Below are 115,343 nucleotides of genomic sequence, written 5' to 3' on the forward strand. Positions count from 1 at the left end.
TTTTATCAACCCGGTTGTGTGTTCACATCGCCGTGTTGATGGAGGCGCATTATAGGGAGCCGATTCAGAAGCGCAAGCAAATCTAGTAAACTTTTTTCCGTTTGCGCATCTTTCATTCGTTCCGCTTGTTAACTGTGCATTTTTATCCATTTTGGCAGCTCTGCGAGGCTTTCCAGCACATCATCAGCCAATGCTTCGCCCTGCTCGGTCACGGGTTTACCAGTGCGAACCAGTAATTTATTTCCCACACCAGCGCCAATTGCAGCCTGCATATCCTCTAGCTTATCTCCCACCATATAAGAAGCCGCCATATCAATGTGCAACTCGCTCTGTGCGGAAAGCAGCATACCAGGCTCAGGCTTACGACAATCACAAGTCTGGCGGTATTCATCTTCACCAGCTTCAGGATGATGTGGACAAAAGTAGATGCCATCCAGATCAACACCGCGATCTGCCAGCGACCAGTCCATCCATTCCGTCAGTTGCATAAACTGATCTTCTGTAAATTTACCGCGGGCGATGCCGGACTGATTAGTCACAACAACCAGCGCGAACCCCATGCCCTTCAACTCTCGCATAGCGTCGATGACACCATCAATAAATTGAAAGTTGTCAATCTCATGAACATAACCGTGATCAACATTAATCGTGCCGTCACGATCAAGAAAAATTGCTGGAATGCTTTGTGCCACTGACTTTGCTCCTGAATGGCGTAAATTACGCGGCAGTATCGCATGTTTTCGCCCACGGAGAGAATGCAGGACAGTGACAATCCCGATTGACTTAGACGTCTAGACGCCCTAACATCCATTTCATCTTCTGTTAATACAGAAACTGATTTATCCAGCCATAGGCACTTACGATAAAAACATATGATTGAACTTTCTAATATTACTAAGGTTTTCCAGCAGAACGGGCGGAGCATTACCGCACTTGCTGATGTCAGCCTTCATGTTCCTGCCGGGCAAATCTATGGCGTTATCGGTGCATCGGGCGCTGGTAAAAGTACATTGATTCGCTGCGTCAATTTATTGGAGCGCCCAACAGAAGGGAAAGTGCTGGTTGATGGACAAGAGCTGACTCAACTGTCAGATAGCCAGTTGACGCGCGCACGCCGGCAAATCGGCATGATTTTCCAACATTTCAACCTGCTCTCTTCGCGCACCGTTTTTGGCAACATTTCGCTTCCGCTGGAATTGGATAACACACCAAAAGCTGACATTACCAAGCGCGTAAACGAATTATTGGAGCTGGTTGGGCTGGCAGATAAGCACGATGTCTACCCAGCCAATTTGTCCGGCGGACAAAAACAGCGTGTCGCCATTGCGCGTGCGTTGGCAAGCAATCCTAAAGTGCTGCTGTGTGATGAGGCAACCAGTGCATTGGATCCTGCAACAACTCGCTCGATTCTTGAATTACTGAAAGACATTAATCGTCGTCTGGGCCTAACCATTCTCCTTATTACACATGAAATGGATGTGGTGAAACGCATTTGCGATCAGGTTGCGGTTATCAGCGACGGACGACTCATCGAGAAAGACACAGTAAGCGAAGTCTTCTCGCATCCTAAAACACCGCTGGCGCAGAAATTCATTCAGTCAACGTTACACCTAGACATTCCTGACGATTACCTAACTCGTCTGTCCCCTGACCATGGCCCAGACACCACACCTTTATTACGCATGGAGTTTACGGGTAAATCGGTGGATGCCCCACTGCTGTCAGAGGTTGCTCGGCGCTTTAACGTCAACAACAACATTATTAGCGCCCAGATGGATTATGCCGGTGGCGTCAAATTCGGCATCATGCTGGCAGAAATGCATGGCAACGATGCGGATATCAAATCCGCAATCCAATTCCTGCAGGAAAGTCACGTTACTATTGAGGTTCTGGGTTATGTCTGAAGCAATGATGTGGTTAATGGCTAAGGGAGTATGGGAAACCGTCGCGATGACGTTTGTTTCTGGCTTCTTTGGCTTTGTGCTTGGCTTACCCGTGGGCGTTTTATTGTATACCACGCGTCCGGGGCAAATTATCGCCAATCCGAAGATCTACAGGACCGTTTCTGCACTGGTAAACATTTTCCGCTCGATTCCGTTCATTATTTTACTGGTATGGATGATTCCTTTTACCCGCATCATTGTCGGAACCTCTATTGGCCTGCAAGCGGCCATCGTTCCTCTCACCGTCGGTGCGGCACCGTTTATTGCCCGTATGGTGGAAAACGCGCTGCTTGAAATTCCGACTGGCCTGATCGAAGCCGCCCGCGCGATGGGTGCGACGCCGATGCAGATCGTCAAAAAGATATTACTGCCAGAAGCGTTACCGGGGCTAATTAATGCCGCAACCATCACGTTAATCACGCTCGTAGGCTATTCTGCTATGGGTGGAGCCGTGGGCGCAGGCGGCTTAGGTCAAATTGGTTATCAGTATGGTTATATTGGTTATAACGCGACGGTCATGAATACGGTATTAATATTACTCGTTGTTTTGGTTTACCTGATTCAATTCTGCGGCGACAGGGCAGTAAAAGCTGTCACACACAAGTAGTCATCACAATACGCATTTGCCTAAAGGCATCTGCCAAGAAAATAGATAATTAGGGGTAAGGATATGGCGATTAAACTGAAATCTATTGCGACCATTGGCGCACTCATTGGTGCTCTGGCACTAGCGGGATGTGGTCAGGAAGAGAAGAATCCTAATCATATTAAAGTCGGCGTTATTGTTGGCGCAGAACAACAGGTTGCAGAAATTGCACAGAAAGTGGCAAAAGACAAATACGGTCTGGACGTTGAGTTAGTCACATTTAACGACTACGTGTTGCCAAATGAAGCCCTGAGCAAAGGTGACATCGATCTGAACGCCTTCCAGCACAAACCTTATCTGGATCAGCAGATCAAGGATCGTGGTTATAAACTGGTTTCTGTCGGCAACAGTTTTGTTTACCCGATTGCGGGTTACTCCAAAAAAATCAAATCGCTGAATGAACTGCAAGATGGCGCTCAAGTTGCGCTGCCAAACGACCCAACCAATCTGGGTCGTTCTCTGCTGCTGCTGCAGAAAGTCGGTTTGATTAAACTGAAAGACAACGTTGGCCTGCTGCCAACCGTACTGGATGTGACCGAAAACCCGAAAAATATCAAACTGGTTGAACTGGAAGCGCCACAACTGCCACGTTCTTTAGATGATGCGCAAATTGCTCTGGCCGTCATCAACACCACTTACGCTAGCCAGATTAACCTGACGCCAACGAAAGATGGCCTGTTTGTTGAAGAAAAAGACTCTCCGTATGTAAACCTGCTGGTTTCACGCGAAGACAACAAAGACGCTGAAAACGTGAAAAAATTCGTTCAGGCTTACCAGTCTGATGAAGTGAACGATGCAGCAAATAAAATCTTTAATGGCGGCGCGGTGAAAGGCTGGTAATCCTGCCCTAACACGTTTAATTAAAAGATATCTGCAAGACGGGCTACGGCCCGTCTTGTTATTTGTGCAATTGCTTGCTTCAATACTCGCTCTTTGAGAAAAAGCAGAGGAATCCTTAATGCGTGCTGTTCCCTTTATATTGTTGGCAATGTCGCTGACAGGCTGTTCTTTATTTCAGAAGCCACCGGCACCGGCTCCTCAACCCGTTATTGAAACCAAACCCGCAGAGCCTGCGCCGAAACCGAAGCCTGCGGCTCGCCCAACGCCAGCGGTGTTGTATAAAAGTGCAGAAGAATTAGTCGGTAAACCTTTCCGTGATATGGGCGAAGTTTCCGGTTCTTCATGTCAGGTTAGCGCTCAGGATTCTCCCCCAAACGCGGCAAATGCGCGAAAAAGAATGCAGAACCGCGCAACGGCAATGAAAGCGAATGCGGTTTTACTGCATGAATGCCAAACCGTCAGCGGTGTCGCGGGTTGCTACAGCCAGGTTGTTTGTCAGGGCACAGCGCTGAAAGTCTCTGCACAATGAGTCAATTTGTTTTCAATCAGATCGGGGTTATCCGCTCACCGTATAAAGAAAAATTTGCCATTCCGCGGCAGCCGGGTCTGATTGAAGATGGAGGTGGAGAGCTTCAGCTATTACCGCCGTATAATCAGGCGGAGTGTGTCCGCGGGCTGGAGGATTTCAGCCATATTTGGATATTGTTCATTTTTCATCAAACGATGGAAGGCGGCTGGCGTCCGACTGTGCGGCCACCGCGCCTGGGAGGAAACACACGCACGGGCGTTTTCGCGACGCGTTCTACCTTCCGTCCCAACCCTATTGGCATGTCATTGGTTGAATTAAAAGGGATCCGAGCAAAAGGCGATGCGATTACACTTGAATTAGGCAGCCTTGATCTGGTCGACGGCACACCGATAGTCGATATAAAACCCTATCTACCCTTTGCAGAAAGTCATCCTCAGGCGCGAGCGGGTTTTGCCCAAATGGCACCCGATGCCGCGATGCCAGTACTTTTTTCTCCGCTTGCGGAAAACCAGATCGCAGAACATCAAAAGAAATATCCTCAGCTAAAACGCTTTATCTCACAGGTATTGGCACAGGATCCGCGCCCTGCCTACCGCAAAGGAGAAAGTACCACGCGGGAATACGCCGTTTTGCTACTGGAATTCAATGTGCGCTGGCGCGTATGCGGGGAACAAACTGAAGTGTTAAGCCTCGACCCGTCTCACACGAGTTAATACGCGAACCACAGCAATATATTCTAAAATTGTCCCTGCTCTCTTTTGACACGCCGCCCACGCTGGTAAACTAAGCCACTTTTTATGTGCCTTCGGCTGCGCGGCAGCCCTATGCTATTTCTCGTTCTAACGGAACTAAAACCCCATGCGTACTAGCCAATACATGCTCTCCACTCTCAAGGAGACGCCAGCCGATGCCGAAGTCATCAGCCATCAGTTGATGCTCCGAGCAGGAATGATTCGTAAACTGGCCTCCGGCCTTTACACCTGGTTGCCGACCGGTTTACGTGTTTTGAGAAAAGTTGAAAATATCGTGCGCGAAGAGATGAACAACGCGGGCGCTATTGAAGTATCCATGCCGGTTGTTCAGCCTGCCGATTTATGGGTGGAAAGTGGCCGTTGGGATCAGTATGGCCCTGAACTACTGCGCTTTGTCGATCGTGGTGAACGCCCATTCGTACTCGGCCCAACACACGAAGAAGTCATTACTGACCTGATTCGTAATGAAGTCAGCTCTTATAAGCAGCTGCCGCTGAATTTCTTCCAGATTCAAACCAAATTCCGCGATGAAGTTCGCCCACGTTTTGGCGTAATGCGCTCACGTGAATTCCTGATGAAAGACGCCTATTCTTTCCACACCTCACAGGAATCGCTGCAGGTTACCTACGACGCCATGTACGCTGCTTACAGCAAGATTTTCAGCCGCATGGATCTGGATTTCAGAGCCGTTCAAGCAGATACCGGTTCTATCGGTGGCAATGCATCCCACGAATTCCAGGTACTGGCGAGCAGCGGTGAAGACGATATCGTTTTCTCAACGGAATCCGACTACGCAGCAAATATTGAACTGGCAGAAGCTGTCGCGCCGAAGTTAGGCCGTGCGGAAGCAAAGGAAGAGATGCGTTTGATTGATACGCCAAACGCCAAGACCATCGCCGAGCTGGTTGAGCAGTTTACGCTGCCAGTAGAAAAAACGGTGAAAACGCTGCTGGTTAAAGCAACGGAAGAAAGCGGCCATAAACTGGTTGCGTTGCTGGTTCGAGGCGATCACGAACTGAACGAAATCAAAGCAGAGAAAATTGCTCAGGTAGCCAGTCCACTGACTTTCGCAACGGAAGACGAGATCCGCGCAATCATCGGCGCAGGCCCAGGTTCACTCGGCCCAGTCAAGTTGTCGATTCCCGTCGTTGTTGACCGCACCGTTGCGGCCATGAGCGACTTCAGCGCTGGCGCGAACATTGATGGTAAACACTATTTTGGCATCAACTGGGTGCGTGACGTTGCGCTGCCGCAGGTAGCAGATATCCGTAATGTAATTGAAGGCGACATCAGTCCAGACGGTAAAGGCACACTGCAAATTAAACGCGGTATCGAAGTGGGCCATATTTTCCAACTGGGCAGCAAGTATTCTGAAGCACTGAAAGCGACCGTTCAAGGTGAAGACGGACGCAACCAGACGCTAACGATGGGCTGTTACGGTATTGGTGTAACTCGTGTTGTCGCGGCAGCGATTGAGCAAAACCATGACGAACGCGGCATCATCTGGCCAGACGCGATTGCGCCTTTCCACGTTGCCATTCTGCCAATGAATATGCACAAATCTTTCCGCGTGAAAGAAGTGGCCGAGGATATCTACCAGCAACTTCGCGCTAAAGGCATTGAAGTGCTGCTCGATGATCGTAAAGAGCGCCCGGGCGTGATGTTCGCCGATATGGAATTGATTGGCGTACCGCACACCATCGTTATTGGCGATCGCAATCTGGATAGCGAAGAGATTGAATACAAAAATCGCCGCGTCGGTGAAAAGCAGATGATTAAAACCAGCGAAATCATCGATTTCCTGCTGGCAAATATCGTACGCTAATCGCCGTCAGACTGCCCTTTCACACGAAAGGGCAAACACAGACATAAAAAAATGGTGGGTTTCCCCACCATTTTTTATTTCAAGATATCAGTAACCCGTCACGAATTATTCACGAAACAGTTCTTCAATGCTTAAACCCTGAACCTGCAAAATTTCACGCAGGCGGCGTAAGCCTTCAACCTGAATCTGACGAACACGTTCACGCGTTAAGCCGATTTCACGACCCACATCTTCCAGCGTAGCCGCTTCATACCCTAACAGCCCGAAACGACGCGCCAACACCTCACGCTGTTTGGCATTAAGCTCAAACAGCCATTTAACGATATTCTGTTTCATATCGTTATCCTGCGTGGTGTCTTCAGGTCCGTTGTCTTTTTCGTCTGCCAGAATATCCAGCAACGCTTTTTCCGAATCACCACCCAGCGGGGTATCGACGGAAGTAATACGCTCATTCAGGCGCAGCATGCGGTTGACGTCATCAACTGGCTTATCAAGCTGTTCGGCAATTTCTTCCGCACTCGGCTCGTGGTCCAGTTTATGAGACAACTCGCGCGCGGTGCGCAAGTAAACGTTGAGTTCTTTGACAATGTGAATAGGCAAACGGATGGTGCGGGTTTGATTCATGATCGCCCGCTCTATCGTCTGTCGAATCCACCAGGTAGCGTAGGTTGAAAAACGAAATCCTCTTTCTGGATCGAATTTTTCAACCGCACGGATCAGGCCGAGGTTCCCCTCTTCAATCAGGTCTAGCAGCGCCAGACCTCGATTGTTGTAACGGCGGGCAATTTTCACCACCAGCCGCAGGTTACTCTCGATCATCCGGCGGCGCGATGGGATATCGCCACGCAACGCGCGTCGGGCAAAATAGACTTCTTCTTCTGCGGTTAAAAGCGGCGAATAGCCGATCTCTCCCAAATAGAGCTGTGTTGCGTCTAGGACACGCTGTGGGACCCCTTGTGATAATAGCTCGTCTTCCGCCGAGTCATTATCATTGGTATCTTCCTCTGCCAGCGCTTTATCGTCAAAAACGTCAAGTCCATTTTCTTCGAAATCGGTATCTTCATGTAACTCGTTAACTTTCAGCGTACTTTGGCTCATAAGTGGCTCCTACCCGTGATCCCTTGGCAGAATACCGAAATACTCTGCCCGATTTATCGCTGCGGCAGAAAACGCAGCGGGTTTACGGATTTCCCCTTGTAACGAATTTCAAAGTGCAAGCGAACTGAGCTTGTGCCCGTACTGCCCATCGTAGCGATTTTTTGTCCTGCCGTGACGTCTTGCTGCTCACGGACTAGCATCGTATCGTTATGGGCATAAGCACTGAGGTAGTCATCATTATGTTTGATGATTATCAGATTTCCGTAACCACGTAGCGCATTACCCGCATACACCACGCGCCCACTGGCGGTTGCGGTGATCGGTTGCCCACGTGAGCCGGCGATATCAATCCCTTTATTTCCCCCCTCAGAAGCGGAGAAACTATCTATGACTTTCCCATCGGTAGGCCAACGCCAACTGCCGACAGCAGCAGTATTGCTGCTGGCAACAGCCGCTGGAGCGGAAACAGGAGCGGTTGTTGTTGCCCCTGCCGTAGGTAACATCTTACCTACATTCTGTTTACCCTGATTACCAGAATACGCATTAGTTGACTGAGAATCAACCGATGTAGATTGTATTTGAGCACTTGATGGCGGCGTCGGGACTCCACCTCGGGTGGCATCCGTTGTTGCCAACATTCCACCACCGCTCATCATGCCGCCGCCAGAAGCGTTGTTGCCAGAGCCACTACCTAAGCTCAGTGATTGCCCGACATTCAGGCTATACGGCTCAGGGATATTATTGCGCTGCGCCAGATCCCGGTAATCATTGCCAGTAATCCAGGCGATATAAAACAGGGTATCTCCCCGTTTAACGGTATAGTCATTGCCGCCGCTGTAGCTGCCTTTCGGAATATTACCGTAGCTGCGATTGTAAACAATTCGGCCTTCGGACGTTGCTGCCACACTTTCACCCGCCGTTGAAATGCGTGATGGTGGCGCAGATAACATTCCCCCTCGGCTGCCCGTATTTCCGTCAACGCTGCTGATCGGTGCGGATTTTGAATTATTATTGGTGCATCCAGCCAACCCTAAGACAATCACCGTACACGCAGCAATGTGACGCAAATTCATCATTCGGCTTCCCATGCGCCTTACTCCCCTATACCTATAGCGTTCAAAAAAATAACTATACCCATCATACTTCAAGCCGCATGTACGTTGGCTTTCCTTAGTCACCCCAATCACATACTCATGTAAGCTCCTGGGGAATCCTGCGGTTGCCACCTGCCTGCAACTCGAATTATTTAGGGTATATAACATTCAAAAAACAGTCGTACCCAGAACTCAATTCGGACATGTGTGCCTCGCATCCGCTGCCGCTTCACTAATCGTAGCCTAACTGACCGTAGCGTAAATGATTGTAGCGTAAACGATATCCGGCGTTTTATTCGTTAGTTGGAACGAGAAAGATCGCTACTTCACCATCGCTGGCGCATAAGCAAAACGGGAGAGGCACCACGATGGTTAGATGCTAACAATATCAACAAGTTCGCACCATAAAACAGTTGTATTGAAATTTTAAAGACTTAACAACACATGCATATCGTCGCCAACGGTATCAGGCTAATTCCCCTTTGACCAGCGGAACAAACCGAACTGCTTCAACCGTTTTAATAATAAATTCACCAGCATGGCGTTGAACAACCTGCAATATTTGCGACTGTTCCCCGACGGGCAACACCATCACACCACCTTCATCAAGCTGTTCCAGCAGCGCTCGAGGAATTTCCGGCGGTGCAGCGGTAACGATAATGGCATCAAACGGTCCGCGTGACGCCCAGCCCTGCCACCCATCGCCATGGCGAGTAGATACATTGTGTAAATCAAGCTGCTTTAAGCGACGTTTAGCCTGCCATTGTAGCCCTTTGATGCGCTCAACCGAGCAAACATGCTGAACCAAATGCGCTAAAATCGCCGTTTGATAACCTGAACCGGTGCCAATCTCCAGCACACGGGATACGGGCGTCAGGTTAAGCAGCTCCGTCATCTTCGCGACCATATAAGGCTGCGAAATAGTCTGGCCGGAACCGATAGGCAGAGCGGTATTTTCATACGCTTTATGTTCGAAAGCTTCGTCAACAAAACGTTCTCTGGGTACGGCTTCTATCGCCGTCAGCAGACGTTCGTCCTCTATGCCCTGTTGGCGCAACTGCGCCAACAACGTTTCTATACGTTTGTTTACCATTCCCCGCCGACCTCAGCTCTGGTTAACCTCATCGCCAATACAGCAATATTCCCGCACAGGGGTAAGCCAGCCGCCGCAATTGCACGGTTACCGACCTTGATTCTCTTCAACTATTTTCGGCAAAAAAGCGTTGCCGCACATCAGGCACCGATATCGGTATCCTGTTGAGAATGCAACACTTCACGCACCACGCTGGTCGCAAAACTGCCAGCAGGTAGCCAGAATTTCACGGCTACGGTCACGTCATCTTGCCATTCCCATTGCATCTGCTGCGGATACAACAGCACAGCACGCCGGGCAGATTCGACCCGCTCACGCTTGACCAAAGACCATAGCGTTTCTTGCCCGGTCAATGCCTGTTCTTCAAATGCCAGTGCATCATCCTGCGTGCCCAGTTCACCGTCTCCAGGCAGCGGCGCAGTAATCTGAAGTTCACCAGCATCAAGGCGCACCTGCAAGGTTTCCAGTTCATCCGCTTTAGCCACAAACCAACTGCCGCGCCCCGTTAGCTGCAATGCATCACCACACAAAACGGTTTTCGCTTGCGGTCCCGCCAGTCGTGCGCTGGCCACCTGATTAAACATCGCACTACGGCTAGCAGAAAGATAAAAGCTACGCTTACTGCGTTCTTTTACCCGAATATCGTTATTGGCCCAAAGACGCGCCTGCTCAAGATTATTTCCGTTTCGTCCGAAACGCTGGCTACCAAAATAATTAGGAACGCCGCTCGCAGCGATCTGCGCTAAACGGGCGTCAACCTCGTTCCGATCACTCACCTGACGCAGTACCAGAGCAAAATGGTTACCCCGCAGTGTACCGATCCGCAGTTTGCGACGGTGGCGGATAACCTCAAGCACGTCACAGCCTTCCAGTTCCAGCAAAGAAAAATCTGGCGTCTCTTTTCCCGGCATATGCAGGCAAAACCACTGTTCGGTGACAGCATGGCGATCTTTCAGACCCGCATAGCTGACGGCACGTAGCGGTAGACGAGCAAATTTCGCCAGCATCTCGGCCACAAATTGCGTATTGCAGCCGCGTTTACGTACGCGAACCAAGACCTGTTCACCATCACCATCTGGTTGAAACCCCAGATCTTCCACCACCAGAAAGTCTTCCGCAGTGGATTTCAATGAGCCGGTAGCCTGTGGTTCACCGTGCAGCCAGACGAGTTGTTCGCTATTTTCCATCGTTATCCTACAAGGTACATGACCCGATGACACACGGTCATGACATTGTTTCTTATACTGTTAATTTCTATTATTGATAAGGTATTGTTGATAAGACATTACTTATAAAAAGCGGCTTACCACGCGACAATTTCGCCCGTTTCTTTTTTTACAAGCAGGGCAACCGCTTCGCAGGCAATGCCTTCGCCACGACCGGTAAAGCCCAACTGTTCTGTCGTGGTCGCTTTCACATTGACGTCGTCCATATGGCACTGCAAATCCTCCGCAAGATTCACACGCATTTGCGGGATATGCGGTGCCATTTTCGGCGCCTGAGCAATAATCGTGACGTCCAGATTACCTAGCTGATAGCCTTTGTCATTGATACGACGCCAGGCTTCACGCAACAGGCCACGGCTGTCCGCACCTTTAAAGGCCGGATCGGTATCAGGGAACAGCTTGCCAATATCGCCCAACGCGGCGGCACCCAACAGAGCATCGGTCACCGCATGCAGCACCACATCCCCATCGGAATGAGCCAGCAGACCTTGAGTATAAGGAATTCGCACGCCACCAATCACCAGTGGACCTTCTCCACCGAACTTATGGACATCAAAACCGTGACCGATACGCATCGCGCGTTCTCCTTATGTATTTAGCAAATAAATTTAGCGAATAAAATGAGGTTACTGCAAACTGGTTAAATAGAATTCAGCTAATGCCAAATCCTCTGGACGCGTGACTTTTATATTATCCGAACGTCCGCTGATAATTTGCGGACGATAGCCACAATATTCCAGTGCGGAGGCTTCATCTGTGACGGCAACGCCATCCTGAAGCGCACGTTGCAGACACTGTTTCAGCAGTGCCGCAGGAAAAAGCTGCGGCGTCAGCGCATGCCACAAATCGTTACGTTCTACTGTGCAATCGATAACCCCGTCCGTGCTGCGCTTCATGGTATCACGAACTGGCGCGGCCAAAATTCCACCGACATCACTCTGCTCGACAATCGCCAGCAAGCGCGTCAGATCGTCCTGATGCAGGCACGGACGCGCTGCATCATGCACCAACGCCCACGCGTTATCATCAACGGCAGCCAGACCAGCCAGCACGGAATCCGCACGCTGTAGCCCACCCGTTACAGCACAAATACGGGGGTCGTTGGCAATCGCCAGAGTATGAAAGAATGCGTCATCTGGGCTGATAACGACGACGACACGCTGTATTTGTGAATGGCGTAACAACGCATCGAGGGTATGTTCAAGAATGGTTTTATGGCCGGTAGCATCATTGCCGATCATCAGATACTGCTTAGGACGATCGTTTTGCATCCGGCTGCCGTTACCCGCGGCGGGTAAAACGGCAACAATTTCAGGCGGGGAAAGGCTCGATATCTGCATGCGTCAACGTTGTGTATTGTTGGATGAAGTATTAGTAGATGAAGGCGTATTCGCGTTGCGATGGTTAGATTCTGGCACCAAACGATAGAAACTTTCACCGGGTTTAATCATGCCCAGTTCATTGCGTGCGCGCTCTTCAATCGCTTCCTGTCCGCCATTGAGGTCGTCAATTTCGGCAAACAGTTGTTCATTACGGTCTTTTAATTTGGCATTGTTTCCCTGCTGGACAACAACATCATCCTTCACCCGAACATAATCATGAATGCCATTCTTGCCCAGCCACAGTGAGTACTGAAGCCAGCCAAGCAATATCAATAATAACAGCGTAAGCTTTCCCATCCCGCCCCCTGAAAAACCGCCTAATCATCCCATAACTTTTGTTTCGACTCCACTGTGTCCGGCAGTGGGAGGCAATATTCACCCTAACGCGTGCCCAAATGAGGATATTTCGGGCAGAAAATCACGCCAAACGCCCCCCCCCGAGCAGCACTCGTGTCATCTATTCATCCCTTTTGCTTTCTACAACTTCCGCCGTTCCAAGAGGACGTAAGCGTGCTAGAGCCCGCCGGGTAAAACCGCCATAGGAAAAACGTCAGTTGAACCATTAATGCTATCTGTGTATTTTTATGCATACAAAGTGCATAAAAAAAGAAAATTTTACATTTAAACCAGGAGAAAACCATGTTCAAAAAACTGTTATTCGTAGGTGCGATCTTCGCAACCGCGCTATCCACTAGCGCTTTCGCCGCTGAACCCACTTACGTTGTCGGCTCTGGCGGAACCTATCGTCCGTTTGAGTTTGAAAATGCACAGAAACAGTTGGAAGGCTTTGATATTGATATTATTAAAGCGATCGCCAAGGCGGAGAATTTTAATATCAAGCTGATCAATACACCGTGGGAAGGCATCTTCGCGACCCTGAACTCCGGTGACCGCGACATTATTATCTCTGGTATCACGATTACCGACAAACGTAAGCAAATGGTTGATTTCTCCACGCCTTATTTCCCTGCCGAACAGTCCATCGTTGTTCCTAAAGGGTCGACGATCGACTCAATCGCTGCGCTGAAAGATCACAAAGTGGGTGTTGTGAACTCCAGTACCGCCGATATCGTGGTTTCCGACGTATTAGGCAAAAACAGTACATCGATTAAGCGCTTTGATAACACCCCGTTAATGTTACAAGAGCTGTATGAAGATGGTGTGGGTGCCGCGGTTGGCGATGTGGGCGTGGTGAAGTTTTACATTAAGACGCACCCTGAAAAACAGTTCAACCTGGTTTCTGATGCCAAATTCGAACGCCAGTATTTCGGGATCGCCGTGGCGAAAGGCAACGATAAACTGCGCGAGAAGATTAACGCCGGACTGAAAAAAATCGTTGCTGACGGCACCTATGCCAAGATTTATCAAACCTGGTTTGATAACAACGTGCCGACCTTACCCGCAGAGTAATGCCAGCACGTCTTCTGGCCTCAATCGCCTAATGTAAGACATCGCACCAACCGGACAGCTAGCCTGTCCGGTTTATTTTAGAATAATCATTACGTTAGCCTATTCAAAAAAGGAAACGATCTTGACGGGATTTCGTTGGGAGATCATTCAGGAGTATGCCCCGCTATTTATGGAAGGCACCTGGATGACCATCAAATGCACCATTATTTGTGTCATTCTTGGCACCTGCTGGGGATTAACGCTCGGATTAGGCCGCTTAGCACAGGCGCCGCACGGGCCGTGGAAATATATATTGCACTACGGCGTTCAATGGCCAGTGCGGATCTATATCAGCGCCTTTCGGGGTACACCGCTGTTTGTGCAAATCATGGTGGTGCACTTCGCTCTGGTGCCGCTGTTCATCAACCCGCGCGACGGGCTGCTGGTGACCAGCAATATTATGTCGGTCGATTTTGCCCGTACCTTACGCTCAGATTATGGCGCATTCCTCTCTTGCGTCGTGGCGATTACGCTGAATGCGGGAGCCTATGTCTCCGAGATATTCCGCGCTGGTATTCAATCTATCGATCGCGGTCAGATGGAGGCTTCACGCTCTCTCGGCATGAGCTATGGCCGTACCATGCGGAAAGTGATCCTGCCGCAGGCTTTTCGCCGTATGCTGCCGCCGCTGGGCAACAACGCCATCGCCATTGTGAAAGATTCCTCGCTGGCTTCGGCAATCGGTTTGGCGGATCTCGCCTATGCCGCGCGCACGGTATCAGGGGCTTACGCCACCTACTGGGAACCCTACCTGGCGATCTCTATCGTCTATTGGGTTATTACTTTCCTGCTCTCGCTGCTGGTGCGGCACATGGAAATGAGGTTTGGCAAAAGTGATTCACGTTAATAACCTGCAAAAACAGTTTGGCGATACCCATGTTCTGCGTGGTATTTCCTGTGATATCGCACCTCAGGAAGTACTCTGTCTGATTGGCCCATCTGGCTCAGGAAAAAGTACCTTTCTGCGCTGTATCAATGCACTGGAGACGCTGTCTGCGGGCGAGATTACGGTCAACGGTTTTGCCATTCACGATCAGAAAACCGATATCAATCGTATGCGTGAAAGCGTCGGTATGGTATTTCAGCGCTTTAATCTGTTCCCACACATGACGGTGTTGGAAAATGTGATTATGGCACCGATGGGGGTAAAGAAATTACCCCGCGCACAGGCCGTTGAACGCGCGAAAGCGTTGCTCAGTAAGGTCGGGTTGCTGGATAAAATCGATGCCTGGCCGAACAGCCTGTCCGGTGGTCAGCAACAGCGTGTTGCCATTGCCCGCGCGTTAGCGATGGAACCGGCGATCATGCTGTTTGATGAACCCACATCTGCGCTAGATCCAGAACTGGTTGGCGAAGTACTGGCCGTCATGAAAACGCTGGCGAACGAAGGCATGACGATGGTCATCGTGACCCATGAAATGGCATTTGCCAGAGAAGTGGCTGATAGAGTGATCTTTATCGATCAGGGTATTATTCAGGAACAGGGAACGCCAGAGGCGATCTTCTCTCATCCGAGTAACCCGCGCACGCAGGCTTTCTTGAGCAAGATCTTGTAAATATGTTGAATGCTGTAAAATAACAGGCTGTCAGCGTCCACGCTGGCAGCCTTCTCCCTTACCACCTTTCTTTTACCACCCGGTCAGAAAAGAAAAGACCAGCCAGAACAGACAGACCACCGTCAGTCCCGTCGCAAAAAGCGTATAAAAAAGATAGCCTCTCAGCAGAAAGCTAAACCCGACACCAACCAGCACCGAAAACGGCATCAGCGCCAGAAAGAACGGCCAGGTGTAAAGCATGAAGAAAAACGTGGTATTAGAGCCGTATACCAGAAAGGGGATGCTAAAGGCCAACCAATAGAAGGAGAACCCCGTTACCGCGCCCATAAACAGGTAGGAAACGCCGTCATCCTCTTCTTGCGCTGGCCGAGTCTTGCTAATCGTTAACTGCGTGGCATTTTGCATAATCTTTCCCATTCTTCCCCTGCATCACCCAACAGCGCGGTGAAAAAAGCGGGGACATCAGAGCTTGATAATAGCTCGCTTGCCAAGCAGATCTAACAATTGGTCGGTCAAATTTGTTACGAATTGTTCGCCATCCAGATGACTATCCGGTGCTTCCGGCGCTTCATACACCGAGTCGATTCCCGTGAAATTACGCAGTTCCCCCGCACGGGCTTTTTTGTACAACCCTTTAGGGTCGCGCGCTTCACAGGTGGCTAACGGTGTATCCACGAAGACCTCGATGAACTGCCCTTCGCCCAGTAAATCCTGCACCATTTTACGCTCGGCGCGATGCGGCGAGATAAACGCCGTCAGAACCACCAGACCAGCATCGACCATCAGTTTGGCGACTTCACCCACGCGGCGGATGTTCTCGCGCCGATCGTCGTCGGTGAAGCCAAGGTCACGGCACAGTCCGTGCCGGACGTTGTCGCCATCCAGCAGGTAGGTACTAACGCCACGCTGGTGCAGCGCTTGCTCCAGCGCTCCCGCCAGCGTGGATTTACCGGAGCCAGACAGCCCGGTAAACCAGATAACGACGCCCTGATGACCATGCAGTTTCTCGCGAGACTCACGGGTAACATTGTGCGCATGCCAGACGACGTTATCGTCAGTTGGCGAGTGGCGTAAAGACACGTTATTTGCCTCCCAGCAGATCGCGCGCACCCCAATGCGGGAAGTGCCGACGCACCAGTGCATTCAGTTCTAGCTCAAACGCGCCATATGCGCCGGGCTCTTGATACACCTGTTCGATAGGTTCCCGCACCAGACCCGCACCGACCGTGACGTTGCTCAGACGATCGATAAAGATCATCCCGCCCGTCACCGAATTATGCTGGTAATTGTCCAGCACCAGCGGCTCATCAAAAATCAGCTCAACCGAACCGATACCATTCAGCGGCAGGTTCTCCGCGACGCGCTGCGTCAGCGTATTGATCTCAACCTGATACTGAATATTCTCGACCCGAGCGCGCGTTTTCTTACCGCCAATCTTGATGTCATAACTCTGTCCCGGCACCAGCGGCTGCTCCGCCATCCAGACGACATCCACCAGCGCATGTTGCACCGCTTTCAGCGATTCGCTGCTGTCGATCAGCAGGTCACCACGGCTGATATCTACCTCATCCGCCAGCACCAGCGTAATCGCTTCACCCGCCTGCGCCTGCGGTAAATCCCCGTCAAAGGTCACAATACGGCTGACGGTGGATTCTACACCGGATGGCAACACTTTAACCCGTTGCCCAACGCGGATGATGCCGGAGGCGAGCGTTCCCGCGTAGCCGCGGAAATCCAGATTCGGGCGATTCACATACTGCACCGGGAAGCGCATCGGCTGCTCCAGCGTACGCTGTGCCACATTGACGGTTTCCAGCACGTCCAGCAGCGTCGGTCCGGTATACCAGCCCATCGTCGTACTCGGCGTTGCGACATTGTCGCCATCCAGCGCGGAAATCGGCACAAAGGTGATATTCAGGTCGGCGGGCAGTTGCTGAGCAAAATCCAGATAATCCTGCTTAAACTGCTCAAACACCGTTTGCTGATAATCCACTAAGTCCATTTTGTTCACCGCCACCACCAGATCGCGAATCCCCAGCAGGGTCGCAATAAAGCTGTGACGACGGGTTTGATCCAATACGCCTTTGCGAGCGTCAATCAGCAGGATCGCCAGTTCGCAGGTTGATGCGCCGGTCGCCATGTTGCGGGTGTACTGCTCGTGTCCCGGCGTATCGGCGATGATGAATTTGCGTTTTTCCGTCGAGAAGTAGCGGTAGGCCACGTCAATCGTGATGCCCTGCTCACGTTCAGCCTGAAGCCCATCAACCAGCAGCGCCAGATCCAGTTTTTCGCCCTGCGTGCCCAGGCGCTTGCTGTCATTGTGCAGCGTACTGAGCTGATCTTCATAAATTTGGCGCGTATCGTGCAGCAAACGACCAATCAGCGTACTTTTTCCATCGTCGACGCTACCGCAGGTCAGGAAACGCAACAGCGTTTTATCCTGCTGCGCGTGTAAATACGCTTCCACACCGCCCTGCTCAGCGATCTGCTGTGCAATCGCATTGTTGATGATGACGGCATCTTTCTCAGCCGCATTGTCTGCCGCTGTGTCTTTTAACGAAGTTTGGCTCATTCGACGATTCCTCAGAAATACCCTTGACGCTTTTTCAGCTCCATTGAACCGGCCTGATCGCGGTCAATTACCCTTCCCTGACGCTCACTGGTGGTGGAAACCAGCATCTCTTCGATGATTTCCGGCAGCGTTTGCGCCTCTGATGCCACCGCGCCGGTCAGCGGCCAGCAGCCCAGCGTGCGGAAGCGCACCATACGCTGTTCGATCACTTCACCGGGTTGCAGATCGATGCGATCGTCATCCACCATCATCAGCATGCCATCGCGTTCCACTACCGGACGCGGTGCGGCCAGATACAGTGGAACAATATCGATGTTTTCCAGATAGATGTATTGCCAGATATCCAGCTCGGTCCAGTTGGAGAGCGGGAAAACGCGGATGCTCTCGCCTTTGTTAATCTGGCCGTTATAGTTATGCCACAGCTCCGGGCGCTGATTCTTCGGATCCCAACGGTGGAAACGATCGCGGAAGGAGTAAATACGCTCTTTGGCACGCGATTTCTCTTCATCGCGGCGCGCCCCGCCAAACGCGGCATCAAAACCGTATTTATCCAGTGCCTGCTTCAGCCCTTCGGTTTTCATGATGTCGGTGTGCTTGGCGCTGCCGTGCACAAAGGGGTTAATTCCCAGCGCTTCACCCTGCGGGTTGCGGTGCACCAGCAGTTCACAGCCATAGGCCTTCGCCGTCCGGTCACGAAATTCGTACATTTCACGAAATTTCCAACCGGTATCAACGTGCAGCAGCGGGAAAGGCAGCGATCCCGGATAGAACGCCTTGCGCGCCAGATGCAGCATCACCGAAGAGTCTTTGCCGATGGAGTACATCATCACCGGATTACTGAACTCGGCCGCTACTTCGCGGATGATGTGAATGCTTTCGGCTTCAAGCTGCCGTAAATGCGTGAGTCGTTTCTCGTCCATACCCTTTCCTTAAGCCAAGTTTACTACCGCTGGGCGGCTGTCTTGCGGCACCGTCGGCGTTGTCTGACCAAACCAGGCAATCTGATGGTGCAAATCCACCACCTCGCCAATCACCAGCAGCGCCGGTGTCGGCGCTTGCCGTGCCAAATGTTCTAACTGTTGCAGCGTGCCAATTTGCACTTGCTGATCGTGTCGGGTGCCGCGACTGATCACGGCAACGGGTGTCTGCGATGAACGGCCATGCGCGATCAGCTGCTGCGAAATCTCGGCGGCCTTCATCGTACCCATGTAAATCGCCAGCGTCTGACGGCCACGCGCCAGCGTCGACCAGTCCAGCGAATCGCCATCTGGGCGACAGTGTCCGGTAATAAAAAGCACGCTCTGTGCGTAATCACGATGCGTTAACGGGATCCCCGCATACGCGGTGACGCCAGCTGCCGCCGTCACACCGGGCACCACCTGAAACGTGATGCCAGCCTGCGCCACCGCCTGCAATTCTTCTCCACCGCGGCCAAAAACGAAGGGATCGCCGCCTTTCAGGCGTACTACCCGTTTGCCTTCCTGCGCCAACGTCACCAATAGCTGATTAATCTCATCCTGTGGCAGCGAATGCGCACTGGCACGCTTTCCGACGCAGATGCGTTCAGCATCGCGGCGCACCAGATCCAACACGTCGGGGCTGACCAGATGGTCATACAGCACCACGTCCGCCTGCTGCATCACCTGTAATCCACGCAGCGTCAGCAGTCCGGCATCGCCGGGGCCTGCGCCAACCAGTGCGACTTCACCACGTGCCGCCGCTGGCTGCTGCTGTTCTGCTTGCTGATGTACCAGTTGCTGTTGCAATTCGTCTTCGGCCTGCGCCAGTTGCCCCGCGGACACCAGCGACGCAAAGCGTCCGACAAACAGCCGCTCCCAAAAGCGACGGCGTGCCGGCATCGAATGCAGTCGGGTTTTAATTCTGTCACGCCAGCTTCCGGCGATATCTGCCATCGTGCCCAAACTGGCGGGCAGTAATGATTCCAGCTTTTCACGCAGCAACCGCGCCAGTACCGGTGCCTGTCCACCCGAGGAAATGGCCACCACCAGCGGAGAGCGATCGACAATCGAGGGGAAAATAAACGAGCACTTCGGCTGATCGTCCACCACGTTCACCAGCAAATGCCGCTGATTCGCCGCCTCAAATACCGCGGCATTCAGCTCAGCATCATCCGTGGCGGCAATCACCAGAAATACGCCGGATAGCAAATCAGGCGTAAAAACCTGCGCCAGCCATTCAATCTTTCCGTCCTGATGCTGTGCCGCCAACGGTTCGGCCAGCGCCTGCGCGACAATTTTTACCTCCGCACCCGCGCGTTGCAGTAGATCGATTTTGCGCGTAGCAACCTCGCCGCCGCCGACAACCAGTACCGGACGCTGACGAAGATCGGCAAATATAGGGAGATAGTTCACAGTCGCCTTAACTAAGCAAAAAAAGAGATAACGCGACTATACGGTGAGGACAGAACACTTATGAAATGCCGAATTGGAATGACAAGTTCCGTAATGGAATAACAACACGTTTACAAATGCGATTGGGGCGATGACTGCGGTAAAAATGACGGTGATAAAAGGCAAGACAACTCCCTAATTCAGAGTGATGGCAAGCCTATTTACGGGACGAGAACGGTGATAATGGGATAGAAGAGTAAAGCGTCCGCGCCAAGGACAAAAGCGTCAGGAACGCTTTTGAACGTCGCTTGCGACGGCCCTGAAAGGGCGAATCTCATGGATGAGATTCATATCCGCGCGGCTCGAGCTTACAGGGAGGTACTTGCAGCGTCTTTACGATCTACCCATTATCATCGCTCAACACACTTTGTGTATTATGGTTTTCTCTTTTACCCTTCGTGCAACCCGCACTCGCGCTTTAAGCCGAAGAAGCGGGTTTCTTCTTCGCTCATGCCCGGTTCCCATTTGCGGGTGGTATGCGTATCGCCGACGGACAAATAGCCCTGATCCCACAGCGGATGGTAGCTCAGGCCGTTTTCTTTTAGATATTGATACACCGTCCGGTTATCCCAATCGATAATCGGCAGGAATTTAAAGACGCCGCGCTGAATCGCCAACACGGGCAATTCGCCCCGACTGCCGGACTGCTCACGGCGCAGGCCAGCAAACCAGGTTCCCGCACTTAGCTCGCTCAACGCCCGGTTCATCGGTTCGACTTTATTCAGCAGGTTGTAGCGCTCAATGCCTTCCACACCCTGCTCCCACAGCTTGCCGTAGCGCGCTTCTTGCCAAGCTGGAGACTCTGCGGCGCGATACACGTGCAGATTCAGCTTCAGTTGTTCCGTCAGTGCATCAATAAACTGATAGGTTTCAGGAAACAGATAGCCGGTATCCGTAAGGATGACCGGAATATCTGGCCGCTGTTGCGTCACCAGATGCAGCGATATCGCAGCCTGAATGCCGAAACTGGACGACAAAACAAAGTCGCCCGGCAGATTCTCCAGCGCCCAGCTCACTCTTTCCTGCGCAGACAGCTGTTCAAGCTGACCATTCACCGCAGCCAGCGCAGCCACCTGTTCCTCTTTCGGTAACGCGTTGAGCGCCTCGAGGTTAAATTCGGCCATCAGGATCTCCTGTCAGTCATAAAAATCGCGAGCGGGATCCAGCACCGGTTTAATGATGTTGGTACGAATAACGAAATCGCCGAAGCCTTCATTCTGCTGACGATCTTGCGCCCACAGCCCGACAAGCCTGTCGATTTCGGCAAGGATCTCGGTTTCATTAATGTTTTCGCGATACATACGAGGAATACGTGTTCCCTCGCGATTCCCGCCAAGGTGCACGTTATAGCGTCCCATCGCTTTGCCCACCAGACCGATTTCCGCCAGCATCGCACGGCCACAGCCATTCGGGCAGCCCGTAACGCGTAGAACGATGTGCTCATCGCCCACGCCGTGCTGCTGCATAATGCCTTCCACTTTCGTGACAAATTCCGGCAGGAAACGCTCGGCTTCTGCCATCGCCAGCGGACAGGTCGGGAACGATACGCAGGCCATCGAGTTTTTGCGCTGCTCGCTAACGCTGTCATCAATCAGACCATGTTCACGCGCCAGCGCATCGATCTTCGCTTTGCTACGTGCAGGAACACCCGCCACGATCAAATTCTGATTCGCCGTTAAGCGGAAATCCCCTTTATGGATCTTGGCGATTTCCGCCAGACCGGTTTTCAGCGGACGACCCGGATAATCCAGAATACGGCCGTTTTCGATAAACAGCGTCAGGTGCCATTTATTGTCGATGCCTTTTACCCAGCCGATGCGATCGCCACGTTCGGTGAATTCATACGGACGCACCGCTTCAAATTTCACACCGGAACGCGCTTCCACTTCCTGCTTGAAGTTGTCTACACCCACACGCTCTAGCGTGTATTTGGTTTTGGCATTTTTACGGTTGGTACGGTTGCCCCAATCGCGCTGCGTGGTCACTACCGCTTCGGCAATGGCCAGCGTATGCTCAATGGAAATATAGCCCAGCTCACTGGCAGTACGTGGGTAGGTTTCTTTGTCACCGTGCGCAATAGAAAGCCCACCGCCCACCAGCACGTTAAAGCCGACCAGACGGCCATTATCGGCGATCGCAATAAAATTGAGATCGTTCGCATGCAGATCTACATCATTCTGCGGCGGAACCACAACGGTGGTTTTGAACTTACGTGGCAGATACGTTGAACCCAGAATCGGCTCTTCATCCGTCGTCGCCACTTTTTCCTGATCCATCCAGATCTCGGCATAAGCACGCGTGCGCGGCAGCAGATGCTCAGAGATCGTCTTCGCCCACTCATACGCCTGCTGATGCAGTTCGGACTCTATTGGGTTAGACGTACACAGCACGTTACGGTTCATGTCGTTCGCCGTCGCCAGCGCATCCAAACCAATGCTATTCAGCATCTGGTGTACCGGTTTCACGTTCGATTTGAGAATACCGTGATACTGGAATGTCTGACGGTTGGTGATGCGAATACTGCCATAAATCGTGTTTTCGCCCGCAAACTTGTCGATCCGTAACCACTGCTCCGGCGTCATCACGCCACCGGGCAAACGGCAGCGCAGCAACATCGCATGGCGCGGTTCCAGCTTCTGCTCAGCACGCTCGGCGCGAATATCGCGGTCATCCTGCTGATACATGCCGTGGAAACGGATCAGCAAAAAGTTATCGCCCTTAAAGCCGCCAGTCAGACCATCGTTCAGGTCTTCAGCAATTGTGCCGCGCAGAAAGTTACTTTCTGTTTTCATGCGCTCTGCATCAGTGAGTTTCCCTTCTACCACCAAGGGGCCAGGGTGTTTTTCACTGAAAACGTATTTTTCGCTCATTAGTACACATCTCGCTGATAACGGCGCTCAAGGCGCAGATCGCTTAAAAACTCATCGGCTTGTTCACTGTCCATGCCACCATGCTCAACTATCACATCCAGCAGTGCCTTTTCGACGTCTTTCGCCATACGGTTAGCATCGCCACACACGTACAAGTGCGCACCGTCCTGGATCCAGCGCCAAACTTCCGCACCTTTCTCCCGCAGTTTGTCCTGTACATAGATTTTGTGTGCTTGATCGCGCGACCACGCGAGATCGATGTGCGTCAACAGCCCTTCTTTCACATAGCGCTGCCATTCAACCTGATACAGAAAGTCTTCCGTAAAGTGTGGGTTACCAAAGAATAGCCAGTTTTTCCCTTCTGCCCCATCGGCATCGCGCTGTTGCATAAAGGCGCGGAATGGCGCAATCCCGGTTCCGGGCCCAATCATAATGACCGGAGTTTCCGAATTAGCAGGTAGGCGGAAGTTATCGTTATGCTCGATAAAGACGCGGATTTCATCGTCTTCACTCAGCCTGTCAGCCAGATAGCTGGAAGCACCGCCTGCACGCTCGCGGCCTTCACATTCGTAGCGCACCACGCCAACGGTGATATGCACTTCGCTTTCGGCTTCCGCCTGCGAGGAAGCGATAGAATAAAGACGCGGCGTCAGCGGACGCAGCAGGCCAAGCAGCTGTTCCGCCGTCAGTTCTGCTGGCGCTTGTCGCACCATATCAACCAGCGGTGTCCGCTGCGCAAACTGCTGAAGCGCAGGCTTATCGGCCAGCAGCGACAATAGAGTCTCATTGCGCGACAGCGCCGCATATTTCTCGACGATCGGCGCGGTATTTTGCGTCAGCTCAAAGTGGCTTTTCAGCGCCTGCGACAGTGGCAGCGTATTGCCGTCAACGCTGACGGATTCATCGCCTTTCAGCCACAGCAGTTCCAGCAACTCCTGCACCAGAGCAGGATCGTTATCAAACCAGACACCCAGCGCATCACCCGGCTGATAACGTAAGCCGGAATCCCCCAGATCGATCTCGATATGGCGCACGTCTTTTTCTGAACCACGTCCGGTTACTTTCTGATTCACCGCAAACGTGGCCTGCAGCGGCGAGGATTTGCCGTACGGGCTGCTGGTAATTTCATCCAGTGCGCCCTGAGCAGCAAGCTGAGCCACCGCATTGCCCTGAACCGGCACTCGCGCTAGCAAAATATCAACCAACTGACGCCGCCATTGTTCGGCAAGCGCCTTATAATCCACATCAGCATCGACACGATCCAACAAGCGTTCCGCGCCTAACTCCGCCAGACGGCCATCGAAATCCTTACCCGCCTTGCTGAAGAATTCATAAGAAGTATCACCCAAACCAAACACGGCAAACGCAGTGTCTTTCAGTTCCGGCGCTTTTTTGGAAAGCAGGAACTTATGCAGCGCGACCGCCTCTTCCGGCGGCTCCCCTTCACCCTGTGTGGACGCCACGATCAGCAGCAGCTTTTCCTGCCCGATTTGCTTGAACTTATAATCACCCGCATTGACCAAATTCACGGACAGCTTGGCCGCCAGCAGGTCGTCACGTAATTGTTCCGCGACCCGACGCGCGTTGCCAGTCTGCGAGGCAGAGATCAGCGTGATGGTTTGTACTGGCACCGTTACTGCAGAAGCAGTGGCCGCGGCGATCGTTGCACCAGGCTGCACGTTTCCAGGCTGTTGTACCAGCCCCCAGAAATAGCCGGATAGCCAGGCCAGCTGCGTCGATGAAAAATCACCGGTTGCCGCCTGTAAACGCGTTAATTGCTCCGCGCTCAGCGGAAGCAACGAAGTGGGGGAAACCGGAGTAGTCATTGTGATTTCTGTTTCCTTGTGCCTGTGCAGTTAGCCAACGGCGCTAATACAAAAACATGCAATAAAAAGATGGATGGAGGATAAGGGTAACGATCTGCATCTTAACAATTAAAGAAATGATGGAAATATTAAATAACCAAAATGACTAAATGGTTTTTCTGATAGTCCTTACTGCTTAAAGTGTTATAGCTGATGGGGTGCGCGTTTCATGGCGATATGGGCAGGAAATCATGAGGAAAGAGGGGCTGCCGCGCAGCCCCATACAAACAGGATGTGGGCTAAATTTTTAGGACTTTCATGCCGAAATCGTCAGGATGAACGATATTTTCGAGCTTCCCGACCTGCAATAAGTCGCCATTAGAAACGACACTGCTGATATTGGTATCAGGAAAGCGGAGGTTCTTGATGAGATGCACTACGATAGGCTTACCCTTTTTATCAATATCCATCACCCACCCAAGAAAGCCTCCCGAGTATTTCGCCAGACTCCCTATTGGGTAAAGGCCGTAAATTTGCACGTACCTGACCAGAATAGCCTTATCATAGGCACCGTTCGCCTCATAGATTTTACGGTAAGCAGCCAATGGCGTACGGGGAGAAATGCCATTGCGCGTATGCCTTAGCTTATTAATCGCCTTAATCACAGAGACTAATCGGACTAACTCCGATAGTTGATCCACCTGTTTGCCGTGCGGATAGCCGCTGCCGTCCAAACGCTCGTTAGCATTCTCAATCACATCGCGACACGTGGGAGTTATTACCCAGCCTAGCTCACGTAATTTCGCGCATAGCACGCCGACATGGCCGCTAAGGATCGCTTTCTGCGCCGGGTTCATATTCACTTTCAGCGACGGAAGACGGGCGTTTACCAGTAGCGGCTTGCCCATCGTATGGAGTAATGCGCCTAACACCGCCTCACGCACCTGAGGATTATGCGGATCGGAAATTAACAGCATGTCGGCCAGCTTCCCCGCGACCTGAACAGCATGCCTGACCCAATCTGCTTCATCGCGCAGGAAAGACAGCGCATACAGAAAGGCTTTTCTCTCTTTTTTGACCATATAGAGCAGGGTGTCGACGCAGTCGTAAAAGATATCAATAGGCAATTGATTGCGAGTTTTCATGTACATCAGCCCAATCTGAAGCCGGTGAGCAACCTCCATCACTCCTCGTTCCATCGGCGTCTGGCGAGTACGCTTCTCTCGCTCCTGACTTTCTCGCAGCAATAGACTTTTCTCCTTGGTGCCCGGAATGAATAGCGGGGACGAATACACCATGCTGCCAGTAACGCCAGTTCGATATGCCGCTTCTCTTTCCGACTCATTCGTGTAATGAAGCAAGGCTTCCGACTGGGATGAAGACAAATTGATAAATTGAATACCAACGGCGGCATAGCCATTATTCCCAAATGGCCGTATATGGCGAATTTTCCCCTCGGCATAAAAACTTTCTCCGTTAGGGAATTCAAGCGTGATTCCGGGAATATCTTGACCGACTTCAATCGCAATACTCTCAACCAGATCGATTTCGACCAGACATCCACCGGTTGATAAATTACGCAGCGTTCCGGGTACGTTAAGTGTATGCATATACACTTCAATACGAGCACGGGCCTGCATGCCAAGAATAAAAGGAATACGAATCGCACCTCTGTTTTCCATGACGAAAACAGACTCAGGCAAACGGCACTCCAGCCGATAAAACATACTGTCCATCTTGAATAATTGTGTGGGAATATTACAAAGACTGTAGGTTTCGCGTTCGATGCTCTCCGTACCTTTGAGTGCTTCCAGATCAAAATTCAAACCACCATCTGCAAGATATCTGTCGATATCCGAGCCAGAATATTCCACATCCAACACGATTCGGCTTTTATCCAGATTCAGTTCCGCAACGTCTGCCTTCAATGCATATAGCATATCTTTAGCATAGATAGACATAACATAGGTATGTTGCAGCAATGTGCTAATCACTTTAGCGGGAGGGGGAGAAAATTTTTCCACTATAAGATCCACCTATTAATGCGATGGTGATATATCAAAAATCCCAAAAAGGACTTCTCTCTTTTTAATAAAAACAAATTCTTTCGTGGGATTTAATGATTTAGAAAAATGCCGACCTTTACTGGGTAAACGTCAAGCAGGCTCAATTTCTTATTTTTTCTCATCCCAATATCATTACGAAACGACGATCTCATCGTTGTTTATCATCCTAACAAGGATGCCTAGAAGGCACAACGACCACACACCCTCACAAAATAGACTTAAATTTAAACAAAAAGAAGATTAAATCTAAAAAAACAAAAATAACAAACATTAAAAACCACAAAAATATCAATTTAAGATACAAAAAACCAATACATACATAGATTTAAACGATCGTTATTTTTTAATCAATAGCCAATGACTATCAAATGAGAATTATTGATCATTTAAAACAATTTCCAAACATTCCAAATTACTGTGTAGAATCCAGACGAGCAATGTTATGGAATTGCTATTTCTATGGAGAGGGTGAGTAATCAGTAAAATGAATACAACAACATTGAATATCGATGGGAAAATTTTTAGGCTGACAGCAGAGTTTCAGCCTATTATCCATCTCCCTCAAAATAAAATATTTCGCTATGAAGCCCTTGCCAGGTTTTATAACTCAGAAGGCGTGTTGGCATCGACCCAGCAGACAATAGATCAAATTGAGAAATGTCGAGCCATCGATGAAGTGACAGATTTTATGTTTGATGTTGTCTGTCAGGTAATAAAAAATAAAAGTAGCATGACAATATCATTCAATTTGTCACACTTACTTTTTAATAATATGCCCTATTTGGAAAGATTGTATCAAAAATGCGTAATACATAAGGTCAGTCCACAAAATATAGAAATAGAGATCAGTGAAAAAACGACCCGACAACAGTTAATTGATGGAATTCCGTTTTTAAACCAAGCAAAGAAATATGGTTTTATGATTTCATTAGATGATTTTGGTGCAGGAAACCTACAGATAGACAGCTTAAGTTTGTTTAACTTTGATACAATAAAAATCGATCGTTCCATTATAGATGGTATAGGTAAAGAAGAGACAAAATCACAAAAACTAAAAGTCTTATTGAATAAACTTATCCCTCTTGGCGTAAATATTATCTGTGAAGGCGTTGAAAAAGCCACCGATTTGAATCGGTTAAATAAATACCATCCGATTGGTATTCAAGGATACATTTTCTATCGCCCATTAACGTTCAGCCAATTAAGGCTGCTGGAAGGTTTTTAGCTGGCATCGCAACGTCTACCGCCCCGTTCTCCACAGGTTAGCGCGTCATAAGCAGTCAGCAAAAGTCATTCCCACGGTAAATTCCCCACCAACAGTGCCTTAGACGATCGACATTAGCGAACAGGCTCACATTTCTGGCGTTCACCCCAGGAATTTATCCTTTGCGATAGCACATCAATGCGATACTCACGCCAGTAGCAACGGGAGAAGAATGATGTGGCAACGACGCGCACTGGAACTCAATACGCAGGATATTTGGCACTGGCAACAGGTCATTTCGGTCGTCGATTACGCCCGTGAACACGGCTTCAATACGCTGGTTCTGGGTGCGGCAGATTTACTGGATAAACTGGTAACTCCAGAAGCCTACAACAACGCGCGCTTTGACGATCGCATCAGCAGCCAGCAGCGTTCCCGCTGCGTTTATCTGAATCAGGTTGCAGCGCACTGCCGTGAACAGGGTCTGACGCTGTATCTGCAATGTAAAGAGCTGTCGTTTCCCACGGATCTACTGCTTCATCACCCAGAATTACTCGACGACAAACAGAGTCTCCGCATGGATACCGATTTTTGGTGCGACTATCTTGCCGCCAAAGTCGAGCTACTGATGCAGCAAATCCCACGGCTGAGTGGCCTGCTGCTGGCGATATCCAACAGCGACAGTCTGCTGCGCTTTTCTGCCCCTTCCGGCGATGAGATCAACGGCGTCGTTCCCGTTACCACGCACTGGCCGACCAACGCCGCCAGCGAGCAGATCTATCACCGGTTATTCTCCGCCGTCGCCCGCGTGATGCATTATCACCAGCGCCATCTGGTGTTGCGCGCGTTTCCCGCCAGCCACCAGGATATCGGTAATGTTCTGAACGCTATTCGCACGCTACCGGAATCCGTCTCCGTCGCCATCAAAGTCACGCCCGAACGCTTCTGGCCTGAATTTCCCAATAATCCGGCACTGCTGGATATTAACGGGCGTGAAGTCTGGGTCGAGCTGGATCTGGCTGGCGAAGAGGTCGGCTGGGGCAATCTGCCCTTCCTGCGCTACACCGAGGTACAAGGGCGGTTGCTGTGGTGTCGAGAGAAAAACCCCGCGATTGTCAGCGCGCTGTGCCGTATCAGCTGGGAAGGCGTAGATAACCACAGCGTGATCGGCACGCTAAGCGAATTCACACTGTTCGCCTGTTCCCGGTTACTCACGAACCAGACTGCATCGACAAACGAAAGTACGCTGTTTGCACAGTGGTTAATGGCACGCTATCAGTGGCAGCCGGACGATAGCGTATTGCACACGATGCAGGCCTTGCTTGATCAGGCGCATCAGGCCATTTCTCTGTCGCTCTATACGCGTCACCACGTTTTTCATCGACACAGCCTGCTGCCAACCAGCTTTGGTCAGGCAATCTGGAGTCTGTACGGTCAGCTCAACCGTAACCACTGGTTACCGGGTTCCGGTCAGGATATTACCTTCGACCCGCAGCATGCAGAGCTGGCATCACAGAACCTCTATCACATCGCTAAAGAGAAAGATGCCGCATGGCAGTTGGCGGAACAGTGCCAACAGGCCGCACTGCAATTCTCCCGTGAACACACAATGCCGGAAGCGCTCAGGCAGCGCTGGCAACAGGAATGGCGTGGTCTAACCCTGTATTGCCGCGCGTTTGTTCATGCGCAGAAAGCCTTCTTTACGTTGCACTACTGCAAACAGGTGGAGAACAACTGGACGCTGCGTGAAATCGCCAAAACCAATATTCAGGCGTTATACGGCATTGGGCATGAGATGGAGGATTTCTGTTTGCAACACCGGGATTACCCGGTGAGCCTGCATGTGATGTTTGATGCCGGGCGTCCACGCGCGTTAGCCGATAGCCTGCAACAGCAGTTGGCTGAACTCGCGTAACGCACCGGCAGTCCCTACCCATCAATAACTATCTTAATAACTAACAGCCCTAGCGAATCACCCGTTTCAGAATGCGCTCCCCAGAATTGCTGAAGTTTTTCGCCGACTCTTCGACGCTCTTTTTACTATAATCGAGCTGCTCGATGGTTTGCAGGATCAGGCTGGCAAGCTGGGGATCTTCAAGATAAGAGGAAACGGGCGTTTGCATCGGTTTTTGCAGCGCCAGCGATAATCCGGCAACCGACAGATCGTTAGTGTCCAGCTTCTGCTTTTCTTCCAGCGTATGTCTGGCAATGCGGCTGAGCGGAATACCGCGCTCGGTCCCCATCAGCAGCGCCCCTTCAGGATCGTTCATCAGGAAATTCAACAATAGCGCCGCTTCTTTCGGGTGTTTGGTGTTTTTGCTGATGGCAAACAGCATCGACGGCTTGAAGAACTGCCCTGAATTCTCCGAACCTGGCGTCATGATATACGGTCCTAATTCAAGCTTACCGGGTGCTGCCAACGGATCGGCGTATTTCTTCACAACCGAAATCCACAGATGCGCCCCACCGTATTCGCCGTTAATCCAGGGGCGCGTTTCATACATGCCCACTTTGCCAAACGCGTTGTAATACTTTGAAGACGGCATTACATGTTCGTCGATCAAACGCTTGTAGAAGCGGAATGCCTCGATCCATTGCGCCTCACTGTAGTTAAAGCGTTTGTTCTTCTCATCGATCATGCCGATCTGATATTTCTGCGTCATGTAATAGTTGATCAATTCCAACACGCCTTCACCACTGTCCTGCGCAGGCGAAGCAATTGGGAAATAGTTATCACCCAGTTTTTCTTTAAATACCTTGCCCGCGTGGAACAGCTCATCCCAACTGGTGGGATACGGCAGCCCGGCTTTCTTCCAGGTTTCCGTGTTGTAGTACATCACCAACGCATTCAGCGAGGTGGAAATCGCGTTCACCTTACCGTCGATGGTTGCTGGCTTCAGCGCATCTTCGGGGAAATCCTGCAATTTCAGTGTATCGGTCAGCTTATTCAGGTCATAAAACCCAGTGCCAGTCTTGGAAAAAATCGGCAGCCAATTCCAGTTCACCTGGAGTACATCCGGCTCCTCACCGCTGGCAATTTGCGTCGTCAGACGAGATAAGTGCCCGTCCCAACCGGTATATTCAGGTTTTACACTGATATGCGGATAGTGTTTCTGAAAAGCTTCCAGCGCGCTCAACGTCGCCTGATGACGGCTGTTTCCTCCCCACCAGGAGAGGCGTAATTCCACTGGTTCAGCAGCCTGCGCGAGCGAACAGAGCGCAGAGAAGGCGATGACAATCAGTCCAAGTAATCTCATTTTTCCCCCAACGACATTATTATTGTGGTGTGTCTGGTGTGGCGTATAGATGAGAACAGGTAGGGTACATGGCTACATTTCTCGACCCTGACAAGATAGGCAGAACCTTTTTTATCGCGCCAGTCACCGCGGCGGGAAAACGCGTGATTTGCGGGACGGATGGAAGAAATGTTGATGACAGCGTCGCGTTGGCAGGCATTTCAACCACGCAGCATGAGTCCTATCTGACGCGGTAGGGAGGCGCCTCACATCATTAACCGACGCACCACACCAAAAAGAGATTTAATTCACAAATAAGAAACACAAAAACAACAAAATCACTCCACGTACCCGGCAAAAGAGAGAAAGCAGCCTAAAAGCGTGATGAAACACACACTGCATGAAGCACCGTGTCGCCCTCTTCGTTATGCCTTTCACATTCTCTTAAGCGGTATGCCCTGCGCTGTGAAGCCAGTTCCAAGCTCCGCAGATTTCATCGTGGCAGACCTGCCGAACACCCCAAAACATGCTGCAATGCGATCATGAAGGACAAAATTGGATCTCATCATGAAACACTCTATTCAGTCATACTCCCCCGCCGCTGATGGCGTCACACCGGATACCGCCATTTTTCAGCAAGCTATCGATCAGATTGCGGCGCAAGGCGGCGGCACGCTGACGGTGGAACCGGGACGTTATCTGTTAGGGGGATTACTGCTGCCTTCCAATTTTTGTCTGCAACTGGAGGCCGGAGCTGAACTCATCGTCAGCGGTGATTATGAACAGTTTGCGCAGGCTGCGACAATCAGCATGGCCGAACTGTCGCACCGTGCGTTTCTTTATGCCTATCAACAGCGCAATATCACGATCTGCGGTCAAGGTAAGATCATGGGGAATGCCGATGCGTATTTTTCTGCGGAGCCTGACGATCAAGGCTACCGTCTGCCAGCACAACATCGCCCACGTATTGTAGTCTTCGAGGATTGCGAACACGTTCGTTTGTGTGATTTTACGATTGAACACGCCCCAATGTGGACCGTGCATCTGGTCAGCTGTCGCCAGATCATCGTCGAACGTTTGACGATTGATAACGATCTGAGCATGGCGAATACCGATGCGTTGGATCTCGACAGCTGTCAGCAGGTGCAAATCAGTAACTGTTCATTGAGCGCTGCCGACGATGCGCTGTGCATCAAAACCACCCATAAGCCTCCCCATCTGCAACGTAAGGTGCAGCAGGTTGTCATCAGCAACTGTCTGCTGCGTTCCAAGAGCTGCGCGCTAAAAATCGGCACCGAAACCTTTGCCGATATCGAAGATATCTCCGTCAGCAACTGCGCTATTTACGATACCAACCGCGCAATCGGCCTGATCTCTCGTGATGGTGGCGCATTCCGACGCCTGCAATTCAGCAACATCACGTTCCAGTGCGTTGCCGCACATCCGTGCCACTGGGGCAAAGCCGATCCGATCTTTATCTCCGTGCGCTATCGCGATCCCGCCATCGAGCCGGGTCGGATCGAAGCGGTACAATTTTCTCAGATCGCTGGGATCAGCGAGGGGGCAATTAACCTGCACAGCACACCCGCAGGCTACATTCGCGATATCCACTTCCACGCGGTGCATCTCGAACAGCGGCAGAGCGATTCACCGGAACAGGGCATGTACGATGTGCGCCCACCCTGCAACCCAGAACGCCCAACAGGAATGGGGCTGGACAATGCATATCGGGTCGATCCGGTAACGGGCCGCGCCTTCGGCGTCGAGCATTATCCAGACGGCATGCCTGCACTCTTTGCCCGTGGCGTCCTGAACCTGACCACCAGCCACATGACGATCCACCGCCCCGATCCGCTGCCATCCGGCTGGCATCACGCCGCGATCGTGCAGTTGGAAGAATAAGCACTTTCGGGTAGTATGCGACGGCTTTTTGCATACTATGTTCTGGAAGCCCCTTTTTCAGAACGGAACCGGGAACATCGCTATGGTCACTACACTATTTAAAGATTTTCAGTTTGAAGCCGCACATCATTTGCCTCACGTGCCAGAAGGCCACAAATGCGGGAGACTGCATGGGCACTCTTTCATGGTGAGACTGGAAATTACCGGTGAAGTAGATCCGTATACCGGCTGGGTGATGGATTTCTCTGAACTGAAAGCCGCGTTCAAGGCGACATGGGAACGGTTGGATCATCACTATCTGAATGAGATCCCCGGTCTGGAAAACCCAACCAGCGAAGTGCTGGCACACTGGATCTGGCAACAGCTGAAGCCGACACTACCGCTGCTCAGCGCCGTGATGGTGAAAGAAACCTGCACCGCAGGCTGCGTCTATAAAGGCGAGTAACGAGGAAGTAGCGTGTAGTCTGGCGTGAGGATCCTTTTCTCACGCCTCCTGATATCAGGCGATATTCAGGTACTTATGCGTCTGCATGGAAAGCCGCCAATTGCGGGCAATACAGGTCGCGATGCACAGTTTGGTCGCGTCGTCTTTCTGACTGATCGGCTGTAACGCTACGATGCGCGGCTTATCATCATCAAGCCGCGCCAACAGTGCATCCAACGCTTCGATATCACGTTCACGCGCCACCGGGTGTTTGATTTCATCTGCCCGTTGCAGCGCCTGATCGAGCACCTTCATGCCACCACGCATGTTCACCTTTGGCGATACCGTCACCCAGGTTTTGGGCGAACAGCGCACGTCGTGCGTGCCGCTGGTTTCGATCTGGCAGCTGAAGCCCTGCTTTTCCAGCTGTAGCGTCAGCGGTGCCAAATCATGAATGCAGGGCTCGCCACCGGTGATCACAATGTGGCGTGCGGTGTAACCTTGCTGCGCCATCAGTGCCAGAATATCGTCCGCACTCGCCGCGCCCCAGGCGTCGCTTTCTTCTGTTTTTACCAGCACCTGATCCAATGAGGTTTCCCGCTCTGCCAGTTTGTCCCAGGTATGTTTGGTATCACACCAGCTACAGCCTACCGGGCACCCTTGCAGGCGCACAAACACCGCCGGAACACCGGTAAAATAGCCTTCACCCTGTAACGTCTGGAACATTTCATTAATCGGGTACTGCATGTTTTCACTGTCTCACTGACTTAAAAAACACATTATACCCTAAATCATTCGCGTTGCAGGGCAGCAGCCGCTCAGCAACCCATTTGTCGGCAGCACGCCAAGCCAAGGGACAGTTGAGTAATTCGACGAGTGCGTCAATAATCAATCTGTTGTTACGATTTCACCTGCTTTCATGTTTCATTATTAACAAGGACAAAAATAAATGAAGTTATTGAAACCATTAGCCTTATTACTCGCCTCTTGTGCATTTGTGCCTGCGTTTACGCAGGCACAGGATATCGCCCAGGTTAAAACGCAGCCAGGTTATTACCGCATGATGCTCGGACAGTTTGAAATCACCGCCCTGTCTGACGGCACCAACACCATGTCCATGGATAAACTGTTGCAGCGCACCCCGCCAGAAAAAATCACCGAACTGTTGGCAGAAAAATCGCTAACACCACAGGTGGAAACATCGATCAACGCCTATTTGGTCAATACCGGGAAACACCTGATTTTGATCGATACCGGCAACGGTAAACAAAGTAATCCTACGGTAGGGAAGGTGCTGCCAAATCTGATTGCGGCGGGTTACAAACCTGAACAGGTCGATACCGTATTGATGACCCACCTACACGGTGACCACTTTGGCGGTTTGGTGCAGGACAATAAGCTGAACTACCCGAATGCCACCGTGTATGTCAGTCAACCAGAAACCGACTTCTGGCTCAGCCCAGAAAATCTGAAGAATGCGCCAGAAGGTAGAAAGGCGGCGTTCCAACGCGTGCAGAACATCTTTGATGCCATTAAGAAAGATAACAAGCTGAAAACCTTCCCAGCCCCGCAGACGGTACTTCTGCCCGGAATCACCGCGATTCCAAGCCCAGGGCATACGCCGGGACACACCTCGTTTATGGTTGAAAGCGAGGGGAAAAAGTTGCTGGTATGGGGAGATATCGTTCATGCAGAAGCGGTGCAGATGAGCTTACCAGCCACCACCATCAGCTTTGACTCAAATATGGATCAAGCGACGGAGTCTCGTAATAAAGCACTGGCCGACGCCGCCAGTCAGGGTTATTGGGTCGCGGGTGCTCACCTGCCCTTCCCCGGTATCGGCCACGTAGGTACACGTCTGGAACGCAACGGCACCACCAACGGTTACCGCTGGCTTCCGGCGAATTACAGCATAGCTGGGCTGTCACAGTAATCCCCTCGCCGTCACTCAAGCAGGGGGCGAATCCGCCTCCTGCTCCACCACCACCTCCGCAATTTGCTCATACAACCACTTGATCGCCGGATTACTGTCCTGCCTTGCATGCCAGAGCGCCGAGAGCGTATACCTCGGTAAATCAAGCGGAACCGGGCTGTCGATCAGGCCGTAATGCTGACACCACAGCGTCGCCAGTTTTTCCGGTACGGTAGCGACTGACGGCGTTTGCTGCAATATTCCCGGCAGAGCGGAGAAATGCGGCGTGGTGTAATGAATCGTCCGCGTCATTCCCTGTTTTTCCAGCATGTCGTCCACGACACCACGTGCACGTTCACGGTAAGTCACCAGTAAATGGCGCTGCTGGCTGTATAGAGCCAAAGGAAGAGGACACAGCAACGTGAGCTGCTGCGGATGCCAAAGCGCTCGGAACCCTGACGATAGCAGCGCGCGCTGCTTCAACCAATTGGCCTGCGAGCTGGCGACGGAGATCACCAGATCGACGCTGTCATTTTCCAACCGATCCACATCCAAAAATGGATCGGTGGCAACAAGGTTGATGCGCAAATTAGGCGCCGTCGCGTTGAGCCGTTTCAGCAACAACGGCATCAGCCATATTTCTACCCAATCGGTCATTCCCAGCGTGATCACTCGTGAATCTGTCCGCGGATCAAATCTCTCGGGATCGCCCAAAACCGACTGCAACTGTTCAAAAGTAGGTGACAGTTGGGTCGCCAGATAATCCGCGCGCGCCGTTGGGCGCATCACCTGCCCCGTGCGGATAAACAGAGGATCGTCAAACAGTGTACGCAAACGCGCCAGCGCACCACTTACGGCGGGCTGCCCCAAATGCAGCTTATCCGCCGCAGCGGAGACGCTTTTTTCGCGATACAACACCAGAAATGTCACCAGCAGATTTAAATCCACGCCTCGAAAATCATTTTCCATGATAGTCAGTATCAAGTTAATCAATTTGAACAATAGTACCGTCAGCAGAATAATCATTCCAGTCCCTGACGAGCAGGGTCACCTTCCAGGAATGCATAATGAAAATGAATCTTCTGAAACAGACGTTATTACCCGTGGTTTTGCTGACGGGAACGCCCCTTATCGCCGAGGCAGAATCGGTGCCTCAACTGAGAACGCAGGCGCCGGGTTATTACCGGATGATGCTAGGCCAGTTTGAAATTACGGCCCTTTCTGACGGTACGGTCACTATCCCACTAGATAAACTGCTCACCCACATTCCCCACGAAGACATGCTGCACCTGCTGGCGCAAAAGAATCTTCAGCCGCAGGTCGAAACCTCAATTAACGCGTATCTCATTAATACAGGTAAACGGCTGATACTGGTAGACACTGGGGCCGGGCCACTGTTCGGCAAACAGGGGGGGAAATTACCCGACAACCTGCGCGCCGCTGGCTATCCACCGGAGAAGATTGATACCGTTTTGCTGACCCATATTCATGCCGATCATTCTGGCGGCGTCTCGCGTGACGGCAAGCTGGTTTTCCCTAACGCCACCGTTTACGTTAATCAGAAGGATGTAGATTTCTGGCTCAACCCGGCTAACAGCCACCATGTGCGGGATAGCGAAAAACACACATTCGGGCAGTCTGAGGATTCATTACAACCTGTCGTTGCCGCCAAACGGCTGAAAACCTTCTCCGACAAGCAGCCGCTTTTTCCGGGTATTACCGCCGTACCAGCACCGGGGCATACGCCAGGTCATAGTCTTTATCAGATCGAAAGTGACGGTCAAAAACTGACGCTATGGGGCGATACGATCCATGCCGAAGCGGTACAATTTCCTCGTCCGATGACCACGATCGATTTCGATCGCAATATGGATGAAGCCGCAGAAGCGCGTTTACAGATTCTGGCAGAGGCGGCGCAGAATAATGAATGGATTGGTGCGGCACACATTTCCTTTCCCGGTTTAGGTCAGGTCAAAGCCGTGTATGATTCAAGCGGTAAACCAAACGGCTATCGCTGGATCCCTGCGAATTACAGTATGGCGGGGCTAAAAAACTAAGGGGCAGAATGGAATTCATTACGTTAATTACTGGCGGTTCGCGCGGCATCGGTCGCGCAACCGCACGCTATCTGGCAGGAAAAGGCCACAAGATTTGTATCGGCTACCGCACCCAGCAGGATAGTGCGAATGGCGTCCTCGAAGAGATACGCGCGAGCGGCGGAACTGCCATCGCCGTTCAGGTCGATATCGCCGATGAAGAGCAGGTCATCGAACTCTTTAAGCAAACCGATAAAATGCTTGGGCGTCTGACAGGCCTAGTGAATAACGCCGCGATACTCAAACCTCAGGCCACTATTGAACAGCTTGATGCCACACGGCTTAACGATATTTTTGCCACCAATACCGTGGGTAGTTTTCTCTGTGCTCGGGAAGCGGTCAAGCGCATGGCATTTCGGCATGGTGGAAAAGGTGGAGCTATCGTCAACGTGTCATCCGCAGCCGCTCGGCTGGGTTCACCACACGAGTATATCGACTATGCGGCCTCAAAGGGCGCGCTCGATACCTTAACTATTGGTTTATCTCTGGAAGTCGCCGATCAGGGCATTCGGGTTAACGCCGTGCGGCCCGGTTTTATTTATACCGATATGCATGCAGACGGTGGAGAACCGGCAAGGGTCGATCGCGTCAAGCATTCGCTGCCCATGAAACGAGGCGGTCACCCGATGGAAGTCGCGCAGGCGATAGGCTGGTTGTTATCGGACGAGGCCTCTTACGTCACTGGGAATTTTATCGACTTGGCGGGCGGGAAATAATCCCCCCCTCTCATCCCTCCTCTTAATCACACTTGTTATGCAGGCGAAGAGAGAGTTTCGTGCGCCATACTGCCGCCATTCATATGTAACATATACACGCGCCCGACGCAGGGCGCTCAGTCGCCGCCGCCCTGCGAACCCAGGCTTCCGGCTAAATTATACCGCTGCGCGGTTCCATCGGTGCCCATGCCCGCTTTTCGAGCCGCCAGTGACGCGTTCCCGACGCGGCACTGGCTTTCGCGACGTCCTGTCGCTCACTCGGCGGTCAAGCGCACCGCTGCATAATTTTCACGCCGGATAACGGCCAAACCATAAAAATTCGCAGCATTTGCATATAAGAGTAACGATGACCTCTTACAAATAAACCCGCAGGTACTCCGCTAAACAGAGGATCGCCATCGCCTGACCGTAAGGCATGGAGGTCAGCGCTATGTTGCGGTAGAAATCCAGATCGGTACCCATCGCGGTGCCGAATGACACCTGCGTCAGTTCACCGTCCTTATTGACGTGATTAATCACGCCGCGAATCGCTTTCTCCGCAACCTCAGCGTAGCTTGGATCAACATAGCGCTTGCGCACCGCTTTCAAAATACCGTAGGCAAAACCGGCAGTTGCCGAGCTTTCAAGGTATGAGTTTGGATCGTCGATCAGCGTGTGCCACAGGCCGCTGTCATCCTGATATTTTGCCAATGCTTCAATCTGGCTTTCCAACACCTGCAACAGGAAACGGCGCGTTGCGTTGTGCTCCGGCAGATCCAACAGTTCGATAAATTCAGGAATGACAATGGTCAGCCAGCTATTACCACGCGCCCAGCGCGCTTTGGCGTAGTTGTGCTGCCCTTCAAATGTCCAACCATGGAACCACAGGCCGCTTTCACGATCCATCAGGTATTGCACGTGCAGCATGAACTGATATGTCGCTTCTTCTACAAATTCCGGCCGATTTAACAATTTGCCGATTTTCGCCAGCGGCAGCACGCTCATCATCAGCGTGTCGTCCCACAGTTGCTGATGGTTTTCGTTGTTATAAACAATGTGCTGCAAGCCCTGCTTGTCCGTGCGCGGCATTTCATACATCACCCACTCCGCCCAGCGCTCCAGATACGGCAGCCAGCGGGCATCGCCCGTTTCTTCATAGCGATAAGCCAGCGTCAGGAACGGGCACACGGTGTTCACGTTCTTCGTCGGTGTGCCTTCCGCCAGACGTTCAGTAAACCAGTCGTCAATGATGGCGCGCATCTGCTCGTCACCCGTCTGCTGATAATACTGATAAATCCCGTACAGCCCGATGCCGTGCGTCCACTCCCACCCTGCCCAGCCTTTGGTATCAATCACCCGACCATCGTCCAGCCGTAACAAGAACTCACCGGTTTTATCCTCAATATTCACCAGATTGTCGGTGATACGGCAAATCAGCGCCTTCAGATCCTCACGGGAGATGAAGCGTTCCGGCTGACATAAAAGCGGGCTATGTTTTACACTGAATACGGTCATAGTCATTCATCCAATTGAGTTATCAGTTAACAGTTCAATACAGTTACGGCTGTGTAGCGTGCGTTACCGGCTTGTCGCCGTTATGACGGTTCAGATAGCCAATATTGTTGTTGCCCCACAGAGATTCATACGGCATACCAGCCAGCATTTCGACCGTCGCCCGCGCCTGCGGCGTAATCCTCTCCGGCACAGGACGCCCGGCTTCACGCATTTTCAACGTCTCTTCCCGCAGCACGCTGTGCGTTTGCAGGTTGAGCTTAAAGCGTAGAGAAACCAGGAAGCCCAGCGCCAGCACGCACACAGTGCCGAAGCTTAAAATCATCAGAATCGTGTGGCTGACGCTCGGCGCTTGTACGCTCTGCCCGGATACAAAACCGGACAGCTGCAACACAATCCCCACCAGCATCACCGCACCGGCCTGAGAGGCTTTACGAGTCAGCGTCATAATCCCAGCGAAGATGCCTTCACGACGCTGCGCGGTGATCACTTCATCCACATCGGCGATGTAAGTGTAGGTGTTCCACGGTACGTAGTTGATCCCGCCGCGTCCGATACCCGCCAGCGCAGAGATCAGCAGCAACAGAGAGAAGGTGTCATGCAGGCCGCTGTACCACAGGACGGCGTAGGAGAGCGCACTCAGGCCAAACAGGCACACAACAAAACGATAAGAGGGGGCTGGCCCAAAGCGTATACACAGCGGAATCATGCCAATCACCGCAATAAATTGCAGAATCGCCATCGTTCCCATCAGGTTAGAGGCCATCGTCGGGCTTTGCATCAGCACAAAGACTACGTAGTAGGTAAACACGGCGTTGAACACATCCTGCGCGATATACCCGCCCAGATACATACCGAGATGCTGGCGGAAAATACGAATGCGCAGCGTAGAAACCAGTTCAACGTTCAGCCGTTTCAGGCTTTGGCTCAGCGTCAGGGACTGGCGCTCTTTTTCCGCCCGTAGCGACGCTTCCGACATCTGATCGCGTGGCCGCTCCCAGGTAAAGAAATAGACTAGCGTCAGCACCAGGGCGCAGATAATCGAGAACACCAGACTCGAATATAAGAAGGACACGGCATTGTCTTTACCGAAGTAGCCCAGCAGAATGCCCGGCAAGAAAGCAGCTAAAATCGCGGAAAGCTGCGCCAGCGCGATACGTGCGCCGGAGAACTTGGTTTTCTGTTTGAAATCGTCAGTCATTTCCGGCACCAGCGTTTCATACGGCACCAGCACCATCGTATAGACGATATCGAACAGCAGGTACGTCAGCAGATAGTACCAATAGCCCATATCCCCGACCCACATGAAGCTGTAGCTGAATACGCAGGGAATACCGAGCAGAATAAAGAACTTACGACGGCCGAAGCGCTTGCCCAGCCAGGTTGAGCCGAAGTTATCGGTCAGGAAGCCCATCAGCGGGCTGACGACAGCATCAAGCACGCGCGCCATCGCAAAAATAAAGGTTGCTTCAATCGGCGTTAAGCCGCAGAACGTGGTGTAAAAATAGAGTAACCAAGCGGCCGTCAGCGCGGTTGTACCCGCACCAAGAAAGTCCCCTGAACCGTAGGCTAAATAGTTAGCCAAACCGATCTTACGTGTTTTCATCGCCATCCTTCCCCGAGCATTTCTAGTTATGAGGGTGTCACGCTGTTACGTTAGCGCTCGGCGATCGTGAAAACCTTTGCGCTTTTGCCATCACGCCCCCTACGCTGGCAGCACAGGGAAGATTGGTGCGATCCGCGTCAAAGATTTTATAAAAAGCCATTTTAACTGAACAAAACTCGCAGTTCGTTTATCGCGATCACAGGATAGGAAGTGAGGAACAAGCAGGAAGAAAGGCGGAGCTGGCAGCAGGCTACGCCTCATTATGTCTTGAAAAACGGCATTTTTTTTATCGAGGCGAGATTATTCCGCGTGCTGTAAGCGCCACAGGAAAGTTTGTCGCGCATGGGCTAAACGTGGCTGGCGCAGCGCGCCCGGCACCCAGACCAGATAGTAATCAAGCTGTGTGGTGCCGACAGGCGGCGGGATAATGACAAGTTCCCCCGAATCCAACAGATCCTGACATAAATATATCGGCATCACCGTCCAGCCAAACCCGCTGGTCAGCACGCGACGCAGCGCACGCAGATCCTGGCTCACCACGGCGGGCACCAGTCCCTTATCCTGTATGCGGTTTTTCTTCAACCAGTGATCAATCAGAGGAAGTTCCAGGTCATACGCCAGCATCGGCTCCTGTGCCAGCGCCTGCGGCAGATCGTCTGCCCGTACCAACCGTTCGACAATCGCGGGCGCCGCCACGGCCTGTAGTGTCGCACTCTTTAACAGATCGCTTTTCAGCCGCTTATCCGTCACGGGATGCGCCGTTATGCCCAGATCGCAATGCCCTTCCAGCAGCATCTGTTTAATCAAGTCGCCGTCACCGGTATGCATATGCACCCGGACACCCGCCTCAAGCAGCGGAAACAGCTGTTCTGATACCACTTCAGCCATGAAATCCGCATGACCAATGATATGCAGCGTCCCCGCGACATCCATTGACCTCGCACGGGCGGAGGCTAACGCCGCTTCGGCTTCATCCAGTTTATCTCCGAGATCCGCCGCTAAGTCATCTGCTGCCGACGTTGGCATCACGCCGTTCGCCTGACGCTCAAAGAGACGACGCCCCACCGCGACCTCCAGCCCGGCAATGTGCTGCGACACCGCAGGCTGGGTCAGATTGAGCGCGCGCGCCGCCCCACTAATTGAGTGCTGTCGATAGACTTCCACAAACGTGCGTAGACGAAGGAGTGACATGAGATACCTATAGAGCCTGAGATATAAAATTATTTATACCCCTTTAATAATAATCTTGTTGGCGGACGGATCAACCCCTGCCGTATCCTTTATCCCATCTTGAGTGACCCGGAAACCCCGGCTAACTTTCTGTTTTCTCTGGTACTCGACGACTAAAAGGGGACAAAACATGTCGACACAACAATCCAAAAAGGATTTACAAGCCATCCTGAATACGATGAAGCGTGCTCACATTGCATCTGGCCCCGCCGATGCCGCGCTGCGTCAAGATCGCTTACAGCGCAGCATCAATCTGCTCCGTGAAAACCATGCGGCGCTCGCGCAGGCCATGAGTGATGATTTCGGCCATCGCAGCCTGTATCACTCGTTTGCTGCCGACATAGGCATCACGCTAAAAATGCTACAGAACGCCATCGATAACGTTGAACGCTGGATGCAGCCAGAACCGGTTGATGAACCCGCTCCCGGCATGCAGGCGTGGATTCAACATCAGCCTCTGGGTGTGATCGGCGTGATCAGCCCGTGGAACTTCCCAGTGAATCTGTCATTCGGCCCGCTGGCTGACATTTTTGCCGCGGGTAATACCGCAATTCTGAAACCGTCAGAACTCACGCCGCACACGTCTGAACTGCTGGCGGAATTGATTGCCCACTATTTTGACCCGCTGGAATTGGCCGTCGTGTTGGGCGATGCGGAAATCGGTCAGGCATTCAGCGAACTGCCGTTCGATCATTTGGTCTTCACCGGCAGCACCGCCGTGGGGAAACATGTGATGCGTGCGGCAGCAGAGAATCTGGTGCCGGTCACGCTGGAACTGGGTGGCAAATCACCGGTCGTCATTGATAGCAGTGCAGATATCACAGAAGCCGCTGAACGCACGCTGACGGTGAAAACTTTCAACGCGGGGCAAATCTGCCTGTCGCCGGACTATGTGTTGCTGCCCGAAGGTCAGGAGCAAGCCTTCCGCGATGCCGCAAAAGCCTTTATGCAGAAAAGCTTCCCGACACTACAGGCGAACCCGGATTACACGTCTATCATTGCTGATAGGCATTACGATCGCCTGATTCGTATTCTGAAAGAAGCTGAGCAACAAGGCGCGACCGTCGTCAGCCTGGCACCGGAAGGTGAAGCGCCCTACGATGCAAAAAGCCGCAAAATTGCACCGCATCTGGTGTTCGGCGTACGTGATGATATGGCGATCATGCAGGAAGAAATTTTCGGCCCGCTACTGCCCGTCAAAACGTATCAAACGGCAGAAGAACCGATTAACTACATCAATGCGCATCCACGTCCGCTGGCGGCTTATCTGTTCAGCAATGATGAAGCCATGCAGCAACGCTTCGCCGATAGAACAACGTCAGGCGCATTGGTTATCAATGATGTGATGACGCACGTCTCTATCGACACACTCCCGTTCGGCGGCGTTGGCGCATCCGGTATCGGCGCGTACCACGGCATCCACGGATTCCGCCGTTTCAGCCACGCCAAACCGATTGTCATACAAAGTGAAGATGGCGCATCTAACCTGATGCTGCGAGCGCCTTACCATGAGAAACAAGACGCGATTGTCGCCGTTCTCAAAGGTTAACAAGCCTCTATTCACCCGATCATCCTGCAACCATAGAGAGAAAAATGATGAAAATTTTAATGGTCCTGACTTCTCACGACAAACTGGGCAATACAGGTAATAAAACTGGCTTCTGGCTGGAAGAATTTGCGGCACCTTATTACACCTTTAAAGATGCGGGTGCCGAGATCGTTCTCGCCTCCCCTGCTGGCGGCCAGCCGCCTCTCGACCCGAAAAGCGATCTGGCTGATTTTCAAACTGAATTGACGCATCGTTTTAAAGCTGACCCTGCTGCGCAGCAGGAACTGGCGAATACGGTAAAACTGGATACCGTCATCGAACAGGATTTCGATGCGGTCTTCTATCCCGGCGGCCACGGTCCGCTTTGGGATCTGGCGGAATCGCCGATCTCTATCGCCCTCATCGAGGCCTTTGTACGCGCCAACAAACCAACCGGTTTTGTTTGTCACGCACCGGGCGTACTGATTCACGTGAAAGCAGAAAATGGCGATGCTCTGATTAAAGGCCGCAAAGTGACAGGCTTCACCAATGGTGAAGAAGAGGCGGTTCAGTTGACGGACGTGGTGCCTTTCCTGATTGAAGATGAATTCAAGAAACTCGGCGGTCTGTATGAAAAAGGCCCAGACTGGGCACCGTACCTTGTTGAAGACGGTAAGCTGATCACCGGTCAGAACCCAGCAAGCTCGGAAGTGGTCGCCAAAGCGATTCTCAAACAGCTGGCTTAATCCGCGCTATACCTCATTTTTCTGTGTCTAAAAACAGGGCCGCATCGCAATGCTGATGCGGCTCTGTCATCAAGTGAAGTCCCCTATATTTCAGGGGGGAGACAAAATTGAATCGACCTGCTGCGCGGTTAAATCGATGCCGTAGAAACGCTGATAAAAATCATGCGTCTCTTTTGCCATATCGATGTGCTGCATCTGCTGCGGATACAGCGTTTTTGCCAGCCAAAGAAATTGCAGCGCCTGCTCCGACGTTTCTCGACACCACCAGAACATGCCCAGCGGATTGGCATAAACACGCCCCTGTTTTACCGCCCGTAGCTGCTGCCACTGCGTATCCTGACGAATCGATTTCGCATCCGCAGCCCGCATCGTAATAATCACATCGGGATCGGCCTGAAAAATCTGCTCAAGCGATACGGGTGCGGTCGTCACCCCAGAACGGCTAAACCACGGCTCTGCCACGTTGATCGCGCCGCCCAGATCCATCCAGTCCTGATTCAGTGAAGGGCGTCCCGATGTCGTTAACGGATCGCCAACCGCGTGGTAGACCTTCACTCGCTGCTGTGACGGAATGTTCTGGATCACCTCCGTCACACGTCTGACGTTATCCTGATAATAGGCGGCAAAATCCTGCGCCCGACGCGATGCGTCTGGCCCCAGAACCTCACCAGTAATCAGCGTGCGTTCGACCATCGCCGCCAGCGAGTTATAGCGGAGCGGTACGATGGCAATCCCGGCCTTATTCAGCGCTTCGGCTTCAGCAACTGGCACACTGTCCGACACGAAAAAGACCTGAGCACGGCGCGCAATCAATGCTTCGGTATTAATTCCCATATTTCCGCTCTGGGAAACCAGCGAAGCCTGCGTAATGGACGGCACAAATTGGCGGAACAGCGGCATATCGCGCACCAGTTTCGTCGTCCCGACAATACGATCGCCATAACCCAGCATAGCCAGTATCGAGTTTTGCGCATTCCACGAGGTGGCAACCCGCTCAACCGTCGCAGGCACCGTCACAGTGCGATCGCCGTAATAGTGAATCACTCGCTGTACGGATTCAGACGTTTCCGCCTGAACCAGATGCACACCAGAGAAACTCACCGCCGATAGCACGAACACATTAAGCAGAAGCTTGTGATACCGCGTGGCAAGATAACGTTTCAGCATCACACTCACCAGTCAACCGTCAGAGAAGCGCGGATTTCACGCGGATCGCCGACAAACGCGTTGGCTCCACTATTAATGCCGTTAATGTCGCCGGGGAAAATAGAAGCCCAGTAGCGTTCATTGGTGACGTTATTGAGCGCAACACGAAACGCCGCAGGTTTATCGTACAGCTTAAAGCCGTAGCGCGTGCCCAGATCCAGCGTGAAGTAGCTACCCGCCCATGCCGTATTGGTATCATTGGCCGCGCGTTTACCGGTGTAGTGAAGATTCGCCATATAGACCAGATTGGGTGCTGACGGGTGGCTATATTCCGTCAGCAGATTGGCCTGAATCTTTGGCACCCCGACTACTCTCTTATCACGTGTTGCTGAATCTTTAGTGTCTTCTAATTTAGGATCCAGCAGCGTCATGCTGCCATAGAGATGCAAACCGGAAAGCACTTCACCATCCGCCATCAATTCCAGCCCCGTGTTAACCTGATTACCCTGCTCTTTGAACACGTTGTCTGATACATACGCAAAAGGCCGTTCCAGACGGAAAAGAGCCGCATTCAGGTTCATCCCATCCCACTGCGATTTCACCCCCGCTTCATACTGGGTACTACGATAAGGCTTGAGCGTTTGCCCTGCATTTATCACCAGATTGCCTGAATCCTTCGCAGGCGCAGTCCCCCCCTTCTCCAGCGAATCAGCGTAGGCGACATAGGTCATTACGTTAGGCAAGGGCTTATACATCAACGACACCGTCGGGCTGGTGCCAGTTTCACGCTCTACACTACCCTTTGCGCCAAAACTGCGTGAGGTGATCCAACTTTGACTCACTACCCCCATAGCCGACCAGCGATCGTTGAACGTGATGGTATCACCAACGGTGATGGCCTGCTGGCTGTCACGGCCGGATTTAGAGTAACCAGAACCGACATAAAAGCGCCCGTCACTAGGGTCGGTGTAAGTGCGTGGTGCATCAAACGCACTGGAACCTAACGGATAGGGTTTCTGATCCCCTGGAGAGGCATACCTCGTCCACTGATATCCCGTGGAGCTAAATACCACATCATGCGAAGGCCCGTTTGTATCAATGTGGCCGTTCAGTTGTAGCGTATTACTCAATACCTTAAAGCGTCCCGCAGAGTATGGCTGGGTCAGTTTAGATATAACCGTTCCGTCTTTTTGAATCGCGTGTCCTAACGAGCGCATACCGCGATCGGCGGTTTGATAACCCACCCCGCCCGAGGCATACCAGTTATTATTGAAATAGTGCTTAAGGCGCGTGCTCGCCGTTTTGGTAATGAGGTCAAGACCCGCAAAGCTCTGTCCGTATCCCTGCTTCGTCACATCCGGAGCACCGGGTAACTGGGTTGCATTGTCATAGGAAAAACTACCGGCATAGCCCATTTTTCTGAAGCGATACTCGCTGGCATTAACTTCCAACACCGTATCGGGGGACAGATTCCAGTCAAACGCCACGCTGGCTAATTGCCGCCTCAACGTGCTGTTGCTGATACTTCCTTCACCTTCATCGTGTAGCAGGTTGATTCGGTAACCGAACTGGTTTTCGTCACCCAGGTGGCCGCCTAGATCGGCATGCCCCATCGCGGCACCTTTACCGGAATAGCCTACGGTAAAGCGGTTCAACGTCTGCGCCGTCGGCCTTTTCTGCGTGAAGTTAAACTGTCCGGCTGGACTGGCAGGCCCATACAGTGCGCCAGTCAGGCTGTTAATCACATCCAACCGTTCCAGCATCTCAACCGGAAAGGCCGTGGTAGAAATAATGTTTAATCCATCCAACCGACTGTTCGCCAGCACGTCACCTTGCATACCACGGCTCTGCGGACGACCTACGTCAATGCCGCCGCGCGCCTGCATCTGGCTGGAGGCGTTATATTTCAGGAGATCGTTAACATTTTTTGCCTGCTGATTGTTAATCATGGCTTCCGTCACGGTCGTGGTCGAATACGGCGTATCCAGCCTTGCGCGTTTACCCAGCGGCCCGATCTCCACATCATCGGTCGTCATACCTGCACCAGCCAGATTCGCATTCGCCTCGCTGCGCTCCGCCTTGACGACCATGACGTCCGTCGCTTTTGCCTTTTCGCTGTCCTTGATCATTGCCGGTTCGGCGCTCAATACGGGTGGAACAACCACCATTAATACTGGTAATAACCACCGTGCTTTTTTTCTATTATTTTTTCGGGCTTTCATCCGCGATATCCCTGTTGGTCAATATTATGTCAATTATCGATATGTAATGTTTTATATATCGCCACGTACTATACAGACATGACAGGAAGAAAATAAGGAGAGCGATAGAGGAATTTATTTTATAAAACCTTGAATTTTAAAAATTAAAATATAAAAACAAGGTGTATAAAAGGTAATGCATTGTGGGTATGAAGCATTTCAAAACGAGGAGAATAGAGCGGTAAGAATGTGGCGTGACAACGGCCAGACAGGACCACGGATTCTCGCCATAAAAAACGTCAGGAACGTTTTTCAACGTTGCGTAGCAACGGTCCGAAGGGTGACGGACAAGGATTCCGCCATAAAAAAATCCAGAAACGCTTTCACGCTTCTGGATTTTTGTGGTTAATCACGTTGGTGTATATCAGGCCGTTTTCTTAGTGACCTGATGACACCAGAAACGCAATTACTGGCCTTTAACTTCTTTCAGACCGTGGAACGGTGCTGCATCACCCAGTGCTTCTTCGATACGAATCAGCTGGTTGTATTTAGCAACACGGTCAGAACGGCTCATAGAACCGGTTTTGATCTGGCCTGCTGCAGTACCGACAGCCAGGTCAGCGATGGTTGCATCTTCAGTTTCGCCTGAACGGTGAGAGATAACAGCCGTGTAGCCTGCATCTTTCGCCATTTTAATTGCAGCCAGCGTTTCGGTCAGAGAACCGATCTGGTTGAATTTGATCAGGATAGAGTTAGCGATGCCTTTATCGATACCTTCTTTCAGGATCTTGGTGTTGGTTACGAACAGATCGTCACCAACCAGCTGGATTTTGTCGCCCAGAACTTTAGTCTGGTAAGCGAAGCCAGCCCAATCAGATTCGTCCAGACCGTCTTCGATAGACACGATCGGGTACTGTTTGGTCAGATCTTCCAGGAAGTGAGTGAATTCTTCAGAGGTGAACGCTTTGTTGCCTTCGCCAGCCAGAACGTATTTACCGTCTTTGTAGAATTCAGACGCTGCGCAGTCCATCGCCAGAGTGATGTCTTTGCCCAGCTCGTAGCCTGCTACTTTTACCGCTTCTGCGATAACGGCCAGTGCTTCGGCGTTGGAACCCAGGTTTGGCGCATAGCCACCTTCGTCACCAACAGCAGTACCCATACCTTTGGATTTCAGAACTTTAGCCAGGGTGTGGAACACTTCAGAACCCATACGGATGGCTTCTTTCAGCGTTTTCGCGCCAACAGGCTGAATCATGAACTCTTGGATATCAACGTTGTTATCCGCGTGCTCGCCGCCGTTGATGATGTTCATCATTGGCAGTGGCATAGAATATTTACCTGGGGTGCCGTTCAGCTCAGCGATGTGAGCATACAGTGGCAGGCCTTTTGACGCTGCTGCTGCTTTAGCGGCAGCCAGAGATACGGCCAGAATAGCGTTAGCACCGAACTGAGATTTGTTTTCAGTGCCATCCAGGTCGATCATGATCTTATCGATGTTCGCCTGATCTTTCGCGTCTTTACCCAGTACAGCCTGAGCAATCGGGCCGTTAACGGCAGCAACAGCTTTCGTTACGCCTTTGCCCAGGAAACGGGATTTGTCACCGTCACGCAGTTCCAGCGCTTCGCGAGAGCCAGTAGAAGCTCCTGATGGCGCAGCAGCCAGACCTACAAAACCACCTTCCAGATGAACTTCAGCTTCAACAGTTGGGTTTCCGCGTGAGTCGATGATTTCACGGCCGATGACTTTAACAATTTTGGACATTAGATTTTCCTCAGTACAAGTTAAACTAAAACTTTAGATAGAACTAAAACCCTAGACGAACAACGCGCGATAGCGATCGCGCGTTGCTGATATAACTCTTACTTCACCTGACGCTTCTGATACGCGCCAGCGGCTTTGACAAAGCCGGCAAACAAGGGGTGTCCATCTCGCGGCGTTGATGTGAATTCCGGGTGGAATTGACAGGCAACGAACCAAGGATGATCGGGTAACTCGACAATCTCCACCAGTTTGCGATCGGCGGAAAGACCAGCAACCCGTAATCCCGCCGCTTCAATCTGTTTCAACAGCATGTTGTTAACTTCATAACGATGACGGTGACGTTCGATAATCGTCTGCTCACCGTACATCTGACGCACCAGACTGCCTTCGGTCAGGTGGCATTGCTGCCCGCCAACGCGCATGGTACCGCCCAGATCGCTTGCTTCATCACGAACTTCAACATTGCCGTTCTCATCACGCCATTCTGTGATCAGCGCAACCACCGGGTACTTACAGTCTGGCACAAACTCCGTTGAGTTTGCCCCTTCCATCCCGACAACGTTACGGGCAAATTCCATTAATGCGACCTGCATCCCCAGGCAAATGCCCAGATAAGGGATATTGTTCTCACGGGCGTAGTTCGCCGACATGATTTTCCCTTCGACGCCACGATAGCCAAAACCGCCTGGAATCAGAATAGCGTCCAAATCTTTCAATACTTCGACACCACGAGTTTCAACATCCTGTGAGTCGATCAGCTTAATATTTACCGTCAGGCGGTTCTTCAACCCACCGTGCTTAAGCGCTTCAATAACGGATTTGTAGGCATCCGGCAGCGCAACATATTTGCCGATTAGGCCGATTGTCACTTCGCCGCCCGGATTGGCTTCTTCGTACACAACCTGTTCCCATTCTGACAGGTTTGCTTCAGGGCAGTCCAAGCTGAATCGTTTACAAATATAATCGTCCAACCCCTGCGATTTCAATAGCGCCGGGATTTTATAAATCGAATCAATGTCTTTAAGGGATATTACTGCTTTTTCCGGCACATTACAGAATAAAGCAATTTTTGCACGCTCATTGGCAGGCACAGTGCGATCGGAACGACAAATCAGCACGTCAGGCTGAATACCGATAGAAAGCAGTTCTTTAACGGAGTGTTGCGTCGGCTTGGTTTTCACTTCGCCCGCTGCCGCCAGATAAGGTACCAGCGTCAGGTGCATAAACAGCGTGTGCTCGCGGCCCACTTGTACCGCCATCTGCCGAATCGCTTCAAGGAACGGCAAAGATTCGATATCACCGACGGTACCGCCGATTTCGACCAGAACAACATCGTGGCCTTCGCCACCTTCAATGATGCGCTCTTTAATCGCGTTGGTGATATGTGGGATCACCTGAATGGTCGCGCCCAGATAGTCGCCACGGCGCTCTTTGCGCAGGACATCAGAGTAGATACGGCCAGTGGTGAAGTTGTTGCGGCGAGACATTTTGGTGCGGATGAAACGCTCGTAGTGACCCAAGTCCAGATCGGTTTCGGCGCCGTCTTCGGTGACAAACACTTCACCGTGCTGCGTCGGGCTCATCGTGCCCGGATCCACGTTGATATACGGGTCCAGTTTCATGATGGTAACGTTGAGGCCACGGGCTTCAAGAATAGCCGCCAGAGAGGCTGCGGCAATGCCTTTACCCAGAGAGGAAACGACCCCGCCGGTCACAAAAATATAATTAGTTGTCATGCTGAACCTGAGAGTTTAGGTTTAAAGACGATGGAGGTACCAAGACGGGAAAGTAGTATACCTGAACCTGATGAGCGCCACAAATGTTCGTTTTACACAATGTGGCGATTCCAACACACGTGAAGATGAGGTAAAACCGCGTTTACCACCACCTTCAATTACCTTTAAAAACAATGAAATAAAATCATTAAAACAGACAAAAAACCGGCTTATAGTTAGAAACTGATTAATGGCTTATTTCTTGTTTTTTTACCTGCTGCCACGCGGCTTCCATTTCGTCCAACGTTGCCTGTTCCAGCGTTTTCCCCGATGCCGTAACGATTTGTTCTACCTCACGAAAACGGCGAGTGAACTTACGATTAGCCGCTTGTAACGCGCTCTCTGCCTTGTGCCCTAGGTGACGAGAGAGATTGACTGTAGCGAACAATAAATCACCAATCTCTTCACCTAATTTTTCTTCATCGACAACGGCTTGCCGCGCCTCAAACATTACCTCATCGATCTCTTCATACACTTTGTCGAGCACCGGGCCCAGGCTGTCCCAATCGAAGCCAACAGACGAACAACGCTGCTGAATTTTTTGCGCTTTCATCAAGGCAGGCAGCGCATCAGGAATGTCATCCAACGGCGAGTGACGGTCTTTTTCCGCACGTTCCTGCGCTTTTGTCTGCTCCCAGTTTGCCAGTACCGCATCGCTGTCCGTCAGCGTCAGTTCGCCGAAAATATGCGGATGACGGCGTTCCAGCTTGTCGCTGATGGCGTTACACACGTCCGAGAAATCGAACAATCCCTTTTCCTGTGCCATTTGTGCGTAAAACACCACCTGAAACAGCAAATCCCCCAACTCACCGCGTAAGTCGTCAAAATCCTTACGGCTAATGGCATCCAGCACTTCGTAGGTTTCTTCCAGCGTATAAGGCGCGATGGTGTCAAAAGTTTGCTTCTTGTCCCACGGACAACCATTTTCGGGATCGCGGAGGGTTTTCATGATGGCGAGCAAGCGCTCGACGGAGGATAAGTTCGTCAAAGATACAGTCATAATATTCCTGAAAATCAAAAATTATTTTTACGAAGAGTGCAGACAAGCTGGAGAGGTTTCGTGCGCGATATATTCGAATCTCATTTCAGCAACAGCTGACGCGCCCGACACGAGGCGTCCAATCGACGCCGCCCCGTGACCCCAGTCTTTTGCGCGGGAATTACGCCGCTTCGCGGTGCCTTCGGAAACACAGTCTTCTGGCGGACCGTCGCTGACGCGTTCCCTACGCGGCAGCGACTTTCGTGGCATCCATGCCACTCATCCTAGATGACTGTGTTTCCTCAGCGTAATTTTTACGCTTGAGGCAAAACACAAAACCATTATTTACGCCCCCTGCTGGCGCCGCGCATCAATCACATCCGGCAGTTGGTTGAGCTTCGCCAGAATGCGGCCCAACACTTGCAGGTTGTAGATTTCGATATCCATATCAATCGTTGCCAGTTGCTGCTTAGTGTCGCTACGGCTGGCGACGCCCAGTACATTGACCTTCTCATTCGCCAGAATCGTGGTGATATCTCGCAGCAGGCCGCTACGATCGTTGGCAATTACCCTTACCACCAGCGAGTAGCCGCTGGAGTAGCTTTCACCCCATACCGCGTCCACAATGCGCTCCGGCGAACTGGCACGCAGTTCGTCCAACTGTTCACAGTCAGCGCGGTGAATCGAAATTCCCCGTCCGCGCGTGATAAACCCGGTGATCTCATCACCCGGAATCGGCTGGCAGCAGCGGGCAATGTGATGCATCAGATTGCCAACGCCTTCAACCACCACGCGGCCGTTGTCTTTGTTATTACTGCGCGCTGGCGGCTGATGCGTTTTTTGCGTCAGTTGGCGTAGCGCTTCACGATCCAGCTCTTCCGCGCTCGGCTGTTTTAACTGCGATTGCAGGAAATTCACCATCTGGTTCAGACGAACATCACCGCCGCCAATCGCAGCCAGTAATTCATCCAGCGAATTCACGTTGTAGCGCGGCAGCAGCAGTTTTTCCGCCGCTTTCAGGCTGACGCCCAAATGAGCCAGTTCATCATCCAGAATCTGTCGACCTGCCAGAATGTTCTTGTCGCGATCTTGCTTACGGAACCAGTTCTGGATCTTGGAGCGTCCGCGGCTGGTGGTGATATACCCCAGATTTGGATTCAGCCAGTCACGGCTTGGGTTCGGCTGCTTCTGGGTGATAATTTCAATCTGATCGCCCATGTGCAACTGGTAGGTAAACGGCACAATACGTCCGCCGATTTTCGCCCCGATGCAACGGTGCCCAATATCGCTGTGGATGTGATAAGCAAAATCCAACGGCGTGGAACCCGCAGGAAGATCCACCACGTCGCCTTTCGGCGTAAAGACATAGACACGATCGTCAAACACCTGGCTGCGAACTTCGTCCAGCACGTCATTCGAATCCGCCACTTCTTCCTGCCAGGCAAGCAGTTTACGCAGCCAGGCAATACGTCCTTCGTAACCGGAGCGCCCGCCGACTGCGGTGCCTTCTTTGTATTTCCAGTGTGCCGCCACGCCCAGTTCAGCATCTTCATGCATCTGGCGCGTACGAATCTGAATTTCGAGCGTCTTTCCACCCGGCCCTAACACCACGGTGTGGATGGACTGATAGCCGTTCGGTTTGGGGTTAGCAACGTAGTCGTCAAACTCATCTGGCAGATGGCGATAGTGCGTATGCACGATCCCAAGCGCCCCGTAGCAGTCCTGCAAACGCTCAACGACGATGCGAACTGCACGCACATCGAACAGTTCATCGAACGACAGCGCTTTCTTCTGCATCTTGCGCCAGATGCTGTAGATATGCTTGGGACGGCCGTAGATTTCTGCCTGCACGCCCTCTTCTTTCATCGCATCGCGCAGCGTTTTAACAAAATCCTCAATGTACTGCGCACGATCGATACGACGCTCGTGTAGCAGCTTGGCGATTTTTTTATATTCATCAGGGTGCAGGTAGCGGAAGCAGAAATCCTCCAGCTCCCATTTCAGTTGGCCGATACCCAAGCGGTTCGCCAGCGGTGCGTAGATATTGGTACACTCTTTGGCCGCCAATACCCGTTCTTCTTCTGGGGCATCCTTCACTTCACGCAGGTGTGCGATCCGCTCGGCGAGCTTGATGACCACGCAGCGGAAATCTTCCACCATCGCCAGCAGCATGCGGCGGATGTTATCAACCTGCTCAGACGCGCCCGAGTCATTCTGCGTCGCTTTGAGCTGGCGAATTGCATCCATATCGCGCACGCCATGCACCAAATCAACGATGTTTTTCCCAAACGCGGCTTCCAGCGTCGGTTCATCGACCACGTTCGCATCGGCTAGCGGAAAGAGCAGCGCCGCGCGCATACTGTCATTGTCCATGCTGAGCGTGGACAGGATTTCCACCATTTCGATGCCACGCCACAGCAGTAGCGGCGCATCAGCGTGATCTTGCGTTTGCTGCTCACAGTAACGCCAGGTTTCGGCTAAACGTTCACACGATTGCTGACTGGCAATGCCCAGTGAAGCAATCCACGCGTCAGGGACAAATTCACCTGCCGTATTCAAATGCGCACTTCTTACCGCAACCATAATTTCTCCCTACGTTACCCTTCACCTTGCAAACGACGTGGCTCTGCTACTTATTGCGCTTTCCGCGTGCCGGTATCGTGCAAAAACAGTGCCATCGATTCAAGGTGTCCGGTATGTGGAAACATATCCAACATCGCGACATTTGCCAGCCGGTAACCGGCTGCGAGTAAGACTTTGCTGTCGCGTGCTAGCGTCGTGGCGTTACAGGAAACATACACCACCCGTTTCGGTGCCAGTTTGGTTATCTGCTCCATCACGCCTGCTGCGCCAGCACGTGCCGGATCAAGTAATATCTTATCAAAACCCTGAGCCGCCCACGGCTGCTGCGTGACGTCATCCTCAAGATTTTGGTGAAAAAATGTGACATTGGACAGGGCATTGCGTCGGGCATTCTCGCGCCCTTTTTCGACTAGCGCGGTAACCCCTTCCACACCAACAACGCTGGCGGCACGCTGTGCCAGCGGCAGCGTGAAGTTGCCCATGCCGCAAAACAGATCCAATATTCTATCCTGTGGTTGCACATCCAGCCACGCCAGTGCCTGCGCAACCATCTGCTGGTTCACCGCGTCATTGACCTGAATGAAGTCACGCGGGCTAAATGCCAGCGTCAGCCCGGCGACGTGATAAACCGGTTCCTCACCGTGCAAACACGTCAGCGAGTCAGCATCCGGTGCCAGATAAACCGAGACACCCTGTCTCTGGGCAAAATCACGCAACGTCTGTTCATCCGATGGATGCAGTGGATCAAGGTGCCGCAGCACCAGTAGCGGACCGTTCTCCGCCTGCACCAGTTCCGCATGCCCAAGGCGTTTCACCGCTTTTAATCGGCTCAGGCATTCACGTAACGGTTGCAGTAGCGCGTCAAGCTCAGGGCGCAACACCGGACAGGCTTTGATATCCACGAGATCGTGAGAATTTGACTGCCGATAGCCCATAAACAATCGCTGCTCTTTTGCATGAAAGTATAACGCAAGCCGCGCACGCCTCCGATAGGCATAAGGTGTGCCAGCAATGAGCGACGCAGCGGGCAGTTCAACGCCTGTTTCTCGCGTCATCATGCGCATCAACGCCGCCGTTTTACTGCTCTGTTGCAGAGTAATTTCTGCATGCTGCTGCTGACAGCCGCCGCAGCGGGTAAAATGAGGACACTGCGGCTCAACGCGCTGTGGGCTAGGCGTCAGTAGGCGTTTAAGTTTTGCGTGTGAAAACTGACGTTTCTCTTCCGTCAGTTGGACCTCAGCCTGCTCTCCCGGCAGCACACCTGTGACAAACACTGTCTTTCCTTCGTGACGTGCGACACCTTGCCCAAATGGGTCAAGTGACTCGACCGTGACAGTGAGGTTTTTCGCTGGAACCGCTTTCCGGGTCGTCACACGCCGGTTTGGAGAGTAGAATTGCGCCATAATGTACTATCGATTGATCTCTTGAGTTGAACGGCTGTACTCGAATTATTTAAGGTATAACTAAATTAAATAATAGGGTGCCTAGCATCCTCTAATTCTCCCACATTGGAACCTCATGACCAAATACAGTCTTCGTGCACGGATGTTGATACTGATTTTGGCACCGACACTTATGATCGGGCTGCTGCTCAGCTCGTTCTTCGTCATCCATCGTTACAATCAGTTGCAGGCGCAGTTGGCCGATTCAGGCACCAGCATCATTGAACCACTAGCGACCATCAGCGCTTACGCGATTACCCACCGCCAGATGGACACGATTCCTGCGTTAATCAATACGCTTCATCGCCGCCACTCCGCGATTATTCGCACGATTAGCGTGTTCGATGCTCGTAATCAGCTACTGGCTACGACCAATGTGCGCAACAACGTGGCATTACAGCCACTCAGCAGCGATGCACCTTCGTACAATAAGCTGCACCTGCACTACACGAATGATACGTTGGTTCTGCACATGCCGATCGTCAATGACAGCGAATTCATGCCTGGCGGGGCGACGCCCGTGCTGCCACACCTCTCGGTTATCTGGTGATTGAGCTGGATACCAGCGCCATTCGGCTTCAGCAGTATCAGGAAATCTTCATTGCCGCGCTTCTGCTGCTGCTCTCTTTGGGTGCCGCTGTCGTCTTCGCTTATCGTCTGATGCGAGATGTCACCACCCCAATCCGCAATATGGTGGATACCGTCGATCGTATTCGCCGTGGGCAGTTGGATAGCCGGGTAGAAGATTACATGCTCGGCGAGCTGGATATGCTGAAAAACGGCATTAACTCGATGGCGATGTCGCTAACTGCCTACCACGAAGAGATGCAGCAAAATATCGATCAGGCGACCTACGATCTGCGGGAAACGCTGGAGCAGATGGAGATCCAAAACGTCGAACTGGATCTGGCTAAGAAACGGGCGCAGGAAGCAGCACGCATCAAATCTGAGTTTCTGGCAAATATGTCACATGAACTGAGAACGCCACTGAATGGCGTGATCGGTTTCACCCGTCAGACGCTGAAGACCCCGCTGAACACGACACAGACTGATTATCTGCTCACCATCGAACGCTCCGCCAATAATCTGCTGAATATTATTAACGATGTGCTGGATTTCTCAAAGCTAGAGGCCGGAAAGCTCGTGCTGGAAGATATTCCATTCTCCCTGCACAGCACGCTGGATGATGTAGTGATGTTGCTGGCGCATACAGCACATGAAAAGGGGTTGGAGCTAACGCTCAGTATTCAGAATGACGTTCCCGAACAGTTTGTCGGCGATCCGCTGCGGATACAGCAAATCATCACCAACCTGCTGGGCAACGCGATTAAGTTCACCGAACAGGGCAATATCGATATTCGAGTGGAGAAGCGTAGGCAGGAACATCATCAGGTCCAGCTTGAGGTGCAAATCCGCGATACCGGCATCGGCATTGCCGAGTTGCAGCAGTCACAGCTGTTTCAGGCTTTCCGTCAGGCTGACACCAGTATTTCACGTCGTCATGGCGGAACAGGGCTTGGGCTGGTCATTACTCAGCGTCTGGTCAAAGAGATGGGGGGCGATATCAGTTTCCAGAGCCAACTCAACAAAGGGTCGACCTTCTGGTTCCACATCACGCTGCCGCTCAATCCCCACACCATACCGACCGAGCCGGCCTATACGATGCTGCAAGGTAAACATCTGGCCTACGTCGAGTACCATCCGATTGCTGCACAGGCCACGCTGGATATCCTGAGCCAGACGCCGTTGATGGTGAGCTATAGCCCGACGTTTGAGCAATTGCCGGAAGGTGATTTTGATATCCTGTTGCTCGGAATTCCCGTGCAATATCGCAATACGCTGCTCGACTACACGCCCAGACTGCGCGATATCTGCCGCCGTGCCCCTTGCGTGATTTTGGCGCTGCCCAGTCTGGCGCAAATGGATGCCGAGCAGTTGAAAACCTTCGGTGTGCATGCCTGCCTGAGCAAACCGCTCGCCGCATCACGCCTGCTGCCCTTGCTACAGGACAGCACGTTGTTCCAGCTCTCTTTTCTGCCGGACGCGACCACATCTCACCAGAGCGTCGTCCGCCATCCAGCCCGTCTACCGCTGAGCGTGATGGCGGTGGATGACAACCCAGCTAACCTGAAATTAATCGGTACATTGCTGGAAGAACAGGTCGATACGATTATCCTGTGCGAAAGCGGAACAGACGCGATTTCACAGGCAAAAATGCATCAAATCGACGTTATCCTGATGGATATTCAGATGCCGGGTATGGACGGCATTTGCGCCAGCGAGCTGATTCGCCAGATCCCTCATCATGCTACCACGCCGATCATCGCAGTGACCGCGCAGACCATGACGGGTGAACGTGAGCATTTGCTGCGCTCGGGTATGGATGATTATCTGGCTAAACCGATAGACGAGCAGATGCTGAAAAGCGTGCTGACCCGCCACGCGCGGAAAGATCCGTTGAAGCGCGACCGAGGAAATATTGCGGGTTTGCTGAACGAGCACGACGATAGCCAACTCTCACTCGACTGGGCGCTGGCGCAGCAACAGGCGGCAAACAAGCCAGAACTGGCGCGTGACCTGCTGCAAATGCTGTTGGATTTTCTGCCGGAAGTTCGGCAGAAGATAGAAAATGTGCTGAATGGTCAGACGGATGACGAGATTATCGAGCTGGTTCATAAACTGCACGGCAGTTGCAGCTACAGCGGTGTTCCACGTCTGAAACGCATCTGCCGCTATTTGGAACAACAGCTACGTAACGGTGTTCACGCCAGCGATCTGGAACCCGAATGGCTGGAGCTGCTGGACGAGATCGATAACGTGAACAAAGCCGCACAGCCGCATATCACCCCCCGACTCCCGTAAGCGCTGTCTCTTCGTCGCAAATACAGGAGAACATCGTGGGTTTTGCCGTTATCGGGCGTAAAAAATTATGCTGAGGAGATAGCTGGCTTAGGATGAGCCGCAGGACGCGGCGAAAGCTTGCGCCACGTCGGACAAAAACGTCAGAGACGTTTTTGAACAGCACTCGTGCTGGCCCGAAGGGTGAGCCCCATTTATGGGGCGAGTAAACGTGTCGCAAGCGGTCCGTTAAGCCGGATATCGACGAAGGTACCGCGTTAGCGGCATAATTTCCGCCGAAAGCCTGGGGTCACGGGGCGAGCGGCGTGTGAGCCGTCCCGTGTCGGGCGCGTGCTGCGAAGTAGCATGAAATAGCCGTATTGTGGCGCACGAAACCGTCTCTCAGTCTGCATAGAAATGTGTATAAATACCAAACACCATCGCATCACGATGGCGCTCAGCGCGATACTGACTGCGCCAGTCGGATCGTGGCAGCGATGTTACGCGCCGTCATTCGCACATTCTCTGCCGCATTATCCAGCGCTTCTTCTAGTGAGCAGATGTTGTAAAGCACGCTGAATACGGCATCCAGACCATGTTCATGCACCACCGCGACATCTGCCGTCAGGCTGCCTGCAATACCAATAACTGGTTTATTATACTGTTTGGCGACGCGCGCCACACCGATCGGCACTTTGCCATGAATCGTCTGGCTGTCGATACGCCCTTCCCCGGTAATCACCAGCGTGGCATCTCGTACCAGTTCATCCAGACCCAGTGCTTCCGTAACAATCTCAATACCCTGACGAAGTTCAGCGCCGCAAAAGGCCTGTAGCGCCGCCCCCATCCCACCCGCAGCACCCGCTCCGGGAACGTGTTCCACATCCATGTCCAGGTCGTGACGAATCACCGCCGCATAATGCTTCAACGCATTATCCAACTGTTCGATCATCTCCGGCGTTGCACCTTTCTGAGGGCCAAAAATAGCCGATGCACCCTGTTTCCCCGTCAACGGGTTGGTCACATCGCAGGCCACTTCAAAACGGCAGCTTTTAATACGTTCATCCAGCTCGCTGATATCAATGCTGGCAAGCTTATCGAGTTCACCACCACCAAAACCAATCTGTTCGCCCTGCTTATCCAGCAACTTCGCGCCCAGCGCCTGCACCATGCCCGATCCGCCATCATTGGTTGCGCTTCCGCCAATCCCGATGATGCAGTGCCGAACGCCGTGATCCAACGCGCAGCGAATCAACTCGCCCGTGCCATAGCTCGTGGTCTTTAACGGATTACGCTGTTGAGAAGGCACGCGTTCCAGACCACTTGCCGCTGCCATCTCAATAAAAGCCGTTTTTTCATCGCCAGACAGGCCAAAGAACGCATCAATGTTATCGCCTAACGGCCCTGTCACCTTAACATTCACAATCTTGCCATCAGTCGCAGCGACCATGGCTTCAACTGTTCCTTCCCCACCATCTGCAACGGGCAATTTGACATAGCAGGCATCGGGAAATATTTCACGAAATCCCTTTTCAATCTGCGTGGCAACCTCTTGTGCAGACAGGCTTTCTTTATAAGAATCCGGTGCGATCACTATTTTCATAAACGATCCGATTTCATCAACGTTCCGATTGCATCAATAATCCGCGCGCTCATGAAATAGCGCTTATACCCACCCGCTTTCAGGGCAGAGATCCTGAAATCTCTTGGGTAGATCAGAATGATTATCTGCCAGTCGGCTGGCACACGGTGCCAGCCTCGTGACTATCGCTTCACGGGTTATCTCGTGACTTCTACTTTAGCCAGCTTCTCGTAGTAACACGCCAGTGCGCTATGGTCGGCCGATCCCAGATCGTCCGCTTTCAACGCCTGCATCATTTCCATCACCGCCGCCGTTAACGGCAACTGTGCGCCCACGCCGTGTGAGGTATCCAGCGCATTCGCCAGATCTTTAATATGCAGATCGATGCGGAAACCTGGCTTAAAGTTACGGTCCATGACCATAGGCGCTTTCGCATCCAGTACGGTGCTGCCCGCCAGTCCACCGCGAATCGCCTGATAAACCAGATCGGGGTTAACGCCTGCTTTCGTCGCCAGTACTAGCGCTTCAGACATGGCCGCAATGTTCAGTGCCACAATCACCTGATTCGCCAGTTTGGTAACGTTGCCCGCACCGATATCACCGGTATGTACAACGGAACCTGCCATTGATTTCAGAATTTCAAAGCAGCGGTCAAACTGTGCTTTGTCACCACCGACCATCACGGACAGCGTGCCGTCGACCGCTTTGGGTTCACCGCCGCTGACCGGTGCGTCCAGCATGGCGATCTCTTTCTCCGCCAGCACAGCAGCAATTTCACGGCTGGCAAGCGGTGCGATTGAACTCATATCCACCACAATGCTTCCGGCACGCGCACCTTCGATGACGCCGTTTTCGCCCAGCACCACCTCTTTAACGTGTGGAGAGTTAGGCAGCATGGTGATGATCACGTCGCTCAGCTCCGCAACCTGTTTCGGCGTTTCAGCTGACGTCGCACCTGCCGCAACCACTTCCGCGACGGCTTCCAGATTTCTGTCCATCACGACTAATGAGTAACCTGCTTTCAGCAGATTTTTACTCATCGGTTTTCCCATAATGCCCAGTCCAATAAAACCAATTTTCATCGCCCTAACCTCATTGTCTGATGTAGATATCACTTCAATTCACGATGGCGCCGTCTCATGACGGATCCGATTCGCAACGGAATCACTGAATCACTTTTTGTATTTGTCGCTCAGCGCCTGTGTCGCGCTGCGGAATACGCCCAGATCGCTGCCTACCGCGACGAAGCTTGCACCCCATTCCAGATAGCGACGCGCATCGGCTTCAACCGGTGCCAGAATGCCGCACGGTTTGTTATGTGCCGCCGCGCGGTCGAAGATGTGGCGGATTGCCTTCTGCACGTCAGGATGGTTAGGCTGACCGAGATAACCCAGCGCCGCCGACAGATCGCTCGGGCCAACGAACACGCCGTCTACGCCGTCAACCGCGATAATCGCATCCAGATTGTCGAGGCCGTCCTGACTTTCGATTTGCACCACGACGGTAATGTTGTCGTTAATCTTGGCGAAATAGTCCGGTTCGGTGCCATAGCTGTTGCTACGATGCGCCACGGAAACGCCGCGAATACCCGCTGGCGGATAACGGGTGGAAGCGACCGCACGCGCGGCTTCTTCTGCCGTTTCCACGAAGGGGATCAGGAAGTTATTGAACCCGATATCCAACAGCCGCTTGATGATGATCGGTTCATTGCACGGTGGGCGGACAACAGGCGCGCTGTGGCTGCCTTTCAGCGCCATTAGCTGAGGAATAAACGTCACGATATCGTTAGGCGCGTGTTCTCCATCCAGCACGAGCCAGTCGAATCCCGCCAGCCCCAGCACTTCAGTTGAAATCGGGTTGCCTAGCGCACACCAGCAGCCAATCAGCGTTTTCCCCTGTAACAAATCTTGGCGAAAACGGTTAGGTAACAGCGGAGTCTTCATTTTTTATCCTCAGTCATTCCAGCGCCGCTTACCTGAAGCGGCGCGCTCAAAAAACGGAAAAGCAGAACGTTAGCGAACCAGACACGGACGTTTATTATCGAACGTCCACTCAGGAATAAGGTACTGCATTCCCATTGCATCGTTACGTGCGCCTAATCCCATGTTTTTATACAGTTCGTGTGCTTTCATTACCTGATCCATATCCAGCTCGACGCCCAGACCTGGTTTCTTCGGCACTTCCACCATGCCACCAACAATCTGCAACGGTTCTTTCGTCAGGCGTTGGTTGCCTTCCTGCCAGATCCAGTGCGTATCAATCGCCGTAATCTTGCCCGGTGCCGCGGCGGCAACCTGAGTAAACATGGCCAGTGAAATATCAAAGTGGTTATTGGAGTGAGAACCCCAGGTTAAGCCCCATTCGTGGCACATCTGCGCCACACGTACGGAGCCTTGCATCGTCCAGAAGTGCGGATCGGCCAACGGAATATCGACCGATTGCAGCGAGATGGTGTGGCCCATTTGTCGCCAATCGGTGGCGATCATATTGGTCGCGGTAGGCAGACCAGTCGCACGGCGGAATTCAGCCATCACTTCACGACCAGAGAAACCTTGTTCCGCGCCGCACGGATCTTCTGCATACGCCAGTACGCCGCGCAGTTGTTTGCCCAGACCGATGGCTTCATCCAGCGACCAGGCACCGTTCGGGTCTAGCGTGATACGTGCCTGCGGGAAACGTTTAGCCAGCGCAGTCACTGCTTCGGCTTCTTCGCTACCGGCCAATACGCCGCCTTTCAGTTTGAAATCATTGAAACCGTATTTTTCATACGCGGCTTCAGCAAGACGCACGATGGTTTCTGGTGACAGAGCCTCTTCGTGACGCAGACGGTACCAGTCGCACTTCTCATTCGTCTGGCTCTGGTAAGGCAGATCGGTTTTATTACGATCGCCGATGTAGAACAGATAACCCAGCATTTCTACCGCATCACGCTGTTGACCATCGCCCAGCAGCGAGGCCACGCTGACATTGAGGAATTGCCCCAGCAGATCGAGCATTGCGGCTTCTATTCCCGTGACGACATGGATGGTGATACGCAGATCGAACGTCTGCAAACCGCGTCCAGAGGAGTCGCGGTCAGCGAACTGTGCGCGCACTGCCGTCATCACGTTTTTGTATTCGCCTAGCGTTTTACCCACCACCAGCGCGGCAGCATCCTCCAGCGTCTGGCGGATTTTCTCACCGCCGGGAATTTCACCGACACCAGTATTCCCGGCGTTATCTTTCAGAATCACAATGTTGCGAGTGAAATAGGGTGCATGTGCGCCACTCAGGTTGAGCAGCATACTGTCGTGACCTGCAACCGGAATAACCTGCATGTGGGTAATAACCGGAGTTGAATTTTGCAACGTCATTTTCTTATCCTTATCTCTCTAATTTTTCTATGTAGGGTTAGCGGCCAAAAACCGGGCGTTTACGATCAAACTTCCAACCTGGGATCAGGTACTGCATGGCGACAGCATCATTACGAGCCCCGTTCGGTAATTTTTTGTACAGATCGTGGGCTTTCATGACCTGTTCCATATCCAGCTCAATCCCCAGACCGGGGCGCTCTGGCACCTTAATTTTACCGTTGACGATTTGCAGCGGCTCTTTGGTCAGGTGCTGCCCTTCCTGCCAGATCCAATGTGTATCAATCGCCGTCGGGTTACCTGGCGCCGCCGCACCCACGTGCGTGAACATCGCCAGAGAAATATCGAAGTGGTTATTTGAATGGCAGCCCCACGTCAGGCCCCACTCATCACACAGCTGGGCGACGCGCACCGCACCGTGCATCGTCCAGAAATGCGGATCGGCCAGCGGGATATCGACCGCCTGCAACATCACGGCATGGTTCATTTCGCGCCAGTTGGTGGCAATCATGTTGGTCGCAACTGGCAGCCCAGTTGCACGGCGGAATTCCGCCATCACCTCACGGCCGGAGAAGCCTTGCTCGGCACCGCACGGGTCTTCCGCATAGGTCAGAATGCCCTTCATGTCTTTGCACAAATCTATCGCTTCATCCAGCAGCCAGGCACCGTTTGGATCGACGGTAATACGGGCATCTGGGAACCGTTTTTTCAGCGCCTTCACGGCATCGATTTCTTGCTCACCGGGCAACACGCCACCTTTGAGTTTGAAATCTTTGAATCCGTAGCGGTCAGTGGTGGCTTCGGCAAGACGCACAATCGCCTCGCTGTCCATCGCCTGCTGGTGACGCAGGTGATACCACTCGTGTTTGCCTTTTTCACCTGATACTTTCTCACCGGATAAATAAGGTAAATCCGTCTTCGTGCGGTCGCCGATATAGAACAAGTAACCGAGCACAGTGACTTCATCACGCTGCTTACCCGGCCCCAGCAGTTCGGCAACGGGGACACCCATAAATTGCCCCAGCAGATCGAGTAGTGCTGCTTCGAGAGCCGCCACCGCATTCACGCGCAGCTCAAACGTCCAGGCACCCTTGCCGAAAGAATCAAAATCAGAAGATTGGTTGCCGACATGGATGTCATGAACCAAACGGTTCATCCGGGCTATTTGTTCGCCTTTCACGCGGGGAATGGCATCGACCAGCGTGTTGTAAATGACTTCACCTCCGGGCGCTTCACCAACACCGGTATGACCGGCGCTATCGGTTAAAATCACGATATTACGAGTGAAGTAAGCACCGTGTGCACCACCGATGTTCAGCAGCATGCTGTCATAGCCCGCAACGGGAATGACTTTCATGTCAGTAATTACAGGAGTCGCTGAAAAGTTTGCCATTACAGGCTCCCGTCATGGATAGAGCGCACAGGCTTGACGCTTAGGTTTCCGATGTTTGCCAAAACGCAGGTGTGCGCTGAGGCAGGTGAAAATAATTCAGTCATACAGAAATAAAAAACAGATGGTGCACCAGTAGATGATTTCATGTTGTTTTCCTACTTTATTAGCGCGACCTTGTTTTTACTCTGATTTGAAATGAACAATGCTTGTAGGGTTATCAGAATAAAAACAGGTATAACTACCTTAATACCGGAATAAAACGATTAGGAAAGCAGTGTCGTAATCCGTGCCGCCTTACCAACCTCAGTAAAAAGTATAAGTTTTCTTATTTCACAACTCATTGGGCAATAGCACAGCATTCCCTGTCGAAATGCAGATTAAATATGTCATTATCACAGGCCAATGGGAGGTGTTTCACGAAAACCGGGAAAAGCAAATTTCTGCCTTATAAACACCGGAATACGTACCATTGGCACCCGATTTCGAATAGGTAAATCCCTACTTTCCATGACATAAATAAAGGGCAAAACGCTGCGCCATCAGTATGACGGCACAGCGTTTTGTGTTACTGCCTACATGCAGATTAATGCTGTAGCGAATGGCTTTAATTATTAACGAATGGCTTTAATTCAATACGTTTAATATCTTGCACAATGAACAGGTAGCTGGCGATGGCAACCATCGCATGGACACCGACATACACCAGAGCACCATTGAAAGAACCGGTCATTCCGATGATGTAGCCAATTGCAATCGGCGTCACGATACCAGACGCATTACCGAACATATTAAACAGCCCACCACTTAACCCACTGATTTCTTTCGGTGCTGTATCAGCCATAACCGCCCAGCCCAGCGCACCAATGCCTTTGCCGAAGAAGGCAGCAGACATCACCGCAATGACGACCCACTCGGTTTCAACGTAGTTACAAATCACCATCGACATGGAGAGCAACATACCGAGAACGATAGGTGTTTTACGGGCAAAGGTCAGTGAATTGGTCCGGCGCATCAGGTAATCGGAAATGATGCCGCCCAGAACGCCGCCCACAAAACCGCAGATAGCAGGCACCGAGGCAACAAACCCCGCTTTGAGGATCGACATACCTCGCGCCTGAACCAAATAAAGTGGGAACCAGGTGATGAAGAAGTAGGTCAGTGCGTTAATACAATATTGGCCGATATACACACCAAGCATCATGCGAGACTGCATTAATTGCTTGACCTGATGCCATTTTTCACCCTTCACGGCCGCTTTCTTCGACCCTTTGGCGTCCATATTGATCAGTGCGCCACCGGCTTCAATATAATCCAGTTCAGCCTGATTCACGCCTGGGTGATCTTTAGGATCGTGGATCACTTTCAGCCAGACAAAGCTGAGGATGATACCTAATCCACCCATGAACCAGAACACGTGCGCCCAACCTACAGCGTGTACCAGCCAGCCCATGATAGGGGCGAAGATCACGGTCGCAAAGTACTGAGCCGAGTTGAATATCGCGACGGCCGTTCCACGCTCTTGTGCGGGGAACCAGGCAGCCACAATTCGGCTATTTCCCGGGAAGGAAGGTGATTCACACAAACCGACCATAAAGCGCAGGAGGAACAGAGAAATGACAATGCCCGCACCGCTGAAGATATCGACAAAGCCTTGTAATAAGGTAAAAATCGACCAGGTGAAGATACTGTAGAAGTAGACTTTCTTTGAGCCAAAGCGATCGAGCAGCCAGCCTCCGGGTATTTGACCAATAACATATGCCCAGGAGAACGCAGAGAAGATATATCCCATCCCCACCGCGTCCAGCCCAATTTCCTTAGACATTGCTGAACCAGCAATGGACAAGGTCGCACGGTCTCCATAGTTAAATGACGTGACAATAAACAACATCACGACAATCCAGTAGCGGGCGTTTGTTCTCTTTTGTATCGCGCCAGCTGCTGAGCTTACTGTATTCATGATGAACTCCTGCTTCAATCGCGGTTCGCTCATTCATTCCGAATAACAGATAACGGTGTAGGGTTATCAGAATGAAGATCAGTGGATATCCCCGTCATACTTCAAGTTACATGTGTGTTGGCTGCGTTCACTCACCCGAATCACTTACCGGAGTAAGTTCATCGGGACTCTTTCTCTTGCCGCCTACCTGAAACTCGAATTATTTAGGGTATAGTAAATTCCCATTTTTATTTTTTTTGCGAATAGCCAGGCTATATAGCATCAGAGTAATTAGCTGACATCTTCAACTCGCAGGAACATTATAATTTTTACCTGCTGGCCACTCACTAGATAAAAGCACAACATTAAAAATGTCCTTTGGAATATGTTGGTGCACTTGCCCTATATAGTGCGAGGTATTTCACGAAAAACGCCGTTATTCTCTTTTTACATCCATACACATTATTTTCATTTCCGTTCTAAAAACAGTGCGCAGACAGAATGTGATCAAACTCACCAAAAATTGGTCATTAACCTGATAAATCAGAAACAAAAAGCGCTTGCTTAGGTCAATTGCATAATGTACGAGAAGAGAACCTCACGTATACTCATTAACGAGCAATGAAGTAATAGTGTGGTAAATGACTCGTGTAGTAATAGTTACCACTGCGTTTCTGATAAACAAATAATAAAGGCTTGCATCATGTCAGATAAATCAGAAAGTAATGCTGCACAAGAGCAGCCACTTTATATTAAGGTTCACGATTCTGATAATGTTGCCATTGTTGTTAATAATAATGGCTTACGTGCTGGAACCCGTTTTAATGATAGTCTGGAATTAATTGAGCATGTTCCGCAGGGTCACAAAGTTGCCCTTGTTGATATCGCCAAAACAGGCGCAATCATCCGCTATGGTGAAATTATCGGGTATGCGCTGCGCGATATTGCCAAAGGAAGCTGGATTGACGAATCCGTGGTCGAGCTACCTCAGGCACCCGCACTGGAAACCCTGCCGCTGGCGACCAAAATTCCGCCCTCTCTTCCTCCGCTGGAAGGCTATACCTTTGAAGGTTACCGCAATGCCGATGGCAGCGTAGGCACGAAAAATCTGTTGGGCATAACCACCAGCGTGCACTGTGTCGCGGGCGTAGTGGACTATGTCGTCAAAATTATCGAGCGAGATTTATTACCCAAGTACCCCAATGTGGATGGTGTAGTTGCGCTCAATCATCTCTATGGTTGTGGTGTGGCAATTAATGCCCCTGCGGCGGTCGTTCCTATCCGCACCATTCACAATCTGGCACTGAATCCAAATTTTGGCGGAGAAATACTGGTGGTGGGTCTGGGCTGTGAAAAATTACAGCCTGAACGCCTGCTAGAAGGGACGCCAGATGTACAGGCCATCTCCCTCGATGACACCAGCATTGTCCGCTTGCAGGATGAACACCATGTTGGCTTCCGCTCGATGGTGGATGACATTCTGACGATGGCCGACAAACACCTGCAACGATTGAACAAACGTCAGCGTGAGACTTGTCCGGCCTCAGAATTGGTTGTCGGCATGCAGTGTGGCGGCAGCGATGCTTTCTCTGGTGTCACCGCTAACCCGGCCGTTGGGTTTGCCTCCGACCTACTGGTACGCTGCGGCGCAACCGTCATGTTCTCCGAAGTGACTGAAGTGCGCGACGCTATTCATCTACTAACACCGCGCGTGATCAACGAAGAAGTCGGTAAACGTCTGTTGGAAGAGATGGCCTGGTACGATAACTACCTCGATAGCGGCCAGACCGACCGTAGCGCCAACCCATCGCCGGGCAACAAAAAAGGTGGCCTTGCGAACGTAGTGGAAAAAGCGCTTGGCTCCATCGCCAAATCGGGCACCAGCGCGATTGTCGAAGTTCTTTCTCCCGGCCAGCGCCCCACCAAACGCGGGTTGATTTACGCGGCAACGCCAGCCAGCGACTTTGTGTGCGGTACCCAGCAGCTCGCTTCCGGTATCACCGTACAGGTCTTCACCACCGGTCGCGGTACGCCTTATGGTCTACTGGCCGTACCCGTGATCAAAATGGCGACCCGTACCGCATTGGCAAACCGCTGGCACGACCTGATGGATATTGATGCCGGTACGATTGCAACCGGAGAAGCGACGATCGAAGATGTCGGCTGGCAGCTTTTCCATTTCATTTTGGATATCGCTAGCAGCAAGAAAAAAACCTGGTCCGATCAATGGGGGCTTCATAACGCACTCGCCGTTTTCAACCCGGCCCCGGTAACCTGATTATCTTTTTCCGCAGGCCAGAGCCATTATCCGGCCTGCGGATGGCATTATTTGATCTACAATAAATTCAGCCGCAATGAAAACCGAGAAAAAGCAGTAATTAAAACAATAAGCATCAATGCAGCAACATTTAATTTCATTAGTGCAAAGAAAGAATAAAAAAAAGTTAACAATAGGTTCTTCTTATTGTCAATTATGCCCATCCAGAACACATTTTCAGTAAATCCGCTATGTTCTCCTCACCTATTTTTAATCATTTTTTCTCTGATTATTTATTGCCAATAAAATGAATCAATTGACAGGTGATCGTCCTCATCATAAATTTACGCGTGCTGAAAAAGCGTGCTAACACTGATGAAATATTTGTTACAAATATATAGTTACAAAATCTCCATCACGCACAAAATAGGGTCAATAACCCGCTCATTATAAATAGTGTATACCCTAAATAATTCGAGTTTCAGGAAGGCGGCAAGTAAGGGAATCCCGATGAGCTTACTCAAGTAAGTGATTCGGGTGACCGAATGAAGCCAACGCACATGTAACTTGAAGTATGACGGGTATAGAACATTATTTTATTAAGCGAGTAAGACACCCAAAAAATTTCAGTATACCTATTTGAATAATTTGAATATTTACACAGCAATATGCCTGACAGATTTCATGGTATCGTCACGCGGCAGCCCTGTAACGTTTCAGCCTCTGGAATAACCAGAACGGCTGAGGCAAGCAAAGCGGCCAGCATGGCTGAACCTGGAAACTGAGCGGGATACGTACGCCGGGGTTTCTAATGAGATTAAATACACCTGTCACACAGCAGGAGTATCTGTTAGACATGGACACCATATTGATGTCCACGACAAATATTCACAGCCACATTACCTATGCCAACTCTGCCTTTATTAAGGTTAGCGGTTTTTCTGAAGAGCAGCTTATCAACCAGCCGCACAATATTGTGCGCCATCCAGACATGCCCGTTGAAGCCTATGCCGATCTGTGGTTTACGCTGAAACAAGGAGATAGCTGGACCGGACTGGTCAAAAACCGTCGTAACAACGGTGACCACTACTGGGTTCGTGCCAACGTTACACCGGTTTACCAGCAAGAGCAGCTTGCGGGCTATATCTCGGTACGTAACACCCCCAATGCCGAAGAAATAAAAGCGGCCGAAATGCTGTATAGCGCCGTGCAGAAGAAACAAGCGGGTAGCCGCAAGTTCTATAAAGGGCTGGTCGTGCGCACCGGATTCTTTTCTCCACTGTCGATCTTGCAGAAATTGTCAGTCCGCTGGCGCTTACGTATCGCCGTATTGGCCGTGGGACTCATTCCCGCGTTGCTTGCCTTCAGTGGCATGAATCCACTGTGGCTGTTGGCTCTGACGCTATTACTCGTCGTCATCATGGATCAGTTTCTACAGCAGCAAATTGCGCAGCCAATCAGGATGATACTCAAACAGGCGCAGCATGTGGTATCAGGCCGTAAAGTAAAGCACATCCACCTCAATCGGGTAGACGAAATTGGCTTACTGCTACGTTCAGTTAACCAGTTTGGCCTGAACCTGCATTCGCTTGTCGATGACGTCAGTACGCAAGTTCACGGCATCACGAATGTCAGCCATAAATTGGCGGAAAACAACATCGACCTGAATAGCCGCACAGAAGAAACGTCGGCGAATCTGCAACAAACCGCCGCTGCGATTGAAGAAATTACCGTTGCGGTACAGCAGAGTGCAGAAACGGCGGCGCAAGCGACAACAATGGCACAAGCCGCCAGCAGCACCGCCCTAAAAGGTGGCAATATTATGAAGGAAACCATCGGCATGATGGATTCCATCTCCAGTGCCAGCGATAAAATCGTTGATATCATTGGCGTGATAGACAGTATTGCCTTCCAGACTAACATCCTTGCGCTAAACGCCGCGGTTGAAGCCGCGCGTGCAGGGGTACAGGGACGAGGGTTTGCCGTGGTGGCCGCTGAGGTTCGCAATCTGGCACAGCATTCCGCCTCTGCTGCCAAAGAAATTAAAACGTTGATCGATGCCAACGTAGAAAGCGTGAAACAAGGCAGCGTGATGGTAGAGAACGCAGGCAAGCATATCAGCGACATCGTTGATGAAGTTTTGCAGGTCTCCACCATGATCAAAGAGATCAGCAATGCAACGCATGAGCAGACTTCTGCATTAGGTCTGATCAATACCTCGATTGCACAGATAGAACAAATGACACAGGGCAATACCGATATGGTCACGCAATCAACCGAAGCGGCTGAAGGGCTAAATCTTCAGGCTAAGCGACTGAACAGCGCAATTAACGTGTACGGTAGTTAACTGACGTCATTTCATCACTATTGCTGGCAAGGGAGTAAGGAAACACGCTTGCCAGCCCCCTCCCTTTTCCTTTAATAAGTACCTAGCCGTCCCCCACTGATTTGTAAGTTTTTCGTAAAGAAAATCGCGATTTAGCCGATAGTGATCGGAGAACTGACTTATTTCAGGAGGAAGTGATGTCCAACGATATTAGCCGGATTACCATGAATACGCCGTCACAAGTAGCAGCGGCACCTACGGCCAGTAAGAGTAAAAATTCATCGACTACAGAGAGTAAGGCTGCGCCTGCAGCCAGTAATGGTAATGGTAATGGCGCTCAACAGAAAATTGCCGCATTACAAAATCAAATCAAAGTGCTAACCAAACAGCTAAAAGAGTTGGGTGAATCAGCCGCCAACGCGCAAAGTGAAGATGAGCGCAAACTCATTAAGCAGCAGCAGCAGATGATTCAGGCACAAATACAGGCACTCTATGCCGAAATTGCCCGCATCCAAAAAGAAGAAGCAGAAAAGAAAGCGCTTAGCGCGGCGTCAGAAAGTTCATCACAACAAACTGAAAATAAAGAAAAAGAAGGCGGTGTTGATATCTACGTCTGACCGTAAAATCTGACACATTCCCCCTCGACTTTCCCTCGCTTTCCTGACTGATATATTTTGTTACATTAGCTGTCAGGAAAGTGAGTATTTCATGTTTGATTGCCAACAATATCACCTTCGAGAAAGTGTTTAAATTGCCGATATAAGGGCTTGTACCCCTAATAATTCGGGTATATAGGCATATTTTCAGGAGGGAAGATGTCAAACACAATCAGCAGTATCAGCGTATCGACAACAACGGCAAGCAGCAGTAAAAGCAGCAGCACGTCAGAACAGCAAATTGCACAGTTAACCAAGCAGGTCCAATCACTCACCAAGCAGGTGAGTAAACTGACCGAATCGGCTTCCAGCGCAGAAAGCGATGAAGAACGTAAACTTATCGAACAACAGCAGCAGGCAATTCAGGCACAGATTCAGGCATTACAGGCGCAAATTGCTCGTTTGCAGAGTGAGAAGTCTGAGCAGCAGTCTGATTCCTCTTCTACAACGCAAAATGCTAAACAAGAAGGCGTTAACCGCCCAACCGAAGACAATAAGATTAATGTCTACGTATAGTCTGCGTCAGGGATGGGGTAAGTAGCAAACGTAAAAGGTCGCTTCATTGAAACGACCTTTTTTCGTCAAAGACTGCGCGAGGAAATGGATAATCAGGAACGAGGTCGCTTCAGCGGTGTTACCAATCCTTGCAAACCCTCTATCTTGATTGCCAGCGTAATTTGCATCAATTCCCCTAAACGCCCCTGAGGAAATTCATCCTTGCGAGAAAACCACAACAGGTACTCTTCCGGTAAATCAATCAGCACCCGCCCTTTATATTTACCAAAAGGCATCTGCATCCTGGCAATCTCTATCAGGTCTTCTTTTTCCACCCGTGTTCACTCCCAATAGCGTAGTCGTTTCAGGTTCGAGATATACAGAGCGTGCACGAGGCAAGGCGCCCATTTGGAAACCTCATCCCCGTGTTTCTCCTATAACGGGCTTACATCACCGTAATTATCCAGTAGTCGGATCATTTCCGCCTCATCGATCACAGGGATCCCCAACTCTTGCGCCTTCGCCAGCTTAGAGCCTGCCGCTTCACCGGCGATCACCATGTCGGTTTTCTTCGAGACGCTGCCGCTCACTTTTGCCCCCAACGCAGTTAGCCGATCTTTGGCTTCATCGCGGGACAGAATACTCAGCGATCCGGTCAATACCACCGTTTTCCCCGCAAATGGGCTGTCGATCTCTTCGGCATTGACGACTTGAACGTCGGGCCAGTGGATGTTGATGCCAGCGGGATCGGTCAGTTCGCGGATCACGGTTTGGTTGTGCTCTTCCTCAAGGAAGTGGCGCACATGCGCGGCAACGACTTTACCGACATCCGGCACCTCCAGCAGCGCGTCTTCATCGGCAGCAAAAAGCGCCTCCAACGAACCAAAATGGGCAGCCAGATTGGCAGCCGTCGATTCGCCAACATCACGGATTCCCAACGCGTACAGGAAACGCGCCAGCGTTGTGCTTTTTGCCTTTTCCAGTGCACTGACCACATTCATGGCGGACTTAGGCCCCATGCGATCCAGCCCCGTCATGATCCCAGCGCTCAGGCGAAACAGATCGGCTGGCGTTTTGACATACTCTTTTTCCACCAGTTGATCGATGATCTTATCTCCCATGCCTTCAACATCCAGCGCACGACGAGAAACAAAGTGCTTCAGCGCTTCTTTACGCTGAGCGCCACAGATCAAGCCACCGGTACAACGCGTGACGGCTTCTCCTTCCACACGCTCAACATCAGATCCACACACGGGGCAGGCAGCAGGGAAAACGATCGGTTGCACGGTTTCGGGTCGTTCAGATTCGACGATGCCGACGATCTGCGGGATCACATCCCCCGCTCGGCGCACAATCACGCGATCGCCAATCTGCAAACCGAGTCGCTCAATTTCATCGGCATTATGCAGCGTCGCGTTGCTGACGATCACACCCGCCACGGCGACGGGTTCCAGACGCGCAACGGGCGTAATCGCCCCCGTCCGCCCCACCTGAAACTCGACATCGCGCACCCAGGTCAGTTGTTCCTGCGCGGGGAATTTAAACGCCACCGCCCAGCGAGGTGCACGAGCAACGAACCCTAATCGTTCCTGCAATGCCAGAGAGTCAACTTTGACGACGACGCCATCAATATCAAAGCCTAATGAACTACGAGTCTGTTCAACCTGACGATAAAAATCGAGCACTTCGGCTGGACCAGTGCATAGCTTGATTCTGTCACTAACCGGTAGTCCCCACGCTTTGAACTGCATCAACCGCTCCCAGTGACTCGCAGGTAGTTCACCACCTTCCAACAGGCCGACGCCATAGCAGAAGAAGGTCAGCGGACGTTTAGCGGTAATGCGTGGGTCGAGCTGACGCAGCGATCCGGCAGCGGCGTTACGCGGGTTGGCAAAGACTTTGCTCCCTGTACGACGAGCCTCTTCGTTCAACTTTTCAAAGCCGCCGTGTTTCATAAACACTTCGCCGCGCACTTCAACACGACGCGGAATATTGTCACCGTCAAGACGCAATGGGATAGCCCCAACGGTACGGATATTACTGGTGATATTTTCCCCAGTCGTTCCATCCCCGCGCGTGGCCGCCTGTACCAGAACGCCCTCTTCATACAACAGGCTGACAGCCAAACCATCCAGTTTCAGTTCACAACAGAATGTCAGCTCGTCACCGTTCTTCAGCCTGTCGCCAATTCGCTTGCTGAAGGCCAGATAGCTTTCTTCATCAAATACGTTATCCAGCGATAGCATCGGCACTTCATGGCGTACTTGCTCAAATGCCGCCAGCGGTGCCGCACCAACGCGCTGCGTAGGAGAATCACTCGTCACCAGTTCTGGGTGATCGGCTTCTAACGCCTTCAATTCCTGCATGAGTTTGTCATATTCGATATCAGGAATTTCGGGCGCATCTTCAACGTGATATTTGTATTCGTGATGGCGTAAGACCCGGCGCAATTCCGCTACCCGCAGTGCGGCCACATTCACTTCGGCTGGTTCTTTCTTCACTGGTTTCATACCTGTTTTATCTGACGTGTCGCCCTGTTGGCGTCATGATTTTCGCCCGTGATAGGCTAGGGCGAAAATCATTAGCTTGCGGCCTGAACGACCTCGAAATAGTTCGAGCGCCGTCAGTTTTATTTCGTTTAAGATTGAGACGTGCTGGCTTTAATCGTGTTGATGATATTTGTCGTGGAGCAGCCGTCCTCAAAGTTCAGAACTTTCACTTCACCACCGTTGGCCCAGACCTCTTCACTACCGGCGATTTCATGTGGCTGGTAGTCTCCGCCTTTCACCAGAATATCCGGCAGGATGCTGGCAATCAGACGCTGGGGCGTATCTTCTTCAAACGGCACGACCCAGTCGACAGCTTCCAACGCGCCTAACACGATCATCCGCTGCGGCAGCGGGTTCACAGGTCGCGTCGGCCCCTTCAAGCGTTTGGTTGATGCATCGCTATTTACTGCAACGATCAGCCGATCGCCAAGTTTGCGAGCATTGGCAAGATAAGACACATGTCCGGCATGCAGAATATCGAAGCAGCCGTTAGTCATCACAATCTTTTCGCCACGCTGACGCGCCAGCTCAACGGCATGTTTCAACTGTTCTTCGGTCATCACGCCAAATCCGGTTTCAGCACGGCCACGGATAGCATTTTCCAACTCAATCGGTGTCACCGTGGACGTTCCCAGCTTGCCAACGACGACACCTGCGGCGGCATTCGCTAAGAAACAGGCTTCTTCCAGCGGGTTACCCGCTGCCAGTGCAGCAGCCAGAACACCAATTACGGTATCGCCAGCACCAGTCACGTCATACACTTCCTGCGCCTGCGTCGGCAAATGCAGCGGAGCTTTGCCCGGCTGTAGCAGCGTCATCCCTTGCTCAGAACGGGTAATCAGCAGCGCAGACAGATCGTAATCCGTCATCAGTTGCATACCGCGCTCAACCAGTTCTTCTTCCGTTTTACAACGTCCTGCAACCGCTTCAAATTCAGACAGGTTCGGCGTCAGCAGCGTCGCACCGCGGTAACGGGAAAAATCTGTCCCTTTCGGGTCGATCAGCACCGGAACGCCAGCTGCTTTTGCGGTCTGAATCATAGTTTGTACATGCGCCAAGGCGCCTTTTGCATAATCAGACAGCACCAGCGCACCAATTTTTGGCAGCGCCTGTTGGATACGCTCGATGATAGGTTGAGGATCGATCCCCTCAAATCCCTCTTCGAAATCCAGTCGGATCAGTTGCTGATTGCGCGACAGCACGCGCAGCTTGGTGATCGTCGGGTGCGTAGGAACAGAGACAAAGTCACACTTCACATTCACTTCGCCAAGTTTGGCGTTCAGCGCGCGTGCAGCATCATCAATGCCCGTTAACCCTACCAGACGCGATCCCGCCCCCAATGCTGCGATGTTCATTGCAACGTTCGCCGCGCCGCCCGGGCGCTCTTCGATCGTATCAACCTTGACCACAGGCACCGGTGCCTCTGGTGAAATTCGACTGGTTGGCCCATACCAGTAACGATCCAGCATGACATCACCAACCACTAACACACCCGCTTGACGGAAATCAGGCAGCGTCACTTTCATCCTCTACTCCAGGCTTTATTTCGCATAATGCGCGTAATAATATCATAGGCACTATGATTACACGTCACCGCTCCGAATCTCTTCGCCGAGCGTTTGACCACATATATTGAGAAAACTTACTCACCCATCAGCCATTTATTCCAACTCACTAGCACCTGTTCCCGTTCCGCAACAAACCGATCCTTGCTAACCCGCCCAGACAGTTCCTGCAAAGCCAGATGGTGCAGTTCATTGCGCATCGTAACGTAGGCCAGCTTGAGCGCGTTGGCTTCACTCTCTTCCATCACGCCATACTGCGCCATCAGTTCCAGAATACGCACATTGTCTGACCAGCGAGTCAAACGCGGTTCCTGCGCGGCATAGCGCAGCACCAGATACTGGGCGATAAATTCGATATCCGTAATACCGCCCGCATCCGTTTTGATATCAAAGAGTGATTTATCTTTGTTCGCCAAATGCTGACGCATTTTTTCGCGCATTTCCCGCACTTCGGTTCGCAAGGTATCAGCATCACGCTCTGTACAGAGGATACTGCGACGAATAGATTCAAATGTTTGCTGCACGCCGCTTTCGCCGTACACCATACGCGCACGCACCAGCGCCTGATGCTCCCACGTCCACGCCTCATTACGCTGGTAATCATCAAACGCTTCAACCGTACTCACCAACATGCCAGCCGCGCCCGATGGTCGCAGACGGGCATCAACTTCATACAGAATGCCTGATGACGTCCGAGTGCTAAACAGATGCATCACACGCTGAGCAAGGCGCAGGTAAAACTGACGTCCATCAATACTGCGTTCGCCATCCGTCATCACGTCCGATGGACAATCCAGCAAGAACACCAGATCCAGATCGGAGCTATACCCCAGTTCCCAACCGCCGAGCTTACCGTAGGCAATAACGGCAAACCCACGGCCTTCACGATGCTGCAAGTGGGAGGGTTGGCCGTAGCGCACCACCATCTGCCCCCACGCCTGCTGAACCACTGCGGCGATAATCGCCTCTGCCAAATACGTTAAGTGATCGCTCACTTTCATCACCGGCAGTACACCACCGATATCTCCTGCGGCGATACGTAACTGTTGTGACTGCTTGAATTGACGAACGGCTTCCAGCTGTTGTTCTTCATCGTCCTCAGGGACGCGCATCAGATACTGACGTAGCTCATCGGCATACGCGCTCGGTGCCGTCGGTTGATACAGCGTTGACGCATCGAGCAATTCATCCAACAGAAGGGGATAACGCGCTAGTTGGCTGGCAACCATCGGCGAAGCCGCACACAGGCGAATCAACTGAGCCAGCGCAGCACGAGACTCCAGCAACAGCTCAAGATAGGTAGTACGCGTAACGATCCCCAATAGCAGTGGGGTCAGGCGAGACAGTACCGTATCTGCCTCCTGGCGGGCACAGACTTCCGCCAGCAAACACGGCATGAGCTGATCCAGTACATCCCGCCCACGCGGCCCTATTGTGCGTTTCGCTACATCGTGGCGGAATTCCACAATCACCCGCATCAGTTTTTCACGCACGGTTTCCGTAAGATGCGGCGTCAGTGGAGCCAGCTCACCATCATCCAGCGTGTCCTGCCATAGGCTGCTATAGCTGCCATGTTCAGGGATATCATTGTTGTCCGGCGCATCATCGCCAATTAGGTCATCAAATACGTGACGCACCGCCTGCATATGCTGTTCCAGCATGGATTGCAGCGTATCCCAGCTGTCGAAACCCATTCCCCATGCCAGTCGCTGCTGATTCAGTTCATCATTCGGCAACGTTTGCGTCTGCTCATCGGCAATCGCCTGCAGCAGATTCTCCAGACGGCGCAGGAACAGGTAAGAGGTACTGAGATCGAGCACTTGCTGTGGAGTTAATAACCCCAATGTTCCCACATGCTGGAGCGTAGGCAACAGTGAACGTCCCTGCAGCAGCGGTTCACGTCCGCCACGAATCAGTTGGAAAACCTGCGTGATAAATTCGATTTCACGAATCCCACCGGCCCCCAACTTGATGTTATTACGCAGATCCCGGCGACGCACTTCGCGCGCAATCATGCCCTTCATATTTCGTAAGGACTGGATCACGCTAAAATCGATATAGCGACGAAAGACGAAAGGCTTCAACGTACTACGCAACTCCTGGCTGTACGCATCGTCCATCCCGCCCATCAAACGCGCTTTGACCATCGCGTAGCGTTCCCAGTCGCGACCCTGTTCCTGATAATAATCCTCCATGGCCGCAAAACTGAGCACCAGTGGCCCGCTGTCACCAAAGGGACGTAGCCGCATATCCACACGGTAAACAAAACCATCAACGGTCGGCTGATCCAGCACCTTAATCAGCCGCTGTCCCAAACGCGTGAAGAACTGTGCATTATCCAGCTCGCGCCGTCCGCCTTGCGTATGACCATTTTCGGGATAGACGAAGATCAGGTCGATATCTGAAGAAAAGTTAAGCTCTCCCCCACCCAATTTTCCCATGCCAAGAATCAGCAGAGGCTGAGCCACGCCCTGCGCATTGCAAGGTGTGCCCCACTCACGACAACAGGCCTGATATAGCCAGCTTCTGGCCGCCACAATCACCACCTCGGCCAGCTCGCTAAGCTGACGCAGCGTGTGTTCCGTGGTACTGGTTTGCAGCGCCTGTGACCACGCAATTCGCGTCAGCATATGGCGGCGAAACCGACGCAATGCCGCCATCAACGCATTTTCATCGTTAACGTCAACCAGTGCGTTGCTCAACCAATCGGCATAGTGCTGCCACTCTTCAGGCTGTGGAGGCTGCTGATGAATCCCCTGCCACCAGTCAGGATGCAGCGCAAGCGCATCGCTGACAAAATCACTCAATGCCAGAACAGCCGCGTCGCTGTCTGTTATCGGTTCATCAGGCGCGGCCTCGCGCAAACGCGACACAGCGCGCTGAGATTGTTCCGTCAGAAGCACAGGTAAAGCGGGCAAAGGAAGTATCGACATGGGGGTTCCCTTGATGCGCCGCCTATCGTCACTGACAGGCGGCAGTTAACGGTTACTGTGATGGTCCGCCGCTATGCAGCCAGAACGGGGGCAGGGTCAACACGGCTTTACGATTGGCTTCCAGATACACTGAAGGTTCCCGATCGGCAGCGAGATGCTCAATTTCCTGTAGCAGTATCTGCCAGTGTTCAACGTAGACTTCTACCTGATCCGTCGGGTAAGCACCGGATAAAAGGAGAAAAGCGTAGAGATTACGTTGCAGACGAGGAATTTGCTGTTCGTACTGCGCTTCCGTCAATTTAGAAGAGAAGGCGCTTTTCAGCTCCGCAGTGCTGCGGCTGAGCATAATGTCAGCAAAGCGTTTGAACGATCCCTGTAACTTAATGCGATCTTTATTATCCATGTAGTCACGCCAGCCAGACTCGACCAGCCAGGAAGTCAGTACCAACTTACTTTGCAGGTAGTCGGTGCTGTAACAGATTTCCGGCCCGTCAGCGCCTTCTAACCGGCTTTCCAGAGTGGCGAGTGCAGAGCGGAAAAGCGTGGTGACCTTGCGTAACACGACGCCCCCCACCAGCACCAGCATTTCGCGCATCAACGCACTGGCCTGTGGTAGAGCTTCACGAGCAGAGGAATCCCCCCTTACCCACAGTTCTTCATGGTATTGCCAGTGACTCAAAGCCAATTCCAGCGCCGCGCGGATAGCCTGATCGATGTTGGTTTTAGGATCCACAACCAATCGATTGAGAGGAAGACACTCGCGAACCGGATTGCCTTTAGCCAGATGGTACCCACGTGCCGCCTTACTGAGGCTGCCCTGGCGCATACCACCAAACTCCGCGATTTCCTTTGCCAAGGCCAGCAGATGAGTGGTCTGTCCCACCTTGAGCTCCATCTCCAGTTCGCACAGCGGTTCACTCAGATCGCCAGCGCGAATTTCACCACGATCTAACGCAACCTCAATCACGCTTTGGTAGTAAGTAAACACCCACTTCTCACGCGTAAAGTCTGTGCTAAACAGCGGGTTAAGCGACGATTGCAGCGCTTCAACATCGCAATCTTCCGGCCAAACTTCCGCAGGAAACAGGCTGAGATCCAGCTCTGCTTTCTCCAGCGCAACGTTATACTCAGGGTGCTGGTGCAGCCCGCCAATCACCTTGCCGGCTGTTTTCGCCGTCATTTCGTAGCGTTCATTCTCGCCGCGAATACGCAGACCAATGCCATTACGGCGCAGATAGTTATCCGCCGTTTCATAATAGATATTGCTCAGACTCTCAGCACGCATGTGCTCATACTGGCTATAATCACTCTCCCATTCAGCCAGTTGCGTCAGCAGCGATTCAACGCTGTCGGGATGAACAATAAACTTCAGCTCAATTTCTTCACTCATAGCATTCACAACACCAAGACCGCGTTCATTATCATGTCAGTAAATAACATTTTACTGCACCTTACTACCCTTACCGTACACACTCTTTTTCACCTGCGAACAAGCGCGCATTTCTTATGCAAACCTGCAATCAACTACGCGACTTTCCTCTATTGAAAAACAAAGCGCATTGTCCTCTAAGGCTCATGCCAGCCAAGAGTAAGACTGTTCTCATTTCGGTTTATACATTGCCTCGTCAGACTTAAGCCTCTACTATCAGACCACCATTAACGCAACATGATGATCTTATGCAGAAATTAGGCTTAATCTGTTTTACTTTGTTTTCACTCACGCTGAGTTGGACCGCACAGGCGGAAGAAAAACGCTACATTTCCGATGAGTTATTGACGTATGTCCACAGCGGGCCAGGCAATCAATATCGCATCGTCGGCACAGTGAATGCTGGCACTGAGGTCACGCTACTCAGCGTTAATGAAAGCGCGGGCTATGCACAGATTCGTGATGATAAAAACCGCACCACCTGGATTCCTCTCGACCAGCTTAGCGATACGCCAAGCCTGCGCACACGAGTGCCAGAACTGGAAAAACAGGTAAAAGACCTGACTGACAAACTGAATAATATCGATCAGACCTGGAACCAGCGTACCGCTGATATGCAGCAGAAAGTCGCTGCCAGCGATAGTGTTATCAACGGATTACGTCAGGAAAATCAGGATCTGAAAACGCAGCTTATCGTCGCACAGAAGAAAGTCAGCGCGGCGAATGTCCAGCTTGACGATAAGCAGCGCACCATCATTCTACAGTGGTTTATGTATGGCGGCGGTGTTGCTGGCATAGGCTTGCTGCTGGGTCTGCTGTTGCCACATATCATTCCCCGCAAAAAGAAAAACGACCGCTGGATGAGCTAACCGGAATAGTGCCTGCTTCTTGCAGGCATTTTTCTCTGTGGCCAACGCGGCGGCGCAAAGATGGTAGTATGTTATGAAATATTGGTTATTTATTCAGGAGCCCGACGTTGAAGATCTACCTTGTCGGCGGTGCTGTTCGGGACAGCCTGCTGGGTTTACCCGTCACTGAGAAAGATTGGGTGGTGGTCGGCGCTACGCCAGAGCATCTGCTTGCACAGGGCTACCAGCAGGTCGGAAAAGATTTCCCCGTCTTCTTACACCCCGTTAGCCGCGATGAATACGCACTCGCGCGTACCGAACGTAAATCCGGCAAAGGCTATACCGGATTTGTCTGTCATGCCGAACCGGATGTCACGTTAGAGCAGGATTTGCTACGCCGCGATTTGACCATCAATGCCATTGCTCGTACCGAACGTGGCGATCTGATCGATCCTTATCATGGCCGTCTCGATCTCGACAACCGCGTACTACGCCACGTCTCGGACGCCTTCAGCGAAGATCCGTTACGGGTTCTGCGTGTTGCCCGTTTTGCCGCACGTTTTGCTCATCTCGGTTTCCAGATTGCAGAAGAAACCATGGCGCTGATGCAAAAAATGGCGCATGAAGGCGAGCTGGCTTATCTGACGCCAGAGCGCGTCTGGAAAGAGACGGAAAAAGCACTTGGCACCTCATCGCCGGATGTCTATTTTCAGGTGCTGCGCGACTGCGGCGCACTGGCCGTGCTGTTCCCTGAAATCGATAATCTGTATGGCGTACCAGCCCCAGCCAAATGGCACCCGGAAATCGATACGGGCATTCATACCATGATGACAGTAGCAATGGCCGCACGCCTCAGCCCTGACATTGACGTGCGTTTTGCTACGCTGTGCCACGATTTAGGAAAAGGGCTAACACCACCTGAACTATGGCCGCGTCATCTTGGCCACGGCCCGGCGGGCGTCAAACTGGTTGAAGCACTCTGTCAGCGCCTGCGCGTGCCTAATCCAATTCGCGATTTGGCGAAGCTGGTTGCGGAATATCATGACCTGGTTCATACCGTGCAGGTACTGCAACCCAAAACCCTTCTGAAGTTATTTGATGCGATTGACGTCTGGCGCAAGCCGCAGCGTCTGGAACAGTTAGCGCTGACTAGCGAAGCCGATGCCAGAGGCCGAGCCGGCTTTGAAGAGAACCCTTATCCGCAAGGCAATTACCTGCGTGAAGCCTTCCGCGTCGCCAGTCAGGTCAGCAGTGCCAGCGTCGTCGCCGATGGCTTTAAGGGCATTGATGTGCGCAATGAGCTGGCTCGCCGCCGTATTCATGCATTGGCAGACTGGAAAGCGCAACAGCCAGATGTATCGAGCACAACCTAAAACAAAGAGGCCACGTTAATCCGTGGCCTCTTTTCTATCTAGCGCTAATCTAAACGCTCAGTCTTACATAAATACCATGTAAACAACGCCTGCGACGATAAAGCGGTAAATCGCGAAGGGGATAAACGAGATGCGTTTGATGATTTTCAGGAAGGTTTTAATCGCAATCAGCGCCACAACAAACGCCGTAACGAAACCAACGACAAACATCGGCACATCAGCGAGCGACAGGAAATGCCAGCTTTTATACAGATCCAGAACAGTCGCGCCCATCATCATGGGAACCGCCAGAATAAAAGAGAACTCAGAGGCTGCATAACGGCTAACCCCCATCAGCATACCGCCGGAAATGGTCGCTCCCGAACGTGAAAAGCCGGGCCACAGCGCCAAACACTGAAAACAGCCAATCATAAATGCCTGACGATGCGTAATGTCATCCAGCCCAACGGCACGCGGTTCTTTTGGTTTGAACCATTCTGCGGCTAGCAGAAGGAAGCCACCGATAACCAGCGCATACATCACGTTTTGCGGATAAAACAGCGATTTGATGACGTCATGAAAAATCAGACCGAGCACAACCGCAGGGATCATTGCCAACAGGATGTGCGTCAGTTTCAGACGCCCAGCGGTTTTCCCCTCATGCGGGACCTCACCGAAGTGAATCCCTATCAGGCCAAAGAGACGGCGCCAGAACATGACGACAACCGCCAGAATCGAGCCAAGCTGGATGATAACTTCAAACGTCTTGGCTTTCTCATCAACAAACCCTAACCAATGACCAACAATAATCATATGTCCCGTAGACGATACGGGCAAAAACTCGGTCAGCCCTTCCACCACGCCAAGAATAAATGCGATTAGCAACGAATGCAGGTCAGTCATCTAAAAATCCTTGCCTCTAATAAAAACGAAAATGCAGCCCATAAAAAAGCGGCCACGCACTTCAGCGAGCCGCTACACACCCTAAATAATTCGAGTTGCATGCAGGCGGCAAGAGAAAGAACCCCGATGAGCTTACTCAAGTAAGTGATTCGGGTGAGCGACAAATCTGCCAAAGGCAGATTTGAACGCTGCTTGCAGCGGCCCCAACGGGGCGAGGTCCACGTAAGTGCGCCGAGTAGCGCAGCCAACGTACATGCAGCTTGAAGTATGACGGGTATAACTGGCTTATAGACTATTTAGGTTACGATTTAGTTGCACGTAAACCCGTATTTATTCTGTGAAATCAGATTTATCGCGCGCCGCGCTCAATAATGACCCCAACCTGACGCGCCTGCGCCACGGCGCCCGGCTTGCTAAGCTTGATGCGCAACCAGGGAATGGAGAAGCGCTGCATCAGCATGTGTGCGACTTCTTCAGCAACACGTTCCACCAGAGCAAAGCGCTGGTTTGCCACATGGGCAATCACCGCGTCACTGACATCAGCATAGCTCAGACAATCATTCACATCGTCACTGGCTGCAGCCTGACGGTTATCCCAGCCCATTTCGATATCGAACACCAGTTTCTGCTGGACAGTCTGTTCCCAATCGTAAACACCAATAGTAGTGATTACAGTAAGCTCTTCAATAAATACGATATCCATCACGCCGTTCTCTGTTTTTGTCGCTGTCGGATACCACTTCCGACGGAATGTGCGTATTATCCACAGATGAGAAGAGTAAAACGACCCTTATTAAACGGAATGGCGTTATGAGTGTTACCGCGCTTGGTATGATGTTAATCGCGTATCTGTGTGGCTCTGTTTCCAGTGCGATTTTGTTTTGCAAAATTGCTGGGCTGCCCGATCCGCGTCAGCATGGTTCTGGGAATCCCGGAGCCACTAACGTATTGCGTATTGGCGGCAAAGCGGCCGCTGCAACCGTATTGGTCTTTGATATCCTGAAAGGCATGCTGCCTGTCTGGGCCGCTTATGCCTTGGGCGTTACCCCACTGTATCTTGGGTTAACCGCCATCGCCGCCTGCCTCGGGCATATTTATCCGGTCTTTTTCCACTTTCGCGGCGGTAAAGGTGTGGCAACCGCTCTTGGTGCCATCGCACCAATCGGTTGGGATCTGACGGGGCTAATGACCGGCACTTGGCTACTGACCGTACTATTAAGCGGCTATTCCTCGCTCGGTGCCATTGTCAGTGCGCTCATCGCACCGTTTTATGTCTGGTGGTTCAAGCCACAGTTTACCTTCCCCGTCGCGATGCTCTCTTGCCTGATATTGATGCGTCACCACGACAACATCCAACGCCTATGGCGCGGACAGGAAGGTAAAATCTGGGATAAGCTGCGCAAGAAGAAACAACCGGAAGACGAGAATACGTCCCCCGAAGAGTGAAGAGTAAGACAAAAAAATTCCCGTTTTCACGGGAATTTTTTATGAGGGATATCCCCTAAATAATTCGAGTTGCAGGCATTTAGAATCGGCCGATAGCGGCAAACTCCTGCGACTGCACTTTAAACTGTGACATGCTTTCTGCTAACAGACGCGCCTGATCTTCCAGTGAGCGCGTAGCGGCCGCGGATTCTTCGACCAGAGACGCATTTTGCTGTGCAACCTCATCCATCTGCGATACCGCCAGATTCACCTGCCCAATCCCATTGCTCTGCTCACGCGTTGCCGTAGAGATCTCACGCATTAGCGATGTCACGCGCGCCACGGCATTAGAAACGTCGTCCATTGTTTCGCCCGCCATTTTTGCCATAACGGTACCTTCACTGACGCGGCTCTGGGATTCTTCCATCAGCGTTTTGATCTCTTTCGCCGATTGCGCACTGCGCTGCGCCAGATTACGGACTTCCCCCGCAACCACGGCAAATCCACGTCCCTGTTCACCCGCCCGCGCGGCTTCAACTGCCGCATTCAGCGCCAGAATATTGGTTTGGAACGCGATGCCGTCAATCACTGCCAGAATATCGCCAATACGTGCGGAGCTGCTGGAGATCATCTGCATTTTCTCAATCATGCCCCCGACCGTTTCGCTACCTTTATTGGCAATATCAGACACGTTTTGCGCCAGCGTATGCGCTTGTTCCGCACTCTCAGCGTTTAGCGTTACCGTCGCAGTCAACTGCTCCATACTGGCTGCCGTTTCTTCCAACGACGATGCCGACTCTTCCGTACGAGCAGCCAGATGGGTATTACCAGAAGAGAGCTCGCGAGTACCAACGTCAATCTGCATACCCGCATCGCGGACGCGGCCAACGGCGGTTGCCAACGAATGCTGCATTGCCTTCATCGCCTGAATCAGGCGGCCAATTTCATTATTGCCACCATCAGCAATACGCTGAGTCAGGTCACCGTGGGCAATAAACTCCAACTGAGCGACAGTTTCTTCAAGCGGAGACAAAATGGAACGCTTCAGTGCAATCCAGGCAGCCAATACCAGCAGCAAAACGAATACACAGGCAATACCGATGATCGCCAGACGGTCAAACGCAAAGCTTTCTGCTTCGGTGAGCATGCTTTCCCCCACTTCCAGCCCAAAGTCGCGGAATTCATTCGCTACCTTATCCATCTTAACGCTGAGCGGTGGTAGCACGTCCTGCAGTAACACGTAATAAGCAGCAACGTTACCGCGTTTCAGCGCATCGACCATTGGCTGAACGCCAAGGTTCATGTATTGCTCGTAGTTGCTTTTAACCTCTGCCGCCATTTTGGCGCCGCGTTCCGTTACAGTGCCATAGGAAAGAAAACGCGTCATTTCTTTGTGGGAGAGCGCCGTATAGGCTTCCGCTCGTACTACCGACGCATTAGCGAGATCGGTCAGCCCGTTTTCCATCTGACGAGCAGCCAAGGCCGCCCCTGTTCTTGCTCGCAGCGAGGCGGTATAGCTCCCAGCCAGCGCAGTGACCTCTTTGCCCTGAATCTTGTCGATTGTCGTCAGCGACGTGATTCCCTGATTGATTGAAGTGATGCCAATTCCGCAGACCAGCAATAAGAGCAATACCATCGTTCCTAACAAAGCAATCAAGCTCGTCTTGATTGTGATGTTTCTTAACATTTTTATTTCCCTGGAATTACAACTAGTAAATAAATGCGGAGAAATGCTCCACATAACGTGATCTCGATCATGTTTCTATCGGTAGCAAGCCTGCTTTCTTTAAAGAAACTTTAGTAACGAAAGTATTTTTACTTAAACAGCTCACGCCACCGCATAGCGCTTCAGGCGCGCTAAAAGTCAGGGACATTAAACGCTTTTTGGCTATAATGACGGCCACGCTATTTCAGGTTTTAAGAGAAGGAAACTGACATGAGTCTGAACGATGTTCCAGCAGGTAAAGATCTGCCAGAAGATATCTATGTAGTGATTGAAATCCCCGCGAATGCCGATCCAATCAAATATGAAATTGATAAAGATACCGGTGCGCTGTTTGTAGACCGTTTCATGTCTACAGCCATGTTTTATCCATGCAACTATGGCTACATCAACCACACGCTGTCTCTGGATGGCGACCCGGTTGACGTGCTGGTTCCAACTCCGTATCCGTTGCAGCCGGGCTCAGTGATCCGCTGCCGTCCTGTTGGCGTGCTGAAAATGAGCGACGAAGCAGGCGAAGATGCCAAGCTGGTTGCCGTTCCGCACAGCAAGCTGACCAAAGAATACGATCATATTAAAGACGTCAATGACCTGCCTGAACTGCTGCGCGCACAGATCGGCCACTTCTTTGAACATTACAAAGATTTGGAAAAAGGTAAGTGGGTGAAAGTTGAAGGTTGGGATAATGCTGCAGCGGCAAAAGCCGAAATCGTAGCGTCCTTCGAGCGCGCAAAAAACAAATAAGCGCGACGAGTTCAAAGACACCACACGATCAAAAACACCGCATTACGCGGTGTTTTTATTTATGTCGACAGACTTGATTAACTACTCAACCTCAAGCCTCTTCTCCATTGCGCTTTAGCCAATCACCGCTGGCAATACGCATCAACCCTACAACAGGGTGTTTGTACAGATAAATCCAGGCATTGCCCAGAGGAGTGGGAATCAGCTCACGCTGGTATTCGTGACCGTCCCGTTTTAACGCATCCAGCTCCGTCAGAATCGACGAACTAATGCGATAAACCTCGCAACGGATCTCTCCATTGCCAGGTACGACTGCCGGATAATGGCCGAGATCGTACAGCTCAAACCCTGCGAGCTGACAATCCCCTAACCATTGCGCATTCGTCATCCAATGACTATTTCCCTGTTTGCGTCGTAAACTGCCGTAAACAATAATTCGCATCGCTAGAACTCAAACTGATAGAGCACATCTAATGCCTGGCTAATTCCAGACACCGCTTCCAAGTATAGCTTTGGCATCAGGCGGTAACGCAGCGTTAACGTTGCCAAAGAATCGAATATGCCAACTCCATATTTCACTTGCAGACCCGGAAGGACGTAACCGCTGACGACAACCTGAGAATTATCGCCAACACCCTGTGTATCCAGAGCTAAATTACTTACGCCAAAGGCCTCGCCGATTTTACCCACAACTTGACCACTTTGTGCAACCCCTAAACCTACTAACATTGAGGTCATCGCCGAGCTATCTGCTCCACCGCTGTCCAAACCCTGTCCACGCAGCAGATAAGAGAGCGCTTCCTGCTGCGACATCGCTGGATCGGAGAAGACTTCCAGCTTCGGCGTGGCGGCCATGCCAGTGACGCGCACGCCAGCTGTGACGTCATCAGCGGTGTTGTCTGGATTACGCACGGCTTCAATATTCAGGATCGGCTGATCTGGCGGGCCAGAGAACAAAATCAGTCCTTTACGGACGATCAGATCCTGTCCATAGGCTTTAAAGCGGCCGGACGGGATATCGATCTGACCGTTCAGCCCTAATCCGCGCTCGTCCTGAACCATCTTCAGATCGCCCTGTAGACGGGCAGCCAATCCGAATGCATCCAGCTGTACATCATTACCAACGCGGATCGTGAGGTTGCTGTTAATAGGAATCGCAGCGCTGGCTTTCTTCAACGGCTGGCGCTGAGCATCGAGCATCACTTCATCCGACGACACCGCCACGGCGCTTTCCGGCATATCTTTAACCACAATTCGCGCCCACGGAATACTGACCGATCCGTTTAACGCAAACAGCTGCGGCGTAGCCTCAAAAACAATATCCGGTGAAACATCCAACCGCGCCATAGGCGGAATCGTCACCCGCAGCTTCTGGCCTTTCGCGGCAATTCGCGCACGCCAGGCATCAGGCCGCGACCAGTCCGCGTTCCCACCAAGGTTCAACTGTCCATTGTCCGTTTTCAGGAAACCTTGCAGCGTTGACGACATCCCGCTGAAGTTCACCGCCAGTCGCCCATTGGTCAGGTCAATCGGCATCCAGTTGCCATCAATATCCAACCGCTCCAGCACCATTTGGCCGAATAACTGAGGTCGAGCGACATCGCCCGCGAGACGCAGGTTCGCATTCAGTATCCCCGCAGCTTTTTCTCCTTTACTCAACGCAGGGTTGAGCAACGCCAGCGAAATATTGTTGATCGTGACGCTGCCGCCAAGATTTCGCCGACCTTGTGGATCGGTCACCTGAATATCACCGCTGAAGCGCCCGTTTTCGCGAATCGCCATCAGCCAACCGAGTTGTGCACGCCCGCGGTCGAGCCCAGCATTCAGCGTGAAGGTGTCGAAATCAATCGGCAGCGTGTTGCCCTGCATCTGTTGGCGAACGCTGATACCGTTCCCTACCAGCGAGATTTTCGCCTGTGGTAAACCTTGTCCCGCCTGCCAACTAATATCGGCACCGCCCGTGAACGTTCCGGCCAGCACGGTATCTTCCGTCAGGAACGGTTTCAACATGGCAAGATCAAAGCGGTTCAGTCGAATACTCGCCTGTCCACTCGGCCCCGCTTCAATCGCTTTTGGTACACACAATTCTGCATTCGGATTACGCCAGCAGTGCGTACCAATCGTGATCTTCTGCTGTGTATTCTGATAATCCAGCGCCATATCCTGCGTCAGACGCCATTCCCCTACAGGGGTGTCGAAACGGGTATTGTTCAGCGTGCCGCGCCAGCGTTGTTCCTGACGATCGAAGCTGCCTGAAAGCGCGAGTTGCCCCGCAACTGGTTCACCCTGCATGTTCAGCCGGAGCTGATGCTGTTTCTCATTGCCGCTGGCATCCAGCGTTAACAGCCTAATATTCAGGCCATCTTGCTTCAGCTCTTCAAGACGCACCGCGAGCTTGCCCTGAATCTGCTGCTCAGAGCGGACATCGCCCTCCACCCTCACTTGGCTAATCGTAATAGCCTGCCAGCGCAGCCCGGAAGCCGTGATATCCGCCAACATCTGCGGTTCGCGCAGATTGCCGCGTAGTTTGAGTGTGCCTATCGCGCGCCCTGCCAGACCGGGCAACATGCCGTCCAGCGACGGCGCATTGATGTCGGCATCCAGTTGCCACTTGTCGCTCAAGTCGCCTTTGACGTTCAGTTGGTTACGACCTAACGCCAGATTCAGCCCTGGTATTGTCCACTGGCCTGCCGCGTTACCGCGCAGTTCACCTCTGGCCGTAAGCTTGTTCGCCTTCACGTTACCGTCCAGTCGCAGTTCAGGCACCTGCAACTGCCAGCTACCGCCATAGACGCTACCGCGCGTCGTTATCTTTCCGTCTATTTTCGCAGGCCACTCGGGCCACTGTTTCGTGGTGTTAATCCCGTTCAGCAGAAGTTCACTGCGCCAGCTGATCGCTTTACTCCAGTCGATAAGCGCACTCAGATCGGCATTGCCCTGCAACGCTGCCAGCCGCAAGCGGCTCAGCGTAAACTGCTGCTCGTTGCCTTTACCATCCAGCAGCAGCGTCGCGGGGGGAATATCCGCACCGCTGAGGTCGCCGCGCAGCGACAGCGCGTAGTCGGTCGCTTTGCCGTTAAAACGCAGCCTGACGTTGCTAGCCTGATACTGTATTGCGCCCGTCAGCGGCCAACGCACGCGTTCGGTTTGCAGCGTCAACACCAGCGGCAACCCAGCTTCCGCGAGTTGAGTTTGTAGGTCTATTTGTGCACGCTGCGGTCCCGAGAGATTCAGCGCCACATTCAGCTGTTCGCGCAGGCCGCCGTCGACCGTCAGTTTCAGCTTTTCGCCCTTGAGCGGATCGACATTCAACACGCCGTTCGCCGTCAGCGAGACAGGCCAGTTATCACTAAGCGTCGCCTCACCGCGTACATTCAACCCGCCCTGCGGCGATTGCACGATCAGTTTGTCCAGACGCAAATGCTGCTGTTGGGTCGACGCCTGCACGAACAGGTTATTAATCAAAATATCCTGATCGCCTGTCAGTCGCAGCTGTTCGCCATGAATCTCGACAATGTTCAGATCCAGCGGCAGCGTGAACTGCGGTAGATTCGGCAGCAGCGGTTTGGAGAACAGTTCGCTCAGGCGTTCACCCAGCGGCTGTTCAGGCTCGGCTGGCTTATCAGATGCGCTATCCGTTTTTGATGTCGATGCTGTCGGTATTAGAGCCGTCGTCGTGGCTGCCGCGACCGTATTATTTGCCTCTAGCACTTTATCGATTTGAAGCGTTTGCGATGAGCCTTGTTCCGCCGCCTCGCGTACATTCGCCGCTGTTTCTTTGATGACGGATGCCATTTCAGCCGCCGTCACTTTGCCATCTTCCAGTACACTAACCGGCGTTTTTGGCAAGGCCACCAGCAGCGCACTAATTTTGGTCGGCAGCAGCGTCAGCGCGCGCCCTTCCCACTGCATTCCCGTACGGAATTCGCCCAGTGAAATCGCCGTGTCATCGACGGTAACCTGAACGCTATTGAGTACCAGCTGACGCAGAGAAATAGGGAAAGGTGCTGAGATTTCCGTGACTGGCGTCGAAGGAGGCGGTGATTCTTCTGCCACAGGCAGGGCTTTGGTATCCACGACGACATCCACGCGGTTCGCCGAGAGATCATTGATACATAACTGGCTTTTGCGCAGGCACCCCAGCGCGAGCGACAGATGGAATTCATCACTCTTTACCGTCACGCCCGGTATTTCGTAGCTGACATTTTTCAGCGTTAGATCACGCCAGCCACCGCTCACGCTGGCAATGTTGAGTCCCGGCACCACCCGCGCGGCGGTATTCAGCAACAGATGCAGACCCGGCGTGGTTCCTACCAGCAGACCCAGCCCAACAATAAGCAGCAATAAGAAAGCGACGATCCCAATTCCTATCCTTTTCCACCAGCGTCCTTTCCGCGCTGGCGCTGGCGTTGTCGGCGCGCGCTCCTGCGTGATGTTTTCTTCTGTCACCGGATCCTGTGCTTTTTTTTCGTTTTTATCATCCATCATAATTCAGGCCCCAGTGCGATATAGAACTGAACATCGTTCTTCTTCTCTGCATCGCCGATCGGCATAGCAACATCGAGTTTCACCGGACCAATCGGCGAGGCCCAGCGCACGCCGACGCCCGTGCCGGTCTTGAAGTTACTTCGTTTGATGTCATTCACTGCTTCACCTGAATCAACAAAAACCGCGCCCCACCATTTCCCCGTCACGTTATATTGGTATTCGAGCGAGCCGGTCGCCAGCTTGGACGCACCAGTCAGTTTGTCGTTACTGTCACGCGGCGAAATAGATTTGTATTTATACCCACGAATGCTGCGATCGCCACCGGCAAAGAAACGCAGTGAGGGCGGGACGCGGGAGAAATTATTGGTTTCTATCCAGCCCAGATTGCCGCGCACGACAAAGCGGTGTTTATCCTCCAGCGTGCGAATCCAGACGTTTTGTGCCTGAACCACGGCAAAATCGATATCCGATCCCCAAGTGGTGTCGGAAATGTCGATAGAGTAGCGCTGCGTATCACCCCATACCGGCATCAGTCCGCCGCGTTGGCGGGTTCGGTTAATGCTGACGCCCGGATAGATCAACATCGTGGTATCCGTCACGCTCGCCTGCGTAAAGTGATCGAGGCTCCAGCGCAAATTAATCGCACGTTGCCAGCCGCTGGAGAGATCCCAGTAGCGGGCAACGTTCACCGTAGTGCCATCGGATTTAGTATCGTTGAGATCTTCGCGTTTAAAACCACCTTGCAACAGGTAATACTGCTCAAGAGGGTTCTTCAACAGGGGGATTTTGTAGCTAAAATCGAGTGATTGCTCTGGCGCAGACACGCTCAGGCTGCTTTCCAAACTGTGGCCCCGTGAATTCACCCAAGGCTTATTCCAGGTCGTTTTAAAACGGGGGCCAACATCCGTGGCATAACCCACTCCGGTTTCGATGCGGTTGCGGGTTCGCGGCGTCACCACTGCGTCCAGCGGCAGAACCTTAGTGCTTTTTGACTGCTCGAAATTGGGCGACACCACGACGGAATTAAACCACCCCGTTGCGGAAAGACGGCGGTTTAACTCGCCGAGATCCTCACTGGTATAAGCATCGCCTTCATGAAACGGCACCAGATTTTGCAGATAATCATCGCGGATTTGTGCGCCCTGAAAATGAACGGCGCCGAAGCGATAGCGTTCCCCGCTATCAAAATCGATATCCCAAAATGCTTCTTTCTCTTCGCGCATCACGCCAAGCTGACTTTGCTGGAAGCGTGCATCGAAATAGCCTTTGCGTAATGACAAACCGTTCAACCCGCTTTTAAAGCGATCATAATCACTATGATTCAACACAGAACCAATTTCAGGACGATCGTCTTTAACCAGCTGTTGATAGTCTTTATCGTCATGTGCACCACCACGCAGGGTGATGTTCACACCAGCTATTTTTACCGGTTCGCCGGCCGTCACCGTCGCAATCAATACGGGTCGCCCGCCGTTAACGGCAGGCCGAAATTCAAAACCAATCTGGGGATCGTAATAGCCGAGCGCGCGCAATCCCTGACGGATCGCTTCATCGACGCGTGAGCGGAAACGTCCGTCGGCATTAACCTCATCGACCGCAATGGTAGACAAGCGTGCCCGCACATTTTTTTGTAGCTGCCCTTCCAGCCCCATGACTTGCAGGCGCACACTCGCCGCCTGACTCTCCGGTGCCAGCATGAGCAGTGCGCACATCAGGCCAAGAATCCGGTATCGCGGTGCACCGCAGCCAGCAAGGCCGTTTTTTTGTCTTGCTACGCCTTTTTGCTCGGTAACACTTTTTTTTCCAATGAAACGGTTCTTTGAAGTGAAACGTCTTTTTGCAATGAAAATAGTCACTGAGCTCCCTGATAAATCAATCTGTCGCCTAAAACCTATAGCATGGCTTTTATCACTTCGCCCGCCGCATTGGCGGCCGTCTCTGTACGCTTACCTGACAATCCGTCACGTAGCGTTAAAATCACCTACCAACTTTGCATGATATTAGTGATAAATACTAATTTTCTATCTTAAAAATAGATATTCACCTACAAACATCACTATGCCGAATTGTGGATAAACATTACCTTAACATTAAACACGATTAAGATATAAAGACAGCCCAAGGCTTCTTGGTTATGCTTTCCATGAAAGCGGGTTATATACCCAGTCTAGCTGGAGTTAACAACGTGATGAATTCGATTGATAAGATGCAACGGATTACGCAATCCGATGCTTTAGCGGGGCGTGCCACCCCCATGCCAGTAGCCAGGCTGCACGTCGTGCATGAACATTCCATGACGCATGTGCCGGACCACATGTCTGTCGCTATTTTTGCGATGGGCTGCTTCTGGGGCGCAGAGCGTTTGTTCTGGCAACAGCCGGGCATCTACAGCACCGCAGCGGGTTATATCGGTGGTTACACGCCCAACCCGACCTACCGCGAAGTGTGCAGCGGGCAAACCGACCACGCCGAAGCCGTGCGTGTCGTTTTCGACCCTGCGGTTATCAGCTACGCTCAGTTGCTGCAATTATTCTGGGAAAATCATGACCCCGCGCAGGGGATGCGTCAGGGCGGTGATATCGGCAGCCAGTATCGCTCCGCCATTTATACGCTCACATCCGAGCAGGAACAGGCCGCGCAGGAAAGCCTTCAGCGTTTTCAGCAGGCGATGAGAGAAAACGGCGATGGCCGGGCTATCAGCACAGAAATCGAGCCTGCGGGTCCGTTCTATTATGCGGAAGATGATCACCAGCAATACCTGCACAAGAACCCGAACGGCTACTGCGGGTTAGGCGGTATCGGCGTCTGTCTGCCGCCTCAGCGTTGACCGCTGGCGGTAATTTCACCGCTCCTGCTATAATGCCCCCGAACCGGGCCAATCCTCGCCCGGTTTTGACCTTCAATAACGATCATAATGTGTTCACTTTTATGTGTTCACCTTTCTGAGGATCGCTGCGTCAATCTCGGCTCATGCGAAAACTTACCTAAAGTAAAAACTATGTTAAACAGTCTATTACTGATTCTTTTTCTTATTGCCATCAGTGCGTTTTTCTCGATGTCAGAGATCTCGCTGGCGGCGTCTCGTAAAATTAAACTCAAACTGATGGCTGATGAGGGAAATATCAACGCCAATCTAGTGCTCAAGTTGCAGGAAACGCCGGGCATCTTCTTTACCGTGATTCAAATTGGCGTCAACGCCGTCGCGATTCTGGCCGGTATCATCGGCGATGCGGCATTTTCCCCTACCTTTTCCATGCTGTTTGAACGATTCATGTCACCCGAATCCGCAGATAAAGTCAGTTTCATCTGCTCATTTGTCCTTGTCACTAGCCTGTTCATTCTGTTTGGCGATCTCACCCCGAAACGCATTGGTATGATTGCGCCGGAAACCGTAGCGGTCCGCATAATCAACCCCATGCGCTTCTGCCTGTTCCTTTTCCGCCCGCTGGTCTGGCTATTTAACGGTCTGGCTAACGTCATTTTTCGCCTGCTCAAGCTGCCGATGGTGCGTAAGGATGACATCACGTCCGATGACATTTACGCCGTGGTGGAAGCCGGTGCGCTGGCTGGCGTACTGCGTAAGCAGGAACACGAACTGATCGAGAACGTGTTTGAGCTGGAATCCCGTACCGTGCCGTCTTCCATGACCTCGCGTGAAAGTGTGGTCTACTTCGATCTGCGCGAGCACGAAGACAGCATTAAGGAAAAAATTGCCCAGCAGCCACACTCCAAGTTTCTGGTTTGCGATGGCACAATTGATCAGATCGTCGGCTATGTGGACTCCAAAGATCTGCTGATTCGGGTGCTGGGAAACCAGAGCCTGACGTTGAGCAGCGGCGTACAGATTCGCCAGGCGCTGATCGTACCGGATACGCTGACACTGTCCGAAGCATTGGAAAGTTTCAAAACGGCGGGCGAAGATTTCGCGGTCATACTGAACGAATACGCACTGATCGTCGGCATCATCACGCTTAATGATGTGATGACCACCCTGATGGGCGATCTCGTCGGTCAGGGAATGGAAGAGCAGATTGTGGCGCGTGATGAGAATTCATGGCTGGTTGAAGGCGGTACGCCAATAGAAGACGTGATGCGGGCGCTGAATATTGATGACTTCCCGCACTCTGGCAACTACGAAACCATCGGCGGATTCATGATGTATACGCTGCGGAAAATCCCGAAACGTACCGATGCGGTGCGCTTCTCAGGCTATAAGTTTGAGGTGGTGGATATCGACAGCTACAAGATCGATCAGTTGCTGGTGACCCGTCTGGAAGACCGTCCGATTGTCGCATCAAGCACGAAGGTTGATAGCACAGATTAACGATTAGTCTGGCAAAGCATCATAACAAACCAGAACGGCCCGCTATGGGCCGTTTCTTTATCACTTATCCCATCTCAGCCTGAAGCCGGATGACCTGGCGATTCACTTCTGACATCACCAGAAGATGCTGCTTATCTTGTTTCTTTGGCAATAGAATTTTGCCGTAGTCGAACTCAAAAGCACCAACCCCTTTTATGTACAGCCGCCCGCGAAACAAAGTTTTCACATATTTAGCGACTTTCAAAGGATTGTAACGTTCGAAGATCCTCATCGTTTTACTCTCCCGTTTTATTTTTCTACGCTCTCCCTTTCGCCAACATGGTTAAGGTTTTGGAGCGCTAATGAGATAACGGATACTGCTAGTTAGTACTGTAAAACGGCATTTAGTTCCCCACTATTCAGTATTCTTAACTGCTTTTACAGATTTTTACAGAACAGTGTTTAAGTAAACCCCTAGTCATTAGTATAAACCTTCAAAAATAAGGGTTTTGTGCACTCGGGCACAAACCGTTTTATCGCGGAGCAGGACAGACCAGTTTCCTGAATCTACGCTTATTCCATAGCCTGACATTTTCCATAATAGACATCGCACCAGGCTCCCCACACTGAAGGACATACCATGATAAAAATACGCCACCTGCTGCTCGCGCTCTCTATCACTCCCTTATTGGGGCTTATCTCATTCCCAGCTTCAGCCCATACGCTGGTGCTCAACCAATCGGTTCCCCCCATCGGCGTCGCGGATAGAGGAGAACTTCAGTACCTTAATAATCAGTTTAGTTATAAAAACTGGAACAGCGCGCAATTGCCCGGAAAAGTACGGGTGATACAACACATCGCTGGCCGCACCTCGGCAAAAGAGATGAACGATCCCCTCCTCTCCGCGCTGAAGGCCGCTAACCTACCGCATGATTATTACCAAACGACGACAATCGTGAATACTGACGATGCCATCATCGGCACCAGCATGTTTGTGCGCAGTAGCCTTGAGGACAACAAGAAAGCCTTTCCGTGGTCACAATTTATTGTCGATAGTAACGGCAACGTGCACAAAGCCTGGCAGCTACAGCCGCAAAGCTCCGCTATCGCGGTGCTGGATAAACAAGGGAAAATCCGTTTCGTGAAAGACGGTGCGTTGAGCGGACAAGAAGTGCAGCAGGTGATGTCCCTGCTGCGTCAGTTGCTGGAAGAGAAATAACGGGCTAGAACAGGGAAACGCGAAAACCGGGGTTGAGGAAAGATTCACGCGGCGTATAAGACAGCGGCTGCCCCTGCCAATCGTGAATCTGCGCCCCGGCGGCTACCGCTACCGCATGGCCTGCCGCCGTATCCCAAATGTTAGTCGGCCCGAAGCGTGGATAAAGCTGCGCGTCGCCTTCCGCCACCAGACAAAATTTTAGCGATGACCCAATCGCCACCGTCTGGTGCTCACCTAACTGGCTAAGATAATCTTTTAGTTCACTGTCAGCATGAGAGCGGCTGACCACCACTAGCGGCGGATGCGCCTGCTTCACCCAAATTTGCCGACGCTGACCGTTCTCTTCTTTCCAGGCTTTGCCGTCCGCCGCGGAATACATCACGCCCGTGACTGGCACATAAACCACGCCCAGCACGGCTTGGCCGTTTTCGATCAGCGCAATATTGACCGTAAATTCGCCGTTGCGGTTGAGGAACTCTTTAGTACCATCCAGCGGATCGACCAGCCAATAGCGCTGCCAGTGCCGACGGACTTCCCACTCAGGCGGATCCTCTTCTGACAGCAAAGGAATATCAGGAAACGCCGCCGCCAGCCCGTCCTTAATGACCCGATGCGCCGCAAGATCGGCGGCAGTCACTGGCGAATCGTCTTTCTTGTGCGCGACATCTACGGGATGCTGCCCGTCGTAAACCTGCATAATGGCAGCACCGGCATCACGGGCCAGTTGGCAAATAGGTTCTAGCATGATCTACCTCGTCGTTATCGGTTGCGCGTAACGCAGACTTCATCTCTGTCATTCATTATACATCTGTGAGGCAATCTACGATTATCGCCATTACTGATGTCATCCTCAGAATTTAGAGACGATAATCACTTTAACTTCATCATGATATGAAAGACACCCCGATCGCCTCACGCGTCGACAATCACCGCACAAGGAGTTACGCAATGAAGCATTCACTGGCACTCAGCCTGCTTGCTACGCTGGTCGCCACGACCGTTCATGCCGCCACCGTTGATTTACGGGTATTAGAAACCACCGATCTGCACAGCAATATGATGGATTTCGATTACTACAAGGATACGCCAACCGATAAATTTGGGCTGGTGCGCACCGCTAGCCTGATTCACGCTGCACGCGAACAGGCGACCAACAGCGTGCTGGTAGATAATGGCGACCTCATTCAGGGCAGCCCGTTAGGCGACTACATGGCGGCGAAGGGGCTGAAGGCTGGCGATGTACACCCGGTTTATCAAGCGATGAACACGCTGGATTATTCCGTTGGTAATATCGGTAACCACGAATTCAACTATGGCTTGGACTATCTGCACAAGGCGCTGTCAGGTGCGAAATTCCCTTATGTGAACGCCAATGTGCTGGATGCCAAAACGGGTAAACCACTGTTTACGCCTTACCACATTGAGAACAAGTCAGTTAAAGATCGCGATGGTAAGCAGCATACCCTGCGCATCGGCTATATTGGCTTCGTCCCGCCGCAGGTCATGGTATGGGATAAGGCCAATCTGACAGGAAAGGTCACCGTGGAAGACATCACGGAAAGTGCCAAAAAATGGGTGCCAGAAATGCGTAAGCAAGGTGCCGATCTGGTGATTGTTATCCCTCACTCCGGACTCTCCGCCGAACCGTATAAAGCCATGGCGGAAAACTCCGTTTACTACCTCAGCCAAATTCCTGGGGTTGATGCCATCATGTTTGGCCATGCTCACGCGGTTTTCCCCAGCAATGACTTTGCCAACATCAAAGGCGCGGATATCAAACAGGGAACGCTTAACGGCGTGCCTGCCGTAATGCCGGGACAGTGGGGTGACCATCTCGGTGTCGTCGATTTCACATTGAATAACGACAGCGGCACATGGAAGGTGGAAAATGCGAAAGCAGAAGCCAGACCGATCTATGACAAAGCACAGAAGAAATCGCTGGCGGCGGAAGACGACAAGCTGGTGAAAGTACTTTCCGATGCGCATAAGGACACGCGCGAGTTCGTCAGCAAGCCCATCGGCAAATCCGCGGACAACATGTACAGCTATCTTTCGCTGATTCAGGACGATCCAACCGTGCAGATCGTCAACAATGCTCAGCGCGCCTATGTAGAACACTTTATTCAGGGCGATCCCGATCTGGCCGACCTGCCAGTGCTCTCCGCCGCCGCACCGTTTAAAGCCGGTGGACGTAAAAACGATCCGGCCAGCTATGTCGAAGTAGAAAAGGGCCAGCTCACTTTCCGTAACGCCGCCGATTTGTATCTCTACCCGAATACGCTGGTGGTGGTGAAAGTCAACGGACAGCAGGTGCAGGAGTGGCTGGAGTGCTCTGCGGGTCAGTTCAAACAAATCGATACGAGCAAGCGTGACCCACAATCCCTGCTCAACTGGGATGGCTTCCGCACCTATAACTTCGACGTGATCGATGGCGTCAATTATCAGATTGATGTCACGCAACCTGCCCGCTATGACAGCGAGTGCGCGTTAATCAACGATAAATCGCACCGTATCAAAGCGCTGACGTTTAACGGCAAGCCGATCGATCCCAAAGCAACCTTCCTGATCGCCACCAATAATTATCGCGCCTACGGCGAGAAATTTGCCGGTACGGGTGAAAAGTATGTGGCCTTTGCATCGCCGGATGAAAACCGTTCCGTGCTGGCGGCCTACATCAGTGCGGAAACGCAAAAGGCGGGAGAAGTGAAGCCACAGGCGGATAACAACTGGCGTCTGGCGCCTATCGTCAGCGATACACCACTGGATATCCGTTTTGAAACATCGCCGTCAGAGAAAGCTACCGCGTTTATCAAAGAGAAAGCACAGTACCCGATGACGTCCGTCGGTAATGATGAAACGGGTTTTGCGGTTTACCGCCTCGACCTGCAACACGCTAAATAAGCGCTTAACGCCTATTATGCTCAGGCTCCTGCTTCGGCGGGAGCCTGAACGATCGGTTATTCAAACCAGAATATCCTCCATTTTCACTCCAGTATCATACTGTTACAGAGTAATAAAACAGGGGTGATCTCTTCTCGGTGTACAGTAGGTTATCTACATACCGATACAACAGAGAAAAAACGAGGATTTTTTATGTCAAAGGCAGTCGTTATTTATCATTCAGGTTATGGTCACACGCAACGTTTGGCTGCTGCCGTCGCAGAGGGTGCCAATGCCGAGCTCATCGCGATTGATGCAGAAGGGAATATCAGCGACGCCGAGTGGGAGAAACTCAACGCTGCCGATGCCATTATTTTCGGTACGCCAACCTATATGGGCGGCCCAACCTGGCAGTTCAAGAAATTTGCAGATGCCAGCTCTAAAGCCTGGTTCTCACGCACCTGGAGCAACAAAGTGTTTGGCGGTTTTACTAACAGCGCCAGCCTGAACGGAGACAAACAGGTCACGCTGATTTATCTGCAAACGCTGGCTTCACAGCACGGTGGGATTTGGGTCAGCCTGAACCAGTTGCCGTCCAACGCCAAAGCGGCGAAACGCGACGATCTGAATAACCTGGGTGGCTCAGTAGGCCTGCTGGCGCAGACACCTTCCGACGCCAGCGCAGATGAAGTGGTCGCTGGCGATCTGGCGACCGGTAAGCTGTATGGTCAGCGCATCGCTGATATCGCAGCGAAACTGGCAAACTAGTCAAAAAACACAGACTACACATCATTTCTCGATCGACAAGCGCCGCTCTTTCGCGGCGCTTTTTTTATCTAACTAGTCGCGGAACGAACCCCGTCCATTGCGGTAGTAGCCATTTCCTCGCTCATGTCCACGTCCGTCCCAATCGCCTCGACGCGGGCCGCGTTCCTCAACATAACGCGGCGGAGCAAAACGACGATTGTCATAATCGCGTCTATCACGCTGACTCTCACGCCACCAGCGGGCATCACGCCAGCGCCAGCCATCCCAATAGTAACCGTGACGATTACGTTCACCACGATTGTAACCCCGGTGCTCCTGCCACCAGCGCTCGCTGCGCCAGTCGTAGCCATCCCAGTAATTACCTCGTCTGTCACGCTCGCCGATATTCAACGTAACGCCGGGCATCAGATCGATGCTGGCACCCTTCGCCTCTGGCGCTGGCATAACCGCAAACATTCCCACAAACAGGGCACTGATGACGAGTGGCTTAAACATAGGGTAACTCCTTGCTCACCGCGACTGCGGCCTGGCAAAGATATACGGGGAATTCCCCTGCGCCACTATCAGATAAATGCGCATTTTCCTGATTTTACCGTTCTTAACGTTTCGCTAACGCTAATGCACGCTATTCATCAGCACCCTATTTATTCATTAATAAATTTAATACCCAAAAGCCCCCATAAGTACGAATACATGCAGATTTAAGGATTAACCATAGGGAATAAATATTAGAAATATTCACCTTAGCGCTAATACTTAATATCAGAATATCCATCATGCACAGAGGGAATAGCCATGAGCGAACACTATACGGTAGGTGATTATTTACTGGATCGCCTGACACAGATCGGTATTCAGCATATCTTCGGCGTACCGGGTGATTACAACCTGCATTTTCTCGATCATGTCATCAGAAACCCAGATATTACCTGGGTAGGCTGCGCGAACGAGTTAAACGCGGCTTACGCTGCCGATGGCTATGCACGATGTCGCCCGGCAGCGGCGCTGCTCACCACCTTCGGTGTCGGTGAACTCAGCGCGATTAATGGCATTGCAGGCAGCTACGCAGAATACCTACCTGTTATCCATATTGCCGCCGCGCCCTGTCTCGCTTCACAGCGTAATGGCGAATTGCTCCATCACACATTAGGAGACGGTGACTTTAGCCACTTTTCCCGTATGGCGGCAGAAGTCACCGTTGCCCAAGCCAGCCTCACCGTTGAGAACGCAACCGCAGAGATCGACAGAGTGATTGGTGAAGCCCTCGCTCAGCAGAAACCGGTATACCTGTTTCTGCCGGTGGACGTGGCAGCGGCACCTGTCAGCGCACGACCCTATCCGCTCATTATTCCTGAACCATTACGCTCTGATGATTCGCTAAACGCCTTTACCGCCGCAGCCACCGATATGCTGAGCAAGGCAAAATCAGTCTCGTTGCTGGCAGACTTTTTGGCTCAACGCTTTAACGTCGCGGGACAAATCCAACGTTGGCTTGATAAAACACCGCTTCCCCACGCCACTTTGCTGATGGGAAAAGGCACGCTAAACGAACAGCACCGCAGCTTTACCGGGACTTATTCAGGCGGCGGCAGTCATGAAGCGATCCGAGCACATATCGAAGATGCGGATGTCATTATCAGCATCGGCGTACGCTATACCGATACGATTACCACCGGTTTTAGCCATCAGATCGCTATCGAAAAAAATATCGATATTCAGCCAACGTTGGCTCGCGTAGGGAATCAGGTTTTCCCCTCCGTTCCGATGTCAGACGCTATCGCCGCGCTGGAAAAAATCACCGAGACACTCGCGGCCCGTTGGGATTATCGCACCATTACGCCTCCAGCTTTACCGCAATCGGAACACAGAAGTGCACTCAGCCAGCGCGAATTTTGGCAACAGATGCAGCGCTTCCTCCGCCCTGACGATATCCTCGTGACCGATCAAGGGACTTCCTGTTTTGGTGCCGCCACACTCCGGTTACCAGCGGGCTGTCATTTCATCGTCCAACCGCTGTGGGGGTCGATAGGCTATTCTTTGCCAGCCGCATTCGGCGCACAGATTGCCGAACCGGAAAGACGCGTGGTTCTGTTGATCGGCGATGGTTCGCTTCAGCTCACCGTACAGGAGCTGGGTTCTATCATTCGGGATCGATTGAATATGGTCATTGTGGTGCTGAATAACGAAGGCTATACCGTCGAACGCGCTATTCACGGCCCGGAACAACGCTATAACGATATTGCAGCCTGGAACTGGACACAGCTTCCCGCTGCGCTGGGCGCGAATGAAAACGAGATACTCTGCGAACAGGTGCGTTCACCCGTCGCACTCGCTCAGGTACTTGAGCAAGTGAACGCGGAATCTCGCTTATCGCTCATTGAGGTGGTATTGCCGAGAATGGATATTCCAGCGCTCTTACAGACCATCACCCAATCGCTTGAGACTCGCAATACCGTGCAGTAATTCAGCATGCCTTTTACCGCCTACCTCGTAAGCGGTATATTCAACGCCAAAAGATGCATTTAAAATGCACTTTATAAATTGCATTCGTTGAGAGGCATCATCATGGCATACCGCGATCAATCCCTGGGTGAGTTGGCTATCGCTATTCCGCGCGCCACCAAACTCTTTCGTGAACTCAATCTGGATTTCTGCTGCGGCGGAAAACAAACGCTAAGCCGCGCTGCTGGCAAAAAAGATCTCAATATCGATGAGCTGGAAGCACAGTTAGAAAAATTGGCTGCACAGCCTTCTGATGCACAAGACTGGCGTGAAGCACCGCTGGCTGACATCATCGCGTACATCATCCCCCGTTTTCATGACCGCCACCGTGAACAATTGCCGGAACTGATTCTGATGGCGGAAAAAGTCGAGCGCGTGCATCACGATAAAGCAGACTGTCCGCACGGCCTCGCAAACCAACTGACCGCGATCTATAACGAGCTGTCTCAGCACATGATGAAAGAAGAGCGCATCCTCTTCCCAATGATCAGTCAGGGAATGGGCGCGAATGCTGCCGCACCGATTTCAGTGATGGAGCATGAGCACGATGACGCCGGGCGTGATGTGGAAGTGGTTAAAGAGCTGACCAACGGCGTCATACCGCCTGAAGGTGCCTGCAACACTTGGCGTGCGCTGTACTCCGGTATCAACGAGTTCATTACCGACCTGATGGAACACATCCATCTGGAAAACAATTTGCTGTTCCCACGCGCACTGCGCGGTGAGTAATGTCGTTTCAATAAAAATAAGAAAGTCAGTAAAAACAACAAAGGCGCTCAATGAGCGCCTTTTCTTTTGTCTGAAACTTACAGAATTTCCAGCAGTTCCACTTCAAAAATCAGTGCGCTGAACGGCGGAATAGAAGCACCCGCGCCACGTTCGCCATACGCCAGATTATGCGGAATATAGAGTTCCCACTTGGAACCGACTGGCATCAGCGTCAGCGCCTCAATCCAGCCTGGAATCACGCCGCTGACTGGGAATTCAGCAGGTTGACCACGTTCAACAGAGCTGTCGAATACACTGCCGTCAGTCAGGCGACCCGTGTAATGCACACGCACACGATCCTGACGAGCCGGAATTGTACCTTCACCCTGTGTCAACACGCGGAATTGCAGACCAGATTCTGTGCTGTTCACACCTTCTTTTTGTGCGTTCTCAGCCAGGAACTGTTGGCCTTCTACCGCCAGCTCTTGCTGACGATCGCGACGTACCGCATCAGCACGCTCATGAATTTCACGCAGCGCACGATGAACCACATCCACAGGCACCGCTGGCGCATTACCTTCCAGCGCATCGCGTAGACCAGCAAGCAGCGCTTCTGGGATCAGACCTTCAAGCCCTGATTCCTGTAACTGTTGACCAACTTGTAAGCCGATGCCGTAACTTGCCTGCGCTTCGACGCTATCAAAAGAAGGAGTTGTCATGGATGTTCCTTTTAATCTGTAAAAAACTGAAAGCGCAGCATAACAGCGACGGGGATTGGGGTAAAATCCTGTGTGCAGGTAATCACGTTAACCGCACACCAGCCAAACCATTACGGGAAGCTGGCCTATACTGGTAGTTCTGATGTTTCTGGCGCACGGCTCGCCTTAATCATCAACGCGTTAACTGGTCAGCTCATGCAGATTATCGGTATACTGGATTGCGTTATCATCCTGATACTGTTTTTATGCCGACGCCGCCTTGCTACTGATATAGCTTAGCTACTGGTATAGCTTGGTTTGGCATAACGTAGTTAATCACATCATTTTTATCTGATGCGGCTTTTACACTGGCACTGTTTTTTTATACTGATGTTTTTATACGCCTGTTTTTATTCTGAATTGTAGTAAGAGAGGTCACCATGGGCAGAATTGCGCCCAGGAAGCGGAAAACCACCTGGGATTATCAAACGCTAGTACGCTTCTGTCAGCGAATTATCCAGCGTCAGCCCTCAAATGCTGTAGCCGTAGAAAACGACGAGCAGCACGAAGAGCAGGAGCGTCTGTCTCCCCCTTCTCTGCGTGAGCGTATTAGTGTCTCGCTGCGAAAAGTCTGGCATTTACCTGACGGCTATCACTGGATGGAACCATTGCCGCTCCTCCATCGTCGCTGGATTTTAATCGCTATCGCACTGCTGCTGATCGTGTTGCTTTGGCCTTACAACGCGCAACATCCTCAGCCTGTTCTTACCACACCCGTTCCTCTCACTCAGGCGGATAATCAGGCGGCGATGCAAGCCGTGATTATTGAAAGCCAACCTTCAACACAACAACAGCAGCCTGCCGCTGCGCCGCCGCCAACTCAGTCATCGGCGCCATGGCGACAGTATGAAATAGCCTCAGGGCAAACGCTGGCACAGCTCTTTCGAGATAACAATCTGCCCGTCAGCGATGTGTTCGCCATGGCTCAGGTGGAAGGCAGAGATAAACCGCTCAGCAATTTACGGGCAGGTCAGGGAGTTAAATTGCAGTTGAATGCACAAGGAATGGTTGCAGAGCTGGAAATCGAAACCACGGCAAACCAGACGATTCGGTTCACCCGCGGTGCAGACGGCGCGTTCACCCGCACACGCTAACAGGCCAGCCGCTCCAATAGGAAATCGCGCAGGACAATAGCATGGTTGTGCTGCGCGTCTTTACTGCCATAAAGCAGCGTGATTGTCTTCTTCTGCTCAAGTAGTTCCAGTAGCCTGATGCGCGCATTACTCTGCGCCAACTCATTTCGATAATAGTCCGCAAACTCCGCCCAACGTTCAGGCTCGGCGTGAAACCATTTCCGCAGCTCGCTACTCGGCGCAATATCTTTAAACCACTCAACGCCCTCCAGACGTGCTTTACTGATGCCACGCGGCCACAGGCGGTCAATAAGAAAAGTGTGGGAAGAGAAAGGAGCCTGCGCGTCATACACGCGGGTGAGGTGAATCAAGTCAGACATGTGGCCTCCTTTTTAGAATCTCCTTTTCAGGGTAATAAGGTAATGATAGGTCATTTCCGTATCCCTAAAATGCAAAACGCTGGCACAAGGCCAGCGTTTCACATGTTAACTAAAGTGTTAATTCAACGATAAACGTGAATTACGCTTCAGCAACAACAACTACATTCAGCTCAGCAAATACATCGCTGTGTACCTGGAAGCTTACTACGTGCTCACCTACAGTACGCAGAACGCCGTTCGGCAAACGAACTTCGCTCTTAGCAATGTCAACACCGGCAGCCGTTACCGCATCAGCGATATCGCGAGTACCGATGGAACCGAACAGTTTACCTTCGTCGCCTGCTTTAGACGCGATGGTAACGCTAGCCAGTTCTTTGATCTTGGTGGCGCGAGCTTCAGCAGCGGTCAGAACGTCAGCCAGTTTGGCTTCCAGTTCAGCACGGCGTGCTTCGAAGAACTCAACGTTTTTCTTAGTTGCCGGCACAGCTTTGCCCTGCGGAACCAAGAAGTTACGAGCATAGCCCGCTTTAACGTTTACCTGATCACCCAGGCTGCCCAGGTTTGCTACTTTATCAAGCAGAATAACTTGCATTACTTTATCCTCTCAAAGTCTCGTTAATGGACAGTGACCGATTACTGATGACGGTCAGTGTACGGCAACAAAGACAAGTAACGCGCACGCTTGATAGCGCGGGCCAGCTGACGCTGGTATTTTGCACGAGTACCGGTGATACGGCTCGGAACAATCTTGCCGCTTTCAGTGATATAATTTTTCAGCGTAGCGATATCTTTATAATCAATCTCTACAACGCCTTCCGCGGTGAAACGGCAGAATTTGCGACGACGGAAATAACGTGCCATGTGGCTAGTCTCCAGAATCTATCAATTCAATCTGCTCGGCATGTAACACTATCTTGCTCAGACCATTGCGCCCTTGATGGCAGCTAATGAATCCGTGCACGGTAAGTTGCGTGCCGACCGTTATACTGTGGGTAACTGCTTGTGACGAGAGTCCGCTGACAATCACGGGCATACGACACCATGCTTGCCGACTTAATCCGGCTTCCTCCTGTGTCGAGCGGTGCTCAAGCACAAACTGACAGTGAGGAATACCTGACGGACTGACTTTACGAATAGGTGTCTTGCACACTGTGCCGGACAACACCAGACGATTCACCGTCACCACAACAATTACTCTTCAGAATCCCCTGCATCCACATCATCGCCAGCTTCAGCGAAATCTTCACGACGCTCACGGCGTTCGTCTTTCGCTTTCACCATTGGAGATGCTTCAGTTACCGCGTGCTTAACGCGCATAACCATGCTGCGGATAACGGCATCGTTAAAGCGGAAGTTTGTTTCCAGCTCATCGATCGCTTCCTGCGGCGCTTCAACGTTCAGCAGAACGTAGTGAGCTTTGTGCAGTTTGTTGATCGGGTAAGCCAGCTGACGGCGGCCCCAGTCTTCCAGACGGTGGATCGTGCCCTGCGCACCAGTGATGGTAGCAGTGTAGCGCTCGATCATGCCCGGAACCTGTTCGCTCTGGTCAGGATGAACCATAAATACGATTTCGTAATGACGCATCGAATTGCTCCTTACGGATTATTCAGCCTCCTGTCTGGGTCAACCGCGGCCCGTGGAGGCAAGGAACGTGTATGTGTGCGGCTGAAAAAATGACGCGTAAGTATAGTGCCCGACATTAAAGAACACAAGGAAGAAACACAGGAGTTTTCTACGCTGTGATATTTGCAGAATTAACGTGGGATTACAGCGTCCGCTGGAAGAAATCAGCACCCGCCTGTAACGCCGTCGGCGTAATACGATGCGCCACACCCGGCTCGGTCAGATACGTCAGATTGGCGAGTGTATCGCGTGCCTGTAATGCCTGATGGAGACGTGCACTTTCTGCCGCTGGCACGACATCATCCGCTTCGCCATGCCACACAAGCAGCGGCCGATTGGACAGCGCATCCAGACGTGTAGTGACATCATAATCAGCCAGTTTGGTCGCTAACGCCTGCAATACCGCTTTATTTTCGTCGCGTTCGGCCGGAACCGGAGGAAATAGCGTTGATGACAGCGTGGAGAAATAGCCGGAGCCCATAAATGCAGCCACCGCAGTAATCCAGGGATAACGAGCCATGCACCCGAGCGCGCTCATTCCACCAAGCGACGCGCCGCAAACACCAACCCGTTCGCCGTCGATCAAGCCACGCTGCCGATATTCCGCGACATAGTCGGGAAGCTCTTCAATATTCGCTTGCAGAATGTCCCAGAAATGACACAACCGATGCGCTTCATCACCATCATAGCGGGCACCATGCATTGCCGCATCGGTCAAAATCACCCGAAACCCAGCCTGAGCCAGCGCGTAGCCAAAATACGAGTACACCTCTTTTGATGACATGTAACCATGGTAGAAAAAAATCGTCGGTAAAGGCTGCTCCCTTCTTCCCACAGGCGCCGCGTGAATCGCTTCGATACCGCTGCCGAGTTTATCCAGTGACATTTCGACCATATTTCCCTCGTTTAAAGTTCTGTCAGCACGTTTTTATGTAGCGAAATCGTATTTAGCGACCGGGTCACGACCTTTTACGATAAACCCACTCGCTGCCATCCCTTATCCCAGTGACGTCATTAATTTCATGCTGATTTAATCGACATATTTATGTAAATAAAAAAATCACATTGATCTAGATCAATAACAGAAATGAATGTTTACACTCCGTGATTAATTTTTTTTCATCTACTGCCGTTAAAGCATGTGAAGCAAGACTAAAAAATAACCTTTTTATTATAAAGAGACACACATATGTTGGGACTTTCCTTTAAACACTGGGGTTTGGGTATCAAGTTATCAATTATCGCCTCCCTGAGTGTGGCGATATTGTTCATTGCCTTCACTCTCACCCTTACCCGCTCCGCAGGCGATCAGTTGAAATCGTTGACCCTCAGCGACATGCAGAGCCAGGTGAATGGAGTCACCGACATGATCAACATGTACGATACCAGCCTACAAGCAGAGGTCAGCAACTATACGCGGCTGCTGGCGAGCTTTTTGCCAACACGGTTTTCACTGGATACCGTTAACCGCACCGCCTTCGGCAACACACCTCAGCCGACACTAAAAGCTGGCGATACGGTATTGAACCTCAACACCGACGTGACGGACGACTTTCTGAGCCGTACCCATGCGATCTCAACGATTTTTGTCCGCGATGGGGAAGATTTTACGCGCATCACCACGTCACTGAAGAAAGAAGATGGATCGCGCGCGATGGGTACCAAACTCGATCGTGAAAGCCCGGCCTATGCACTTGTGATGAAAGGTGAAACCTACAGTGGGTTAGCAACACTGTTCGGCAAACAGTACATCACCCAGTATCAACCGATACGCGATAGTGAAAACAAGGTTATCGGTATTCTGTTCGTCGGCGTCGACATCACGAAGCAATTTACCGAGATGCAACAGACCATTCTGAACAAGAAAATGGGTGAAACAGGCCATTTCTTTGTACTTAGCACGAAAAAAGGAAAGGATGCAGGTAACTATCTTTACCACCAAAGCAATGCCAACCAACGCCCTGACTGGTCAGAAGGTGCGTTAGAGAAAGTGCTGGCAACCGGTAATGGCACGATCGAATACGACAACAACACGATGACGGGCGAAGAAAAAACCCGAATCATGGTGTACCGCAGTATTCCACAGTGGAACTGGATTGTGGCGGGAACCATTAGTAAGGAAAGTCTGATGGCGGAGGTTAACCGCACCCGCAACCTGTTTTTGGGCGGTGGCATTATTCTGGTTCTGCTCTTTGCAGCCTTCTTTGTCGTGCTGACACGCAAATGGCTGAGCCAGCCGTTGGTTGAAATCGTCAAAGTGGCAGAACAATTCTCTGCTGGTAACCTGACGGCCACGCTTTCCAGCAACCGTGGCGATGAAGTGGGCCGCCTGATCGATGCGATTAACGGCATCGGACAGGGGCTAACGACTATTGTGTCGCAGGTAAGAAGTTCATCTGAGGAAATCAGTGCCAGCACCGATGCGCTGGCTGCTGATAGTGAAAATATCAGCGAGCAGATTGCCCGTCAGGCCAGTAGCGTCGAAGAAACGTCTGCCAGCATGGAGCAACTCTCCGCCAGCGTGAAGCAGAACGCCGATAACGTCTCTGCTGCCAAAGATCTGGCGGAGCAAAGCGCAGCCGCAGCACGAAACGGCAGCCAGACCGTCACCGATTCGGTCTCTACGATGAGCGACATTAAAAACTCATCGCAGCGAATTGCCGATATCACAACGGTGATCGAATCTATCGCTTTCCAGACCAATATTCTGGCACTCAATGCTGCGGTCGAAGCTGCTCGCGCAGGCGAACACGGCAGAGGCTTCGCCGTCGTTGCGGCTGAAGTGCGAGCGCTGGCACAGCGTAGTTCTACCGCGGTGAAAGAGATCGAAACCTTGATTGATGAATCGCTGGAAAAGATCGAAGCGGGCTATCATTTCTCAGAAAAAACGCAGGCGGTAATGGACGACTTACGTAACCGCATCCTGCAGGTCAGCACGATCGTGAACGATATCGATATCGCTTCACGCGAGCAGTCCGCCGGGATCAGCCAGGTAAACATCGCAATTGTACAGATTGGTCAGGCAACGCAGGAAAACGCCATTCTGGTCAACAATTCGGAAGATACCGCGCAGAGTCTGCGCCAGAAAGGCCACCATCTCAGCGAGCTGGTCAGCGTCTTCCGTATTTAACATCCACACAGTAGCCATCGTGTTGCCGGTATTGCACGATGGCCACCACTTGAGTATTATGCCGACGATTTTTCACTATTCCCCCACTGACAAAGGAGACGACATCATGACGACAACTACTCTGATTCTTTGCAGGACATCTCGGGACTAATTCCGCATTCTTTTCCGCTTTGCGTTATCCCCCCCAGCTGTAGCCTGCCTTACCCTATTTTTAAATTGATCAGCAGGATGATCTATGGGCAATGCTATTCGCTCTATTTCGGCGCGCGTCAGTGTGATCGCGACGGAAAATACCTGGATTGAAGATAAAGCAATCCAACAGCTTCAAATTACATCACAACTTCCCGATATGGTACGCGTGGCCGGTATGCCAGATTTGCATCCGGGCCGTGGTTACCCCATCGGTGCCGCTTTTTTTTCACAGCAGCGCTTCTATCCGGCACTCGTCGGAAACGATATCGGCTGTGGCATGGCGCTATGGCGCACTGGCCTGAATGCCAAAAAAATTTCACTGGATAAGCTGGAAAAACGGCTTGGCAATATCGATGGGCCACTGGAAGACGATATCGATATTCCACCCGCACTGGCAGATTTCCACTATTCGCTGGGCACCATCGGCGGCGGCAACCACTTTGCAGAATTACAGCAGCTTGATGAAATTTATCAGCCAGATACGCTACACGCTCTGCACATTGATCCTAAACAGCTGCTGTTGCTCGTGCATAGCGGCTCACGCGGATTAGGGCAAACCATACTGGAAGCCCACGTGCGGGAATTCGGTCATCAGGGTATTGAGGCCAACACGCCAGCCGCTGAAGCCTATCTGGAACAGCATCAGTTTGCGCTGACGTTTGCCACCCACAATCGACGACTGATCGCACAGCGGATGCTGGAACGTTGGCATACGGAAGGTGATGCTGCACTGGACGTGAACCATAATCTGGTGACATCAGCCACGATTGAAGGCATTTCCGGCTGGCTGCACCGCAAAGGCGCGACACCCGCCGACTGCGGCCCAGTTATCATTCCCGGTTCACGCGGCGACTACAGCTATATTGTGCAACCCATTCCCCACGCAGACAGCCTCTATTCACTGGCACATGGAGCAGGCAGAAAGTGGATGCGTACGGAGTGTAAAGATCGACTGTCTTCACGTTATAGCGTCCAACAACTGGCGCGTACGCGTTTCGGTAGCCGTGTGATTTGTCAGGACAGGCAGCTGATTTTTCAGGAAGCACCAGAAGCCTACAAACCGATAGACAGCGTGATCGGTGCGATGCAGCAGGCGGGATTAATCACGCTGATTGCTCGCCTGAAGCCGATACTCACCTACAAAACGCGCGGGGAGGATAAATGATATTGCTTCAACTTTCCGCCGCGCAGGGACCGGACGAATGCATGCTGGCAACGGCAAAAGCGCTGCACGCTCTGACGCGAGATGCCGCGCAGCAAGGCATCGAGTGCGAAATCATCGAAACCGAAGCTGGGAAACGTTCAGGCACGTTACGTTCCGCACTGGTTCTGTTAAACGGTGAGCAGGCAGAACCACTAGCTGACAGCTGGTGCGGTACGCTTCAGTGGACGTGCAATAGCCCTTGGCGCAAAGGTGGCGGACGTAAGAACTGGTTTATCGGCGTCGCACGTTTTTATCAGGAACAGGCGTTTGCCGATGACGAGATTCGTTTTGAAACCACCAAATCCTCCGGCCCCGGCGGACAGCATGTGAATAAAACCGAGTCTGCCGTCCGCGCCACTCATGTCGCCAGCGGTATCACGGTGAAGGTGCAGAGTGAACGCAGCCAGCACGCTAACAAGCGTCTGGCCTGTTATCTCATCGCCTATCGTCTGGAAGCGTTACAGCAACAGCAGCACGCCGAACTACGGGCACAGCGGCGTCTGTTCCACCACCAGATAGAACGCGGCAATCCGGTAAAAGTCTTCAAGGGCGAAGATTTTACGCTGGTCACCTCGCGCTAACCTCAGCTAACAGCGGGCATCTCATTGCCCGCTGTTATTTTCCCCCTTACTAAAGAGAGTGCCATCAGCCCAATGATAGCGCTACACTCCCGCT

95 protein-coding genes and 1 pseudogene are annotated in these 115,343 nt (G+C 51.9%); 39 read left to right on the top strand and 57 right to left on the bottom strand.

Features of this window, described 5'->3' with window-relative positions; all coding sequences use genetic code 11:
* Window positions 1-128: 128 nt before the first annotated feature.
* Window positions 129-692: a D-glycero-beta-D-manno-heptose 1,7-bisphosphate 7-phosphatase gene (gene gmhB / locus A0G03_RS16890; protein ID WP_048261961.1), complete on the bottom strand. Its 564-nt coding sequence runs from the start codon at window positions 690-692 to the stop codon at window positions 129-131.
* A 180-nt stretch (window positions 693-872) separates the two neighbouring features.
* Between gmhB and metN the strand changes: the two genes are divergently transcribed.
* From metN to proS, 6 genes are all read left to right on the top strand, one after another.
* Window positions 873-1,904 (top strand): methionine ABC transporter ATP-binding protein MetN, encoded by a 1,032-nt coding sequence (gene metN, locus A0G03_RS16895; protein ID WP_048261962.1) that lies wholly within the window; start codon window positions 873-875, stop codon window positions 1,902-1,904.
* Window positions 1,897-2,550, top strand: coding sequence for a methionine ABC transporter permease MetI (locus A0G03_RS16900; protein WP_011095030.1), 654 nt, complete (start codon window positions 1,897-1,899; stop codon window positions 2,548-2,550). The genes metN and A0G03_RS16900 overlap by 8 nt, the downstream gene beginning before the upstream one ends.
* A gap of 63 nt (window positions 2,551-2,613) precedes the next feature.
* Window positions 2,614-3,429, top strand: coding sequence for a MetQ/NlpA family lipoprotein (locus tag A0G03_RS16905; RefSeq protein WP_039272834.1), 816 nt, complete (start codon window positions 2,614-2,616; stop codon window positions 3,427-3,429).
* A 118-nt stretch (window positions 3,430-3,547) separates the two neighbouring features.
* Window positions 3,548-3,958, top strand: coding sequence for an Rcs stress response system protein RcsF (gene rcsF, locus A0G03_RS16910; protein ID WP_048261964.1), 411 nt, complete (start codon window positions 3,548-3,550; stop codon window positions 3,956-3,958).
* On the top strand, window positions 3,955-4,671 hold the full coding sequence (gene tsaA, locus A0G03_RS16915; protein ID WP_048261966.1) for a tRNA (N6-threonylcarbamoyladenosine(37)-N6)-methyltransferase TrmO: 717 nt from the start codon (window positions 3,955-3,957) through the stop codon (window positions 4,669-4,671). Before rcsF ends, tsaA begins: the two co-directional genes overlap by 4 nt.
* 145 nt (window positions 4,672-4,816) lie before the next feature.
* On the top strand, window positions 4,817-6,535 hold the full coding sequence (gene proS, locus A0G03_RS16920) for a proline--tRNA ligase (RefSeq protein ID WP_048261968.1): 1,719 nt from the start codon (window positions 4,817-4,819) through the stop codon (window positions 6,533-6,535).
* A gap of 105 nt (window positions 6,536-6,640) precedes the next feature.
* Here the strand turns inward: proS and rpoS are convergent, their stop codons facing one another.
* From rpoS to ftsB, 7 genes are all read right to left on the bottom strand, one after another.
* A complete protein-coding gene (rpoS, locus tag A0G03_RS16925; protein WP_048261970.1) occupies window positions 6,641-7,633 on the bottom strand; it encodes an RNA polymerase sigma factor RpoS in 993 nt (330 codons plus the stop codon).
* A gap of 53 nt (window positions 7,634-7,686) precedes the next feature.
* On the bottom strand, window positions 7,687-8,709 hold the full coding sequence (nlpD, locus tag A0G03_RS16930) for a murein hydrolase activator NlpD (protein WP_048261972.1): 1,023 nt from the start codon (window positions 8,707-8,709) through the stop codon (window positions 7,687-7,689).
* A gap of 484 nt (window positions 8,710-9,193) precedes the next feature.
* Window positions 9,194-9,820: a protein-L-isoaspartate(D-aspartate) O-methyltransferase gene (locus tag A0G03_RS16940; RefSeq protein ID WP_048261974.1), complete on the bottom strand. Its 627-nt coding sequence runs from the start codon at window positions 9,818-9,820 to the stop codon at window positions 9,194-9,196.
* A gap of 140 nt (window positions 9,821-9,960) precedes the next feature.
* Window positions 9,961-11,007: a tRNA pseudouridine(13) synthase TruD gene (truD, locus tag A0G03_RS16945; RefSeq protein WP_048261975.1), complete on the bottom strand. Its 1,047-nt coding sequence runs from the start codon at window positions 11,005-11,007 to the stop codon at window positions 9,961-9,963.
* A 116-nt stretch (window positions 11,008-11,123) separates the two neighbouring features.
* Entirely contained in the window at window positions 11,124-11,621 is a 498-nt protein-coding gene (gene ispF, locus A0G03_RS16950; protein WP_010299845.1) for a 2-C-methyl-D-erythritol 2,4-cyclodiphosphate synthase, read from the bottom strand.
* A 51-nt stretch (window positions 11,622-11,672) separates the two neighbouring features.
* The gene (gene ispD, locus A0G03_RS16955; RefSeq protein WP_048261977.1) at window positions 11,673-12,386 is read right to left on the bottom strand and encodes a 2-C-methyl-D-erythritol 4-phosphate cytidylyltransferase; all 714 of its coding nucleotides are present in this window, start codon (window positions 12,384-12,386) and stop codon (window positions 11,673-11,675) included.
* 3 nt (window positions 12,387-12,389) lie between these two features.
* On the bottom strand, window positions 12,390-12,725 hold the full coding sequence (gene ftsB, locus A0G03_RS16960; RefSeq protein ID WP_011095039.1) for a cell division protein FtsB: 336 nt from the start codon (window positions 12,723-12,725) through the stop codon (window positions 12,390-12,392).
* Between the two features lie 342 nt (window positions 12,726-13,067).
* On the opposite strand from ftsB, the gene A0G03_RS16965 reads away from it, so the two are divergent.
* The 3 genes from A0G03_RS16965 (at window position 13,068) to A0G03_RS16975 (ending at window position 15,433) form a co-directional block, all read left to right on the top strand.
* Window positions 13,068-13,838: a basic amino acid ABC transporter substrate-binding protein gene (locus A0G03_RS16965; RefSeq protein ID WP_048261980.1), complete on the top strand. Its 771-nt coding sequence runs from the start codon at window positions 13,068-13,070 to the stop codon at window positions 13,836-13,838.
* A gap of 121 nt (window positions 13,839-13,959) precedes the next feature.
* Window positions 13,960-14,724 (top strand): amino acid ABC transporter permease, encoded by a 765-nt coding sequence (locus A0G03_RS16970; RefSeq protein WP_005973498.1) that lies wholly within the window; start codon window positions 13,960-13,962, stop codon window positions 14,722-14,724.
* Window positions 14,711-15,433 (top strand): amino acid ABC transporter ATP-binding protein, encoded by a 723-nt coding sequence (locus A0G03_RS16975; protein ID WP_048261982.1) that lies wholly within the window; start codon window positions 14,711-14,713, stop codon window positions 15,431-15,433. The genes A0G03_RS16970 and A0G03_RS16975 overlap by 14 nt, the downstream gene beginning before the upstream one ends.
* A gap of 72 nt (window positions 15,434-15,505) precedes the next feature.
* Here the strand turns inward: A0G03_RS16975 and A0G03_RS16980 are convergent, their stop codons facing one another.
* The 9 genes from A0G03_RS16980 to A0G03_RS17020 all read right to left on the bottom strand — a co-directional run bounded on the left by A0G03_RS16980 (window position 15,506) and on the right by A0G03_RS17020 (window position 27,115).
* Window positions 15,506-15,838, bottom strand: a complete 333-nt coding sequence (locus A0G03_RS16980) for a DUF3561 family protein (RefSeq protein ID WP_048262121.1) — start codon at window positions 15,836-15,838, stop codon at window positions 15,506-15,508.
* A 57-nt stretch (window positions 15,839-15,895) separates the two neighbouring features.
* The gene (gene cysC / locus A0G03_RS16985) at window positions 15,896-16,576 is read right to left on the bottom strand and encodes an adenylyl-sulfate kinase (RefSeq protein WP_072062061.1); all 681 of its coding nucleotides are present in this window, start codon (window positions 16,574-16,576) and stop codon (window positions 15,896-15,898) included.
* Complete coding sequence (gene cysN, locus A0G03_RS16990) at window positions 16,515-17,942, bottom strand: sulfate adenylyltransferase subunit CysN (RefSeq protein WP_048262123.1); 1,428 nt, start codon at window positions 17,940-17,942, stop codon at window positions 16,515-16,517. Before cysN ends, cysC begins: the two co-directional genes overlap by 62 nt.
* Window positions 17,943-18,016: 74 nt before the next feature.
* Complete coding sequence (gene cysD / locus A0G03_RS16995) at window positions 18,017-18,925, bottom strand: sulfate adenylyltransferase subunit CysD (RefSeq protein ID WP_039361211.1); 909 nt, start codon at window positions 18,923-18,925, stop codon at window positions 18,017-18,019.
* Between the two features lie 9 nt (window positions 18,926-18,934).
* Window positions 18,935-20,377, bottom strand: a complete 1,443-nt coding sequence (cysG, locus tag A0G03_RS17000) for a siroheme synthase CysG (protein WP_048261985.1) — start codon at window positions 20,375-20,377, stop codon at window positions 18,935-18,937.
* 428 nt (window positions 20,378-20,805) lie between these two features.
* Window positions 20,806-21,540 carry a phosphoadenylyl-sulfate reductase gene (locus tag A0G03_RS17005; protein WP_048261988.1) on the bottom strand — a complete coding sequence of 245 codons (735 nt, stop codon included), beginning with the start codon at window positions 21,538-21,540 and terminating at the stop codon, window positions 20,806-20,808.
* Window positions 21,541-21,552: 12 nt separating this feature from the next.
* Window positions 21,553-23,286, bottom strand: a complete 1,734-nt coding sequence (cysI, locus tag A0G03_RS17010; RefSeq protein ID WP_048261989.1) for an assimilatory sulfite reductase (NADPH) hemoprotein subunit — start codon at window positions 23,284-23,286, stop codon at window positions 21,553-21,555.
* Window positions 23,286-25,112 carry an NADPH-dependent assimilatory sulfite reductase flavoprotein subunit gene (cysJ, locus tag A0G03_RS17015; protein ID WP_048261991.1) on the bottom strand — a complete coding sequence of 609 codons (1,827 nt, stop codon included), beginning with the start codon at window positions 25,110-25,112 and terminating at the stop codon, window positions 23,286-23,288. The genes cysI and cysJ overlap by 1 nt, the downstream gene beginning before the upstream one ends.
* Window positions 25,113-25,390: 278 nt before the next feature.
* Complete coding sequence (locus A0G03_RS17020) at window positions 25,391-27,115, bottom strand: PilZ domain-containing protein (protein WP_048261993.1); 1,725 nt, start codon at window positions 27,113-27,115, stop codon at window positions 25,391-25,393.
* 526 nt (window positions 27,116-27,641) lie between these two features.
* Between A0G03_RS17020 and A0G03_RS17025 the strand changes: the two genes are divergently transcribed.
* A complete protein-coding gene (locus A0G03_RS17025) occupies window positions 27,642-28,382 on the top strand; it encodes an EAL domain-containing protein (protein ID WP_048261994.1) in 741 nt (246 codons plus the stop codon).
* A gap of 214 nt (window positions 28,383-28,596) precedes the next feature.
* On the top strand, window positions 28,597-30,276 hold the full coding sequence (locus tag A0G03_RS17030) for a hypothetical protein (protein WP_048261995.1): 1,680 nt from the start codon (window positions 28,597-28,599) through the stop codon (window positions 30,274-30,276).
* Between the two features lie 49 nt (window positions 30,277-30,325).
* Here A0G03_RS17030 and A0G03_RS17035 read toward each other — a convergent pair whose 3' ends face one another.
* Complete coding sequence (locus A0G03_RS17035) at window positions 30,326-31,618, bottom strand: ABC transporter substrate-binding protein (RefSeq protein ID WP_048261997.1); 1,293 nt, start codon at window positions 31,616-31,618, stop codon at window positions 30,326-30,328.
* Window positions 31,619-31,686: 68 nt separating this feature from the next.
* Here A0G03_RS17035 and A0G03_RS21890 point away from each other — a divergent pair, with 68 nt between their 5' ends.
* The 3 genes from A0G03_RS21890 (at window position 31,687) to queD (ending at window position 33,944) form a co-directional block, all read left to right on the top strand.
* Window positions 31,687-31,854: a hypothetical protein gene (locus tag A0G03_RS21890; RefSeq protein WP_157860054.1), complete on the top strand. Its 168-nt coding sequence runs from the start codon at window positions 31,687-31,689 to the stop codon at window positions 31,852-31,854.
* A gap of 310 nt (window positions 31,855-32,164) precedes the next feature.
* Window positions 32,165-33,499 (top strand): glycoside hydrolase family 28 protein, encoded by a 1,335-nt coding sequence (locus A0G03_RS17040; protein WP_048261999.1) that lies wholly within the window; start codon window positions 32,165-32,167, stop codon window positions 33,497-33,499.
* 82 nt (window positions 33,500-33,581) lie between these two features.
* The gene (gene queD, locus A0G03_RS17045; RefSeq protein ID WP_039293382.1) at window positions 33,582-33,944 is read left to right on the top strand and encodes a 6-carboxytetrahydropterin synthase QueD; all 363 of its coding nucleotides are present in this window, start codon (window positions 33,582-33,584) and stop codon (window positions 33,942-33,944) included.
* Between the two features lie 54 nt (window positions 33,945-33,998).
* Here the strand turns inward: queD and queE are convergent, their stop codons facing one another.
* Window positions 33,999-34,670 carry a 7-carboxy-7-deazaguanine synthase QueE gene (gene queE, locus A0G03_RS17050; protein WP_039310190.1) on the bottom strand — a complete coding sequence of 224 codons (672 nt, stop codon included), beginning with the start codon at window positions 34,668-34,670 and terminating at the stop codon, window positions 33,999-34,001.
* A gap of 202 nt (window positions 34,671-34,872) precedes the next feature.
* Between queE and A0G03_RS17055 the strand changes: the two genes are divergently transcribed.
* The gene (locus A0G03_RS17055; protein WP_039293386.1) at window positions 34,873-35,856 is read left to right on the top strand and encodes an MBL fold metallo-hydrolase; all 984 of its coding nucleotides are present in this window, start codon (window positions 34,873-34,875) and stop codon (window positions 35,854-35,856) included.
* A 15-nt stretch (window positions 35,857-35,871) separates the two neighbouring features.
* Here the strand turns inward: A0G03_RS17055 and A0G03_RS17060 are convergent, their stop codons facing one another.
* On the bottom strand, window positions 35,872-36,804 hold the full coding sequence (locus A0G03_RS17060; RefSeq protein ID WP_048262125.1) for a LysR family transcriptional regulator: 933 nt from the start codon (window positions 36,802-36,804) through the stop codon (window positions 35,872-35,874).
* Between the two features lie 98 nt (window positions 36,805-36,902).
* On the opposite strand from A0G03_RS17060, the gene A0G03_RS17065 reads away from it, so the two are divergent.
* Window positions 36,903-37,892: an MBL fold metallo-hydrolase gene (locus A0G03_RS17065; protein ID WP_080965261.1), complete on the top strand. Its 990-nt coding sequence runs from the start codon at window positions 36,903-36,905 to the stop codon at window positions 37,890-37,892.
* Window positions 37,893-37,900: 8 nt separating this feature from the next.
* Window positions 37,901-38,647, top strand: a complete 747-nt coding sequence (locus tag A0G03_RS17070; RefSeq protein WP_048262001.1) for an SDR family oxidoreductase — start codon at window positions 37,901-37,903, stop codon at window positions 38,645-38,647.
* 354 nt (window positions 38,648-39,001) lie between these two features.
* Here A0G03_RS17070 and bglB read toward each other — a convergent pair whose 3' ends face one another.
* The 3 genes from bglB to A0G03_RS17085 form a co-directional block, all read right to left on the bottom strand.
* Window positions 39,002-40,141 carry a beta-galactosidase BglB gene (bglB, locus tag A0G03_RS17075; RefSeq protein ID WP_011095062.1) on the bottom strand — a complete coding sequence of 380 codons (1,140 nt, stop codon included), beginning with the start codon at window positions 40,139-40,141 and terminating at the stop codon, window positions 39,002-39,004.
* Window positions 40,142-40,184: 43 nt separating this feature from the next.
* Complete coding sequence (locus tag A0G03_RS17080) at window positions 40,185-41,744, bottom strand: MFS transporter (protein ID WP_048262129.1); 1,560 nt, start codon at window positions 41,742-41,744, stop codon at window positions 40,185-40,187.
* Window positions 41,745-42,044: 300 nt separating this feature from the next.
* Window positions 42,045-42,935, bottom strand: a complete 891-nt coding sequence (locus tag A0G03_RS17085) for a LysR family transcriptional regulator (protein ID WP_048262003.1) — start codon at window positions 42,933-42,935, stop codon at window positions 42,045-42,047.
* 169 nt (window positions 42,936-43,104) lie between these two features.
* On the opposite strand from A0G03_RS17085, the gene A0G03_RS17090 reads away from it, so the two are divergent.
* Both A0G03_RS17090 and A0G03_RS17095 read left to right on the top strand, forming a co-directional pair.
* Window positions 43,105-44,523, top strand: coding sequence for a coniferyl aldehyde dehydrogenase (locus A0G03_RS17090; protein ID WP_048262005.1), 1,419 nt, complete (start codon window positions 43,105-43,107; stop codon window positions 44,521-44,523).
* A gap of 47 nt (window positions 44,524-44,570) precedes the next feature.
* Window positions 44,571-45,248, top strand: a complete 678-nt coding sequence (locus tag A0G03_RS17095) for a type 1 glutamine amidotransferase domain-containing protein (RefSeq protein WP_048262131.1) — start codon at window positions 44,571-44,573, stop codon at window positions 45,246-45,248.
* Between the two features lie 90 nt (window positions 45,249-45,338).
* Here the strand turns inward: A0G03_RS17095 and A0G03_RS17100 are convergent, their stop codons facing one another.
* The 7 genes from A0G03_RS17100 to rlmD all read right to left on the bottom strand — a co-directional run bounded on the left by A0G03_RS17100 (window position 45,339) and on the right by rlmD (window position 57,097).
* Window positions 45,339-46,415, bottom strand: a complete 1,077-nt coding sequence (locus tag A0G03_RS17100; RefSeq protein WP_053075319.1) for an ABC transporter substrate-binding protein — start codon at window positions 46,413-46,415, stop codon at window positions 45,339-45,341.
* 5 nt (window positions 46,416-46,420) lie between these two features.
* Complete coding sequence (locus A0G03_RS17105; protein ID WP_048262007.1) at window positions 46,421-48,616, bottom strand: TonB-dependent receptor; 2,196 nt, start codon at window positions 48,614-48,616, stop codon at window positions 46,421-46,423.
* A gap of 445 nt (window positions 48,617-49,061) precedes the next feature.
* A complete protein-coding gene (gene eno, locus A0G03_RS17110; RefSeq protein WP_048262009.1) occupies window positions 49,062-50,357 on the bottom strand; it encodes a phosphopyruvate hydratase in 1,296 nt (431 codons plus the stop codon).
* Window positions 50,358-50,455: 98 nt separating this feature from the next.
* Window positions 50,456-52,093, bottom strand: a complete 1,638-nt coding sequence (gene pyrG, locus A0G03_RS17115; protein ID WP_048262011.1) for a glutamine hydrolyzing CTP synthase — start codon at window positions 52,091-52,093, stop codon at window positions 50,456-50,458.
* A 226-nt stretch (window positions 52,094-52,319) separates the two neighbouring features.
* The gene (gene mazG / locus A0G03_RS17120; protein WP_048262014.1) at window positions 52,320-53,132 is read right to left on the bottom strand and encodes a nucleoside triphosphate pyrophosphohydrolase; all 813 of its coding nucleotides are present in this window, start codon (window positions 53,130-53,132) and stop codon (window positions 52,320-52,322) included.
* A 324-nt stretch (window positions 53,133-53,456) separates the two neighbouring features.
* A complete protein-coding gene (relA, locus tag A0G03_RS17125; protein ID WP_048262016.1) occupies window positions 53,457-55,694 on the bottom strand; it encodes a GTP diphosphokinase in 2,238 nt (745 codons plus the stop codon).
* A 50-nt stretch (window positions 55,695-55,744) separates the two neighbouring features.
* Complete coding sequence (gene rlmD, locus A0G03_RS17130) at window positions 55,745-57,097, bottom strand: 23S rRNA (uracil(1939)-C(5))-methyltransferase RlmD (protein WP_048262018.1); 1,353 nt, start codon at window positions 57,095-57,097, stop codon at window positions 55,745-55,747.
* A 115-nt stretch (window positions 57,098-57,212) separates the two neighbouring features.
* Between rlmD and barA the strand changes: the two are divergent.
* A pseudogene (barA, locus tag A0G03_RS17135) lies at window positions 57,213-59,998 on the top strand (two-component sensor histidine kinase BarA).
* 433 nt (window positions 59,999-60,431) lie between these two features.
* On the opposite strand, the gene A0G03_RS17140 reads toward barA, so the two are convergent.
* From A0G03_RS17140 to A0G03_RS17165, 6 genes are all read right to left on the bottom strand, one after another.
* Window positions 60,432-61,577 carry a glycerate kinase gene (locus A0G03_RS17140; RefSeq protein WP_048262020.1) on the bottom strand — a complete coding sequence of 382 codons (1,146 nt, stop codon included), beginning with the start codon at window positions 61,575-61,577 and terminating at the stop codon, window positions 60,432-60,434.
* 176 nt (window positions 61,578-61,753) lie between these two features.
* On the bottom strand, window positions 61,754-62,668 hold the full coding sequence (garR, locus tag A0G03_RS17145) for a 2-hydroxy-3-oxopropionate reductase (RefSeq protein WP_277814064.1): 915 nt from the start codon (window positions 62,666-62,668) through the stop codon (window positions 61,754-61,756).
* Window positions 62,669-62,728: 60 nt separating this feature from the next.
* On the bottom strand, window positions 62,729-63,499 hold the full coding sequence (garL, locus tag A0G03_RS17150; protein ID WP_048262024.1) for a 2-dehydro-3-deoxyglucarate aldolase: 771 nt from the start codon (window positions 63,497-63,499) through the stop codon (window positions 62,729-62,731).
* Between the two features lie 69 nt (window positions 63,500-63,568).
* Window positions 63,569-64,909 carry a glucarate dehydratase gene (gene gudD, locus A0G03_RS17155; RefSeq protein ID WP_047710022.1) on the bottom strand — a complete coding sequence of 447 codons (1,341 nt, stop codon included), beginning with the start codon at window positions 64,907-64,909 and terminating at the stop codon, window positions 63,569-63,571.
* 37 nt (window positions 64,910-64,946) lie between these two features.
* Window positions 64,947-66,299 (bottom strand): enolase C-terminal domain-like protein, encoded by a 1,353-nt coding sequence (locus A0G03_RS17160; RefSeq protein ID WP_048262027.1) that lies wholly within the window; start codon window positions 66,297-66,299, stop codon window positions 64,947-64,949.
* A 604-nt stretch (window positions 66,300-66,903) separates the two neighbouring features.
* On the bottom strand, window positions 66,904-68,256 hold the full coding sequence (locus A0G03_RS17165; RefSeq protein ID WP_048262029.1) for an MFS transporter: 1,353 nt from the start codon (window positions 68,254-68,256) through the stop codon (window positions 66,904-66,906).
* A 682-nt stretch (window positions 68,257-68,938) separates the two neighbouring features.
* On the opposite strand from A0G03_RS17165, the gene garD reads away from it, so the two are divergent.
* From garD to A0G03_RS17185, 4 genes are all read left to right on the top strand, one after another.
* A complete protein-coding gene (garD, locus tag A0G03_RS17170) occupies window positions 68,939-70,513 on the top strand; it encodes a galactarate dehydratase (protein ID WP_048262031.1) in 1,575 nt (524 codons plus the stop codon).
* Between the two features lie 790 nt (window positions 70,514-71,303).
* Window positions 71,304-72,839 (top strand): methyl-accepting chemotaxis protein, encoded by a 1,536-nt coding sequence (locus tag A0G03_RS17175; RefSeq protein ID WP_048262033.1) that lies wholly within the window; start codon window positions 71,304-71,306, stop codon window positions 72,837-72,839.
* Between the two features lie 176 nt (window positions 72,840-73,015).
* Window positions 73,016-73,435: a FlxA-like family protein gene (locus A0G03_RS17180; protein ID WP_048262035.1), complete on the top strand. Its 420-nt coding sequence runs from the start codon at window positions 73,016-73,018 to the stop codon at window positions 73,433-73,435.
* A 198-nt stretch (window positions 73,436-73,633) separates the two neighbouring features.
* Window positions 73,634-73,990 (top strand): FlxA-like family protein, encoded by a 357-nt coding sequence (locus A0G03_RS17185; RefSeq protein ID WP_048262037.1) that lies wholly within the window; start codon window positions 73,634-73,636, stop codon window positions 73,988-73,990.
* 92 nt (window positions 73,991-74,082) lie between these two features.
* Here the strand turns inward: A0G03_RS17185 and A0G03_RS17190 are convergent, their stop codons facing one another.
* From A0G03_RS17190 to A0G03_RS17210, 5 genes are all read right to left on the bottom strand, one after another.
* Window positions 74,083-74,304, bottom strand: a complete 222-nt coding sequence (locus A0G03_RS17190; protein ID WP_048262039.1) for a DUF3820 family protein — start codon at window positions 74,302-74,304, stop codon at window positions 74,083-74,085.
* Window positions 74,305-74,403: 99 nt separating this feature from the next.
* Window positions 74,404-76,479, bottom strand: coding sequence for an NAD-dependent DNA ligase LigA (gene ligA, locus A0G03_RS17195; protein WP_048262041.1), 2,076 nt, complete (start codon window positions 76,477-76,479; stop codon window positions 74,404-74,406).
* A 128-nt stretch (window positions 76,480-76,607) separates the two neighbouring features.
* Window positions 76,608-78,044, bottom strand: coding sequence for a bifunctional D-glycero-beta-D-manno-heptose-7-phosphate kinase/D-glycero-beta-D-manno-heptose 1-phosphate adenylyltransferase HldE (gene hldE, locus A0G03_RS17200; RefSeq protein WP_048262043.1), 1,437 nt, complete (start codon window positions 78,042-78,044; stop codon window positions 76,608-76,610).
* A 116-nt stretch (window positions 78,045-78,160) separates the two neighbouring features.
* A complete protein-coding gene (gene glnE / locus A0G03_RS17205; protein ID WP_048262044.1) occupies window positions 78,161-81,016 on the bottom strand; it encodes a bifunctional [glutamate--ammonia ligase]-adenylyl-L-tyrosine phosphorylase/[glutamate--ammonia-ligase] adenylyltransferase in 2,856 nt (951 codons plus the stop codon).
* Between the two features lie 52 nt (window positions 81,017-81,068).
* Window positions 81,069-82,406: a CYTH domain-containing protein gene (locus A0G03_RS17210; RefSeq protein WP_048262046.1), complete on the bottom strand. Its 1,338-nt coding sequence runs from the start codon at window positions 82,404-82,406 to the stop codon at window positions 81,069-81,071.
* A gap of 287 nt (window positions 82,407-82,693) precedes the next feature.
* On the opposite strand from A0G03_RS17210, the gene A0G03_RS17215 reads away from it, so the two are divergent.
* On the top strand, window positions 82,694-83,314 hold the full coding sequence (locus tag A0G03_RS17215; protein ID WP_048262048.1) for a TIGR04211 family SH3 domain-containing protein: 621 nt from the start codon (window positions 82,694-82,696) through the stop codon (window positions 83,312-83,314).
* A 107-nt stretch (window positions 83,315-83,421) separates the two neighbouring features.
* Complete coding sequence (locus tag A0G03_RS17220; RefSeq protein WP_048262050.1) at window positions 83,422-84,666, top strand: multifunctional CCA addition/repair protein; 1,245 nt, start codon at window positions 83,422-83,424, stop codon at window positions 84,664-84,666.
* A 63-nt stretch (window positions 84,667-84,729) separates the two neighbouring features.
* Here A0G03_RS17220 and bacA read toward each other — a convergent pair whose 3' ends face one another.
* Both bacA and folB read right to left on the bottom strand, forming a co-directional pair.
* Complete coding sequence (gene bacA, locus A0G03_RS17225; protein ID WP_048262053.1) at window positions 84,730-85,548, bottom strand: undecaprenyl-diphosphate phosphatase; 819 nt, start codon at window positions 85,546-85,548, stop codon at window positions 84,730-84,732.
* A gap of 349 nt (window positions 85,549-85,897) precedes the next feature.
* Window positions 85,898-86,251 (bottom strand): bifunctional dihydroneopterin aldolase/7,8-dihydroneopterin epimerase, encoded by a 354-nt coding sequence (gene folB / locus A0G03_RS17235; RefSeq protein ID WP_048262055.1) that lies wholly within the window; start codon window positions 86,249-86,251, stop codon window positions 85,898-85,900.
* Window positions 86,252-86,358: 107 nt separating this feature from the next.
* Between folB and plsY the strand changes: the two genes are divergently transcribed.
* Window positions 86,359-86,994, top strand: a complete 636-nt coding sequence (plsY, locus tag A0G03_RS17240) for a glycerol-3-phosphate 1-O-acyltransferase PlsY (RefSeq protein WP_048262057.1) — start codon at window positions 86,359-86,361, stop codon at window positions 86,992-86,994.
* A gap of 79 nt (window positions 86,995-87,073) precedes the next feature.
* Here plsY and A0G03_RS17245 read toward each other — a convergent pair whose 3' ends face one another.
* Entirely contained in the window at window positions 87,074-88,660 is a 1,587-nt protein-coding gene (locus A0G03_RS17245; protein ID WP_048262059.1) for a methyl-accepting chemotaxis protein, read from the bottom strand.
* A 249-nt stretch (window positions 88,661-88,909) separates the two neighbouring features.
* Here A0G03_RS17245 and ppa point away from each other — a divergent pair, with 249 nt between their 5' ends.
* A complete protein-coding gene (gene ppa, locus A0G03_RS17250; protein ID WP_048262061.1) occupies window positions 88,910-89,440 on the top strand; it encodes an inorganic diphosphatase in 531 nt (176 codons plus the stop codon).
* 91 nt (window positions 89,441-89,531) lie between these two features.
* Here the strand turns inward: ppa and A0G03_RS17255 are convergent, their stop codons facing one another.
* Genes A0G03_RS17255 through tamA form a run of 3 tightly spaced genes read right to left on the bottom strand, consistent with a single transcriptional unit; the run spans window position 89,532 to window position 95,640 of the window.
* Complete coding sequence (locus tag A0G03_RS17255) at window positions 89,532-89,882, bottom strand: gamma-glutamylcyclotransferase family protein (RefSeq protein ID WP_048262062.1); 351 nt, start codon at window positions 89,880-89,882, stop codon at window positions 89,532-89,534.
* A 2-nt stretch (window positions 89,883-89,884) separates the two neighbouring features.
* Window positions 89,885-93,928, bottom strand: coding sequence for an autotransporter assembly complex protein TamB (gene tamB / locus A0G03_RS17260; RefSeq protein ID WP_048262065.1), 4,044 nt, complete (start codon window positions 93,926-93,928; stop codon window positions 89,885-89,887).
* On the bottom strand, window positions 93,925-95,640 hold the full coding sequence (tamA, locus tag A0G03_RS17265; RefSeq protein ID WP_101749533.1) for an autotransporter assembly complex protein TamA: 1,716 nt from the start codon (window positions 95,638-95,640) through the stop codon (window positions 93,925-93,927). Before tamA ends, tamB begins: the two co-directional genes overlap by 4 nt.
* A gap of 476 nt (window positions 95,641-96,116) precedes the next feature.
* On the opposite strand from tamA, the gene msrA reads away from it, so the two are divergent.
* Both msrA and paeA read left to right on the top strand, forming a co-directional pair.
* Window positions 96,117-96,755, top strand: a complete 639-nt coding sequence (msrA, locus tag A0G03_RS17270; RefSeq protein WP_048262068.1) for a peptide-methionine (S)-S-oxide reductase MsrA — start codon at window positions 96,117-96,119, stop codon at window positions 96,753-96,755.
* 171 nt (window positions 96,756-96,926) lie between these two features.
* Entirely contained in the window at window positions 96,927-98,252 is a 1,326-nt protein-coding gene (gene paeA / locus A0G03_RS17275; RefSeq protein ID WP_048262071.1) for a polyamine export protein PaeA, read from the top strand.
* 64 nt (window positions 98,253-98,316) lie between these two features.
* Here paeA and A0G03_RS17280 read toward each other — a convergent pair whose 3' ends face one another.
* A complete protein-coding gene (locus tag A0G03_RS17280; protein WP_005974755.1) occupies window positions 98,317-98,523 on the bottom strand; it encodes a DUF1107 domain-containing protein in 207 nt (68 codons plus the stop codon).
* Window positions 98,524-98,871: 348 nt separating this feature from the next.
* On the opposite strand from A0G03_RS17280, the gene A0G03_RS17285 reads away from it, so the two are divergent.
* Entirely contained in the window at window positions 98,872-99,450 is a 579-nt protein-coding gene (locus A0G03_RS17285; RefSeq protein ID WP_048262072.1) for a YtfJ family protein, read from the top strand.
* A gap of 4 nt (window positions 99,451-99,454) precedes the next feature.
* On the opposite strand, the gene cysQ is transcribed toward A0G03_RS17285, so the two are convergent.
* A complete protein-coding gene (gene cysQ / locus A0G03_RS17290; protein ID WP_048262074.1) occupies window positions 99,455-100,195 on the bottom strand; it encodes a 3'(2'),5'-bisphosphate nucleotidase CysQ in 741 nt (246 codons plus the stop codon).
* Between the two features lie 203 nt (window positions 100,196-100,398).
* Between cysQ and A0G03_RS17295 the strand changes: the two genes are divergently transcribed.
* Window positions 100,399-102,351 (top strand): bifunctional 2',3'-cyclic-nucleotide 2'-phosphodiesterase/3'-nucleotidase, encoded by a 1,953-nt coding sequence (locus tag A0G03_RS17295; RefSeq protein WP_048262075.1) that lies wholly within the window; start codon window positions 100,399-100,401, stop codon window positions 102,349-102,351.
* Window positions 102,352-102,543: 192 nt separating this feature from the next.
* On the top strand, window positions 102,544-103,098 hold the full coding sequence (locus tag A0G03_RS17300) for a flavodoxin family protein (RefSeq protein ID WP_048262077.1): 555 nt from the start codon (window positions 102,544-102,546) through the stop codon (window positions 103,096-103,098).
* A 72-nt stretch (window positions 103,099-103,170) separates the two neighbouring features.
* Here A0G03_RS17300 and A0G03_RS17305 read toward each other — a convergent pair whose 3' ends face one another.
* Complete coding sequence (locus A0G03_RS17305; protein WP_048262079.1) at window positions 103,171-103,593, bottom strand: DUF2502 domain-containing protein; 423 nt, start codon at window positions 103,591-103,593, stop codon at window positions 103,171-103,173.
* Between the two features lie 300 nt (window positions 103,594-103,893).
* Between A0G03_RS17305 and ipdC the strand changes: the two genes are divergently transcribed.
* A complete protein-coding gene (ipdC, locus tag A0G03_RS17310) occupies window positions 103,894-105,561 on the top strand; it encodes an indolepyruvate decarboxylase (RefSeq protein ID WP_048262080.1) in 1,668 nt (555 codons plus the stop codon).
* Between the two features lie 102 nt (window positions 105,562-105,663).
* Window positions 105,664-106,329 (top strand): iron-sulfur cluster repair protein YtfE, encoded by a 666-nt coding sequence (gene ytfE / locus A0G03_RS17315; protein ID WP_048262082.1) that lies wholly within the window; start codon window positions 105,664-105,666, stop codon window positions 106,327-106,329.
* 77 nt (window positions 106,330-106,406) lie between these two features.
* Here ytfE and bamJ read toward each other — a convergent pair whose 3' ends face one another.
* On the bottom strand, window positions 106,407-107,027 hold the full coding sequence (gene bamJ / locus A0G03_RS17320) for a BamJ family beta-barrel-assembly machinery protein (RefSeq protein WP_048262084.1): 621 nt from the start codon (window positions 107,025-107,027) through the stop codon (window positions 106,407-106,409).
* Between the two features lie 419 nt (window positions 107,028-107,446).
* Here bamJ and A0G03_RS17325 point away from each other — a divergent pair, with 419 nt between their 5' ends.
* Complete coding sequence (locus A0G03_RS17325) at window positions 107,447-108,160, top strand: LysM-like peptidoglycan-binding domain-containing protein (protein WP_048262086.1); 714 nt, start codon at window positions 107,447-107,449, stop codon at window positions 108,158-108,160.
* On the opposite strand, the gene A0G03_RS17330 is transcribed toward A0G03_RS17325, so the two are convergent.
* From A0G03_RS17330 to yjfP, 6 genes are all read right to left on the bottom strand, one after another.
* Window positions 108,157-108,519 carry a DUF488 domain-containing protein gene (locus A0G03_RS17330; RefSeq protein ID WP_048262088.1) on the bottom strand — a complete coding sequence of 121 codons (363 nt, stop codon included), beginning with the start codon at window positions 108,517-108,519 and terminating at the stop codon, window positions 108,157-108,159. The genes A0G03_RS17325 and A0G03_RS17330 overlap by 4 nt on opposite strands.
* Before the next feature lie 139 nt (window positions 108,520-108,658).
* A complete protein-coding gene (gene rplI, locus A0G03_RS17335; RefSeq protein ID WP_048262091.1) occupies window positions 108,659-109,111 on the bottom strand; it encodes a 50S ribosomal protein L9 in 453 nt (150 codons plus the stop codon).
* A gap of 41 nt (window positions 109,112-109,152) precedes the next feature.
* On the bottom strand, window positions 109,153-109,380 hold the full coding sequence (gene rpsR, locus A0G03_RS17340) for a 30S ribosomal protein S18 (RefSeq protein ID WP_005974788.1): 228 nt from the start codon (window positions 109,378-109,380) through the stop codon (window positions 109,153-109,155).
* Window positions 109,381-109,384: 4 nt separating this feature from the next.
* Window positions 109,385-109,705 carry a primosomal replication protein N gene (gene priB, locus A0G03_RS17345; RefSeq protein WP_015841576.1) on the bottom strand — a complete coding sequence of 107 codons (321 nt, stop codon included), beginning with the start codon at window positions 109,703-109,705 and terminating at the stop codon, window positions 109,385-109,387.
* Between the two features lie 5 nt (window positions 109,706-109,710).
* Window positions 109,711-110,103, bottom strand: coding sequence for a 30S ribosomal protein S6 (gene rpsF, locus A0G03_RS17350; protein ID WP_005974793.1), 393 nt, complete (start codon window positions 110,101-110,103; stop codon window positions 109,711-109,713).
* Window positions 110,104-110,284: 181 nt separating this feature from the next.
* Window positions 110,285-111,037 carry an esterase gene (gene yjfP / locus A0G03_RS17355; protein ID WP_048262093.1) on the bottom strand — a complete coding sequence of 251 codons (753 nt, stop codon included), beginning with the start codon at window positions 111,035-111,037 and terminating at the stop codon, window positions 110,285-110,287.
* A gap of 294 nt (window positions 111,038-111,331) precedes the next feature.
* On the opposite strand from yjfP, the gene A0G03_RS17360 reads away from it, so the two are divergent.
* From A0G03_RS17360 to prfH, 3 genes are all read left to right on the top strand, one after another.
* Entirely contained in the window at window positions 111,332-113,272 is a 1,941-nt protein-coding gene (locus A0G03_RS17360) for a methyl-accepting chemotaxis protein (RefSeq protein ID WP_048262095.1), read from the top strand.
* A 235-nt stretch (window positions 113,273-113,507) separates the two neighbouring features.
* The gene (locus tag A0G03_RS17365) at window positions 113,508-114,629 is read left to right on the top strand and encodes an RNA ligase RtcB family protein (protein ID WP_048262097.1); all 1,122 of its coding nucleotides are present in this window, start codon (window positions 113,508-113,510) and stop codon (window positions 114,627-114,629) included.
* Window positions 114,626-115,249 (top strand): peptide chain release factor H, encoded by a 624-nt coding sequence (prfH, locus tag A0G03_RS17370; protein ID WP_048262099.1) that lies wholly within the window; start codon window positions 114,626-114,628, stop codon window positions 115,247-115,249. Before A0G03_RS17365 ends, prfH begins: the two co-directional genes overlap by 4 nt.
* The last annotated feature ends 94 nt before the right edge of the window (window positions 115,250-115,343 follow it).

The organism is Pectobacterium peruviense (genome assembly GCF_002847345.1).
Lineage (GTDB): Bacteria > Pseudomonadota > Gammaproteobacteria > Enterobacterales > Enterobacteriaceae > Pectobacterium > Pectobacterium peruviense.

Coding starts and splice junctions, on each gene's coding strand:
- metN (WP_048261962.1), top strand. CDS start 873: ATGATTGAACTTTCTAATATTACTAAGGTTTTCCAGCAGAACGGGCGG.
- A0G03_RS16900 (WP_011095030.1), top strand. CDS start 1,897: ATGTCTGAAGCAATGATGTGGTTAATGGCTAAGGGAGTATGGGAAACC.
- A0G03_RS16905 (WP_039272834.1), top strand. CDS start 2,614: ATGGCGATTAAACTGAAATCTATTGCGACCATTGGCGCACTCATTGGT.
- rcsF (WP_048261964.1), top strand. CDS start 3,548: ATGCGTGCTGTTCCCTTTATATTGTTGGCAATGTCGCTGACAGGCTGT.
- tsaA (WP_048261966.1), top strand. CDS start 3,955: ATGAGTCAATTTGTTTTCAATCAGATCGGGGTTATCCGCTCACCGTAT.
- proS (WP_048261968.1), top strand. CDS start 4,817: ATGCGTACTAGCCAATACATGCTCTCCACTCTCAAGGAGACGCCAGCC.
- rpoS (WP_048261970.1), bottom strand. CDS start 7,633: ATGAGCCAAAGTACGCTGAAAGTTAACGAGTTACATGAAGATACCGAT.
- nlpD (WP_048261972.1), bottom strand. CDS start 8,709: ATGATGAATTTGCGTCACATTGCTGCGTGTACGGTGATTGTCTTAGGG.
- A0G03_RS16940 (WP_048261974.1), bottom strand. CDS start 9,820: ATGGTAAACAAACGTATAGAAACGTTGTTGGCGCAGTTGCGCCAACAG.
- truD (WP_048261975.1), bottom strand. CDS start 11,007: ATGGAAAATAGCGAACAACTCGTCTGGCTGCACGGTGAACCACAGGCT.
- ispF (WP_010299845.1), bottom strand. CDS start 11,621: ATGCGTATCGGTCACGGTTTTGATGTCCATAAGTTCGGTGGAGAAGGT.
- ispD (WP_048261977.1), bottom strand. CDS start 12,386: ATGCAGATATCGAGCCTTTCCCCGCCTGAAATTGTTGCCGTTTTACCC.
- ftsB (WP_011095039.1), bottom strand. CDS start 12,725: ATGGGAAAGCTTACGCTGTTATTATTGATATTGCTTGGCTGGCTTCAG.
- A0G03_RS16965 (WP_048261980.1), top strand. CDS start 13,068: ATGTTCAAAAAACTGTTATTCGTAGGTGCGATCTTCGCAACCGCGCTA.
- A0G03_RS16980 (WP_048262121.1), bottom strand. CDS start 15,838: ATGCAAAATGCCACGCAGTTAACGATTAGCAAGACTCGGCCAGCGCAA.
- cysC (WP_072062061.1), bottom strand. CDS start 16,576: ATGCACTGGTGCGTCGGCACTTCCCGCATTGGGGTGCGCGCGATCTGC.
- cysD (WP_039361211.1), bottom strand. CDS start 18,925: ATGGACGAGAAACGACTCACGCATTTACGGCAGCTTGAAGCCGAAAGC.
- A0G03_RS17005 (WP_048261988.1), bottom strand. CDS start 21,540: ATGGCCGAATTTAACCTCGAGGCGCTCAACGCGTTACCGAAAGAGGAA.
- cysI (WP_048261989.1), bottom strand. CDS start 23,286: ATGAGCGAAAAATACGTTTTCAGTGAAAAACACCCTGGCCCCTTGGTG.
- cysJ (WP_048261991.1), bottom strand. CDS start 25,112: ATGACTACTCCGGTTTCCCCCACTTCGTTGCTTCCGCTGAGCGCGGAG.
- A0G03_RS17025 (WP_048261994.1), top strand. CDS start 27,642: ATGAATACAACAACATTGAATATCGATGGGAAAATTTTTAGGCTGACA.
- A0G03_RS17030 (WP_048261995.1), top strand. CDS start 28,597: ATGTGGCAACGACGCGCACTGGAACTCAATACGCAGGATATTTGGCAC.
- A0G03_RS17035 (WP_048261997.1), bottom strand. CDS start 31,618: ATGAGATTACTTGGACTGATTGTCATCGCCTTCTCTGCGCTCTGTTCG.
- A0G03_RS21890 (WP_157860054.1), top strand. CDS start 31,687: ATGGCTACATTTCTCGACCCTGACAAGATAGGCAGAACCTTTTTTATC.
- A0G03_RS17040 (WP_048261999.1), top strand. CDS start 32,165: ATGAAACACTCTATTCAGTCATACTCCCCCGCCGCTGATGGCGTCACA.
- queD (WP_039293382.1), top strand. CDS start 33,582: ATGGTCACTACACTATTTAAAGATTTTCAGTTTGAAGCCGCACATCAT.
- queE (WP_039310190.1), bottom strand. CDS start 34,670: ATGCAGTACCCGATTAATGAAATGTTCCAGACGTTACAGGGTGAAGGC.
- A0G03_RS17055 (WP_039293386.1), top strand. CDS start 34,873: ATGAAGTTATTGAAACCATTAGCCTTATTACTCGCCTCTTGTGCATTT.
- A0G03_RS17060 (WP_048262125.1), bottom strand. CDS start 36,804: ATGGAAAATGATTTTCGAGGCGTGGATTTAAATCTGCTGGTGACATTT.
- A0G03_RS17065 (WP_080965261.1), top strand. CDS start 36,903: ATGAAAATGAATCTTCTGAAACAGACGTTATTACCCGTGGTTTTGCTG.
- A0G03_RS17070 (WP_048262001.1), top strand. CDS start 37,901: ATGGAATTCATTACGTTAATTACTGGCGGTTCGCGCGGCATCGGTCGC.
- bglB (WP_011095062.1), bottom strand. CDS start 40,141: ATGACCGTATTCAGTGTAAAACATAGCCCGCTTTTATGTCAGCCGGAA.
- A0G03_RS17080 (WP_048262129.1), bottom strand. CDS start 41,744: ATGAAAACACGTAAGATCGGTTTGGCTAACTATTTAGCCTACGGTTCA.
- A0G03_RS17085 (WP_048262003.1), bottom strand. CDS start 42,935: ATGTCACTCCTTCGTCTACGCACGTTTGTGGAAGTCTATCGACAGCAC.
- A0G03_RS17090 (WP_048262005.1), top strand. CDS start 43,105: ATGTCGACACAACAATCCAAAAAGGATTTACAAGCCATCCTGAATACG.
- A0G03_RS17095 (WP_048262131.1), top strand. CDS start 44,571: ATGAAAATTTTAATGGTCCTGACTTCTCACGACAAACTGGGCAATACA.
- A0G03_RS17100 (WP_053075319.1), bottom strand. CDS start 46,415: ATGCTGAAACGTTATCTTGCCACGCGGTATCACAAGCTTCTGCTTAAT.
- A0G03_RS17105 (WP_048262007.1), bottom strand. CDS start 48,616: ATGAAAGCCCGAAAAAATAATAGAAAAAAAGCACGGTGGTTATTACCA.
- eno (WP_048262009.1), bottom strand. CDS start 50,357: ATGTCCAAAATTGTTAAAGTCATCGGCCGTGAAATCATCGACTCACGC.
- pyrG (WP_048262011.1), bottom strand. CDS start 52,093: ATGACAACTAATTATATTTTTGTGACCGGCGGGGTCGTTTCCTCTCTG.
- mazG (WP_048262014.1), bottom strand. CDS start 53,132: ATGACTGTATCTTTGACGAACTTATCCTCCGTCGAGCGCTTGCTCGCC.
- relA (WP_048262016.1), bottom strand. CDS start 55,694: ATGGTTGCGGTAAGAAGTGCGCATTTGAATACGGCAGGTGAATTTGTC.
- rlmD (WP_048262018.1), bottom strand. CDS start 57,097: ATGGCGCAATTCTACTCTCCAAACCGGCGTGTGACGACCCGGAAAGCG.
- A0G03_RS17140 (WP_048262020.1), bottom strand. CDS start 61,577: ATGAAAATAGTGATCGCACCGGATTCTTATAAAGAAAGCCTGTCTGCA.
- garL (WP_048262024.1), bottom strand. CDS start 63,499: ATGAAGACTCCGCTGTTACCTAACCGTTTTCGCCAAGATTTGTTACAG.
- gudD (WP_047710022.1), bottom strand. CDS start 64,909: ATGACGTTGCAAAATTCAACTCCGGTTATTACCCACATGCAGGTTATT.
- A0G03_RS17160 (WP_048262027.1), bottom strand. CDS start 66,299: ATGGCAAACTTTTCAGCGACTCCTGTAATTACTGACATGAAAGTCATT.
- A0G03_RS17165 (WP_048262029.1), bottom strand. CDS start 68,256: ATGAATACAGTAAGCTCAGCAGCTGGCGCGATACAAAAGAGAACAAAC.
- garD (WP_048262031.1), top strand. CDS start 68,939: ATGTCAGATAAATCAGAAAGTAATGCTGCACAAGAGCAGCCACTTTAT.
- A0G03_RS17175 (WP_048262033.1), top strand. CDS start 71,304: ATGAGATTAAATACACCTGTCACACAGCAGGAGTATCTGTTAGACATG.
- A0G03_RS17180 (WP_048262035.1), top strand. CDS start 73,016: ATGTCCAACGATATTAGCCGGATTACCATGAATACGCCGTCACAAGTA.
- A0G03_RS17185 (WP_048262037.1), top strand. CDS start 73,634: ATGTCAAACACAATCAGCAGTATCAGCGTATCGACAACAACGGCAAGC.
- ligA (WP_048262041.1), bottom strand. CDS start 76,479: ATGAAACCAGTGAAGAAAGAACCAGCCGAAGTGAATGTGGCCGCACTG.
- hldE (WP_048262043.1), bottom strand. CDS start 78,044: ATGAAAGTGACGCTGCCTGATTTCCGTCAAGCGGGTGTGTTAGTGGTT.
- glnE (WP_048262044.1), bottom strand. CDS start 81,016: ATGTCGATACTTCCTTTGCCCGCTTTACCTGTGCTTCTGACGGAACAA.
- A0G03_RS17210 (WP_048262046.1), bottom strand. CDS start 82,406: ATGAGTGAAGAAATTGAGCTGAAGTTTATTGTTCATCCCGACAGCGTT.
- A0G03_RS17215 (WP_048262048.1), top strand. CDS start 82,694: ATGCAGAAATTAGGCTTAATCTGTTTTACTTTGTTTTCACTCACGCTG.
- bacA (WP_048262053.1), bottom strand. CDS start 85,548: ATGACTGACCTGCATTCGTTGCTAATCGCATTTATTCTTGGCGTGGTG.
- folB (WP_048262055.1), bottom strand. CDS start 86,251: ATGGATATCGTATTTATTGAAGAGCTTACTGTAATCACTACTATTGGT.
- plsY (WP_048262057.1), top strand. CDS start 86,359: ATGAGTGTTACCGCGCTTGGTATGATGTTAATCGCGTATCTGTGTGGC.
- A0G03_RS17245 (WP_048262059.1), bottom strand. CDS start 88,660: ATGTTAAGAAACATCACAATCAAGACGAGCTTGATTGCTTTGTTAGGA.
- ppa (WP_048262061.1), top strand. CDS start 88,910: ATGAGTCTGAACGATGTTCCAGCAGGTAAAGATCTGCCAGAAGATATC.
- A0G03_RS17255 (WP_048262062.1), bottom strand. CDS start 89,882: ATGCGAATTATTGTTTACGGCAGTTTACGACGCAAACAGGGAAATAGT.
- tamB (WP_048262065.1), bottom strand. CDS start 93,928: ATGATGGATGATAAAAACGAAAAAAAAGCACAGGATCCGGTGACAGAA.
- tamA (WP_101749533.1), bottom strand. CDS start 95,640: ATGTGCGCACTGCTCATGCTGGCACCGGAGAGTCAGGCGGCGAGTGTG.
- msrA (WP_048262068.1), top strand. CDS start 96,117: ATGAATTCGATTGATAAGATGCAACGGATTACGCAATCCGATGCTTTA.
- paeA (WP_048262071.1), top strand. CDS start 96,927: ATGTTAAACAGTCTATTACTGATTCTTTTTCTTATTGCCATCAGTGCG.
- A0G03_RS17280 (WP_005974755.1), bottom strand. CDS start 98,523: ATGAGGATCTTCGAACGTTACAATCCTTTGAAAGTCGCTAAATATGTG.
- A0G03_RS17285 (WP_048262072.1), top strand. CDS start 98,872: ATGATAAAAATACGCCACCTGCTGCTCGCGCTCTCTATCACTCCCTTA.
- cysQ (WP_048262074.1), bottom strand. CDS start 100,195: ATGCTAGAACCTATTTGCCAACTGGCCCGTGATGCCGGTGCTGCCATT.
- A0G03_RS17295 (WP_048262075.1), top strand. CDS start 100,399: ATGAAGCATTCACTGGCACTCAGCCTGCTTGCTACGCTGGTCGCCACG.
- A0G03_RS17300 (WP_048262077.1), top strand. CDS start 102,544: ATGTCAAAGGCAGTCGTTATTTATCATTCAGGTTATGGTCACACGCAA.
- A0G03_RS17305 (WP_048262079.1), bottom strand. CDS start 103,593: ATGTTTAAGCCACTCGTCATCAGTGCCCTGTTTGTGGGAATGTTTGCG.
- ipdC (WP_048262080.1), top strand. CDS start 103,894: ATGAGCGAACACTATACGGTAGGTGATTATTTACTGGATCGCCTGACA.
- ytfE (WP_048262082.1), top strand. CDS start 105,664: ATGGCATACCGCGATCAATCCCTGGGTGAGTTGGCTATCGCTATTCCG.
- bamJ (WP_048262084.1), bottom strand. CDS start 107,027: ATGACAACTCCTTCTTTTGATAGCGTCGAAGCGCAGGCAAGTTACGGC.
- A0G03_RS17325 (WP_048262086.1), top strand. CDS start 107,447: ATGGGCAGAATTGCGCCCAGGAAGCGGAAAACCACCTGGGATTATCAA.
- A0G03_RS17330 (WP_048262088.1), bottom strand. CDS start 108,519: ATGTCTGACTTGATTCACCTCACCCGCGTGTATGACGCGCAGGCTCCT.
- rplI (WP_048262091.1), bottom strand. CDS start 109,111: ATGCAAGTTATTCTGCTTGATAAAGTAGCAAACCTGGGCAGCCTGGGT.
- rpsR (WP_005974788.1), bottom strand. CDS start 109,380: ATGGCACGTTATTTCCGTCGTCGCAAATTCTGCCGTTTCACCGCGGAA.
- rpsF (WP_005974793.1), bottom strand. CDS start 110,103: ATGCGTCATTACGAAATCGTATTTATGGTTCATCCTGACCAGAGCGAA.
- yjfP (WP_048262093.1), bottom strand. CDS start 111,037: ATGGTCGAAATGTCACTGGATAAACTCGGCAGCGGTATCGAAGCGATT.
- A0G03_RS17360 (WP_048262095.1), top strand. CDS start 111,332: ATGTTGGGACTTTCCTTTAAACACTGGGGTTTGGGTATCAAGTTATCA.
- A0G03_RS17365 (WP_048262097.1), top strand. CDS start 113,508: ATGGGCAATGCTATTCGCTCTATTTCGGCGCGCGTCAGTGTGATCGCG.
- prfH (WP_048262099.1), top strand. CDS start 114,626: ATGATATTGCTTCAACTTTCCGCCGCGCAGGGACCGGACGAATGCATG.